Genomic DNA, 115,343 nt, shown 5'->3' with positions numbered 1-115,343 from the left:
CTTGCCCTTGGAGAGACGGAGCAGCTCGTCGAGCAGCAGGTTGTTGCGCTTCTCGATGTTCGTCATGGACGACTCGAGCTTGATCTGGGGAAAGAACTGCGAGAGGTCGAGGTTCTGCTCCTGGCCGAGCTGCTTGAGCGCCACGTAGACGCTGGGGGCGCGGCGGGATTGGACGCGGGTGGAGACCTCGCCCATGAGCTTGGCGAACTCGGCGGGCTTGGCGGCGGCCGAAGCCTTGACGTAGTCGCCGAAGGGCTGGTCCTTCAGCGGCATGAGGGTGAACACGGCCCACAACACGAGGGTGGCGGACAGGATCAGTTTCCAGAGATGACGACGGAGCATGGGTATTTGGTTGTTAAATTGGGCCGGGCGGCGGGGGTGGGCCTTGGGGTGGAACCCGGCCTCTGGCCGGGTTGGTCGGACGGGGGGCCGCGGACGCTCAGGCGGCGTCGGTCTTTTTCACGACGGTGCTGATGAAGCCCTTGCCCACCTCGACCTTGGCGTTGTTGTCGCCGATGCGGATGACAAACCGGTCTTCCTTGACGCTCGTGATGGTGCCGTAGATGCCGCCGGCCGTGACCACCTCGTCACCGGATTTCAACTCGGTCAGCATCTTCTCGTGCTCCTTCCGTTTCTTGTTTTGCGGCGCGATCATGAAAAAATAGAGCGCCACCATCAGCAAACCATAGCCCACCAGCATGAAGGTGGGGCTGCCGCCGGAACCGGCAGGCGAGGCGGGAGAGGCTTGGGCGAGGAACAGGTATAACTTAGTCATTGCGTCTTCGGGTGTTTTGAAAAATTGAAAAGGGCGAATAAGCCCAGCCGCATATCAAAAAGCAAGCCTAACCCCCACCTTTCCGCTCCCGCAAATTGAAGACCAAATCCGCATCCAACTGGTCGGCCGCGCAGTCCGAGGAACACTATGGTTTTAAGCGCTGGGGCGCCAATCACTTCTCGGTGGATTCCGAGGGATTTGTGCAGGTCCAGCCCCTCGCCGACGACCGGAACATCCGCCTGATGGACGTGATTGACGAGGCCAAAAGCATGGGCCTCAAGGCCCCGCTGGTCATCCGCCTCCAGGATACGCTCCGCTACCGGGTCACCCAGATCAACCAGGCCTTCCACAAGGCCATCAAGGAAGAGGGCTACAAGGGCGAATACCGCGGCGTGTTCCCCATCAAGGTCAACCAGCTCCGCGAGGTGGTCGACGAGATCGTCGCCGCCGGCAAGGACTTCAACTACGGCCTCGAGGCCGGCTCCAAGCCCGAGCTGATGATCGCCCTGGCCATGCACGAGGGCGCCCAGCGCCTCATCATCTGCAACGGCTACAAGGACCACGATTACATGCGCCTCGCCCTCCTCGGCCGCAAGCTGGGCAAGCGCATCATCATCGTCATCGAGCAGCTCTCCGAGGTCGACAGCATCATCGAGATCTCGAAGGAGACCGGCGTGAAGCCCCTGATCGGCTTCCGCGTGAAGCTCCAGACCCGCGGCGAGGGCAAGTGGGCCATGTCCACCGGCGACAACGCCAAGTTCGGCCTCAACACCGCCGAGATCCTCTTCGCCGTCGAGAAACTCAAGGCCGCCAAGATGCAGGCCTGCCTCAAGCTCGTCCATTTCCACATCGGCTCGCAGGTCCCGAACATCATCACGATCAAGGCCGCGGTCACGGAGGCCGCGCGCTTTTACTGCCAGCTCGCCAAGATGGGCTTCCCCATGGGCTACCTCGATGTCGGCGGCGGCCTCGGCATCGACTACGATGGCTCGCGCACGAATTTCGAGTCCTCGATGAACTACACGCTCGGCGAATACGCCCGCGACGTCGTCTTCAACATCCGCGAGATCTGCGAGGCCTCGGGCGTCAAGGTGCCCGACATCGTCACCGAGTCCGGCCGCGCCGTCGCCGCCCCCCACTCCATGCTGGTCGTCGAGGTCTTCGAGCGCATCAACAAGCACGAGTCCCTCGGCAAGCAGCACCAGCCCAAGGCGCGCCACAAGATCGTCGACGACCTCGCCATCCTGCTCAACAACAAGGCCAAGCTCGGCCGCCTCGAACGCTTCCACGACGCGCTCCAGAAGAAGGAGGAGGCCTTCTCGCTCTTCAACCTCGGCTACCTCGACCTCGAGAACCGCGCCGCCGCCGAGCAGATCTTCTGGCAGATCTGCGAGAAGATCGACCTCGAGGGCACCAAATCCGGCTACCAGCCGGAGGAGCTCCACGACCTCAAGAAGCTTCTCGCCGACCAATACGTCTGCAATTTCTCCGTCTTCCAGTCCCTCCTCGACAGCTGGGCGCTCAAGCAGCTCTTCCCCATCACGCCGCTGCACCGGCTCAAGGAAAAGCCCACCGTCAACGCCATCCTCGTCGACATCACCTGCGACTCCGACGGCAAGGTCGGCAGCTTCATCGACCTGCAGGACGTGAAGGACTACATCACGCTGCACCCGCTCCGCCACGGCGAGCCCTACTACCTCGGCATCTACCTGACCGGCGCCTACCAGGACATCATGGGCGACCTGCACAACCTCTTCGGCCGCGTCAACGAGGTGCACGTGTTCCTCGAGGACGACGAACCCAACGGCTTCTACATCGAGGAGGCGCTGGCCGGCTCCCGCATCGCCGACGTCATCGAGGGGGTGCAATACCAGTGGGAGGAGCTCTGCCGCCGCATCAAGCAGCAGATCGACCACGCCACGAAGAAGGACCTCATCAAGCCCCGCGAGGGCGTGCGGCTCGTGGAGTTCTACGAATCCCAGATGCTCGCCAAGACCTACCTCAACATCGAGCAGAACGGGGCCAAGAAACGGTAGAGCTCTTTCTCCCTGTAGGGTCGGCGCTCGTCGCCGGACCGGGATTTGAGATCCCCTCTATGAAGAGGGGACCAATCGGCCATCCGCTTAACGATACCGGCAAAAGCGCGGTTGGCGTATCCCTCAAAAGAGGGGGGTAATGATTATTAATTTGGCTCGGTGTGTCTCCCGGGACTAAAGAACCCCGCCGTGCCCACCCCGCTCCACCGCCTCGGTCTCGTTTCCTTCGCCGCGCTCGCCGCCAGCCTGGCTTTGAATCTCTGGGCCGCCGAGCGGCCGCTGGCCGAGGTCATCAACTCCGCCCTCGCCACCTCGGCGAGGCAATACGAGTGGATGCTCGCCCACTTGCCGGACAATGCCGCCAGGCCGATGCCGCGCACCGTCGAGCAGGGCAAGCTGGTGACCATCTCCACCCGCGACTGGACCAGCGGTTTCTTCCCCGGCTCGATGTGGTATCTCTTCGAGGCCACCGGCGACGCCCGGTGGCGCGCCTCCGCGGAGAAGTTCACCGCCCTCCTCGCGCCCGAGCAGCACAACACCAAGACCCACGACGTCGGCTTCATCCTGTATTGCAGCTATGGCAACGGCCTGCGCCTGACGGGCAATGCCGCCTACAAGCCGGTCCTGCTCAACGGCGCGCAGTCGCTCAGCACCCGCTTCAACCCGACCGTCGGCTGCCTGCAATCCTGGGACGCGCGCAACGGCTGGGACTTCCCCGTCATCATCGACAACATGATGAACCTCGAGCTCCTGCTCTGGGCCGCCCGCGAGGGCCCGGCCGGGCGCTATCGCGACATCGCCATCCGCCACGCCGACACGACGCTCAAGAACCACTTTCGCGCGGACGGCAGCTCCTTTCACGTCGTCGCCTACGATCCCAAGGACGGTCACGTCGAAGCCCGCGTGACGCACCAGGGCGCGGCCGATGACTCGGCCTGGGCCCGCGGCCAGGCCTGGGGGCTTTACGGCTACACGGTGATGTATCGCGAGACCAAAGACCCGCGCTACCTCGCCCACGCGCGGAAGATCGCGGCGTTCATCATGCACCATCCGCGCCTGCCCGCCGACAAGGTGCCCTACTGGGACTTCGACGCACCCGGCATCCCCGACGTCCCGCGCGACGCTTCCGCCGCCGCCATCATGAGCTCGGCGCTGTTTGAACTCTGCACCTACGTGCAAGGGGACGCCGCGGCGGAATACCGCGCCTTTGCCGAAGCGCAGCTGCGCAGCCTCGCCTCGCCGGCCTATCTCGCCGAACCGGGCACGAACGGCGGCTTCCTGCTGAAACATTCCACCGGCCACAAGCCGAAGGACAGCGAGGTGGATGGACCCATCAATTACGCGGACTATTACTTCCTCGAGGCCCTCTTGCGGGCCCGCAGGAAGCCGTAAATGTAGGGCGGGATCACCGTATCCCGCCTTCGGGCGAGCGTGCTATCATTTTCAAGACGGGATACGGTGATCCCGCCCTACAATTTAATACCTCCCCATGAGACTCACCCTCATCGCCCTGCTCGCCCTTGCCGCCGGCACAAGCTTCGCCTTCGCCGGGCGCCAGACCCTCAACTTCAACCCCGACTGGAAGTTCCTCAAGGCCGATCCCGCCGGCGCGTCCGCCCCGGGCTTCGACGATTCGGCGTGGACCACCGTCTCCACGCCGCACACCTACAACGACACCGACACCTTCGACAACTGGTCGCTGCCGGGGCACCGCGGCGAGCAGGAACAGTGGAGCGGCCGCACCTGGTATCGGAAGACGTTCACCGCGCCCGCCGCATGGCAGGGCAAAAAGGTTTTCATCGAATTCGAGGCCGTGCGGCAGGTCGCCGAGGTTTATCTCAATGGCACCAGGCTCGGCACCGCCAAGGGCGGCTTCACGCCGTTCGGCTTCGACCTGACGCCCCACCTGAAGGTCGGGGCATCCAACGTCCTCGCCGTCATGGTCGACAACCGGTTCATGAAGGACCCGCTCGACCCGGCGATCGCGCCGCAAGCCGCCACCAACGAAAAAACCCAGCTCAACCTCGCGCAGATCTCCGAGAAATTCCAGGAGGACATTCCCGCCACCATCGAGGAACTGCAGGCCGGCCAGATCCCCTGGAACAACCCGCACTGGCACCCCGCCCACGGCGGCATTTACCGCAATGTCCGGCTGATCGTCACGGACCCGCTGCATGTCGAATTGCCCCTCTACAGTTTTCTCCAGACCGAGGGCCCCTACGCCTACGCAACCGACATCACGGAGGCCTCGGCCCGGGTTGCCATCGAGATTCCGCTGCACAATGAACGGCCCGTCGCCGTCACCGCCAAAGTCCACGCGGAAATCTTCGACGCCGACGGCCGGTCCGTGCTCCTCTTCAACAGCAACCTGCCCCTGGCCGCCGGCGCCCGCAGCAAGCTGACCGGGATTTACGGCACGCTGGCCCATCCGCGTCTCTGGGAGCCGGCCTATCCGCACCTCTACCGCGTGGTAATCTCCCTCCAGGTGAATGACGAGACGGTCGATCGCACGGAAATCCCCCTCGGCATCCGCGCCATCCGCTGGGACGCCGATCACGGCCTCTTCGTCAACGGCGCGCACTTGAAGCTCCACGGCTGGGGCCAGAAGCCCACCAACGAGTGGCCGGGTCTCGGCGCCGCCCAGCCGGACTGGATGCATTTCTACACCTCGCAGCTCATGAAGGAGGCCGGCGGCAACTTCATCCGCTGGGGCCACACGCCCGCCGGGCCGGCCCAGATCGCCGCGGGCGACCGGCTGGGCATCATCACCCTCCAGCCCGGCGGCGACGGCGAGCACGACACGGTCGGCGGCGCCTGGGCGCTGCGGGCAACCGACTTTCGCGACGCCCTGATCTACTTCCGCAACAATCCCTCCATCTTCATCTGGGAGGGCGGCAACCAAAAGGTCACCCGCGAGCACGCGAAGGAACTGCGTGACCTCCTCGACAAATATGATCTCCACGGCGGCCGCGCCCTCGCCTTCCGCCGGGCCGACGCCATCACGGCCGGGTTCATGGACATTGGCATCGGCACGGAGGGCGGCCGCGAGATCGCCCGCCTGCCCGTCGTCGAGGGCGAATACGACCGCGAGGAATCCCCCCGCCGCGTGTGGGACGACGCCTCGCCGCCCAACTTCGGCTACCCCGAGGGCAAGGGCCAGACCTACCAGCTCACCTCCGAGCAGTATGCCGTCAACGAGGTCGGCCAATATGTGAAGAAGCTCGGCGCCGAAAACCACGCCGGCGGCGCCAACTGGATCTTCTCCGACAGCACGAGTGGCGGCCGCGTGGCCACGGAAGTCGCGCGCGCCAGCGGCGAGGTGGACGGTGTGCGGCTGCCCAAGGAAGCCTACTACGTCGTGGCCGCCATGTTCCGCGACGACCCGCAGGTGCACATCATCGGCCACTGGTCCTACCCCGCCGGCACGAAAAAGACCGTCTACGTCGCGTCCAATGGCGACGACGTCGAACTCTTCCTCAACGGCAAATCACTCGGACACGGCCAGGTCTCGAACCGCTATCTCTTCACGTTTCCCGACGTGACGTTTGCGCCGGGTGAACTCAAGGCCGTTGCCTCCCGCGGGGGCCAGGTCATCGCCACCACGGCCAAGCACACCGTCGGCCCGGCCGTCGCGCTGCGCCTCACCCCAATCCTCGGGCCGGACGGTCTGCGCGCCGACGGCGCGGACATCGCCCTCTTCGACGTCGAGGCGGTGGACGCCAGGGGCGACCGCGTGCCGACGTTCCAGCAGCGGGCCGATTTCGAGTTCACCGGCCCCGGCACCTGGCGCGGCGGCTATAACAGCGGCAAGATCAATTCGATCAACAACACCTTCCTCGACCTCGAAGCCGGCATCAACCGCGTCGCCGTCCGCGCCGGCCGCACACCGGGCAAGCTCACCCTCACCGCCCGCAGCGCGGGCCTGGCATCCGCGACCATCAGCGTCGAATCGGGGGAATATGCCGGCCGCATGCCGGTCACCCCCGATGTCAGCCTGGGCGCTGCGCCCGCCCGGACCATCGTCGCCGCGAACGCCCCCGCGGCCAAGGCCGCCGGCCCGACGATGCTCGGCAAGTTCATCCGCACCTTCAACTACACCGGGCCCACGGCCGCCACGGTCCACGTGGAGACGGATGCCCGGGACGGACGGAACATCTACGTCGACCGGGATTATACCTTCGACCGCCTCCCCGGCGCGCTGGCGGGCGCCGACTGGACCCAGCTGGCCGACGCGGACCAGCGCTACAGCGCCGTGGACCTGATCGAGATGGCCGTGAGCGGCGGAACCGTGGTCTCCATCGCCCACGATGAGCGCGCCCCCCTGCCCGCATGGCTGACGCAGCAGTTCCAGCCGACCGATCTCGTCCTGGTCATCCATGACAAGCCGATGAAGATCTTCGAGCGAAAGATGGAAAAGGACGGCAGCCTCACCCTGGGGTCGAACACCGACGGAACGCCCGTGCGGGCCAACATGTATGTCGTCCTCGTGAACGCCGCTGCTCCGGTGAAATAGCTCAGCCGGTGTTCTTCAAGCCGCCGGCAATGCCGTTGACCGTCAGTTCCAACACCGCACGGATGCCCTCGCGATCTGCTTTCTTGAGGCGGCTGCCGCGGCGACGCTTGATCATCTCCACCTGCAGGTAATTGAGCGGATCGACGTAGGGATTGCGGAGCTTGATGGAGCGCGCGAGCACGGGTTCGTTCTCCAGCAGCTCGCCTTGGCCCGTCACCGCCAGCACGGCCTTCTCGGCCAGGCGGAACTCGTCGAGGATGCGCGTCAGCACGCGGTCGCGGATGCCCTCGTCCTCCACCAGCGAGGCGTAGACCTTGGCGATGGACATGTCGGCCTTGCACATCGTGAGCTGGGCGTTGGCGATGGCGGTCTGGAAGAAAGGCCAGCGCTGATACATCTCGCGCAGCAGCTTCTCACCCGCCGGGCCGCGTCGCAGAATGACATCGAGTCCGCGGCCGAGCCCATACCAGCCGGGGAAGTTGAACCGGCTCTGCATCCACGAGAAAACCCACGGGATGGCGCGGAGATCGGCCACACTCACGCTGCCCTTGCGCCGGTAGGTCGGGCGCGAGCCGAAGTTCAGTTCGCCGATCTCGTCGATGGGCGTGGCCTGCCGCCAGAAAGTAAGGAACTCAGGGTCGTCGTGCACGCACTCGCGGTAGGCCGCCAGCGAGGCGGCGCTCATCTCCTCCATGGCCTGCACCCAGCGTTTCGGCAGCTGGCGGGCGCCCTTCTGCGCCTCGTTGGCGCCGAGGAGCACGCCGTAGGCCATTTGCTCGAGGACGCGGTGCGCCAGGTCCACGTCGTGGTAGCGCGTCGAGAGCACCTCGCCCTGCTCGGTCACGCGGATGCCGCCGTCCTTCAGGCCGACGGGCTGGGCGAGAATGGCCTTGGCCGCCGGGCCGCCGCCGCGCGCGATGCTGCCGCCGCGACCGTGGAAAAGCGTGATGCGCAGCTGGTGCTGCTTGCAGACGCGCATGATCGCGTCCTGCGCCTGGTAGAGCGCCCAGTTGGCCGTCAGGTAGCCGCAGTCCTTGTTGCTGTCGGAGTAGCCGAGCATCACGTGCTGGTGCCGGCCGTGCGACGCCAGCACCGGGGCGTAGGCCGGGTTCTCAACCAGTGCCGCCAGGATCGCCGGTGCCCGTTGCAAATCGTCGAGGGTCTCGAACAGCGGCGCGATCGGCAGCCGCACGCCGGCCAGCGCCTGCAGCAACTGCACCTCGAGCACGTCCGACACCTCGTTGGTCATGCTGATGACGTAGATGCCCAGCGCGTCGGCCCCGTATTCGGCCTGCGCCCGCGCGGCCAGCCGCAGCGGATCGAGCACCACCCGGGCGTCGGTGGAGAAACCAGTCAGCTTCTCCGCGCCCAATTCCTTCGCCCCGGCCAGCGCGCCGGTCAGCAGCCCCTGCTTCTCCGCTTCGGGCAGCTGCTCGTAATCTTTCCGCCCGAGGATCTCCGCCACCGCCTTGGCGTGCCAGGCGGAGTGCTGCCGCAAATCGAGCCGGGCCATGCTGAGCCCGAAGACGTCCACCGCGGTCAGGGTGTCCTTCAACTCACCGCCGGCGAGCGGCGCGGCGCGGCCGTGTCGCAGGTCGGCCGCGATGGCCGCCAGCGTCTCGCGCACATCGGCGGGCGTGACGCGGCCGGCCTTCGGGTCGGCCGCGTCCAGCAGGCCGGCCTCGGCCTGCGCCATGAGCTGCTCGCGCAGGCTGCTCAGGATGATGCGATACGGCTCGCGGGGATAGCGTTGCCCCACCCGCGCCATCAGCTCGGAGGAGTCGCGGCATTGCTCCGCCATCCGGCGGATGGCCGGGGCAAACTTCGCGCGGCGGTCGGACACCGTGAGCGAGCCGGCCAGGTTGTAGAGGGTCTCGGCCAGCTTCTTGATGGCCATGCGGCGGTTCATGCGCAGCACCTGCGCGGTGACCTCGGCGGTCACGCCGGGATTGCCGTCGCGATCGCCGCCGATCCACGAGCCGAACGACAGCCAGCGGCGCGGCGCCTTCACGCCGGGATAATGCCGGTCCAGCGCGCCCTGCAGGTCCTCGTGCAGGCGCGGCAGCAGCTGGAAGAGCGTCCGGTCAAAATACCACAGGCCGGTGCGGGCCTCGTCCGCCACCTCGGGCCGCTCCGTGCGGCTGCGGTCGGTCAACCAGAGCGAGACGATCTCGCGCTTGATGTCGTCGGGCGCGTGCTGGATTTCCTCCAGCGTGTGCCGGCGCAGGATGGCGCCGAGCGTCGCCAGCTTCTCGAGCATCGTGCGGCGCTTCGACTCCGTCGGGTGCGCCGTGAAGACCAGCTCGATGTCCAGCTGGCGGACGAGCTTCTGGATGCGCGCCTTGGGCACGCCGGCCGCCTTCAGCTCGCGCACGGCCGTCTCGATGGACTCGCGCATCGGTTCGCTGGGCGTGCCCGCGGCCAGGGCGTTGCGGTGCTTCTGGTTGCGCTCGCGCAGGAGGCGGATGCGGAAGTTCTCCTCGGCCAGGTTGACCAGCTCGAAGTAAAGCGTGAAGGCCATCGCCTGGTTGAGCGCCTCCGCCGGGGTGAGCCGGCTGACGGCCTGGGCCAGGCTGCGGGCGGCGGCGGCCTCGCCGGCGCGGCTGCTCTTGGCCAGGGTGCGGAGCGTCTCGACGGTCTCGAGGGTCTTCTCGCCTTCCAGCGCGGCAATGGTGCGGCCAAGGGTGTTGCCCAGGCTGCGGACCTCCGCCCGCAGGTTGTTGAGCTGGTCCAGAGCCTTGTTGGGTGCCGCCATCGCCCGTGAAATACGCAGGTATTATGCCGGCACTAAAGCGAAATTATCCGCTCCCGACGTCATAAGCGCGCGACCCATTCGGCAGGGCAATTGACAGTCCGTGCCACCGCCACCAACCTGCAGCCATGAAAGGCCGCTGGATTCTGGCCGGAGTGTTTCTGCTTCCCGCCCTCGGCGCGGGCTACATGACCTTTCTGATGTGGCGGGCTGGCGATTCCGGCAGATGGTTGTTCGGCGTCTTCACCTTGTTTTTTCTGGCCCTGGCGGCCATGCCGCTGCTGCCGAAGCCCAAGCCAAAGCCCGTGACATTCACCGGGACCCGCTTCGTGCCGCACTGGTTCATGATGCTGGCGGTGCTGGCGGTCGCCGCGATCATCGGGGCCGCCATCATCGGGGCCATATTTCGCCATTGATCACCGCCACTCGTGGCGCGGATAGCGGCGCGACAGCTCCGTCTTGATCTTGGGGTATTGCTCCTTCCAGAAATTGCTCAGGTCGTCGGTGACCTGGATGGGGCGCTGGTTGGGCGCGAGCACCTCGATCTTCACCGCCACCCGGCCGTGGCCGAGCGTGAACTTGGAGGTCACCCCGTAAAGCTCCTGGATGCGGGCGCTCAGCACCGGCGGGCCGTCCTTGGTGTAGGTCAGGCGCGCCTTGCGGCCGTTGGCCATGACCAGGCGCTCCGGCAGATAGTCATCGAGCACCGCCAGCTGCTCGGCCAGCAGCCAGTCGCGCAGCACGGGCATGACCGGCTTGTCCTTCAGCTCGCGGGCCCCATGGCTGCCGTAGCAGATCTGCTCGATCAACGTGGCGCGGTCGGCATCCGTGATCGGGTTGACCTCCAGTTCCGGCCACCACTTGGCGAGGCAATTGACACGGATGATCCACTGCTCCACCGCCTCGTTCCACTCGGTCAGCGTGATCCGGCCGGCCATGACCTCCTTCGCCAGCAGTGCCGCGGCCTCGCCCTCGGGCGGTTCCTCTGCGGTCTGTTTCGATTCCAGCACAAGGTCGCGAAAGCGGCGCTCCTTGCGGGCCAGCACGCGGCGCGCCGTCTCGTCGTAGGTCACGCCGCCCGCATCAACGAAGTCTTCCGGGAAAAGCTCCTTGAGCCAGGTTTCCTCCACCGCCGTGCAAAGATTGAGCAGCACATTCACCTCGCCCCGGCTCTCGATCTCGGTGATCTCGGCGGCGACGAACAGCGGCGCCTCGTCGATGCAGCTCTCGCGGGCCAGCACGCCCTTGCGCTTGTGCACCAGCTCGCAGCGCAGCGTGCCCTTGTCCAGCCGGCGCGACAACTGGTCGCTGAAGCCGACCAGCACGCACTTGCGAACGGCGACGCCGTCGATGCGTTTCTCGGCCACATCCAGTTTCTCGGCCGCAGCGATCTCCAGGAACTGCTCGAACAGCGGCCCGACCTGCCGCACGCCCTGCACGTGGATGCCGATGCGCCGGCAGGCGTCCGGATTGTAGCCGGCCTTGTCGGCATAGCGCCAGGCGCGCATCAGCAGGAAAAAGTCCGACTCGTGCTCCTCGCCGAAAAGATCGTCGCGCGCCTCCTGCGTGCGCTTGTCCACGTTGCGGAGGAGAAAATTCCGGCCCTGCGTCAGTGCGGCCATGAGCGCCACCGACCGGACGCAACCGTAGTCCTGCGCCGCCAGGAACATCCGGGCGTAGCGCGGATGCATCGGGAACTTCAGCATCCGGCGGCCGACCTCGGTGATCCTTAGGTGGTCCGGGCGCTCCGCGCGCGGACTGTCGTCGCGCGGAGCGCGACGACCACCCAAGGCGCCCAGATCCTCCAGCAACGTCTCGGCGCGTTCCAGCGCCTTGGCCTCGGGTTTCTCCAGCCAGGGGAAGTTGTAGATGTCGTCGATGCCGGCCGCCTTGAGCGTCAGCACGACCTCGGCGAGGTCGAGGCGCTTGACCTCGGGCAATTCCTGCAGCGGACGCTTCTCGTGCTCGCGTTCCGTCCAGAGCCGCACGCATACCCCCGGCGCCGTGCGGCCGGCGCGGCCGGCGCGCTGGTCGGACGAGGCGATGCTGATCTTCTCGATGAGCAGCGTGTTGATGCCGCGGTGCGCGTCGTAGCGCGCCACCCGCGCCAGGCCGCAGTCCACGACGGCCGTGACGCCGTCGATGGTCAGCGAGGTCTCGGCGACGTTGGTCGAGACGATGATCTTGCGGGTATCGTAGCGGGCCACGGCGCGGTCCTGCTGGTCGGGCGGCAGTTCGCCGTGGAGCGGAAAACAGATGAAGCCCCGCAGCGCGTGCGAACCCTGCACGTCCTGCACCGTGCGGCTGATCTCATAGGCCCCGGGCATGAAGACGAGGATGTCGCCCTTGGTCTGCGCGGCGACGCGCTCGCACTCGCGCGTGGCGACGGCCCAGACCGGGTCATGCTCGAAATCCACCGCTTTCGGCAGGTATTCGACCTGCACCGGGAAGGTGCGGCCCTGCGACGCCAACACCTCGCACGGCGCGAGGTAGTTCTTCAGCAGCGCCGCGTCGAGCGTGGCCGACATCACGACCAGCTTCAAATCAGGACGGATGGATTGTTGGATCTGCCGGGCGCGGGCCAGGGAGATGTCGCCGTAGAGGTGGCGCTCGTGGAACTCGTCGAAGACGATCGCGCTGATGCCGCGCAATGTCGGATCGAAGGACATCTGCCGGAGCAGAATGCCCTCCGTCACGAAGCGGATGCGCGTCGCCTTCGAGACCCGGGAGTCGAGCCGGATCTGGTAGCCGACCACGTCGCCCAGTTTCGTGCCGACCTCCTCGGCCACGCGCTTGGCCAGCATGCGGGCCGCCAGCCGGCGCGGCTGGAGCACGACCACCTCGCCCTGCCCGAGCAGGCCGTGGTTGAGCAGCATCTGCGGCACCTGCGTGGATTTGCCCGAGCCGGTGGGCGCCTGGACAATGAGCCGGCCCGGCCCCGTGACAGCCGCGATCAGGCGGTCTTCGAGCTCGTAGATGGGCAGTTCGCGCGGGGACATGGAGGGGTCGATATGCTTTTTGTCGGAGCTTGCTTGCAAGCGATTTTAAGCGGCCGGTCTCACCAAGGCATCGCCTGCAAGCAGGCTCCTACATGACTGAATGTGAACAACCGGGGAGCAAGCGGTTGGGCACAAGTTATTCACGCCCGCTGATGCAAAGGCCCGGCGCGAGCGCGGTGAACAAGATGGGAGGAAGAAGCCCGTGACTTTCCGCGCGATTGCCGCATTGATTTCACCTGTTCCTTGATAGAACAGTCGCAGCGCGGCGGCATGAAAAACCCGCCGAGAGCGCGACTGGGATAATCCCGGGCAACCGGGGAAAGGAGGGCGTTAATTGGTGACGTCCTCCCCTCAGTGGCGCGAGCCACAGGCAGGCAAATATCACCAGTTCCTCTGGACGGTGTCGCAGCCGATCCAGTATTGCGACAAAGGAGCTGTGCGACGAGGCGCGAACTCAGAAACCGCGTCCGAGTCGAGTCAGGTCCAAGGCCAGTTTCGGGCCTTGCACTGATGCAGTTACCCAGAGGGTTTCGGTTGCTACTGTATAACCAGGACGCAGCGCAGTGTTCCGGTGGGTCCACCCCACCAAAAGGCCCGGCTCTAAAAAGCGGGGCGCGAAAGGGCCACGGCGCAGCGGGGAGCGGGCGAGTCTGGCAAAGCTCGCAAAACCTCCTCCTTGGGGCGGCGCGTAAAACCGCGTCACCCAACCGCAAGTCGAAAGCAACCTGAGAGGTAAGAGGTCAGACCCGTTACAGGGGGCCAACGCCCGGCCAAAAGCCGGGGCCGTCCTCCTGGCAAGGTGCTGGTGCGAAATGCAGACGTTGCAGGCGTGCCAACACCCGTCCGGCGAGCCACCCATCGGCAGATGGAGCCGAACCAGGCGCAGAGGCCTCACTCGAAAGATTCCGGTGCTGAAAAGACCGGGACGGTCCCGCTATGAGACCGACACCATCGCATGCCGCGGTGAGTAGCGTCGGGAAGCACACGGCCCGCGAAAGCGAGGCGCCCAATGCTGTGCGAATGGAGAAGAGTGCGTGGCGAGCACCCACCTCCGATTTTGGCCCGGGCATCGCAAGATGCCCGGGCCTTTATCTTTAAACAGACACCCTTTGTCAGCGCGCTGGGCCAGTGTGTTGCCCGGAACCTCGAGCCCCACCCCGGCCTGGCGCGCTGACCGTTTGCCTCGCGACGGCGGGGACAAACACCGGGCCGCGAGCACGCGGCAACGGTGTATCAGGGCGTCTTTCTTTATTGGTAGGGCGCGGACTCCGCTCCGCGCCACGGCGATCCGGCGGTGAAGGGACTCACCGCCCTACCCTCCGTGATCCGGTGTATCAGGGAGTTACGCAGGCCGCGCGGCTCGCGGCCTTTGCCGGCGCTTGCGGGCCAAGTTCTGCTTGCCAAGCTCTGGACCGGGACGCACCTTGACCGTTTTCTCCCTTTAAACAGGTCCGCCCGAACATGAACCAGAACATCCGCAATATCGCCATTATCGCCCACGTCGACCACGGCAAAACCACGCTCGTCGACAAACTCCTCAAGGAGGGCGGCGTCTACCGCGCCAATCAGCAGGTGGAGGAACGCGCCATGGACTCCATGGACCTCGAGAAGGAGAAGGGCATCACCATCAAGGCCAAGAACACGTCCGTTCACTGGAAGGACAAGACCGTCAACATCGTCGACACCCCCGGCCACGCCGACTTCGGCGGCGAGGTCGAACGCGCCCTCCGCATGGTCGACGGCGTGCTGCTCGTCATCGACGCCTACGACGGGCCGCAGGCGCAGACCCGCTTCGTGCTCCGCAAGGCCCTCGCCCACGGCCTCAAGGTCGTCATCGTCATCAACAAGATCGACCGCGAGAACGCCGAGCCGGCCAAGATGTATGACAAGGTGCTCGAGCTCCTGATGGAGCTCAACGCCACCGAGGAGCAGTTCGACGCCCCCGTCGTCTACGGCTCCGGCCGCGACGGCTACATGATGTATCACCTCGGCGAGGAGAAGAAGGACATGGCGCCGCTTTTCCAGACCATCCTCGACCATGTCCCGCCCCCGTTCGCCAAGCCGAGCGAGCCCTTCCACATGCTCGTCTCCAACATCGACTGGAGCGACTACGTCGGCCGTATCGCGGTCGGCAAGATCCTCGGCGGCACCGCCAATGTCGGCGAGACCGTGTTCGTCGTCCGCCACACCGACGGCAAGCGCGTCCGCGCCAAGATCACCAAGGTTTTCGAGTTCACCGGCCTCGGCACGCGCGAGACCGACACCGCCGTCGCCGGCAACATCGTGGGCATCTCGGGCTTCGAGGATGTCGACATCGGTGACACGCTGACCGCCGACGAGGCCGGCCATGCCCTGCCCTTCACCCAGATCGACCCGCCGACCCTTGAGATGCAGTTCTGCGTCAACGACGGCCCGCTCGTCGGTCAGGAAGGCAAGCTCGTCACCTCGCGCCAGCTGCGCGAGCGCCTGATGCGCGAGCTGAAAACCAACGTCTCCATCTACATCGAGGACTCCGACAAAGCCGGCATCTTCAACGTCAAGGCCCGCGGCGCCATGCAGGTCGCCGTGCTCGTCGAGACGATGCGCCGCGAGGGCTTCGAGCTCCTCGTCTCCCGCCCGACGGTGATCGAGAAGACCGGCGAGAAAGGCGAGCGCCTGGAGCCCTACGAGACCGTCTGGATCGAGGTGCCCGACGAGTGCGTCGGCGCCATCATGCAGAACATGGCCAACCGCAAGGGCCGCCTGACCAACATGGAGAAGCTCCCGCACTCCACGATGCTCGAGGCGACCATCACGACCCGCGGCCTCATCGGCATGGAAATCGACGTCGTCAACGCCACCAGCGGCCGCGGCGTGCTCAGCCATCTCTTCAAGGAATACGGCCCCTACGCCGGCGAGGTCCTCACCCGCATCACCGGCACGCTCATCGCGACCGAGGCCGGCGAGACCACCGGCTACGCCCTGGTCATGTGCCAGGAGCGCGGCAAGCTCTTCGTGAACCCCGGCGAGCAGGTCTATGAAGGCATGATCGTCGGCGAGAATCCCCGCAACGAGGACATCGCCATCAACGCCGTGCGCGAGAAGCAGCTCACCAACTTCCGCTCGCAGGGCTCGGGCGTCGCCACCGGTCTGACGCCGGCGTCGAAGCTCTCCCTCGAACGTGCGATTGAATACATTGCCGCCGACGAGCTCGTCGAGGTCACGCCCAAGAGCCTGCGTCTCCGCAAGCGCATCCTGAACAACGGCGCCCGCCAGAAGGCCGCCAAACAGGGCAAGTAAGGCCCACCGTTCCCCTCCCCGTCGCCGCACCTCACCGTGCGGCGATTTTTTTGGCCCAAGCTCTGTGGAGGCGGGACTATCAGTCCCGCTGGTTGCCTGCAACGAGACCCATGCCTCGCGGGACTGATAGTCCCGCCTCCAAGGCAGACCTTATGGTTTCTTCTCCAGCTCCGCGATCTGCGCGGCGATCTCCCGCATCTTCGGGTGATTCACGTCGTAGCGGCCGCCGTAATATTCCTGCATGGCTCGCGCGAGCCGCAGGTCGTATGATTCCGCCCCGGGACCCAACAGGTATCGGCGCAGGGCCGCCACCTTGCGCGCCTGGTCCTGGTATTTCGGGTGCCTCTCATCCAAGTGCGTGCCCAGCGCCGCCAGCTCGCCGACCGCCTCCAGCAGCACATCCGGGCTGGCCGGGGCGGCCTTGAATTGCTGCTCCATCGCGGCAACCCGCGCCTGCTGGGCGATGAAATCGGGATGCTTTTCGAGATAGCGCAGCCGCAGCACGTCGCGCTCGACCCAGGCGCGCTGCAGGATCAGGGGCTCCTTGCGGTCCTCCTTCACCAGCCGCTGCCAGACGGCAACCCGCAGCCGGGCCGCGGCCAGCCGGGGATTCTGGTCGCCGTAGCGCTCCTGCAGGGCGGTCAGCTCGTTCTGGGCCACCTTGAGCTCGTCCGCACGGGTGGTGGTGGCGGGAGCCGCCGCGAATGCCGCGGAGACCACGGCCAGCAACAGTCCGGCCAGGAAATGCCGCCATGCCGTCACCCTCATTCGCATGTGCCGGCTCAGCCGGTAAGTTTCCCGTAGTCTTCCGGACTCAACAGCGAGGCCGCGTCACCCGGATTGGCGAGCTTGAGCTTCATGATCCAGGCTTCCCCGTAGGGCGACTGGTTCAGCTTTTCCGGATTGGCATCGAGCGCCTTGTTGACCTCCAGCACCGTGCCGGCCACCGGCGCATACACGTCCGAGGCGGCCTTGACCGACTCGACGACCCCGAAGGTCTCGCCGGCCTTGAGCGCCGCGCCAACCTTGGGCAGCTGCGCGTAAGTGATGTCGCCGAGGCTGGCCTGGGCGTAGTCGGTGATGCCGACCAGGGCCGTGCCGTCGGCGGCGACTTTCAGCCATTCGTGGGACTTCGCGTAACGGAGATCAGCGGGGATGTTGCTCATGGGAATGTTTGTGGAAATTTATTAACCACGGATCACACGGATGGTCACGGATGAAAAACCGATTCCCGGGCCATGTCATCCTGAGCAACGCGAAGGATCCACTGGCAGCGAACTGCCCTGGATTCTTCGCTTCGCTCAGAATGACATACGGGCGGCATTGGCTTTATCCGTGGTATCCGTGAAATCCGTGGTCAAACCAGGGAGTGTTTTAAAACCCGGTTTGTCATCCTGAGCGGAGCGAAGGATCCAGGGCAGCGAAGGCCATATCGCGAGCGAAAGCATGGATTCTTCACTTAGTTCAGAATGACAGGAAACCGGTATTGGTTGGGGTTGAAGACACTCCCTAGCTCTTCTTTAGGTTCACGAAGGGGGGCTTGACCAGTGACAAATTGAGTTTCGTACCGCGGATGTCGACCGCGAGCGCCTCCTTGGTCGCCGCCGCGTCGACGAGGGCCGAGCCGATGGCTTCGTTAAGAATGGGTGACAGCGTGCCGGAGACGACCCGGCCGACCACGGCACCGGCGGCGTTGAGCACCGGCGTCTCGGCGCGCACGATGCGGCGGTCGCCGGTCTTGAAGAACACGATCTTTTTCGCGGAGCCCTTCTCCTTCTCCGCCTTGAGCACGTCGGAACCGATGAACGGCCCCTTGTCGAACTTCACCACCCAGCCGAGCCCGGCGGTGATGGGTGTGATCTGGTCGGTGATCTCGTGGCCGTAAAGCGGGAAGCCCGCCTCGAGGCGCAGCGAGTCGCGCGCCCCCAGTCCGGTGAGTTCGAGGCCGAACGGGCCGCCGGCCGCGACCACCGCCTCGGCCAGCCGCACGCCGGCGGTCGCCGCGCAATAGAGCTCCACGCCATCCTCGCCGGTGTAGCCGGTGCGGCTGATGATGCACTTCACGCCGGCGACTTCCCCGTCCGCAAAATGGTAGTATTTGATGCCGGCGAGATCGGTCTTGGTCAGCGTCTGGACGAGCGCTACGGCCGCCGGCCCCTGGATGGCGAGCTGGGCATAGTCCGCCGAGCGGTCCACCACCGTGCAGTTGAAGCCCTTCGCCTGCTCCTGCATCCAGGCGATGTCCTTGGCGATGTTGCCGGCGTTGATGCACAGCAGGTAGTCGCCCTCGCCGCGCATGTAGACCAGCAAATCGTCCACCACCCCGCCGTGGGGATAGCACATCACGGTGTAAAGGACGCGCCCCGGGAAAAGCTTGCTGCAGTCGTTGGTGACCAGGTGTTGGAGAAACCTGAGGGCCTCGGGGCCCTTCACGTCCGCCTCGCCCATGTGGCTCACATCGAAGAGTCCGCAGCGGGTGCGCACGGCCTTGTGCTCCTCGAGGATGCTCTTGTATTGGACCGGCATGTCCCAACCGGCGAAATCCACCATGCGACCCCCATGCTGGCGGTGGAAGGCGTTGAGCGGAGTGGTCTGGGGAAGACTCATGTCATAACTAAGCGGGCGGCCCGCGGCCCGGGCAAGGAAAGATTGCCTCCGGGCGGCAGTCATTAACGGACCCGACTGGGGCTGAAAGAATTTGTGTCTTCTGTCCTCCGTCTTCTGTCTTCTGTGCTCCATCATGCTCCTCGCCTACTGGACCCACGACCTCAGCCCCTTCCTCGTCCGCTTCGGGGAGAATTTCGGCATCCGCTGGTATGGCCTGGCCTACCTGGCGGGCTTCGGGGGGGCGGGCTGGCTTCTAAAACGCTACCATCAGGCCGGGCGTTCGCCCTTTGGGACCAATACCATCCTCGACCTGATGACGGCCCTCGTGCTCGGGGTTATCGTCGGCGGGCGGCTTGGCTACTTCCTGCTCTACCAGCCGGACTCCTTTCTGCACGATCCGCTCATCCTGTTCCGCGTGTGGGAGGGCGGCATGGCGAGCCATGGGGGGTTTGTCGGCGTGACCGTCGCCTTGTGGTGGTGGTCGCGCCGGCAGAAGGTCCCGCTGTTTCACCTCGGTGATTTAATTGTCACCACCGTGCCCGTCGGGCTGTTCTGCGGCCGGGTGGCCAACTTCATCAACGGTGAACTCTGGGGCAAACCCTCACGGGTGGCGTGGGCGGTCCTCTTTCCCGCCAGCCCGGCGCCGCTCATGCCGCGTCATCCCTCGCAGCTCTATGAGGCCGCCCTGGAGGGCCTGGTGCTGTTCGCCTTCGTCCAATGGCGTTTCTGGAAAACCGATGTCGCCCGGCAGCAGCCCGGGCGGTTGTCCGGCGAATTTCTCCTCGCCTACTCGCTGGCCCGGGCCGTCTGCGAGATCTTCCGCGAGCCGGACGCCGCGCTCATCCTCGGTCTGAGTCGGGGGACTTTTTATTCGGTCTTCCTCGTGGCCGGCGGCTTTGTGCTCATCGCCCTCGCCGCGCGGAGCTCACAGCACAAAGCCTGACGGGATCACCGCGCCCTTGATCACGCAGAGGATGCCGTCACGGATGACGACCCCGTGGGCGTAATCTCCGTCGGCCTTGCCGGCCGGCGAGAGTGACACGCCGTCGCCGATGCGGGCGTTCTTGTCGATGATCGCATGGTGGATGCGGCAGTTGCGGCCGACGCCGATGGACGGGCGGTTGTGCGCCTTGTCCGCCAGCACCTCCTTCTCCGTCTGGTAATAGTCGGCGCCCATCATCACCACATCCTCGAGGTGGGAGTTCTCGCCCAGGATGGAACGGATGCCGATGACGCAGTGCTTGAGCGTCGAGTCCGTGACCAGGCAGCCGTCGCCGAGGACCACGTGATCGATGTTGCACTTGTTGACCTTGGACGCGGGCAGGTAGCGGGGATGCGTGTAGATCGGGGCGCTGCGGTCGAAGAAGTTGAACGGCGGCAGCGGCTGTGCGAGCGCGAGGTTGGCGTCGAAGAACGCCTTCACCGTGCCGATGTCCTCCCAGTAGCCCTCGAAGATGTGGCTGAAGAGCTTCTTCTTGCCCAGGAGCGCCGGGATGACCTCCTTGCCGAAATCCTTCATGTTGTTGTCGAGCGAGTCGCGCAACGCCTCGCGGCTGAAGACGTAGATGCCCATCGAGGCGAGACAGTGCTTCTCGGTGCTCGTGGTCGTGAGTTTCGCCTGCAGCGTCGGACTGATGGCCAGCCCCTGGATGATGGCGGGGTCCTTGGGTTTCTCGACGAACGCGGCGATCGAGAGGTCGTCCGCCACGCGCATGAGACCGAGACCCTCGACCTTGGAGATGGGGAATGGGATCGCGGCGATGGTCACATCCGCGCCCGTCGCGACGTGCTGGTCCACAATCTTGCTGAAATCCATCCGATACAATTGGTCGCCCGAAAGGATCAGGACAAAGTCATGCCCGTGGCGGTGGAAGTGGACGAGGTTGCGGCGCACGGCGTCGGCCGTGCCCTCATACCAGGCGTTGCTCTTCTCCGTCTGCTCGGCCGAGAGGATGTCGATGAAGCCGCCGCCGAACGGGTCGAACTGGTAGCTTTTCTGGATGTGCCGGTGCAGCGAAGCCGTGAGGAACTGGGAGAGGACAAAGATCCGGTTGCAGCCCGAGTTGAGGCAGTTGCTGATCGGAATGTCGACGAGGCGGTATTTGCCCGCGAGGGGCACGGCCGGCTTGCAGCGCTCCTTGGTCAGCGGGAACAGCCGTGTCCCGCGCCCGCCGCCCATGATCACGGAAAGGATTTTCTTGGATTCGGCCATGGGGTAAAGGTGGGGGTTCTAATTCCTTGCGGAATGATTTGAAGACCGTCAGAAATCGCCAGCTTAAACCCATTTATGTGCGGCATCGTCGGCTACATCGGCAAACAAAAGGCCTCGGCCATCATCCTCGAAGGACTCAAACGCCTCGAGTATCGCGGCTATGATTCCGCCGGCATCGCCATCCAGCAGGCCGGGCGCTTCGAGGTCGCCAAGAAGACCGGCCGGGTCGAGGGTCTGATCAAGGCCACCCCGGCCCAGAAGATCACCGGCACCACCGGCATCGGCCACACCCGCTGGGCCACCCACGGCGGCGTCACCGATGCCAACGCCCACCCGCACGTCAGCAGCGACGGCAAGATTGCCCTGATCCACAACGGCGTCATCGAGAACTACGCCAGCATCAAGAAATTCCTCCTCCCCAAGGGCTACACCTTCCAGTCCGAGACCGACACCGAGGTGCTCTGCAATCTCATCGCTTATCATTACCAGAAGGAGCCGGACGTCAAGGAGGCCAGCCGCTTCCTCGAGTCCGTGCGCAAGAGTCTCCGCCACGTCGAGGGCACCTACGGCATCGCCGTGATGTGCGGCGACTGCCCGGCCGAAATCGTCTCCGCCCGCAAGGGCTCGCCCCTCATCCTCGGCGTCGGCGACGGCGAGCTGATGCTCGCCAGCGACGTCGCCGCCATCATCAGCCGCACGCAGAACGTCGTCTACCTCAAGGACGGCGAGCTCCTGCACATGACGGCGAAAAATTTCTCCATCACGACCCTCGAGGCCGAGGACGTGTCGCCCGTGGTCGACAAGATCACGTGGAAGATCGAGGACTCCGAACTCAACGGCCATGCCCACTTCATGGAAAAGGAGATCTTCGAGCAGCCCGCCGCGCTCGAGAACACCATGCGCGGCCGCTTCTCCGAGGACGGCAGCACCGCCCAATTTGGCGGCCTGAACATCTCCGCCGTCGACCTGCGCCAGGTGGACCGCTTCCACCTGCTCGCCTGCGGCAGTGCGTGGCACGCCTGCCTCGTGACCGAGCACCTGATCGAGCGCTTCGCCCGCGTGCCGGTCGAGGTCGATTACGCCTCGGAGTTCCGCTACCGGAACATGCCCCTGGGCAACAATACGCTGTTTCTGACCGTCAGCCAGTCGGGTGAGACGATCGACACGCTCGCCGCCATGCGCGAGGCCAAGCGCAAGGGCTACAAGGTCCTGGCGATCAACAATGTCGTCGGCTCCTCCATCGCCCGCGAGGCCGACGGTGGCGTCTACCAGCACGTCGGTCCCGAGATCGGCGTGGCCTCGACCAAGGCGTTCACCTCGCAGCTGCTCGTCGGCGCCATGCTGGCGCTCTACCTCGGGCGCATGCGCGACATGAGTTTCAGCGATGGCGCGGAATACGTCAAGGCCCTCAAGGGCGTGCCCGACCTCGTGCGCCAGGCACTGGAGCAGGCCCCGCACATCAAGGAAATCGCCCGGCGCTACGCCCATTACCACGACTTCCTCTTCCTCGGCCGGCTTTCCCTCTTCCCCGTCGCCTTGGAGGGCGCGCTCAAGCTCAAGGAGATTTCCTACATCCACGCCGAGGGCTATCCCGCCGCCGAGATGAAACATGGTCCGATCGCGCTCATCAGCGAGCAGTGTCCCTCGGTCTTCTTTGTGCCGTCGGGCGAGATGTTCAACAAGGTCGTGTCCTCGATGCAGGAGATCAAGGCCCGCAAGGGGAAGATCATCGCCGTCGCCACCGACAAGTGCGACCTGCCCGCCGGCCTGGCCGACGAGGTCATCCGCATCCCCGAGTGCCACGAGGCCGTGCTGCCCATCGTCGCCACGGTGCCGGTCCAATTGCTGAGCTACTACATTGCCGTGGAGCTGAAGCGCGACGTAGACAAGCCGCGCAACCTGGCGAAGTCCGTCACCGTCGAGTAGCCATGCAAGTCGTTCCCACGCGCGAGGAGTTCCTGCGCCTGAGCCGGCAGGGCAATGTCATCCCGGTGCGGGCCGACCTGCTCGCCGATTTGGAGACCCCCGTCTCGGCTTACGCCAAGCTCCGCGGCACCGGGCCGGCCTTCCTGCTGGAGTCGGTCGAGGGCGGCGAGAACGTCTCCCGCTACAGCTTCATCGGCTGCAACCCGCGCAAGATTTTCCGCGCCCAGCCCGGCGACGCCGATCCCCTCGCCGCCCTGCAGGCCGAGCTGGCCCAATACCAGCCCGTCGCGGTGCCGGGCCTGCCGCCTTTCACCGGCGGCGCCGTCGGCTACCTGGGCTACGAATTCATCCACAGTGTCGAGAAGACCGTGCCGCTGGCCGCCCGGGATGAACTCGGCGTGCCCATGATGTGGTTCATGCTGTGCGACTCGGTCCTGGCCTTCGACCGCGCCCACCAGACGATGCGGCTCATCGTCAACGCCCACACCGGCACCGACGCCGGCGCGGCCTATGATGCCGCCTGCGCCGAGCTGCAGCGGATGCAGGCCGCCCTGGCCCGGCCGGGCGCCCTCGCCTCCTCCACGCTCGGCGACACCGGCCCCGTGCAGGTGCCCGCGGGAAATTTCACCAAGGCCGCCTTCGAGAAGATGGTCGACGACTCGAAGGAATTCATCCGGGCCGGCGACATCTTCCAGATCGTGCTCTCGCAGCGCTTCTCGCGCGAATTCAGGCAGTCACCGCTCGATCTGTATCGCGCCCTCCGCACGGTGAACCCGTCGCCCTACATGTTCCTGCTCGAGACCGGCGACTTCGCGCTGGTCGGCGCGTCGCCCGAGGTGCATGTGCGCCTCACCGGCCGCAAGGTCGAGATCCGCCCCATCGCCGGCACCCGGCCGCGCGGCAAGACGACGCCCGAGGATCTCGCCTTTGAAAGGGACCTGCTCGCCGACGAGAAGGAACTGGCGGAACATCTCATGTTGGTTGACCTGGCCCGCAACGATATCGGCCGCGTTTGCAGCTACGGCACGATCCAGGTGCCCGAATTCAAGACCATCGAGCGCTACTCCCACGTGATGCACATTGTGTCACAGGTGGAGGGACAACTTGCGCCAGAACGTTCCGCTTTCGACCTCATGCGTGCCACCTTTCCCGCCGGCACCGTCAGCGGTGCCCCGAAAATCCGCGCCATGCAGCTGATTTCACAAATGGAAGGCACGCAGCGCGGCAGTTACGCGGGCGCCCTTGGGTATTTCAGCTACGACGGCAATCTCGACTCCTGCATAACCCTCCGCACGGCATTGGTTAAGGACGGCCGGGTGCATATCCAGGCTGGCGCCGGCATCGTGGCCGATTCGGTGCCGGCCGCCGAATACCAAGAGACGATCAACAAGGCTTCCGCCTTGTTTAAGGCTATCATCCTGGCTGATAAGCTCTCCGGTTGAGCGTCCACGCGGCACAGAGCCGCGTAAATGGGGTCGGAACAGCACAGCCGGGAATTTCCTTCCGCTCTTAGGCATCCAATATGCAAAGAGTCGCGGGGTAACAACCCAGTTGGCTCAAACGTCAGACTTACCAATCATGCCTAACCGCAAAAAGACTCTCCGCTCCACGCCGGTAGCAGTCGCGATGCCTGCGGATCGCACCTCGGCTCCCGTGCACATCCCTTCCCCCGAGGAAGGCCTTTCCCTCCGGCCGGAGATCAAGGCCGCCGCCGCTCCTTCCCAGTTCGACCAGGCCTCCCCGGTCGATCGGCGCGACGAGCGCTCGAACCTCCAGCTCTATCTCAACGAGATCCGCCAGACTCCCCTCCTGACCATCGCCGAGGAGATCCAGCTCGCCGCCCGCATCAAGAAGGGCGACAAGGCGGCCCGCGACCACATGATCAAGGCCAACCTGCGCCTCGTCGTGAAGATCGCCTACGACTACAACCAGATGGGCCTCCCGCTGATGGACCTCATCAGCGAGGGCAACCTCGGCCTGATCAAGGCCGTCGAGCGCTTCGATCCCGCCAAGGGCGGCAAGCTTTCCACCTACGCTGCGTGGTGGATCAAGCAGTCGATGAAGCGCGCCCTGGCCAACCAGTCCAAGACCATCCGCCTCCCCGTCCACCTCGTGGACAAGATCTCCCGCATGCGGAAGATGATCGCCAAGCTCACCGACGAGCTCGGCCGCGAACCCGAGAACGAGGAGATCGCCGCCGAGTTGCAGATCCCGACCGCAAAGGTCGCCCTGCTCAAGACCGTCAGTGTGCGCCCGGCCTCGCTGGACGCTCCCGTCGGCGAAGACAACGACTCCGCGACGCTCGGCGACCTCGTCGGCGACGACGCGGCCGTCAGCCCTTATGAGGGCCTGGGCGACAAGAACCTCAAGGAGGACCTCAGCGCCATGGTCAACTCCCTCGATCCCCGCGAGGCCAGCATCATCAAGCTGCGCTTCGGCCTCGAGGGCCAGAAGGAGCTGACGCTCGAGGAGGTCGGCAAGAAGTTCAAGGTCACCCGCGAGCGCATCCGTCAGCTCGAGTATCTCGCCCTGGCGAAGATCCGCCGGCAGATGCAGAGCCATAACAAGATCCGCACCGCCGACGAGGTCGAGGAAGAGCGCCACGCCGAGCAGCGCGCCGAGGTCATTCGGGATTTCGTTTTGAAGGGCGCCGGCGTAGCGCAATAGCTCCAGCCACCTAAATCAAGGCGCTCATTTCACATGAGCGCCTTTTCATTTTCGGTTGAACCCAAGCGGGCCGGCGATTTCCTTCTGTCCATGGCCGCTGCGCTCCCGCCCAAGACAACAACCCGCTCGCCGAGAAAAGTCACCACGGCGAACAAGGTGTTCTGGGCACGTCCGGCCAACGCGGAACTTGACCGGGCGGGAGACTGGCTGCTGAAAACCCTCACCATCACCCGGGCCAAGGTTGCGACCCGTGCCGGCCCTGTTTGACACTGGAGCGCTGGAACTGCTCCGCCGGCGCGACCGGCGGGTCGAAGCCCTCGCGCTGAAACTTTATCCGCCCGTGGTATGCACGCAGGTGTTGGGCGAATACCTGCACGCGCAATTCCAGACCCAGGCGACCGCCGCCACGGTGATCGCGGCCCGGCTCTTCCTCGCGCCCTTCGAGGTGCTGGTTCCCACGGCCCGCACGGCCGATCACTACGCCGAGCTGCGGGCGGAGCTGGCCGCCCAGGGAGCCGAGCTGCCGGATTTGTCCTGCTGGATCGCAGCCCACTCCTTGGAGCACGACATCCCGCTGATCACCACCGACCAGGCGTTCCGGCGGCTGCCCGGCCTCCAGGCCCGCTTCATTGCCGTCAAAAAAGAACCCTCCGGCCGCACCGCCGGTTTGCCCGCGGGGGTTTCCCGGGAAAACGACCAAGCCGGCGGCCGCGCGTCGTCTTCCGCCCTCGCCCTCCTCGTCCTGCATTGGGCCCGGGACTATCTCGCCGAGACCTCCGCCCTGATGGAAAGCCTGGGCAATGCGACCGGCACCATGGGTTGAAAAAAAAGGCGCCCCGCTCGTGCGGGACGCCTTTGAAGTGTTTCGACTGGGCGGACCTTATTCCTTCTTGGAAGCCTCGTCGAAGATGTCGCCGAGGTTCGTGAGGTCGGAAGCGCCGGAACTCTTCGCGAACTGGTCGTAGGTCGCCGTCTCCTGCGCCAGTTGCTCGGCGGAGTAGTTGGCGGCCTTGATCGAGAGGCCGATGCGGCGCTGCTCGCGGTCGATCTTGATGACGCGGGCGGTGACTTCCTGGCCGGGCTTGAGCACGTCCTTGATCTTGTCCACGCGGTCTTCCTGGATCTGCGAGATGTGCACGAGGCCGTCGATGCCGTCCTTCAGCTCGACGAAGGCGCCGAAGGTCGTGACCTTGGAGATCACGCCCGGGACGACGTCGCCGATGCGGAAGAAGCTGTCGATGTCGGTCCACGGATCCGTCGCGAGCTGCTTCATGCCGAGGCTGATGCGCTGCTGGTTCGGATCGACGTCGAGGACGATGGCGTCCACTTCGTCGCCCTTCTTGAGCATCTCGGACGGGTGGTTGATCTTGCGGGTCCAGGACATGTCGGAGACATGCACCATGCCGTCGATGCCTTCCTCGAGTTCGACGAAGGCGCCGTAGGTGGTCATGTTGCGGACCTTGCCGCGGACGCGGGCGCCCACCGGGTAGTTGTGGCGGACCATGTCCCACGGGTTCGGCTCCAGCTGGCGGAGACCCAGGGAGATCTTCTGCTCTTCCTTCTGGATGCCGAGGACGACCGCATCGAGCTCCTGGCCGACCTTGAGCAGCTCGGAGGGTTTGCTGATGCGCTTGGTCCAGGACATCTCGGTGATGTGGACGAGGCCCTCGACGCCCGGCTCGAGTTCGATGAACGCGCCGTAGGGGACGAGGTTGACGACCTTGCCGTGGATCTTGGAGCCGACGGGGAACTTGTGGTCGATGTTGTCCCACGGATTGTTCTTGGTCTGCTTGAGGCCGAGCGACACGCGCTCTTTCTCGCGGTTGATGTCGATGATCATCACCTCGATCTCCTCGCCCTGCTTCAGCAGCTCGGACGGGTGGCCGATGCGGCCCCAGCTCATGTCGGTGATGTGCAGCAGGCCGTCCATGCCGTCGAGGTCGATGAACGCGCCGAAGTCGGTGATGTTCTTGACGACGCCCTTGCGGATCTGGCCGGGTTGCAGCTTCTCCAGCAGGTCGCGGCGCTTGTTGACGCGCTGCTCCTCGATCAGTTCGCGGCGCGAGAGGACGATGTTCTGGCGCTCGTGGTTGATCTTGAGGACCTTGAAATCGTAGGTCTGGCCGACGTATTGATCCAGGTTCTTGGGGGGCTGGATGTCGATGTGCGAGGCGGGCAGGAAGGAATCGACGCCGATCGAGACGATCAGGCCGCCCTTGACCTTGGCCTTGACGCGGCCGGGGACCACGGAGCCCTCCTGGCACTTGATGAGGATGTTCTCCCAGTTCTTCTTCTGTTGGGCCTGCTCGTAGGAGAGGATGGGGTTGCCCTCCTTGTCCTCGAGCTTCTCGAGGATGACCTCGATGGTGGAGCCAATCTGGAGCTCGCCGAGATCGGCGAACTCATTGGCGGGGATGACGCCTTCCGCTTTGCCGCCGATGTCGACGACGACTTCATTGGCGCGGATTTCGGTGATGACGCCCGAGACGATCGAGCCTTCCTTCAGCTTGTCGAAGGAGCTCTGGGCGAGCAGGTCTTGCATTAACGAACTCATATTGACTGTGGTCGGAACGACGGCCGCTTACTTCGGGGCGGACGGCTTCCGGCGTGGATCCTTGCGGATCCGTTGGTTGAGGGTTGGACTGTCGGACAAACCGGTGGAAGTGTCGCGGCAACACCGGCTTGACTTAAGAACGCCGCGGAAGGTTCAAAGTCCCTTATCCCTCCGTCCCCGGCAAGAGCAAAATCAGTTTTTATTGGCCGCCCCGGCCGCGCCGCCTTCATCCAGAACCTGCTGCAGGGTAGTGAAATAAAGCTGGAAGAAACTGTGGTCGCGCAGGGTCTGCTGGCTGGTCCCGCCTAGATGCTCGCTTTGCACCTGCTCGGTCAGGCCCAGTTCGACCTCGGTTTTGCCCGGCCCGACATCGCTCAGGTGCACCTTCGCCGTAAGTTGGCGCGAGTCGGCAAAGGCCGCGCTGGTGTGGATGCGGCTGACCGCCTCCAAGTCCCGGCCCTTGGAGCGGGTCACGAGAAAATCCAGCCGCTTGAAGGCCTGCAGCGCCGCCGCACTGACGACCACCTGGTCGCCATTGAACACCTGCACCTTGGGCGGCACCGCACTGAAACGGTCCTCCATGGATTCGCAGCCGCCGAGCAAAAAGGCGGACGCCACCAGCAAAAGGAAGCTTCGAATGAGTTTCATGGTTTATGGGGTGTCATCCTGAACGAAGTGAAGGCTCCATCGGGATGGTTGATTGCGGATATCATGATGGATTCTTCGCGCTGCGCCGAATGACAGAAAAGGAGGTTCAGGCGGGCTGCTGCTGCGAGATGCAGTGCAGGGTGCCGAGGCCCCAGATCAGGTGGTAGCAATCGATCGGAATGACCTCCCGCCCCGGGAAGCAGTTCCCGATGATTGCACACACTTCGGCATCGCGTTTCTTCTGCCGGAACTGCGGCACGAGCACCGCGCCGTTGATGACGAGGAAATTCGCGTAGCTGGCCGGCACCTGCTGGCCGCGGAAACCGAACGGCTTCGGCATCGGCAGCTTCACGATGTCGAACTTCTTGCCGGCCGGCGTGCGAAAGCCTTTCAGACGTTCCAGATTTTCCTCGAGCAGCTTGTGGTTCGGGTCGCGCTTGTTCGGCTCCACCACGGTGACGAAGCCGTCGGGCTTGAAGAAGCGCGTGATGTCGTCGATATGGCCGTCGGTGTCGTCGCCGACGATCCCCTCGCCCACCCACAGCACCTGCTTCACCCCGAGGTAATCCATCAGGTTTCGCTCGATTTCCTCGCGGAACAGGTGCGGGTTGCGGTTCTTGTTCAGCAGGCACTGCTCGCTCGTCAGCAGCAGGCCCTGGCCGTTCACGTCGATCGAGCCGCCCTCGAGCACCATGTCGTTCTCGAAGCGGCGCATCCCGAGCTTCTGCGCGATGCGCGGCGGGATCTGGTTGTCGAGGTCGTAGGGCGGATACTTGTTGCCCCAGGCATTGTGCACCCAGTCGGTCACGGCGACTTCGCGCGACCGGTCGTTCCGCACAAAGATCGGGCCGTGATCGCGGCACCAGGCGTCGTTGGTCGGGTGGTTGTAGAAGGTGACCCGCGTCAGGTCGGCGCCGGCCTGCCCGCACAGGCGCCGGGCCCGCGGCTGCAACGCGGCGGCGCAATTGATCCGCACCGGCTCAAAGCGGCTGATCTGCGCGACGATGCCGGCGAACACGCCGGGGATCGGTCGGAACTGGCCGGGCCACGTCTCCCGGTTGTGCGGCCAGGACAGCCAGAGGGCGGCCTGTGGCTCCCACTCGGCCGGCATGCGGAAGCCGAGGGCGGCGGGCGTGTTGGTGAATTTCGACGCGGACATCGTGGTGCGGATGGAGGGCCCGCGTTTCTGCGGGCCGGCTCGCAGGGACGCGAGCCCTCCACCACGGGTGATTCAGTCGATGTAGCGTTTGGTCAGGTCGCCGTAGGCGTCGATGCGCCGGTCGCGCAGGAACGGCCAGTGCGTGCGGGTGACGTCCACCTTGCCCAGGTCGATCGGCACGAGGAGGATTTCCTCCTTGTTGACGCTGGCCTTGGCGAGGATCTGCCCGCTGGTGCCCGCGACGAAGCTCTGGCCCCAGAACTCGATGCCGTCGCCGCCAATGGGCGTCTCGGTGCCGATGCGGTTGGTGACCGCGACATAGCAGCCGTTGGCGACGCCGTGCGAGCGCTGGATGGTCTCCCACGCGCCGTGCTGGTCGGTCCCGAATTCCTGCTTCTCGCTGGGATGCCAGCCGATCGCCGTCGGGTAGAACAGGATCTCCGCGCCCTGCAGTGCCGTGAGTCGCGCGCCCTCGGGATACCACTGGTCCCAGCAGATGAGCACGCCGATCTTGCCATACTTGGTCTGCCAGGCCTTGAAGCCCGTGTCGCCGGGGGTGAAGTAGAATTTCTCGTAGTAGAGCGGATCGTCCGGGATGTGCATCTTCCGGTAGATGCCGAGCAGTTTGCCGTCCGCATCAATGATGACCGCGGTGTTGTGGTAAAGCCCGCCGGCGCGCTTCTCGAACAGCGACGCGATGATCACGACCTTGTGCTTCTTCGCGAGTTTCTGGAAAGCCACCGTGCTGGGCCCCGGGATCGGCTCGGCCAGCTTGAAATAGTCGTGGTTCTCGCTCTGGCAGAAATACTGCGAGCGAAAGAGCTCCTGCGTGCAAATGATCCTGGCGCCCTTCTTCGCGGCCTGTTCGGCCAGCGCGAGGGTTTTCTTGAGATTTTCGGCCGGCGACGCGGCGCAGGCGTGTTGGAGCAGCCCCAAAGTGACTTTCATCAGCCACGAGCGAACGCCTCCGGGCCGGAATGACAAGAAATCTCTCCGCTCCAAGTGCCTGTGAAACCTTGCAACAAGGCTTTGACAACCCGCCGCTTAATTGTAAAAGCAAGCCCGACACTCCTCTGTCATCCCACCATGTGCGCCGAACCCCGCCCCCTGATTGTCGTCGTCGAAGACGAGGAAGAGCTGTCGAAAGTCATCGCGCAGCATCTCGAGGATGCCGGCATGAACATCCAGGCTTACAACCGCATTGCCCCCGCGCTGCGCTTCCTCCAGCACAATTTCGCCAACCTGGTCCTGCTCGACGTCAACATGCCGGAAGGTTCCGGCTTCGATCTCCTCCGGCAGATGAAGGAGCAGGACATCAACACCCCGGCCATCTTCCTCACCGCCAACTCGCAGGACGAGGACAAGGTCAAGGGCCTCAACCTCGGCGGGGATGACTACATCACCAAGCCCTTCAGCTACACCGAGCTGGTCGCCCGCATCAATGCCGTCCTCCGCCGCGCCGAGGGCCAGACGGATTTCAACGTCACCAAGAACGTCCGCACCACCGACGGCCCCTTCGAGTTTCTCGGCGTCAAGGTGCACCCGGAGCGCCTCGAGCTCGATTTCCCCAACGGCGTCACGCTCAAGACCGGCCGCAAGGAGCTGGGCATCCTCGCCTACCTCCACACCCACGTCGGCGTCGTCATCACCCGCAAGGAGCTGATCCATTCCGTCTGGGGCATGCACGCCGACATCCGCAGCCGCTCGCTCGACCAATACATCGTCAAGGTGCGCGCGGCTTTCGAGAAGAACGGACTCTCCCTCGACTGCTTCCGGACCGTCCACGGCATCGGCTACATCTTCGAGCCGCCGACGAAGTAGCAGAGGACGGAGCACGGAAGACAGAGGACGGCTACCCGAGCAGGAAGGGGCCGGGATTTTGCATGATTGCACCCAGCATCCGGCCAACGTCTTTTTTGATTTCCAGCAGTCCGCCAAATTCCGAGTCCGTTAAATAGCCGTCACGCTTGGCCGTGAGCAACCAGTGCTCGGTTTCGTGATTCTCGGCGTCAGCATCGGACAGTTTGCTGAGGAAGTGCGCCTCATAGCGTCGTTTGCCCCAAGCTTCCGAGACATTGGCCCCCACTGAACGCGCCGCGCGACGGATCTGATCAGTCAGCGCAAACCTTTCTTCCGGCGGCCAATGCTAGGAGAGCAGAAATATCTGCCCGGCCAGTTCAGATGAACGTTGATACACCCGGAGCTCCGTGAAGTGGCTGATTTGCATGCTTCATTCATTGTTGGCCCGTAAGTTAATTCCCTTCCGTCCTCCGTCTTCCGTCCTCTGTATTCTGTCCTCCGTCCTCTGTCCTCCGTCCTCTGTCATCAGGCCAGTTCGCAAACTTCCACCACGCGCTGCAGCGCGGCCTCCAGGTGGTCGCGCCGCTTGTAGCCGCCGATCATCTTCGGTTTTCCTTCTTCCAGGCGGTTGAGCAGGGTCGTGAGGAGCTCGGTGTTGTAGGACTGCATCACCATGTCGATGGCCCGCTCGCGGCCCACCTTGGCGATGATTTCCTTCATGATGGTCTTTTTGTCCATGGGCGTCTCCTGACCCGATACTTGTTTGCCCGCTCGCGTTGGCAAGTCCGGTTTGCCTCCCAAAACAGCCTTTTGTCAGGCCGCCGCACTGGCGCCGGTTCAGAACAGCTCTTTCTGCCCCGAGTAACGCTCCTTCGCCTCGGTCAGGCTCGACTTCATCTCGAGTTTTTCCAGCAGGGCGAACAGTTCGCCCGCCTGCGGCTCGCCCGCCGCCACGGACGGCAGCGGCGACTCCGCGGGCAGCGTGGTCAGCTTCAGGTTCATCCGCAGCTTGTCGGCCTCCCGGGCGACCACCTCGCGGAAACGCTCGGGCTTCAGCTCCGCGGCGTGCGCGATGATGCCCTCGAGGCTCGCGAACTCCTGGAACCACTTCACCGCCGTCTTCGGGCCGACGCCGCTGATGCCGGGAATGTTGTCCGAGGTGTCGCCGATCAACGCCAGATACTCCGCGATCTGCGCGGGCGGCACGCCGAATTTCTCCACCACCCCGGCCGGGTCGAGCACGCGCCAGCCGAGCTTCGGGTTGGCGGTCGGCGGCGGGAGCAGGATTTTGATCCGCCCGTCCACGCATTGGGCAAAATCCTTGTCGGCGCTCACGATGAGCACCTCGTGCCCCGCTCGCGCCAGGATCCGCGCCTGCGCGGCCAGCAGGTCGTCCGACTCCACGCCGTCCAGCTCCACGCCCACGAGGCCCATCGCCCGCGTCAGCTCCTTGATCACCGGGATCTGCTTCTCCAGCGGCTCGGGCGTCTCCTTGCGCTGCGCCTTGTATTCCGGGTGCAGGGCCAGCCGGTCCTGGGAGCCGCCGAGGTCGAAAAACACCACCATGGCGTCGGGCTTCTCCTGGTCCTGCAGCCGCCACATGGTCTTCACCCAGCCGTGCAGCGCCCCGGTCGGGAAACCGTCGGCCCGCGTCAGCTCGGGCATCCCGTAGAACGCCCGGAACGCCATGTTGTAGCCGTCCACCAAAAGCCATTTCGCCATCGCCCGACGCAAACCGCAAACCCGCGGCGCGTAAACCTATTTTGTGGCGCCGCTCGCTACTTCCGCGGGGCCGGGCCGGCGGGCGTCACGATCGTGGGATTCTGGTAAAGCGTGCCGGGCGTCACGCCCGTCCCCGTCTGCTTTTTCAGCGAGCCGCCGGGACTGACGAGGTTCGCGGTGACGAAGATCAGCAGGTTGCGTTTCTGCGTGCTCTCCCCCTGGCTGCGGAACAGCCGGCCGATGCCGGGCAGGCTGCCGAGCACCGGCACTTTGTCGCTGACCTTCTTCACGTCCTCGCGCGTCAGGCCGCCCATGACGATCGTGGCGCCGTCCCAGATCGTCACCTTGGTGGTCATCTCGCGCACGGCGAAGATCGGCTGGTAGAATCCGGGCGGCACCGTCACCGTCGTGCCGCCGGAGATGGCGATGCTCGGCCCGCCGTATTCCACGAAGCCCTCGAACTCCGTGACCTTGGGATTCAGGTCGAGGCTCACCGAATAGTCGTCCTCCTCGACGGTCGGCGTGACCTTGAGTTCCACGCCCACATTCCGCGTCGTGAAGTCCTGGGGCGTGCCCGAGGTGATCGACACGCCCGCCGAACCGCCTCCGTTCAGGCTGCCGGTGCCCACCTGGCTCTGGATCTGGCCGTAGGATTGCGGGTAGCGGAGTTCCTGCGCCACGGTGATCGTCGCCGGGTTGCCCGAAAGCACGGTGAGCTTCGGCGCACTGAGCAGTTCCGTGCCGCTCTTCTGCGACAGCGCCCGGATCACGGCCTGGACATCGAACTCGCCGACAATGCCGGCGATGTTGGCCAACGGCCCGGCCCCCGCGCCCAGCAGCACGCCGCCGGGAATGGTCGGCGCCGCGGCGGGCAGGTTGAGCCCGCCCGCCGGCTGGCCCGTGCCTGAAATCGAAATCTGCTGGGAGGTCGTCGCGTTGAGGAAGGCATCGGCGAGCGTGCGGTTGATGCCGTTGCCCGTCGTGTAGGTTGCCTGGGTCGCGTTGTTCTGCGTGGCCTTCGTCGCGATGTTCCATTGCACGCCGAGCTCGTCCAGCGCCCCCTGCTGGACTTCCATGAACTTCGCCTCGATCTCGACCTGCCGCACGTCGTTGTAACGGTTCAGGATGTTGCGGATGCGCTCGAGGTTGCGCGGGGTCTGCGTCGCGATGAGCTGCGAGCCGTCGAAGGCCAGCGTGCTGCCCGTCACGCCCTCGAAGCTCACGCCCGCCAGCTGCAGGAAGTTGCGGATGGCCTGGCCCTCGCTTTCCATGCTCGCCGCCGCCCCTCCGGCCAGCGGGTCCGCGCCGGCATGGGCCGCCGCCCCCTTGCCTGTCATGCGGAGCACGGTCGAGCGCGAGACGGGGAAGAACCGGGTCTCCATCGCCGACTGCTCGCCGCCGGGGCGCACGACGACGGCATCCGCCTGCACCTCGTATTGGTAGCCGACGGAATCGGTGATGAAGTCGAGCACGCGCTTCAGCGGCAGGTTGCGCAGCGTGAGGTTGACCACCGGGTTGGCGTTGCTCTGGTCGAGCAGGACGATGTTCACGCCCTTGGGGTTGCTGCCGGTCTTGTCGAATTCCTCCGAGATGACGCTGAGCGTGTTGACCACGCGGCCCAGTTCCATGCCGCTGAAGTTCACGCTGGGGAGCACGATCGTGTTCAGTTTCTCCAGCAATGGCGACGGTCCGGCGTGCGCGGCCTCGCTGGCGGGCTTCTCCTCGATCACGGCCGGCCGCTGCCAGGCCTGGTCCACCTCGCTGATCATCTGGCCGGTGGTGCGCGCCCGCGCGGATCCGGCGGCCCGCTCGCTCGCGATGCGGGCCAGAAAATACCTGGCGTCGGCGTTGCCGGGTTCGAGCGCCTCGACCTGCCGGAAGGTATCGGCGGCCGCGGCCGGTTCGCCGGCGAGATACTGGCTGCGGGCCCGCGCGACCAGGCGGGAGACGCCGTTCGGGGCCGGCGCCGGGGGAGCCGCCCCGCCCACCGGTTCCTCCACCTTGGCCGGTGCCGCCGGCCCGGGCGCCGCGGCGGGGGCGGGCAGGAGATATTTCTCGCGGGCCTCGGTGATCTCCGCCTTGGCGATGCCAAGCTCGGCAATCGCGTCCTTGGTCAGGTTGTTCTCCGGCAGGCTGGCCCGGGCGCGATCCAGGGTGTCGAGGGCCGCGGAAAACTGGTTCTGCCGGGCCAGGGCCCGGGCCTCCTTGGCCGCGGCGCCGGCGGCGATGAGCAGGCGGCCCACCCGTTCCTCCTCGGCCCGGGCGAGCTGGTCGGCCTCGGCGAGGGCGGCGGAATTGGTGGCCGGCGCCGGCGTGCCGCCCGACACGGTGACTTTTTTCGCCGGCAGCCGGTCCAGGCTGGCGAGCAGGCGCTTCACCGTCTCGTCGTTCGGGCTGAGCGCGAGCAGTTCCTCCAGGTTCTTGCGGGCCGCGGCCGTATCTCCGGTGTCGCGGGCCTGCAGGGCGGCGGAGAGCAGGCGGAGCTTCGTCTCGGCCGCGTCGGGGGCGGTGGGCGGCGCCGCGAAGGCCCGCCCCAAAACGAGGCCGGCGAGGACCAGCAGCGCGACGGAAAGACGGACAGGGCGGTTCATGCGTGGGGCGATCAGTTGCCGTTGGTGGCAAGGCCGGTCTTGGGCGGGGCGGAAAATTTCCGGGTCTTGGCCGGCTTGGCGGCAATGCCCCCTTCCTTGCCCGCGGGCCGGAGGATCTGGATCTCCGGCAGCGGCAGCCCCGGGGTCTGCTTGGCCACGACCACCTCGGGCGGATCGAGCTGGATGCGCTCGATGCGATAGGTGGCGGTATCGTCGGCCAAGGTGTCGCCCTCATGCAGGATTCGCGGCGCGGCGCCTTGGGCGGACAGGCGCAGCACGGCCAGCGGCGTGTCGGTCAGCTTGCGCTGGCGGCTGTCGAGCACGATCTCCTCGCCCGTCTTCTCGTCGAGCAGCACGGCGAGCGCGGCCACGTCGTAGACCGGCAGCGCGTCGGTGTTCGCCACCTCGATCTTTCTCACGTCGAAACTTTTCAGGGTAAGGCCGAGCTGCTCAAAGCGGCGGCCGCTGCGCGCGAGCAGGGTTTCGGGCTGGCCCGGGCTGACAAACGCCGCGAGGTAGTCGCCCGATTCGCCAAAGTAGCCCGCGAGTTGCAACCGGTAGGGTTCGAGTTTCACCTCGAGCAACTCAAGGCCGAACGGCGTGCCGCCGTCGGCCAGATTCATGGGCGGGGTCACCGTGAAGGACCGGGCGAGCGTGTTGTAGTAGATGACCGGCGGGGTGAAGACCTCGTAGAGCCAGCCGCTGCCGTGGGATTGCGCGGCGGGCTTGGCCCAGACCACCGGCTTGGTCTCCGGCGAGGTCAGGCCGGAAAGGGCGTAGGCCGCGCCGGCCAGGTCGACCGCCACGGGCTGGTGCTGCAAACGCGCGATCTCCGCCTGGTGCGACCACATCCACCCGCCGCTCACGGCCAGCACGGCCGCCGCCAGGGCGGCCAGCAGTTTGTCGTAATTGGTCTTGATGAGTTGGCTCATAGGACGGACCGCTCCGAGGCGGTCAGCAGCTCAACACATTCCACGACGACCGCAAACTTTGAAAGATTCTGCGTCACCAGGGGCACGGGCGCGCCGGGAGCCAGCGCCGCGGCCGGCGTTGCCTCGCCCGCCAAGGGCTCCACTTCGACGCGGCGGACGATGACGGGCAGCGGCAGGGCCGCGAGGCTGTTCAAAAACGCGCGCAAGGCCGGCGTCTGTCCGGTGAACTCGAGGCGGAAGGCCATGCTTTCCACCCGGCCGGGCACCCGCAGCGAACTCGGGGCGTCGAACTCGAAGAAATCCGCCGCCACCCCGCCGGTGGCGGGCGTGACCGCGGCCGGCGCATTGGCCTGACCGGTCTGGTTGCGCTGGTCCCGTTGCGCGGCAGTCAAGGGCCGCTCCCGTTGCACGCTCACCAGCACGCGGGGCCGGGCTTCCAGCAGGGCCTCCACGAGATATTGGCTGACGAGCCGCTGGCGGAACACCGCCGGCACCAGGTCCGCCTCCGGCCCCTCGTTCGAATGCGTGGCAAAACCGAAGCGCTCGTCGGACTTGATCATCACCCGGGCGCGCGCCGCCGTGGCGCGCATCTTCTCGACGAAAGCGGCGATGTCGAAATAGGCGTCGGTCGGCTTTGCGGGCGGCGGCGTCTCGAGAATTTTCGGATCGCGACCCTGCAGGGCCGTGCGCAAATCCTCCCACACCTTGACGGCCTGGGCGAAATCCCGGTCGATGGCCTGCTCGTTGGCCTCGCTCGGCGCCGGCGACTGCCGGCCCAGCCATTCGCGTTCCTGCTGCTTCTGCTGCAATCCCGCGACGGCCCGCGCCGCCTGCTGTCGGGCCTGCGCCAGCAACCAGCCCTCCGCCGCAAGCGCGAGTGTGCAGGCCAGCAGCACGGCCCCCAGCAGCGGATTGCGTTTCAACCAGTTCATGGCGCGACCTCCTGAACTGGAAACGAAATTTTTAACCCAGAGGTCTCAGAGAACACAGAGGGCCCCTTTCCTGGGCCTGGTTGTGGAAGGCTCGCGTCCCTGCGAGCCGTGGCCCGCAGGGACGCGGGCCCTCCAATTAATCCATCCGTGTTCATCCGTGTAATCCGTGGTTAAGAATGTTTGGGCTCCGTGTCCTCTGGGATCTCTGGGTTAAAAAATGAAACTCAGAGCGGCCGGGCCGGGTTGGCCACGAGCACGAAGTCGAATTTCAGGATGCCGGGCTGCTCGTTGTCGAAGCGCTCGGCCTCGACGCTGGCGACAAACGGCGACTCCACGAAGCTCGCGAGCAGCGCCTTCACGCGGTTGAAGGTCTCGGGGCTGACCTTGGAAAGCGGGTTGGTCTTGTCGAGCATGCGGCCGGACACGGCGAGTTTGAGGGGCGTGCCGGGGGTGGACGCCACGGACATCCGCTCCAGCCATACGTCCTCGACGCGCACCATGCGGTCCTGCAGGTCGGCCAGCAGGTTCAGCCAGCTCACGCGCCGGTCATGGATGCCCTGCAGCTGGGCAACCTCCTGCTTGATTACCTCGAATCTCTGCAGGTTGGCGCGATTGCGGGCGTCACGCTCGCGCAGGGGCGCCAGTTCGCGTTCGATGGTGTCCGTCTGGTGTCGGGCCTCGGCGGCCACCGCGCGGAAATGCAGCAGCGGGGGCAGCAGCGCCGCCACCGCCAGGACGGCCGCCGCGGCCAGCCAGGGTTGCCGCCGGCGCAGGTTTTCATGGCGCCGCCGCCGCGGCGGCAGGAGGTCGAGCAGCGGCAGTCCCGGTCGCAGCTGGGTCGTGGCCGCGCCCGCGAGGTCGGCCAGCGTGAGCGCGTGCTCGGCCGCATCGTGGCGCGCGGCGCCCGGACCGATCTCGAGGGCCCCGAGCACATCGAGGCGGTCGACGGGCACCTTGAGTTTCGCGGCCAGGGCCTCGCCGAGGCCGGCCAGCCGGGCCCCGCCACCGGTGAGGTGGACGCGCGCCGGGTTCTTCATGCCGCTCTGACGCCGGAAATGCAGCACCGACCGCGTGATCTCCTGCGCCAGCCGGGTGGCGAGGGATGCCATGGCGTCGGCGGTCAGGCCGCCGCTGCGCTCGGAAAGCTTGATCGCCTCGGCCTCCTCGGGATCGCAATCCTGGTTCTCCGCCAGCTGCTGGGTGATGCCTTGCCCGCCCAGCGCCAGCGTGCGCGCGACAAACCGCGGCCCCTCCACGTGCAGCAGCGTCGTTGAGCGGCCGCCCAGGTTGAGCACGAGCGCGGGCTCCTTGGGCGTGTCGTGCACCAGCCGGAACGCCGCGAGGGTCGCCAGCGACGAGGGCAGGATCAGGCGCGGCTCGAAGCCCGCCGCCTGCACCGCGGCACACAAGGGTTCGACCGCCTCCAGCCTGGCGGCGGCGAGCAACACCTCCAGGTCGAGGTCGTGCTCGGCGGCCACGACGCTGTCCCAGACGACGTCGTCCAAGGCGTAAGGTATGCTCTGCTCCGCTTCGAAACGGATGACCTTCTCCCGCTTGGCCGGGTCCACGCGGGGCGTCTTGATGAGCTTCGTCAGCGACAGGTGGGCGGGCAGGACCAGCACGACCGGGCCACCCGGCTTCAGCTTCGCCCGCAGGGTCGCGAGCGCCGCCCGCGTGTGCTCCAGCCAGTGGTCCTCGCTGCCGGCATGAACCGGCAGGTTCCCGACCGCGTAATGGTCGAACCGCAACCGCCGGCCTTGCCGGCTGAAAGCGCCCAGCGCCGTGCGACTGGCTCCACAATCGAGGATCAATGTGCGGTTGGACGCCACGGCGCCCGGATTTGTCGCCGGGGGCCATCCAAAGGTCACGCTCTTTTTGCCAGCGCATCTGATGCCCTGAAATCAGGTGGTCGCTGCCCGCCGCCCGCGCCAGAAGGTTTCCGCCGGCGCCCGCGGATGAATCCCGCGCGGAGGATTTGTTTGCCCGGGCGGGAGCAAAGGTAATGCTCCTGCGCACATGGCTTCCGTCCTGCCCTACAAGATCAGCGTGCTGGTCTTCATCGAAAACGCCGCCGGAGAGCAGCTGCTGCTGTTGCGAGCCAAGCAGCCCAATCTCGGCGTCTGGACGCCCATCGGGGGCAAGCTGGAGATGACGACCGGCGAATCACCCTTTGAGTGCGCCGTGCGCGAGACCGCCGAGGAGACCGGCCTGCAGGTCACGGCCGCCGAGCTGCATCTCTTCGCCATGATCGCCGAGAAAGCCTACCAGGGTGACACGCACTGGCTGATGTTTCTCTTCCGCTGCCGGCAGCCCATCGCCTCCCTGCCGCCGGACATCAGCGAAGGAAAGTTCGCGTTCTTCTCGCGCGAAAAAATCAAGGGCCTACCCATCCCGGAGACCGACAAGGCCGCGCTCTGGCCGATTTTCGACCAATACCGCGACAGCTTCGTGGCCTTGAAAGCTGATTGCGCCCGTTCGCCCATCAAAATCACGATCGAGCAGATCACCGGCAGAGAGACCTGAGACCTGACGGAGCGTCTGCGTAGATGGCGAAGCAAACTTGAGACCTGAAGGTTTCGAGCCACAGCGTTTTTTAAACACAGAGGTCGCGGAGGTCACAAAGCAGGCTCAAAGCGGTTTGCCACGGATTGAAACATCGATTCAGAATTCGGGGCTTGTGAGTTTTGTGCTTTTTGTGGCCAAACCCTGCCTTTGCTTGATCCGTGTTCATCCGTGTTCATCCGTGTTATCCGCGGTCAAAAAATTCAGCTCTCTGTGTCCTCTGCGGCCTCTGTGTTTAAAAATGCCTTGGTCCTGCTCCGGATTCCAACTTTTCCCTTGTGTTCACGAGAGGGTGCCCAAGAACGGAAACCTGCGCTCCGGACATTGCTTCAAACTCAAACCATTCCCTGTGACCAAGAAACCCGCTCCCCCCAAAAAGCCCGAAGTCGCTGGCTATGATGCCCGGCAGGCCCCCATCAACGCCAGGCTCGGAAACGACGAGCTGATCGCCCTCTACCGCGACATGGTGCGCATCCGGCGTTTCGAGGAGCGCTGCCTGCGCAGCTACCAGCAGGGCAAGATCGGCGGCTTCCTCCACCTCTACATCGGCCAGGAGTCCATCGCCGTGGGCGTCGTCTCCGTCATGGGCAAGAACGACCACATCATCACCGCCTACCGCGACCACGGCCACGGCCTGGCGGTCGGCATGGGCATGAACGAGATGATGGCGGAGAATTACGGCAAATACACCGGCTGCTCCAAGGGCAAGGGCGGCTCGATGCACTACTTCGACCCTTCCCGCAATTTCTGGGGCGGCCACGGCATCGTCGGCGGCCAGATCCCACTCGGCACCGGCCTCGCCTACGCCCTCAAATACAAGGGCCTCAAGGGTTGCGCCCTCGCCTTCATGGGTGACGGTGCGGTCAACCAGGGCGCGGTCCACGAATCCTACAACCTCGCCGCCCTCTGGTCGCTGCCGGTCATCTTCGTCATCGAGAACAACGGCTACTCCATGGGCACCTCGCAGGAGCGCTCTTCCGCCGGCCCGAGCCTCGCCCAGCGCGCCGAGGGCTATGGCATGAACTGGGACATCATCGAGAACGGCCACGACGTCCTCGAGGTGCGCGACAAGGTCGCCGCCGCCATCAAGCTCGCCCACGAGAAGTCCCTGCCGAGCGTCCTCGAGATCCGTACCTACCGCTACCGCGGCCACTCCGTCGCCGACCCCGACACCACCTACCGCGACAAGAAGGAGATCGAGGAATACAAGGCCACCAAGGACCCGCTCATGTTCTGCCAGAACCAGCTCCTCGGCGAAAAGGTCCTGACCGACGAGCTCGTCGCCAAGATCGACGAGGCCGCCCGCGCCGAGGCCGAGACCTCCGCGCAGTTCGCCGAGGCGAGCCCCTTCCCCACCCCCGAGGATATCCAGAAGGACGTCTATTGGGAGGCCGACAATCCCGCCGACCGCAAATCGCAGGGCACGCTCTTCTTCAGCTGAGCCCCACCTGCTCACTACCCGCTACTCACTCCTTTTCTTTTCCCATGCCCGTCATCTCTTACCGCGAAGCCCTCCGGGCCGCCATGTCCGAGGAAATCGAACGCGACCCGAACGTCGTCCTCTTGGGCGAGGAAGTCGCCCAGTTCAACGGCGCCTACAAGGTCTCCGAGGGCATGCTGGCCAAATACGGCCCCAAGCGCATCGTCGACACGCCCATCAGCGAGGCCGGCTTCATCGGCATGGGCGTCGGCGCCGCCATGCTCGGCCTGCGCCCCGTCATGGAGCTGATGTTCTTCAGCTTCTACTCGGTCGCCTTCGACCAGATCTTCAACAACGCGGCCAACATCCGCTACATGTCCGGCGGCCTGATCAACTGCCCGATCGTGCTCCGCGGCCCCGCCAACGGCGGCACCAACGTCGGCGCCACCCACTCGCACACGCCCGAGTCCATCGCCGCCTACCACCCGGGCATCAAGGTCGTCGTGCCGTCCAACGCCTACGACGCCAAGGGCCTGATGAAGTCCGCCATCCGCGACAACGACCCGGTCATGTTCATGGAGAACACCATCCTCTACGGCGAAACCATGGAGGTGCCGGACGGCGAGTATCTCGTGCCGCTCGGCCAGGCCAGCGTCATGCGCGAGGGCAAGGATCTCTCCATCATCGGCCACGGCCGCGCGATCCAGATGGCCCTCAAGTCCGCCGACCTGCTCAAGGAGAAGCACAACATCAGCGCCGAGGTCATCGACCTGCGCTCCATCCGCCCGCTCGACGAGGAGACGATCCTCAAGTCCGTCAGGAAGACCAACCGCGCCCTCTACGTCGAGGAATCCAAGCCCTTCTGCTCCGTCGGCGCCATGGTCGCCGCCATCATCTCGGACAAGGCCTTCGACTACCTCGACGCCCCGGTGAAGCGCCTCACTTCCATCGACTCCCCGGCCATCTACAGCATGCCGCTCGAGAAACTCCAGCTCCCCTCGGTCGACCGCATCTACCAGGCGGCCCTGGAAACCCTGAAGTAATGTTCATCGTTCATTTGCCGGATGCGCCGCGCCCCAATGAACGTTGAACAATGAAAATTGAAAAATGAACGATCAATCATCCCTCTTAACTCCTAACTTTTAACTCCTAACCGCGCGCCCCCGGCGCGCCTCCGCAAATGGCCGACATCATCGATATGCCCAAGCTCAGCGACACCATGACGGTGGGCACGCTGGTCAAGTGGCTCCGCAAGGAAGGCGACGCCGTCAAGTCCGGCGACATGCTCGCCGAGGTCGAGACCGACAAGGCGACGATGGAGCTCGAGTCGTTCTTCACCGGCACGCTGATCAAGATCTACGCCCAGCCCGGCGCCCAGGTCGCCATCGGCGCCCCGCTCTGCGCCATCGGCAAGCCCGGCGAGGCCGCCCCGGCGGCACCGGCGGCACCGGCTGCGCCGGCGCCCGCCCAGAAGACAGAGGACGGAGGACGGAAATCAGAGGACGGAGGACAGAAGACGGCCCCTGCTTCTTCGCCTGAAGCAAAGCCTCAGGACGAATCGCGCCGTAGCTCGCAGAGCGAAGGCGGACAGCCGGCCGCGCCAGTGCCAACAACTGCACCGGTAACGGCGCAGGCGGCCGCTGCTCCGGCTGCAGCCCCTCAGGCTTCAGGTTTCAGCTCTCAGGTTTCCGACGGCGACAGCCGTCTGCGCATCTCCCCTTTGGCCCGCAAGATTGCCGCCGACCAGAAGGTCGACGCCTCGCGTGTCACCGGCACCGGCCCGCACGGCCGCATCGTCAAGGCCGACGTCCTCGCCGCGGCGGCCAACCCAGCCCTGCTCAAATCCCCTTCCGGTCCGTCCTCCGCCCCTTCAGGTCTCAGGTCTCAGGTTTCAGGTTTCTCTGGATCGGGCAGCCCGATCCAGCCGGACCGCACCGTCCCCGTCTCCACGATGCGCGGCGTCATCGCCAAGCGCATGCTCGAGTCCACGACGACCATCCCCTACATCTACCTCGACATCGAGATCGACGCCGAGCCGCTGCTGGCCGTTCGCGCGCAGCTCAACACCGGCCTCGAGAAGGAGGGCGTGAAGCTCTCCGTGAACGATTTCGTGCTCAAGGCCTCCGCCGAGGCCCTGCGCCGCGTCCCTGCGGTCAACAGTTCCTGGGAAGGCACCCAGATCCGCTACCACGGTGCCGCGCACGTCGCCTTCGCCGTCGCCCTCGAGGACGGCCTGATCACCCCCGTGGTGCGCGACTGTCACCTCAAGAGCGTCTTCCAGATCAGTACCGAGGCCAAGGCCCTCGGCAAAAAGGCCAAGGACAAGAAGCTCGCCCCGAATGAATACACCGGTGGCACCTTCTGCGTCTCCAACCTCGGCATGATGGGCATCCCGAAGTTCACCGCCATCATCAACCCGCCGAACTCCGCCATCCTCGCCGTCGGCACCACGGTCGCCAAGCCCGTGATCAAGAACGGCGCGATCGTGCCCGGCCAGACGCTGACCGTGACCCTCAGCTGCGACCACCGCGTGCTCGACGGCGCCGTCGGCGCGCAGTATCTCGGCGCCTTCAAGGATCTCATGGAGAAGCCGGCCCTGCTGCTCGTCTGAGCCGGATCCCGATCATTTTTCAACCCAGAGGTCGCAGGGATCACAGAATCAGGCAGTTTGACCACGGACGAAGCGCGGCAGCGCGGAGATGGTCATGCCACAGGCATGGCTCCGCAGGGGTGACCTGCACGGGTGCCCGCGGGGCAGTGCAGGGAACAACACACGGATACACGGAATATTTCACAGGAGGGAACAGAGGAAAGGCAGGAGTGATTTATACAGAATCCATAAAACCAAGAACCGGAAGCATGGCTTTCTGGCTTCTGAATTCCTCCGTTATCTCCGTTGGCTCCTGTGAGATGCCTTGGTCTCTACTACCAAACACCCAAAGCTTTTACACGAAGGCCGCAAAGAACGCAGAGATATTTCCCCTCGCAGGATCTGCTTCGCGGTCTTGGCGACCTTGGTGTAGAGTGCAGGAGCTTGAGGCGATTGGTATTAGTGACCAATTAGTGAAGATTAGTGGTGAAAAGATGCCTTGGAATCCATCCGTGTTCATCTGCGTAATCCGTGGTTAAAATGCCTTGGTCCCTTCCTCAGGTTTGCTTCGCCATCTCCGCGCTTTGCGCTCCGTCAGCTCTCAGCGCTCAGGTTTTCTGCCCGGCTCGAAGAAGACTCAAGGCAGTTTACCGCGGATTACACGGATTGACACGGATGGAGGCAAGCAAACCGGCCGGGATATTTATCTGTGATCATCCGTGCAATCCGTGGTCAAAACATCTGTCTCTGTGTCCTCTGTGTTTAACTCACCTTGGTTCGACTTCGCGTTCCTTCGTGCCCTTCGTGGTTAAAAACCTCTTGTTTCCTCTCTCTGCGAACTCTGTGTCCTCGTGTTAAAACTGAACCAGCCTCTTGACTCGCCGTAGCCTACGGCGAAGGCGGTTCAGCGCGCTTGCGCGCATCCGCTTCCATCATGGCCTTGAGCGCGTCGAGGGTGGCCCTGGCCTTCGCCTTGGCGGCCGGCAAATCCGCCGCGCTCTTCACCGGCTCCTGCGCAAAGAGGTAGAACTTCATCTTCGGCTCCGTGCCGCTGCCGCGCGCGGCGAACGAGTAGCCGTTCGCCAGCGTGACGAGGTAGAGGTCCTGCGCGGGGATGCGCTCGCCGTCTGCGTCGTGGAACTTCTCGCGGCCGAAGTCCTGGAACTTCGTCACCTTCGTGTCGCCGAACGCCTTCGGCGGGGCCGACCGGTAGGTGTCGAGGATGCGCTTGATCTTCGCCGCCCCGCTGGCGCCCTCGTAATAGATGTTGATGACGCCCTCGAGGAAGAAGCCGTATTTCAGGTAAATCTCGTCGAGGTATTCCGGCACGGTCAGGCCACGCGACTTCACCCAGGCGCAGACCTCGGCGAACATCAGGCACGCCGCGTTGCCGTCCTTGTCCCGCAGCAGGTCGTTCGGCAGGTAGCCATAGCTCTCCTCCGTGCCGAAGAGGTAGAAAGTGCTGTGCTTCTGCAGCAGCGCCGCGCGCTCCTTGAAGGGCGTCTGGTCGTAGTCGAAGCCCGGGCCCATCGCCTGCACGAGCTTCTCCTCGTAACCGCGCATCTTGCCCGCGATCCACTTGAAGCCGGTCAGCGTGTTGATGACCTTCACCTTGTGGCCGGCGCCGATGGCGTCCTGCAGCGGCGTGGTGACAAAGGTCTTCACGATGGCCGCCGACTGCGTGCCGGCCGCCGGGATCCAGCCGAGCTCCTTGTATTTCGCGATCCGGTAGTCGGCCATCAGGGCGCCGACCTGGTTGCCGGTGAGCAGTTCGAGCCCGCCGGCCTTGTTGCGCACGGCCGCGCCCATGCGGTCGTCATCGGGGTCCGTCGCCATCACGAGGTCGTGGCCGCCCTTGTTGGCGAGCGCCAGCGCCAGCGTCATGGCCTCGGCGTTCTCCGGGTTCGGCGACTTCACCGTCGGGAAACGTGGATCAAAAGCCAGTTGCTCCGGCACCGGCGTAACGTCGACCCCGGCCTGCCGGAGCAGCGGTATGGCCGAGACCGCGCCGACGCCGTGGATGTTCGTATACACCACCTTCAACGGGGTCTTCCTGATGACCGTCGGGTCCAGCAAGGCCTGGGCGGCCGTCGCGAGATAGGCGGCGTCGGCCTGCGACCCAAGCGTGACGACTTTCGTGACGTCTTTGGTGAGAAACCCGTGCACGGCCGACAGCGGCACGGCGTCCACCTCGGCGATGATGCCCTTGTCGTGCGGCGGTGTGACCTGGGCGCCATCGTCGAAGTAGGCCTTGAAGCCGTTGTCGTGCGGCGGATTGTGGCTCGCCGTGATGACCACACCCGTGTGGGCCTTCAGATGGCGCACCGAGAAGCTCAGCTGCGGCGTGGAGCGCGGACCGTCGAAGATCACCGCCTCGCCGCCCAGCTTCGTCCAGGTGGACGCCGCCAGTTCGCAGAAATGCCGCGAGAAATGCCGGATGTCATGCGCGATGACGATCTTCGGCTTCGCGCTGCTCTGCTGCGTCGCGAGGTATTTCGCGATGTAGCGGTGCAGGCCGATGACGGCGCGGGTCAGGGTGAACTCGTTGAGCAGGTTGCTGCCGACATTGGCGTGCTCGGGCGAGCCGGTCGCGCTGAGCGTGCCGGTCTCGGCCTTGGCCGCCACCCGGCCGATGGTGCGGCCGCGCATGCCGCCCGTGCCGAACTCAAGGTAGCGGTAGAACCGGTCGTTGAGTTCGCTCCACTCGCCCCGCTCGATCAGCTCCGCGAGGCTCGACTGCGCCCAGGCGGGCAGGCCGCCCTTCAGCCAGGCGTTCAGGTTGTCGGCGGCGCTCGCCATCAGTTTGCCGTCCTTGACGGCCGCGGAGATTTTGTCGGTGGAATTCATGAACGGGGTATTTCTGCAACAGAGGGATTAACCACAGAACACACGGAAAACACGGAAAATAATCTCACAGGAGGAAACAGAGGGAACGGAGTTCTTGGTTCGGAGTGCCTCAGTTTTCTCCGTTATCTCCTGTGCAATCGTCCGGACCATTCCGTGTATTCTGTGTATTCCGTGGTTTACCTACTCCAAGTAAAGGCCGTCGGCGACGACCGGCTTGATCGGCAGGGAGTGCCAGCGCTCGGCGAACGAGTCGGCGTCATACCCGAAGAGCGGCGAGATTTCCAACCCGCATTGGGGCAACCCGGTGGCGTCGGTCTCGACGGCGGCGCCCACCGCCTTGAGCCAGCGGGCGAACTGCCGGAGCTGGTCGTCCCGGCAGGTCTGCGGCGAGTCCACGCCCTCGGCGTTCTTGACCGGGCTGAAGTCGTCCGCCCGCGCCGTCTCGATCACGATGGAATTGTCGGCAAACGGCAGCGCATCGAAGACGAACATCTCGAACTTCACGCCGTTGGCCGTCGACGGCCGCACGGGTTGCCCGGCGGCATCCACCGTCTGGATTTTCTTATCGGCCCTATGAAATGGGAGCGCCGGGGATGGGGCGGCCTGGAAACCTGAAACCTGAGACCTGAGACCTGAGACCTGAGGGGGTTCGGAACTTTCAGGTTTCAGGTTTCCGGTTACAGGTTTCTGCGCGTCCGCGCCGCCCGCCATTCGACGGGCGAACTCGCGATCAATGATATGAATCGCGATGCTCCCCGCACTGTAGCGGAGTGAACCGTCGGGATTCGTCTCCCGCTGCAGCGCCAACGGCATGTCGCTGTATTCGACCACGACGACCTTGCCGTTCTGCCGGCAGAAATGCCCCACCTTTTCCTCGGGATAGGCCTTGGGCACCATCTTGCTCGACATGCCGGCCTTCGCCCGCAGGTGAAAGCCGATGAAAGCCGGGTCGATGCAACGCACGAGCGGATTGTCCACCTGGAAGTAGCTGATGGTGTCGATCCCTTCCTGTTCCATCAGGTCGAGGGACCCGCTGCGATGCAGCGCCCGCAGGGAGCCGCCGTGTCCATCGGGGCTCAGCGCCAGCGATGAGCGCGTCTCGAGCAGGATCTTGCCGTCGAAGCCCACCGCCGGCATGCGTCCCTGGCGGAAGAAATGCACACGGCCCCTGTCGAGACCGAAGCACTTGTTCGCCGCGAAGAACTGCTCCGTCTGCTCGTGGTTGGCGTGGCTGGTCATGATGAACCAGTGCAGCGGCTTTCCGTAACGCAGCCCGGCCGCCTTGATCTTCTCGGCGAAAACCTGGAAGAGGGGCTTCTGCTTGAGCGGCGTGACGGCGAACGTGCCCTTCGGGCCGTCGTAACCGAGGCGCGTCCCCTGCCCGCCCGCCACCGTGAACGCCGCCACGCGGCCCGCGCGCAACGCCGCCTCGCCCGCGGCCTTGGCCGCCGCCCATTGCGCGGCGTCGCCGCCGTTCTCCGGCAGGCGCTCGCACGGCGCCGGCGCCAGGCCGTCCAGGTTCACCCCCGTCCCGCCCTGATTGAACACCAGGGTGCGGTTCAGCCGCTCGACCTCGGCCAGGTCGATCTCGGCCGCCTGGTTGGCCAGGGCGGCGCGTTCGCTCGGCGGCAGGAAATCCCAGAAGGCAAAAACCTGCCCCTGGCCGGCGGCACGGTAGGAAGCGATCAATTGTTCAATTTCCATGAATGCAGACTGATTTAAACACAGAGGTCACAGAGAACACCGAGACAAACAGTTTGACCACGGATGGCACGGATTAAACGGATAAAAGCCAATGCGGTTTAACCACTAATGCACACTAATTTGTCACTAATCATTAGTGAGGGATTAGTGGGGATTAGTGGTTCAAAAATCCGTTGCCTTGGATTTCTATCATCCGTGTTCATCCGCGTAATCCGTGGTTTAAAATGCCTTGGTTTCTTACTCCGTTTTCCCCGCGGATATCGCGGATGATACGGATAAATGCGGGGTCGGATTGGCTGTTTCCATCCGTCTTATCCGCGTTATCCGCGGAAATGCCTTGGGTGCCATGGTCATTTCTTCTCTTCCTCGAAGCGGAAAACGAATTCCTGGTTCTTGACGTAGCCGAGCTTCTGACGGATGAGCTGCTCGACCAGCACGGGGTCGTGGCGCAGTTGCTCGAGGTATTTCTCCTGCGCCGACAGCCGGGCTTCCGCCTCGGCCAGCCGGCGCTGGTTGATGGTTTCCTGGGCGCGCAGCGCGGTGATGTCGCGGTGCATCTGCACGAAGAAGGTCACGGCCCACAGGGTCACCCCCACAAACAGCGCCCCATAAAATCCAAGGATCAGCTTGCGGGGATTCACCGGAGAGCAATCAAACGGATTTTTCCGCGGATGGCGCGGATTTGGCGGATAAAGACATAGCTCGGGTGATTTTCATCCCATCCGTGTTCATCCGTTTGCCCGTGAATCCGCGGGACGACGGAGTTCCGGGACAAACACCGGGTGGCAAGCATGCCGCAACAGTGCGCAATCCGCGGTAAAATGCCTTGGTTCAACTTCGTGTCCATTCGTGTCCTTCGTGGTTAAAAGATATCTTGGTTCCATCTCTCTGCGCTCTCCGCGACCTCTGCGTTAAAATGCCTTGGTCTGGATCGATTGATTTCATCTCACCAATCCCAATTAGTGCCTCATTAGTGTTCATTAGTGGTTAAAATCCTCTGTGGCCTCTGGGGCCTCTGTGTTAAAAATGCCTTGGTTGGATTGATTTCGGCAACGTTTTTCAAAGCCCTTTCACGCGGTTTTGGCGTGCTTTTTCCCGTGCGGCCCAGATAGTTGCCCACGCGATGTATCAAAGCTACTACGGTTTTACGGAGATGCCGTTTCACATCACTCCGGACCCGAAGTTCCTCTACCTCAGCGCCACCCACCAGGAGGCTTTGCAGCACCTGAAATACGGCGTCCACGAGAAAAAGGGCTTCATCGTGCTCATCGGCGAGGTCGGCTGCGGCAAGACCACCCTCTGCCGCAAGTTCCTGGGCGATCTCGATCCCAACCATTACGACACCGCCCTGGTGCTCAACCCGCGCGTCACCGAGACGCAGATGCTCAAGGCCATCCTGACCGAGCTCGGCGAACCCAACCTCGCCCGCAGCAAGAACGACCTGGTCGCCCAGATGAACCAGGTGCTGCTCGACCGCATTGCCAAGGGCCGCGAGATCGTCCTCATCATCGACGAGGCCCAGAACCTTTCCTTCGAGGTCTTCGAGCAGGTGCGCCTCCTCTCCAACCTCGAGACCGACAAGCAGAAGCTCCTGCAGATCGTCCTCATGGGTCAGACCGAGCTCAAGGACCGCCTCGCCGCCGAGGAGCTGCGCCAGCTCCGCCAGCGCATCCTCGTCCACTACGAGCTGCGGCCCTTCACCCGGGACGAGATGGACCGCTACATCCACCACCGCCTGACGGTCTCCGGCAGCATGGGCCGGCCGCACTTCACGCCCTGGGCCCTGCGGCACATGTTCAAGGCCAGCCGCGGAATTCCGCGCATCATCAACAATCTCTGCGACAAGTCGCTCCTCTCGGCCTTCATCCGCGAGTCGGACGAGGTCAACTACTGGGACGCCCGCCGCGCCGCGAAGGATCTCGAGAAACTCACCGACTGAGTGATCACCACAGAACACACCGAATACACGGAAATTAATCTTACCGGAGGCAACAGAGAGAACAGAGGATCTAATTCCCCAATCTCAGTTTCCTCCGTTAACTCCTGTTCAATAGCCTGAATTATTCCGTGTCTTCCGTGCATTCCGTGGTTAATTTTCCTGCAGCAACATGAGTTTGATCAACGACGCCCTCAAGAAGGCCCAGAAGCAGCGGACGGGCGAGGCCCCGTCGCTGGGTTCGATGCCAAGCGTCGGCGGCGAGTCGGCCGCGTCGATCTCCCGGCGGGCCAAGCCGGGCGGGTTCGACACGCTGGTCCTGCGCGCCGGCATCGGCGCGGCCGTGGTGCTGGTCCTCGCCATCGGAGGATGGCTCGTCCTGCGAGAGAAACCTGAAACTCGAAACCTGAAACCTGAGGGTTCCAAGGCCTCTACGGCCCAGACCCCTCCGACTCAGGCACCTGCAACAGCTGACACTCAGCCGGTCACGACACCGACCATTCCGGCAGCGACACCTTCGTTTACTCTTCAAGTCGCGCCACCTCAGGTCTCTTCTTCGCCGGCACCTCAGGTTTCGTCTTCGCCCTCACCTCAGGTTTCAGGTTTCAGGTCTCAGGTCTCGCCGCCGGTTCAGGCGGCAGAACCGCCCAAGCCGGCGCTGAAGCTTGAGCCGCGCGCCATGAACTTCATCGACAATATCAAGGTCCTCGGCATCCGCGCCTCGGCCACGGACAGCAAGGTGCTGATGAACGACCGCGTCTATCGCATCGGGGACATGGTCGAGCACGAGATGGGCCTGAAGCTGGTCGGCATCACGAGCAACTCGCTCACCTTCGAGGACGAGAAAGGCGGCCGATACACCCGCACCTTCTGAGCGGGACCGCCTTTCCACAGGAAGAGCAAGCAACCTGCCGGAGACCCGCGATTCAGAGGTAGACCCCGTAGGCGATTTGACGAAGGGTCGCTGCCACCCATCTCCGTCCTTTCGCGGTGCGCATGCCACTGAGCGGAGTCTTGCCGCCCAAAGCCAAGGCGGACTCGCAAAACCACAAGGCGAGCCCCGCCTCCGATTGGCAAAGATCCAGTCTCGCCGCAAGCATCGCACGATCCACCCGACGAGCCGTTTGCGAAAACGCTCGGGCTGGGGGATGCGGCGGTGACTCCCGCCTCAAGGCGACGACGCTGTGCGGTCGTGATTGATTTTTTCATGTTTCGTCTGAGTGGTTGATGGATGGGGGATTTATTCGCGGCCCCACGCGGATTCGCATGTCCGAGACATGCTTAGATGCATTCACTCGCAAATTCCAATCGAGCTGTGCCGGCAAAGACGAGCAAAGTGTCCGAGTTCCCAGATGTCTTTCGGGCAGAAGTTGGCCAGTTCGGTGCGTTTCCAATAGCCCAGAGGTATTCGATAGGATTGCGTTCGGAGGCGTAGGCGGGCAAGCAGGCGACTTCGATCTAGCCGTGAAGCCGGTCGAGGTAACCGCCCCCGGTTTTCCGATCCGACCGGAACACCAGTCGGTTCAGAGCATATCATGTTACCAGTGATGCTCACTCGCTAATAGGCCAATGCCATCACAGGAGTTGGAGACGGCAGCCGGTCCGGCGAGACACGCTATACCGTCTCTTGCCGCTCAAGGCTCCCCAACAAAACCAAAGCCATTCCAATTCAGATGTCCGCTTCCGACCCATCCGTCCTTGTTATCGGCTGTGGCTCCATCGGCGAACGCCACGTGCGCACTTTCCTCGCCACCGGCCGGGCCGGTGTCGTCGGCTGCGACAGCCGAGCGGCCGTTCGCGAGGACATGACCAATCGCTACGGAATCGAGGCGGTTTCGGATTGGGTTCCGGTGCTGGAAAACCCCGCGGTCTCCGGTGTGGTGATTGCCACCCCGGCTCAGTCGCACATGGAAATCGCCATCCGCTGCCTCCAGGCGGGACGGCACGTGTTGATTGAAAAGCCGCTTGCGCTCAGTCTCGCCGACACGGACAGGCTGGTGGCCGCCCGGGACCGGGCACGACGTTTCGCCGGCGTGGCCTACGTGCTGCATTTCGTTCCCGCCTTGCAGGCGGCGCGTCAGTTCATCCAGGCCGGCTCCTTGGGCCCGGTCCGGCACGTGGCGGTCAACACCGGGCAGCATTTCCCCTTCTTCCGCCCCGCCTACCGCGAGATCTACTATCGCGACCGGGCTCAGGGCGGAGGGGCCATTCAGGACGCCCTCACGCACATGGCGAACGCCATCGAGTGGATTGTCGGCCCGACCACGCGCGTCTTTTGCGACGCCGCCCATCAAGTGCTCGAGGGCGTGACCGTGGAAGACACCGTCAACGCCACCGCCCGCAACGGCCCGGCGCTGGTCAGTTACGCCCTGAACCAGTTCCAAGCCGTCAACGAGACCCGGTGGGACTTCCACGCCGATACCGGGTCGGTGCGGGTGGAGATGAACGCCCAGCGCTGGGGGGTGCTCGCCCGCGGCGAGACCGAGTGGAAATGGCACGCGGCGCCCCTGGCGGAACGCGACCAAATCTACGCCGCCCAAGCGGCCGCCTTCCTCGACGGCACCGAGGGCAAACCCAATCCACTCTGCACCCTGGAGGAAGGGATACAGACCCTGCGCTTCAATCTCGCCGCCCTGCAATCGTGGAGCGAGAACCGCCCCATCCTGCCATGAAACCGTCTCCCGCCAAAACCACGCCGGGCTTCTCGCTCGCCGGCAAAATCATCCTGCTCACCGGGGGCGCCGGGCTCTACGGCCGGGGACTGGCCAGCCAGGTGGCCGAAGCGGGGGCCACGCTCGTTCTGGCCTCGCGCGATGTCGCGGCGCTGGAGAAGGTCGCCGCGGAGGAGCGCACCCTCGGCCGCACGGTGCACGCCCGCCCGCTCGACCAGTCGGAGGAATCGTCCATTCTCCGGCTGCGCGACCGCCTCCTGGCCGAGTTTGGCCGGGTGGACGGTCTCATCAACAATGCGGTGGCCCGGCCGATGAAATCGGCCGACGCCCCGCTCGCCGACTGGGAGGCTTCGATGAAGACCAATGCCACCGGACTCTTCGCCATCACCCGCGCCTTCGGCGACGCCATGGCGGCGCGCGGCAGCGGGAGCATCGTGAACATCGGGTCGATCCAAGGCATGGTCGGCCCGGATTTCCCGCTCTACGAGGGGCTGAATATGCACGCCATTCCCGACTACTTCTTCCACAAGGCCGGCATGGTAAACCTCACCCGCTACTTCGCGGGGCTCTACGGGCCGCAAGGCGTGCGCGTCAACTGCGTGTCGCCCGGTGGATTCCTCAGCGGCCAGCATCCCACTTTTGTCGAGCGTTACTCCAAGGCCACGTTTTTGCGCCGCATGGCCGACGACCGCGATCTCGGCGGGCCGGTGATTTTCCTGCTGGGCGACGCCGCCCGCTACGTCACCGGCGTCAACCTGCCCGTCGACGGCGGCTACACCGCGCACTGAACCTCGTCCCCAATGAAACCCTTCGTCCTGCATCCCTCCACGCCGGCCGTCAGCCCAATCTGCCTCGGCAGCTCGACGTTCGGCCGGGAAATCGGCCAAGCGGCGGCGTTTGCGCTGATGGACCGCGCCCAGGCCCGCGGCATCACGCTCTTCGACACCGCCGCGACTTACTCCGCCGGGGCTTCCGAACAGATCGTCGGCGCCTGGCTTGCCTCGCGCAGGCCCGCGCCTGGCAGCCTGACCGTGGCGACCAAGATCTATCCTCCCTTCGCCCCGGAAGCGATCGACTCGGCCGTGACCGCCAGCGCCGGTCGCCTTGGCGTCGAAACGATCGACCTGCTTTATCTGCACAAGTGGGATCCCGCCGCGGCGACCCCGGCCGCGCTGACCGCGCTCGACCGACTGGTGCGGGCCGGCCGTGTGCGGGCCCTCGGCGCCAGCAATTTCACCGCGGCCCAACTGCAGAACGCCCTTCATGTGCAGGCGCAGCTCCGTCTCACGCCTTTCCGCGCGGTCCAAAACGTCAACAACCTAGCCGTGAGCGAGGTCGACGCGCCTTTGCTCACCCTCTGCGCCACGCACGAGGTGGCCATCGTAACCTACAGCCCGCTCGGGGCGGGTTTTCTCACCGGCAAACACCGGCAGGGCGTGCAACCCGGTTCGCGGTTCGACGTGGCACCGGGCCACCAGGCCATTTATTTTCAACCCGGTCCCGAGCGCCGGCTCGCGCACCTCGCGGCCGTGTCCGCCCGCACGGGCCATCCGATGCCGCATCTCGCACTGGCCTGGGCTCTGCACCGGCCCGGGGTCGCTTCCGTGCTGATTGGCGGCCGGGATCCCATCCATTTGGATCAGGGCCTGGCCGCCCTGGCTTTGAACGATTCCGCGCTTTTCGCCGATCTGGAGTCGGCCTGACTCCTGCCTGCAAATGAAAGCCGCCCTGCTTGGCCTCAGCCATCCGCATTCGGGCATCCTGCTGACCACACTCGAGAATCTGCCGGAAATCACGAGCGTGTGTCTCTGGGATGCCGACCCCGCTGTCGCCGCCCGGCCGGCGCTGCCCACGAGCCGCAAGGCGCAGGCGCCCACCACGGATCTTGACGCCGTTCTCGCGCAACCGGGCCTCGCTTTCGCGATTGTCTGCGTGCGCACGGATCAGTCCGCCGCGATTTCACTCCGCGTCATGGCCGCGGGCAAGCACCTGCTCGCCGAAAAACCGGCCGGCCTCACCGCCGCCGAGATCGCGACCCTGCACTCGGCCGCCGACCGCGCCGGCATAGTGGCAAGCGTCCTCTATGCGCGGCGGATGCACCCGTGCGTCGTCGCCGCGCGCAAACTGGTCCAGTCCGGCGCCCTCGGTTCCTTGCTCACCCTGGAGTCACGTTTCCTGACCACCCAGGTCAAGTTCCGTGAGCCCTCCTCCTGGCTGTTCCACCGCGCGCAGGCGGGAGGCGGCATATTGCTTTGGCTTGGATGCCACAGCCTGGACCTGCTCCAGTATATTTCGGGCGACGAGATCACGGCCGTAAGCGCGATGCTAGCCACGCGCTCGGGCGAGGCGATTGACGTCGAAGATACCGCCGTGCTCGCCCTGAAGTTCCGCTCCGGGGCCATCGGTAGTTTCCACGCCGGTTATACCCTCGCCTACAGCGGCGAAGGTTATGTGAATCTTGCCGGATATGATTCGTATCTGGGCATCAATGGCCGCACCGGCCGCGTCGTCTGGCCCGATCTCAACCCACGCCTCCTGGTGGAAAGCCCGCCGGCCCGCGGCGAATCACCCGTCCGGGTGGAAAACTTCACCTTGGAGCCATGCAGCTCCTATGGCGGGCGCGGTGGCGAGGATTTCTTCCGGCAATTTTTCTCGGCAATACGGGGCGAGAGAGCCCCGCCGACGACCCTGGGTGACGCCGAGTGCACCGCGCGGATCATCGAGGCGGCGGAGGAGTCGGCGCGGCACGGCCGGGTCGTCGAAATCAAGCCGGCTTGCCTATCCGTCCGATCCTAAACCGCATGCCTCACCCGTTCCCGACCGAAACCCATTTATGCATTCCGCCCAACGCCTGATGTTTGTCTCATCACCCGCCGCCCCGCGGGTCGAACTCGAATCCTTCCCCATCCCCGATCCGCAGGCCGGGCAGGTGCTCGTGCGCAACACCCACACCCAGGTCAGCGCCGGCAGTGAATCCAACTTCCTGCGCTGCGGGCCCCAATCCTACGGCCTGCCCGACGGACAGCTGCGGGCGAACATCGGCTACATGACCGCCGGGCGCATCGCCGCCGTCGGCCCGGGGGTCACGGGGTTTGCCGTGGGTGATCGCGTGGTCACCTCCGCAGCCCACGCCAGCCACTCCCTGGTCGATCTCACGCCGACCGCCGCCATCGATCCCGTGCCGGACGGCGCATCCGACGAAGCGGCGGGCTTCGCCGCACTGGGCGACGTGGCGCTGCACGGTGTGCGCCGCGCGCAACTGCAAATCGACCAATCGGTCGCGATTTTCGGGATGGGTATCGTCGGACAACTGGTGCTGCAACTGGCCCGGTGCTCCGGCGCCCACCCGCTGATCGCCATCGACTTGGTGGACGAACGCCTGGAACTGGCCAGGCGCAGCGGCGCCACCCACGTGATCAATCCCTCTCGCGAAAATGTCGTGCAGCGCGTGCAGGAGATCACCCAGGGTGCCGGGGCCGAGGTGGTCTTTCACTGCGCGCAGGCGGCTGGGATTCTCCAGTCAGCGATGGAGTGCGCGGCCGACCGCGGGACCGTCGTGCTGACCAGCAGCCCGCCGGGCACGGCCACCATCCGCCTCAAGGAGGAACTGCTGCGCAAGGAACTCAAGCTGACAGGAACCTATGAGAGCGGCCTGACCCAGTCCCATGTCTACTGGCGCTGGACCCGGCAACGCAACCGGCGGGCCTACCTCCGGCTGCTGGCTTCCGGCCAGCTACAGCTGGGGCATCTGCTGACCCACGTGGTTCCGGCCGGTGACGCGCCCGCGATCTACGAAATGGTGCTGCGCGGCAGCACGGGCTGGCTGGGCATCGCGTTCAAGTGGGATTGAGTCCCCCGGTCCTGACGGGGGCAAATGGCAGCCGGCTGACCAACTCGCGGGCGATGGCGAGCGAGGCCGTCGCCGCGGGGCTCGGCGCGTTCAGGACGTGCAGCGCCCGCGGACGCTGCTCCAGCCAGAAATCCTGAATCAGCGTACCATCCCCATGCATGGCCTGGGCCCGCACGCCCGCGCCGCCGGGCCGCAGATCGTCGGGGGTGAGGGCGGGCACCAATCTTTGCAGCGACCGGCAGGCGAGCCGGCGGCTGAGCGAGCGCACCATCTCCTCACCGCACAAGGCCGGGTATTTTTTCAGAAAGCGCCACAATCCCGGGAAGCTGACGGCATCCGCCACATCCCGGGCCGAGAAGTCGCGCCAGGAATAACCCTCGCGAGCCAGCGCCAGCACGGCGTTTGGCCCCGCCTCCACCCCGCCATGGATCATCCGCGTGAAGTGAACCCCGAGGAACGGAAACCGCGAATCCGGCACCGGATAGACCAAATGGCGCACCAAGGACTGCGCCGCGGGCCGGAGCAGGAAATATTCGCCGCGAAACGGGACGATGCGCACCGTGCGCCTGATGCCGGCGAGCTCGGCCACCCGGTCCGAGAAAAGCCCGGCGCAATTGATCAGGTAGTCGCATTCATGAATCCCTGTTCCCGTCCCCACGACCCAACCCGTGGTCGTCTCGCCGATGCGGTTCACGCGGCTGCCCGTGCCCACCGTTCCGCCGGCGGACTCGATCACCAGCCGCAGGGCGGCGCACACCGCCTGGTAGTCCACAATGCCCTCTTCCGGCACATGGATTGCCGCCACGCCCGCCACGTTCGGCTCGACCTCCCGCAATTCCCCCGGCGTGAGACGGCGCAAGCCGCGCAACCCGTTCCGCCGGCCGCGCTCCCACAGCGTGTCGAGCGCCGGCAGCTCGCGGGCCTCGGTCGCCACGACCACTTTGCCGCAGATTTCGTGCGCGACGCCGTGCTCCCGGCAGAAGGCCGTCATGAGCCGGATGCCTTCCACCGCCAGCCGCGCCTTGAGCGAACCCGGCTGGTAATATAATCCCGCATGCAGGACCCCGCTATTGTGCGAGCTCTGGTGGCGCCCGACCTCGGCCTCCTTCTCCAGCAGGGTGACGGCCGCTCCTGGCACAGACTGCAGAAGCTCACGCGTCACGGCGAGTCCGACGATGCCGCCGCCAATGACGACAATCCGCATGAGCTATTTCTTCCCGCCGAGATGAATCCAGGCACGGGCCTTGGATGACTCGATCATGGCGAGACAGGCCGCCACCCCGGCCAGACCATCCGCGCCGGTGCCCACGTCACTCGGCCGGCCTTGGATGGCCGCGATGAATGCGGTCGTCTGGTCGCAGTAAGCCTGCATGCGCACATCGGCGAAGGCCGTGTCCGCCCCCTCGTGCTTCACCGGGGGCTGCTGCGAAACCGTGCGCCAGCCTTTTTCATCCGACTGGCGCAGCTCACCGTAGGGATCAAGGTCGAGCAGGCCGGTGCTGCCGGTGATCCGGAAGCGGAAATCCTCGCCGGGAAAGGAAGGTGCCGGCAACGCCCGGCTCGAGAAGAGGGAGCAGATCGTGCCGGTGGAGAATTCAAGCAGGCCCATGGTGGTGTCCTCCACCGGCACGTCCGGCAGAAACGTGCGGGAGAAGGCCGAGACCGTCAGCACCTCGCCGCCCGTGAACCAGCGCACCAGGTCGATGGCGTGGGGGGAGCTGTTGATCAGATGGCCGACACTGGCGGGATCGTTCCACCACGCCCAATTGCCGCCGAAGCCCCCGGCCTTGATGGCCCCGGCATACATGGGCATCGACACCTGGACCGCCAGGACCCGGCCGATGGCGCCGGCCCGGATCAGTTCGTGGGCCTTGCGATTGTTGATGCGGAAACGCTGCTGGTATCCGACGGCCAGCGTGAGCTGCCGCTGCCGTGCAAAGCCCAGCATCCGCTCACAATCCGCCGCGCTGGTCGCCAGCGGCTTCTCCACCAGGACATGCTTGCCTTGCGCCAGCGCGGCCAGTGTCTCGTCTGCGTGGAGATGATGCGGGGTGGTGACGATCACGGCGTCAATATCCGCGCGCTGCAGCAGCGCCGCCTTGTCGGCTTCAAAGGCAACGCCATAACGGTCGGCCAGCGCCGGGGCGCGAGTGCCGCCGTGGATGGCCACCAGTTCGGCGTTGGGCAGACGGCGGACAGCCTCCGCGTGCGTCCGGCCCATGAAGCCGGATCCAAGGATACCAAAGCGGATTTTATTCATAAGGTTCTTCGGTCAGCTTCCCGATGAGGCCGGGGGCAGGTCAACCTTGAGCTCGCCGGCCAGGGTGGCGAGTTTGCCCCAGAGTTTCACGGGCACCGGAATGCCGGTGCGTTCGCGAATCTGCTGGCTGCACCACTCGGGCTCACCGGCCAGCAGAACCTCATCGTAACCGGGCGCCGGCCCGGCGGCTTTCACCAATCCCGCCAGCCGGTCCATGCGCGATTCAAATTCTCCGGCCGGCAGAAACCGCACGGGGTCGATGGCGATGAATGTGTGGCTGATGCCCAGCGGGTCGCCGCCGGTGCGGTAGACCGGCAGCTCGGTCGTCATGCCTCCGCCGCTGAGCCCCGCGCAGAGTATCTCCACCATCATGGCCAGGGCCGTCCCCTTGTAACCGCCGGTCGGGGTCGGCGCGCCCCGCTGCGCCGCGGCGGTCTCGGTCGTCGGCCGGCCCGCGGCATCGAGAAAGCCCCACTCCCGCGGAATCTCCCGCTGGTTGAGATGGGCAGCATGGGTGAGCTTGCCCAAGGCGACCGTCGTGGTCGCCATGTCGAGCAGCCAGCGCCCCCGGCCGCCGCCGCCCGGCACGGCGACGCACAGCGGATTGGTGCCGAGAATCGCAGCCCGGCCCTGCCACGGCGCCACGGCCGGACAGGCGTTGCTCATCACGATCCCGATGAAGCCGGACCGCGCGAGCTTCTCGCCCCACCAGGCCCCCGCGCCAAAATGGTTCGAATGGCTGGTCACGACCACGGCCACGCCGAGATTCCGGGCGATCCGGATGGCGTGGTCGGTGCAACGGTCGGCGACGACCTGTCCGAGGCCGTTCTCGCCGTCGTATCGCAAACAGACCCCGTCTTCCCGCACCACATGGCCGGCCGCGGGCACGTTGATCCCGCCCGCCCGCAGCTGCTGAATGTAGGTCGTGAGCATCTGGATGCCGTGTGAGTCCACGCCGCGCAGGTTGGCCGCCACCAGCGAGTCAGCGACGATGCCCGCGTGCGGTTCCGCGGCACCCAGTGCCTGCAGCAACTGGCGGCACAGGACGCGGAGTGACTCCGCTGACCGCAGGACGGTCAGCGGGCTGTCCGGAGAGATTTCAGGATGAGGCATACGGAGCGGAGACCTCACCGGGCTTCAATGGTTGGACTAGGGACATGGGGCTTTGATCATTGCCCGGATGACGGGACCGGGCCGTTCTTTTTGACCGCGAGATTGGCCAGCCAAAGGAGTGAGCCGCACAAAAACACCCCGATCGCCGCAAAGGTCAGGATCAACGAGACGCCTACTTTCGCATCGCGCAACGCCCCGACTCCGTAGATGGCCAGGCTCCCGCAGATGGAAGTGAGGCCATTCAGGACTCCGATGGCGGTGGCCCGGTAGCGCGCATCAACGACCAGGCAAACCATGGGCATCGTATTGGCGCCCAGAAAACCCATCGCCAAGCCCCACGCAGCAAGGCTCACGATAGTAAAGCCGATATGATGGAACCAGCCCGTGAGCAGGAACAGCGGAGTCGTAAGCAGGATTGCCACGGCCGGAATGATGATCCGGGCGCGCGGATTGCTCGCACTTTGGCGATCGGACCAGAAACCTCCGCTAAGCAGTCCGATGGCCTGCGCCACATAGAGGCAACCCAACGTGGAAAAACCGGCCTCACCCTGCGCCATCTGGAACTGCTCCCGCATGACCGTCGGCATCCAACCGATGATGATCCAACTGACACCGCCCTGCACGCCCATACAGGCCGCCACGTAGTAGAAGGCTCCTGGTTTGGTCAGGCTGCGCACCGCGTCGCCCAGCCTGATCTCCGGCGGGGCGCCGGTGACCGACTGACCCACGGGCTCGCGCGGGCTGTCCCGCAGGAAAAGATAAAGCAGAATCCCCAGGGCCAGATTCGGCAGCCCGATGGTGGTATAGGCGTAGCTCCAACCGTGCTTCTCAGCCAACCAGCCGCCCACCCCGCCGATCACCGCGCCGACAATCATCCCGGTGAGATGAATGCCCGTGGCCAGCGCCCGCGTTGACCCCCGGTGATAGTCCACGATCAACGCGACCGCCGCGGGAATATAGAAGGCCTGGCTGAGCCCCAGCAGACACCGCAGAACCAGGAAAACCTCGAGCGTCCTGGCATAGGCCGTGATCCATGTGATGGCCGACCATGAGAATATGCTCCAGAGGACGACCCGGCGACGGCTGAAGCGGTCCGCCAAAAATCCCCCGAACGGACTGGCCGCGGCATAAAACACGAGGAAGCCCGAGGTCAGCAGCCCGAACTGCGCCTCGGTCATCGGTATTTCCTCAATGACCGAACCACGCATGGTGGTCAGCATCGTGCGGGTCAGATAATTCGATCCGCCCGCCAGCCACAGGAGCGCGACCGTGGCCCACGCCAACGCCAGGGAACGGCGGGTCGGCAGGATGCTTTCGGACATTGAGGGCTGGCTCATCGGGGAAATTGGGCGGGCTTAAACGCACGGGCCGCGACCGCCGCCGCTTCGGTCGGAGAATGCCCGCACCCATCTTTAAACCAACGCCGTCCAACCCCGCGGATCGCGAAGCCGGACGGCGGCGGGGAGAACAGAGAAATCCCGGCTTAATACCGATACGTCGTCTGGAAACTGAACGAGCGCGGCTCGACCGCATCGACAAGACCCACGCCCTGGGCGCCGATCGGGTAGACCTTGTCGAGGACGTTCTGACAATCGATCCGGAAGTTCCAATGCCGGTTCAGGCGGTAGCCGGCGAACAGGTTGACCAGGACATCCTGCTTCAATTTGAACAGCGCGTTGCCGCTGCTATTCGTGGGCAACGCGGCCCCATTCGGCAGCACGAGGCCACCCATGTTGAACCATTTCCCGCCCGCCTTGGTCGCGCCGCCACCGACCGCCAGGCCCTTGAGCGGGCTGTCCTTGCTGAAGTCGTAGCGCCCGAATGTGCTCCAGGAATTCTCGACGGTCGCCGTGATGGGATTTCCGTTCTGGTCGTGAACCGTGCCCATGTAACCCGTGGCAACGATCTGCAGGCCGGGCAGCGGGGCCAAGGTCAGCGAAGCGTCCCAACCCCTCGAATTGGTGGTGCCGATCGGAATGTAGTAGTTGAGCCCGGCGACGTTGAGGGCCGGAAAGGGGGCCAAAATCGCCTGATTGGTCAGCTCCATCTTATAGGCCGCGACAGAGGCCGACAGCTTGCCATCCCAGAAGCTCGCCTTCAGGCCGGCTTCCTCGCTCTTGCCCAGAACGGAAGGCAGCGGGGAGTTGTCGTAGGTGACGCCGACCGCCGGATTGAAGGTCGTCGACTGCGACACGTAGGCCGTGATGCTTTTGGTGAGATAGGCAACCGCGCCGAAGCGGTGCAGGTATTGATGCGCGTTGGAGTCCGTCGCGGTAAAGGGATTGCGCAGCGCCAGATTGGTGTCGGCGATCGTCTCGATGTTGGAATAGGTGAAGCCACCGACCAACGTGAGCCAGTTGGGGATCACGTCAGCCGTCTGCATGAAATAGGCGTTCGAAACATACTGCTTGGTGCGGGAACCGGGATTGGCCGGCGGAGTATAGGAATCGATGGGGGGCAGCACGAGATTGTTGATGGCCGCCGCATCGCCGATCGGAATGGTGACCGTGGGCTTGACCCAGAATTCGCTCTTGATCGTCTGATCATGGAGATTGAAGCCAAACGCGGTCCGCATGGGAATGGACTTGATGTTGTATTGCCCGGACACGTCGGTCTGGACATCCAGGGCCTCGTTGAACCCATTGTCCTTCCGGAGCGTGTAGGTCATAGTGTTGTTGTTCCAGTTGACCGTGGTGGGGAACGCAACCGAGCCGAGGCGCTTCACGTTGAAGAAAGTGGCCTGGGATTTCACCTGCCAGTTCTCGGAGACGATCTGGGTCCAACTGAACCGGGCGTCATTCTGGGTGTTCGTATCCGCATTGCCGGGAGGGGAGTTCTGATTGCGCACACCGAGGCCTGTGTAGACGTTGCCGTCCGGCGTCAGGATGCCGGTGCCGCCCGGAAGGTAGTGGAAGACCTCGTGGTCGAACTGGAGCTGGACGATCGTGTTCTTCCAGTCGAGCGAGAGACTCGGAAAGATGCCGCGCTTGTCATCCTTGGAGTTGTAGAAAGCGCCCTGCCCCGACTGCTCGATGCCCACCAGCCGGGCGGTGAACTTCGCATCGTCGACGGTCGCCAGCGGCTGATTGATGTCGAAGGTGAACGTATGACGGCCCCACTGGCTGACCCGGGCATCGAAGATGCCCTGCGTCACTCCCGGCAAAGGCTTCTTGGTTGTCTCAATTACCAGACCGCCCAGCGAAGCCAGTGGATACAAGACCTGCTGCGGCCCCTTGATCACCTGATACGTATCGATGTTGGTGTTGTCAGAGAGACCGATGCCGGTCGCCTGGGGAACGTCGTCAATGTAGGGATTACCGATGCGCGAACCGCGGGACAGGATCGCCGGCCCGCGATAATAGGGCACCAGACCGGCGTAGGAGAGGATGTCAGAGGCGAAATGAGAACCGATGTCCTTGATCATGTCACTCGTCACCACGATGATCTGGGCGGGCAGCCTCATCAAGGGCTCGGAGGTTTTGAGCGCCGAGGCCGAATTGCCCTGGCTATATCCCACGCCCTGCGTGGAGCGCACTTCGAACTTCGTCAGATGCAGCAGCGAATTATCCTCGCTGGCCGGCGCCGCGCCTGTCGCGTCGCCGCCGGATTTTTTACTTGCAGACTGTTGGGCAGACCGGGATGGAGCCGCCGCCTGGGCCGGCGTGTCGGCCGACGGACCCTGATGCAGGGCCGCCTTGAGGCGCTCCACCTCGGCCTTCAGGCTGGCGATCTGCGCATCCTTGTCATCCGCGGAAGCCCCGCTTGACTGCGCCCAGACCGGAACGGAGAGGAACACGAGCGCGAGGCAGGCTGGCAACATCCGCAACCAGACTGGCGCGAGTCGGAGGGATGGAGTGGTAACGCAGAGGTGTGTCTTAGGTGTCTTCATCGCTGGCGAGAATGTTGCGCCCGGTTGGGGGGAGAAGAGCAGACTACTGGATATACAATGTGACAAGTAAACGCCGGCTTGGAATAATCCGCGTTAAATCGCCCGCCCGCCAACGAATGCTTCCGACCGCGTCCGCCCACGGGGAGACCGGTACCAATGCGGCGCCGGCTGGGCCGGGATCGCCGCGGCCGTCGCCGACCGGAATGGCCCGCACCGCGAGAGCGACGCGGTCGCGGATTTGAACCCCGCGCCATCCCCGACATCTACCGCCCCGACCAGACCCGCAATATGGACAGGGCTGCGCCCACCCGGGTGTCATTGTCCGGTGCGTCCAAAAGGAGTCCGTAACGCGGCAGGTCGGCCGCCGTGATTTGTTCAAGCAGGCCCTGGCAAGCCTCGAAGCGCGCCGCAGCGGTTCCGGTGGCCAGGATTTTTTCCAGCTCCATCCGCCAGGCCGGACGGCGCGCCGGATCCGCGTTGAGGGCAAACGCCGCACTCAAGAGATACGGGTAGGCCCGGGACCGGGGCGATTCAATCCCGGCGGCCCGCGCCAACTGGCCGAGGGCCGCCGGATTATCCTCGCGCAGCAGACGAAGCGCATAGGCGGCGACCAGACGCTCGCCCTCATCCGGCGACCGGAGCAAAGCGCAGAGCGATTCCAGCGCGTCGCGTTCCTGGGTGAGCCGGAGAGCCCAGAGGGCCAGACCGCGAAGCGGCGCCTGCGGGTCGGCGGCGATCTTCCGCACCTCGTCGAGGGTCGGTCCGGTGACCGGGTGGCGCAGTTTGCACAGGGTTTCAAGGGCTTGGGAGCGGTCGGCCGATGCCGGGTTCAGGAAGATCCTTTCCACCCGGGCCAGGCAGGCATCCCGTTCGCGCGGGGTCGGAGAAGTGTTGGCCAGCACGCGCCAGACCCCAACGCGGTAGGGCCGTGCATCGACCGACGGAACGAACTCCAGAAAACGCCCGCGGATCGCGCCGGCCTCACCGACCGCCATCAGCGCCTCCGCCGCGTGGACCTTGATCCAACTCTCCTCGTGATCCATCACTTCGTGCAGCACAGCCCTCGCGCGCAGCGGCCAGGCGCCATCCGCCGGACCGGACCGGGCCGGACTCGCGCCCACCAGGAAGACGCACAGCAGCGGCAGCCAGCGGATCATGCGCAAGCGGCGGTCAGTTCGGGGGGACGGGCAACGAGGCAAACGGAATTCGGCGAAGCCGCAAGCGGGAGAGGCGGCCGATCTCCGCATTGCCGGCCACGTAAGAGAGCAGCACCGCATCATCGGTAAAGTGGATCGCCGTGTAGCAGTACCACCCCGTGAGATCGTCCTCGATCACCTGGGACGGTCCCCAAGTCCTGGCCCCGTCGGTCGAAAACGCCACCGCCAGCGGCGCGCGCTGCTTCGGGTTCGCCGGCGCCGGCACCTTGCCGGAATGATCGTTGTAAACCACCATGAGGGTGGCCGAATGCGGCAGCCGCTTGATGCTCGCCGGCGACACGGGGGATTTCAATTCAGTTGGGCGGGGCAGGCTCCAGCTCACACCATTGTCCTTGGAAATGGACTCATATTGCGCGCCCTGGTCGGTGCGGAACCAGGCATAGACCGAACCATCGGAAAGTTCGACCACGCCAGGCTCCTGCAGGCCCGAGGTGCTCAGTGCGGGAATCGCCCACCACGTGTCCGACTCCTTCCACGAGGCGCCCTCGTCGTCCGAGTAATACCAGATCGCGAGGGCGCGAGGATCCCACGACGACTCCTCATCCGCGACGCCCCGGCTCCGATGAAAACCGAAAGGAACGATGATCCGCCCGGTCTTGGTCTGGATGACGCGATCGTTGTTCAGGACAAAGTAACCCGGCGCGGCGGTCACGGGCCTGGGCTCGGACCAGGTGCCCCCTTCATCGCTCGAGAGCGATATCATGGCGTGGCAGTCCAGCCATTTGCTCCTCTTCACGGCGTAGAAGCGCGCGATCTTGCCGCTGGCGAGCCGGAGCAGCGAAACGCTCATGACATTCTGATAAGTGCCGGTCGGGACCACCACCTTGGGCTGGCTCCATGTCCGCCCCTGATCGTCCGAATGGATTTCAGCAATAGCCGAGGGGCTGTGATCCTGCTGGCCGTCTGAAAACTGCGAGTACTCGAACAGGATCCGCCCGGAGCGAAGCGTCAGATAGCTGCCTTCGGAATTCCGGGGATGCTCCGGCGTCGGATCAAGATCGTGGGGCGGCAAACTCGCCGCGACACTCGAAACAGAGAGAAGGCCGGCGGCAATACCCACGAGGAGCATCCGCCGTGACGGGGAGAAAACTTTGTCGGCAAGGGTAATAGTAGGAGTAGACATCGGGTTCATCATGGGACGGCTGAAGCAGCCTGAAAGGATCGACTACATGGCAAATAAGCTTACCTGTTCCGGTCCGGCGAGACCACTCGTCCGCCGTTGCAAACGGCGCAGTGATGGAACCCGGCGACCGATGATATCGGCAGCAGACGGATCAACCGAGCAAGACCGGGGCATCAGCGTGACATCAACGTATCTTTCCCATCCGTCAGCCATTCCACGTTGAAGCGGGCGAAGGTGATTTTCTCATAAGGGTCCTTTTCCCCGCACTCGTAGAGGCACCCCGCGCTCTGATCGGGGAGCCCGGTCAGGCACGAATAGGCGGCGGGGCCCGGGTGGATCGACTTCGCTGCCACCCAAGTGCGTCCCTCGTCGAAGCTCAGACGCACGGTCAGATTCTCCCGCTTCAGGCTGGCGGGGTTGGCAAACAACAGCCGGCTACGATCAGGCGTGGAAGCGCCCGTGAGCCGGCATAGGCTGCCCTGACAGCGCGGCTCGATCAGCGCCGGATCTTCCACCGGAGGCGACCAGGTCGCGCCACCGTCCTTGCTGTAGGCCACTTTGCGGGCGTTGCCCGCCATGCCCCTCATGTTGATCATCAGGGTGCCATCGGTCAGCTCCGCGACCTGGCATTCGTTCGCGCCGCCGGCACCCTGGACCGGCGCTCCCATCTTCCACGTCTTTCCGTGGTCATCGCTGTAGCACACGAACGAGGTCGCCGTCTCGGGCGTGGCGCGCGGGCGGCGATAGTCGGCGTTGTATCGGGGCAGGATCAGCCGGCCGTTTCTCATCTGGATGCCGTTGCCCACCCCGGTGGAGCCGGCAGCCCAATCCGGCCGCTTCATCATCGGTGTGAAATCCTTAGGCCCTGACCAGGTGAGGCCGTCGTCGTCACTGGTGATCGTTTTGAATTGAAAGGTTGCGCCCGCAACTCCGTCGGCGGCGTTTTGACTGCCAACCCCCTCGGGGGCGTAGACACTGAAAATCCACAGGGTGCCCGTCTGGCGGTCCACCAGCCCGCAGGAATCCGCGACGGCCCCCTTGCCGTTGTCAACCAGCGTCCGCAGCGGTCCCCAGGTTTTCCCGCCGTCAACGCTGCGCTTCATGACCAGATCGATACGATTCGGCGGATCACCGGCCCTCTCCATCCGGGCGTCGCAGAAGGCGACCAGCGTGCCTTGGTTCGATGTGATGATCCCGGGGATGCGGTATTGGAACACGCCGTCATGCCCGGCCACGAACACGTCGGTTTGCTCCAGCAATGCCGGTGCGGCGCAAGTTTGCGCCGGGAGCAAAAAGACCAGCAGCAACGGGACGAGGCATCGGGCGCGCGAAACGGTGAAGGATGATTTCATGATAGGTTGGAACATAAGGGTGGACAAACGCGTGAGATTGCGGGGGGCCCGGGGATTTTCTTGCCGGCGGGCATGGGACTAGATTCCCGGACGCCACGCGGTCACCGCCATCGTGCGATGGCCGGCCATGGTTTCCCCGGAAACAAACACCCATTCATTCCCCACGCTCACGATCGGGGCGCTCACCACCGGCTCGAGCCAGGCCTCGGACCACAGGCGCCACTCATGGCGGGTGACATCGAAATAGATGATGTCCTCGGGCACGCGCCGGTCACGCGGGGTCTTGCCGACCTGCCGGCCATCGACTCCGCCAAATACAAAGACCCGGCCTGGCCGAGGCGAGACCGGCGCCGGCGAGGGCGCGGCCACAACCGACCAGGGCAAGTCCGGCAGCTTTTCCCATCCCTTGCCGGGACGGTAGCGATAAGCGTCCGTAAGGTAATTCAGCACGGCCTGCTTCCCATCGGCCCCGGTATTCATCTCGAGTCCGCTGATCAGGTAGACGGCTCCATCCAGTGCGGCCATCACGGCGAGGGCCCGGGACGGCCCGGGCCAAGGAGCCAACGGCTGCCAGCCGGCGGCGAGGTTCGCCAGATCCAGGCAGTAGAAATGATTGGTGCTGACCCGCGGAGTGCCGGCGGCATAGCCGCCGGCGAGGTAGACTTTGCCATCGAGCACCGTCGCGGCCGGGCTGGCCAGTGCCACCGGCAAGGAAGACGCGGGCTTGATGGCCATCTTCCCCCCTTGCCAGCTTAGCATCAGGGCGTCCTGGAAAACCCCGGTGGAATTCTCACCCCCGATGGCCAGCACGCCGGCGGGCACGCTGACGACCGCGGCGTATGCCCGCGGAGCCGGCAGCCGGCCCACCGCCCGCCATTCCGCGCCCTCCAGGGATCGCGCGTAGATCTCATCATAGGTCCGTTTCACCCCACCCTCCCACGGCGGACGATCGGGAAAATTGGCGCCACCCGCCGCAATCAGCATGCCGTCGTGAAACCCGGCGATCACCGCGGCGACGCCAGGCGATCGCGGATAGACGGGCAATTGGCGCCAGGCATCGCCTTCGGGCCGCTCCGACGCCAAGGAGAATCGCAAGGCCCGGCAGGCAACCCATCCACCCCCGTCGGCGACAAGGTAGACCGCCAGCAGGTTGTCGCCCTGCACCCGCAGCGCCACGGCCAGGATCTCCGCGTCGGGCGGATCGTCGGCGAAGGCCATGTCCTGGCAGCCGCCGTCAGCGGCCCGACTGATGATCAGACCCGCACTGGGAAACGCCGGCCGCACGCCGGGGGCCCGGCGTGCGCTGCGCAAAATCACTTTCCCTCCGCCATGCTTGACCTCGGCCAAGATGCCCGGCGGCAGGTTCGCGTCCTCGGGGGCCGTCGTTGCCCGGTCGGGCGGAATCGCCACCGGCCTCGACCAATCGCCGGCTCCGATCGGCGCAACCGCCTGCAAACGGTCACCGGTGGAACTGGTCCAAGTCACGAACCAGTGGGTCCCGCCCGAAGCGAGCCCTGCCGACGGACGGGACGCGCCGGGGGCAGCCCGGCCAAGCAGAGCGGAGCAAACAGCGATGAGTGGTTTTGTCATGAAAGGGTTCCGCTTGTCCGCCGTCATCTCGCCCGGCGGCGGACAACCGCATGGTGGCCGCCAAGCCGGAAGCGGACCGGCCTCAAGCGGCTGTCACGGAGTCAGCCCCGGGCCGACATCGAAAACAACGCCGCCCGGCTGGTAATCCAGGCTAACCAGCCCGGGCCGAGGTATGCCGTGCGACCTCCCCGGTCTCATTCATGAACCTTCGCCGCCTTCCCGGCCGATACGGTCGGCCCCTTCGGCCGCGGACCGCAACGGCTGTCCGCGCGCGCCGTTGCTCATGGCTGGAACTGCAGCGAATAGAGATCCGCGTCGCTGAGAACCATGTGGAGCCGGACGGCCTGTCCGGCGGGAACCTTGATCTCCGAACGGCCGGACCAGGTGACGGTCCGGTCCAGCGTATCGCCAAAAAGCTCATCGCATTCCTTGAGGGAATAACCCGGCAGGGGCCGGCCGTCGGCGCCCAACAATTCGACCCGGATCGCACCCGCGGCTGAAGTGGAGAAATTGACCGAAAGCTTTCGTCCCGAAAACCGCAGGGGCTTAGTGACAAATTCACCCGGTGACTGACGCGCCTGCAGTGAGACAAACCCGTCGATCCTCAGCGTGTGCCGCCGCAGCCGGGTCGGTCCCTTCCAGTGATCCTCATGGATGTAGAGCGAGAACTCCGGTTCGGTCGTGGGATCCTCGGCCGGGGTCTCAATCAGTCCCAGACCGACGAAGCCATCGCCATACACCCAGTTGTTCTTGCGCTGCGGACCGGGGCGGATGAACGCCTCCCCCCAGCGATCGAAGCTCACGCCGTCCCGGCTGCTCATGAACATGGCATCGGTCACGACCGAGCCATAGCGGTGGGAAAACTGCATGCGTCGCTGCCGATGCTCCGGATCCGGCAGGGTGCGCATCGCCTCCGGCGAAAAGTCGCGGTCAACGTAACGCGCGGGAAAGCCGACGAACAGGTGCGGGGCACGCGCGTATGGCTGGATGCCGTTGATATAAAGGGCTTCGTCCGGCGCTTTGCCAAACTGCACGCGCCGGGGTTCGCTCCAGGTCCGGAAGTCGGTGGAGGTCGTGACCAGGATGTCGCGGATTCCCGTTTTTGTGTCGTTGGTGGGCTGGCCATCGCGATCATGAAAGTCGCGCAGGTAGCACCAGTAATGGCCGCGCAGGGGGTCCCAGAAGGCGTTGTTCTGGGAGTCGAATTTTCCGCGCGTGATGACGGGATTCCCGGCCAGGTAGGACCAGTGCGTGCCATCTGCCGACTTCAGCGCGAACAGACCGCCGGGGCCCGCCGCCATGGCCTTATATTTTTCCTCCGGCGGGCAAGCCGGGTTGGCATCCCGGAAAGGGGTGAAATTGTCCAGCTGCGGTCCGGACCAGACGATATTGTTCCGCTTTGAACCGTGAAACTCGAACAAGCCGAGTTCGGGCCTCACCCAATGGATGCCATCGCGGCTCTCCGCATAACAGGCGTAAATCTCGCGGCTCCGGGCCGTGATCGGGTCCTGATGCAGCGTTGTGCCGTCCGCATTCGTCAGCTCGTTGCCTATGTAATACATCCTGATCAGATCCCCTTCCCGGATCAGCGTCTCGAAATCACTGCCGCTGCCTTCCCAAGGCGCATCGCGGACCATCACGATCTCCCGGGGCGTCGGCGTATGCAGTCTCAGCTCGAGTCCGCTTTTCTGGGCGATCAGGAACTCGTCCACCATCAGTTCGCGCCGCGCGCCCAGGTCGATCACCTCGTCCTGGTTGGGTTCCACCGCGCGGATGGAACCGGCGGCGGCAAGCAACAGGAGCAGGGCGGAAAGGAGCGGGACGTGAGGCCGGTTCATCGCAGGATTCGTTCGCAAGGGATGGGGAGACCACTGGGCGCGTCTTTTATGGCGCGGCGTAGCGAGCCGCGACAAAAGAAGACTTCTGGTAAGAATACCTGACCGGCGCGCGCAATCCCGCTGGCCATCCGACCGGTGGAAACATGTCCGGCCCGAAACGCCCGCACCAAAGCGTCGTGCCTTTCTCGGCCAATCCCGCACGTCCCCCCGGCACCGCATCATCCGGCCCTCCATCGGTCGGTGCGGAGCGGCCCCGATCGCTTAGCGTCCCGGCCGAAAATCCTTCCACGGCCGCAGGGCCTCCCGCGGCACCACTTTGCCGTTGACCGGAAACGGCGGCCAATGCCCGCCGAGCAGGGCTTCCACTGAATCCGTCACCGTGCCGTGCAGATGCCGCATTGAATCCTGCGAGGAAGCCGCGTAATGCGGCGTCAGGGTGACCTGTTCAAGCGTGCGCAACGGGCTGGGGGCGGGCAATGGCTCCACCTCGAACACATCAAGGGCCGCGCCCCCCAGCCTGTCCTGCTGCAGGGCCCGGACCAGCGCAGCTTCATCGATAATCCCGCCGCGACTTGTGTTCACCAGATACGCGGTCGGCTTCATCAGCCCGAGCGTCTGCTCGTTCATCAGGTGCCGGGTCTCCACGTTCAGCGGCAGATGAAGGGACAGCAGGTCCGACTCGCGCAGCAGCTGATCGCGTGAAACCAGTTCAATCGGAGAACCGGGAGGAAGGGACTGCACGTAGGGGTCGGCCACGATGATCCGCATGTTAAACCCGGACATTTTTCGCGCAACGGCCTGGGCGATCCGCCCCCAGCCCAATAGGCCCAAGGTCAGACAGGCGACGCGACGCAGCGGCTGCTGCGGATCGTAGCCGACCCAACCGCCCGATCGGATCCTTCGATCGAGGACGGCGATCCGGCGGGCCGCCGCCAGAATGAGGGCCGTAGAATGATCCGAAACCTCCTCCGTGCAGTAGTCCGCCGAGTTGGCCACCACCACGCCTTGCCGCGTCGCTTCCACCAGATCGATGCTGTCGACCCCAACACCATACCGCACGATGGCCTGGCACTTCGGCAGCGCCGCGATGACCCGGGCGTTCAGCGGGGTGTCCGCGTTTTCGAAGAGAACCACCGCCGCGTCCCGGCAGGCCAGGATGATCTCGTCCTCCGTGCGCGCCCGCCGCAGGACAAGGTCGGCGCCGGCGGCCTCGATGCGCCGGCGCTCCAGCTCATACGTGAAGTTGCAATCTACATTTACGATCTGCGGGCGGCTGGGCATGGGCGGACGGGGGTTGGCGGTTAAAGGTGCTTTTACCGGGGAACGATCCTGACGCCAGGGTGCCGTTGCCGACAAAAATTATCCCATGGTAACATTTCCTAACCGGTCGTCCAGGCACGCCGGTGCCCCGCCCGGGCCACTGGCCATAAAATTTTACCTGTGGTTGCTCCTGTTCCCGCATTGCCGGGTTGGCGCCGGCGCCCGATGGTGTCGTCCGTTACGATCAGCTCGCAGCCGATCGCCGCCCCTCCCGTCCGGAACCATCCTCCATCATCCCATGCGCGCCTCACTCATCCGCTCCCGGCTGCAACAGGGTCTCCCCGCCCGCATCGCCGCCCTCTACTACCCCACGGCGATGATGCCGGCCCATGCCGCCCGGGCGGGGTTTGACGCCCTCTGGCTCGACGCCGAGCACAACACCTGGGACCGGCGCGAGATCCAGCGCCTGGCCGCCCTCCATCATCTCGCCAACATCGACTGCCTCGTCCGCACCGGCAGCCGCAATGCCAACGAGCTCTACCATCTGCTCGAGGACGGGGTGACCGCCCTGATGATTCCGCTGGTCGATACCGCGGAGGACGCCGCCCACCTCGCCGCCGCGGTCAAATTCCCGCCCCTTGGCCAGCGCGGCCTCGACGGCGCCAGCCTTGACAACAACTTCTATCTCGGCGCCGCCGACAAGTATCCGGCGGCGGCCAACACCGAGACCTTCCTGATCCTGCAGATCGAGACCCCCGAGGCACTCGCGAATCTCGACCAAATTGCCGGCACGCCGGGCGTGGACGGACTCTTCCTGGGACCCGGCGACCTGTCCATCCGGCTGGACTGCCCCATGGACTGGAGCCACCCCAAGATGACCGGGGCCGAGGACGCCGTGGCCGCAGCGGCGGCAAGACATCGCATCGCCTGGGGGCGGCCCGCCGGGAATGTCGAGCAAATCGCGCGCATCGTCCGGAAAGGCGGCAAGCTTATCGCCCACGGCAGCGACTTTGGCGCGATCATGACAATGCTGCCCGTCTATGCGAAAAATCTCTCGGATGGCATCGCCCGATCATGACGGCCGTTACCCGCCTGCGCCCCATGGCCGCCGCATTCCTGGGCATGGCCGCGACCTTTTCTCAGGCCCAGCCCGCTCCTGAACCGACACCCTTGGCCGACCTCGTGACCCTGCAGGCGGAGCTTGCGCAACCGTCCAAGCCGCTGACTTGGGTAATCTCGGGAGACTCGATCACTCAGGGGGCGAAGTGGCTGGGCCGCGAGCGGTCCTATCCCGAGTTGATCCAGGAACGTGTCCGGTGGGAAATGAACCGTCGCCGTGACTTTTTCGTCAACTCCGCCATCTCGGGCGAAAAGACGGCCGGGCTGCGGGCCGACTTCGCGTGGCGGGTGCTGCGCTTCCATCCGGATGTCGTCTCCATCATGATCGGTATGAACGATGCCGTTGCCGGCCCGGCCGGGCGCGCCGCGTTCGAGGCCGAACTGCGCGAAATGGTCCGGCAGGTCCGTGTCGCCGGGGCTATTCCCCTGCTCCACCGCACCAATCCCGTGGACACAGACAACCCCGACACTCTCACGCGCACCGACCTGCCCGCCTACAATGAAATCATCGCGCAGGTGGCCGGTTCCACCGGCACGATCCTCATCGATCATTGGACCCGCTGGCTCGAGGCCAGGCCGACGGTCGCGGGGCGGCGCGAATGGCTGGCGGATCCGATCCATCCGAATGGCGCCGGCCATCGCCAGTTCGCGATCGAGTTTTTCAAGGCGATCGGGCGCTACGACTCCGCCGCCGCAAGCACCCGGCCTTGAACTCGGGCTGACGCCGTCTTCCCGTGGCCGCCCGACCCGGCCCACCTCAATCCCCATGCCCGCGTCCACTCAGCCCTCGGCCGCTTCCTTCCAACCTCCCCCCGGTGCCTGGCTGACCGTGGCCCTGCTCTGGGTCACCGCGGGCCTGAGCTATCTCGACCGACTGATGGTCACGACCATGCGTGGTTCGCTCAACGCGGCGATTCCCATGACCGAGGCGCAGTTCGGTTTGCTCACGGCGGTCTTTCTCACCGTTTACGCCATCTGCAGCCCATTCGCCGGCTATTTTGCGGACCGGTTTAATCGCAGCCGCGTCATCATCGGCAGTCTCTTCCTTTGGTCCCTGGTCACCGGCCTGACCGCCTGCGCCAGGACCTATGAACAGCTGCTCATCACCCGGGCACTCATGGGTGTGACCCAAGCCGCGTGCATGCCGGCCTCCGTCGCACTCATCGTGGAATACCATCGGGGGGCCACCCGCTCGCTGGCCTCCGGCTTGCTTCTCAGCGGCGCCATGAGCGGCGGCGCGCTGGCCGGACTGGGCGGATCTCTGGCGGAAAGCCATGACTGGGCCTATGCCTTTCAGCTCTTCGGCTTGGTTGGCGTGGGATTCTCGGGGCTGCTGCTGGCCTTGCTGCGCGATCCTCCCGCGACGGAAGGCGCGCCCTCCACCAAGGACGCCGTCCCCACCCTGCGCATCGGCGAGGCTTTCACCCACCTTCTGACCAACCGCGGCTATCTCGTCATGCTCGTCTACGCCTGCGTGCTTGGCGTGGTCAGCTGGTCGGTCGTCGGCTGGATGCCCACCTATATCAAGGAACACTTCAATCTCTCCCAAGGGGCGGCCGGCCTGTCCGCCACGATCTACCTGAACGTCGCTGCCCTGGTCGGCATGCTGGTCGGTGGCGCCTGGGCCGACCGCTGGAGCCGCACGAACGAGCAAGCCCGCATCCTCGTGCCGGTGGTCGGCCTCTGCCTGGCCGCCCCGGCTGTGCTGCTTATCGCCAATACCGGGACGCTGGCCCTGGCCCTGGGCGGTCTGGTCGTCTACGGGATGGCGCGGAATTTTGCGGACGCCAACCAGATGCCGATTCTCTGCCTGGTCGTGGACGCCCGTTACCGGGCCATGAGTTGGGGTCTGTCGACTTTCTTCAGCTGCCTCGTGGGCGCCGCCGGCATCTACGTGGGCGGACTCCTGCGGGATGCCCAGATCGACGTCAGCCGGGTCTTCCAGTTCGCCTCCGCCAATCTCCTGGTCTGCGCCGGGCTGCTCTTCGCCCTGCGCCGCCGGAAAGCCGCCCGCGCGGCCTGACCCGCCCGGGCTCCCTCGGCCCGCGGGCTACTGGTCAGTTCGTTTTACCTGTATAAAAGCTTTCCTGGTCATGACATGTTACCAATGGTGTGGCGTATCAATCAACCGCGCATGACCGTCCGCCCGCTTTCGTCCAGATGCGATCGTTTACAAGCCCGTTTCCGCGTAGCGTTCGATGAACGCGCGGCACTCCTCGGTCAGCGGGTAGCCCAGGAAACTGCTGGTTGTCGTGAACAATCCGCGGCGCATCATGTAGTATTTCAAGCCGGTGAGCCAGCAGGCGATGGACTGGCCGCCGTAAATCCCGTAGAGGATGCGCTTCATGTCGGCATCGAGCGCTTGGGCCTCGGCCAATTGGTTCGCGCGGAAAAGCCGGACCATGCGATTGAGTTGCGGACCCACGGCCGCCGCTCCGCCAAACATGAAACCATCGTATCCGACCTCAAGGTATTCGAAGCACCGGAACTCATCGCCATTGAAAAGTTGCAGCGCGGGCTTCTCCTGGCGGGCGGCCAGGGCCGCGGCGCGGCGCGCCTTGTCACCGGAGCTGTCTTTCACCAGATGCACCTTGGGCAGCAGGTAGATTTCCTTCAGCCGGGCCTCGGGAATGACCACCGGGCGGTGCTTCCCCAGATCATAGATCCCCACCGGCAGCGGGCTGGCATTTACGGCCTCGGTGAAGTGCGCCACCACGCGCTCCGGCGTCGCATTCAAGAACGTCGCTGGCGCGGCGATGATCACATAATCCGCGCCGGCCTCGGCCGCCGCTTGGGTGTTATCCAGGATGCGCGGCACCGAATTGTCGGAAGCCTGCATGGCAATCTTCAGCTTGCCGCCGGCCGCTTTTACCGCAGTCCGCACCAAGACCTGCCTTTCCCGGTCCTGCAGCCAAGGCCCCTCGCCGCAGGTGCCGGCCAGGAACAATCCGTGCACGCCGTGACGAACGGCGTCTTGCACCATTCGCTCAACCGAGGGCACGTCCACGCGAAAATCCGGGGTGAGCGGAGTCGGTGCAGCAGACCATATTCTTACGGAGGGCAGCAATTTCATCGTCTCTTAAGCAGTCACAGCGCCCCCGCTTCAACTATCATAAACTACTGGTAATTATTTATGAACAGCTCCCCACTCCCCTTTGAGATCCCCAAACGTATGTCGTTGGCGGCCCAAGCTGCCGACTCGATCAAGCAGGCGATCACCGACGGCACTTGGCGGGAATACCTCCCGAGTGAGCGCCGCCTATGCGGTATGCTGCGCGTGAGCCGCCCCACCATTCGCACTGCGCTGCGCATGCTTTCCGAGAAGGGAATGGTCGAAATACACCAGGGCCGACGCAACCGCCTGTTGTCCCAACCACGTCAGGCCCCCAAACGGCAGAGCCGGCTCATCGGCCTCGTTACCCCCGAACCATTCACCCATCTGGCAGTCGCCACCTACCAAATCATCAGCGAAATGCGCGGGCACCTCTCCGAGCAGGGTTTCACCACTGAAGTGCTAGTATGCCAGGCACAAAGCGTGCGAGCGCAGCGGCGCAAACTCGAGGAATTTGTCCGGCATAACCGGGTCCTCTGCTGCGTGCTCCTTTCCGTCAGCAAGGATCTTCAGCAGTGGTGCTCCGAAAATTCGGTGCCGGCCCTCGTGCTCGGCTCCTGCCACAGCGAGGTCAAGCTGCCCTCGCTGGACATCGACTACCGCTCGGTCTGCCGTCACGCCGGTGGCATTTTCCTCTCGAAGGGTCATCGCCGGATGGCACTGGTTGTGCCCCATTCAGGGGTGGCTGGCGATCTCGCCAGCGAGGTCGGCTTCATGGAGTCCATCCAACTCAACCGTCAGATCGACGCCCGGGCGAGCATTGTGCGCCACAACGGAACGGCCCAGAACATCAGCGCCAAGCTGGACGTCTTGTTCAACTCCGCCCACGCCCCCACCGCCTTGCTCGTGGCCAAGCCCCAGCACGTGTTCATCGTCATTCTCTACTTGCTAAAGCACGGCCTGACCGTTCCGGATACCGTCTCCTTCATTGCTCGCGACCATGACCACATTTTCGAGACGGTCAGCCCGCCGATCGCGTATTACAGTCCGCAGGACGACACCTTCGCTCACCGGCTTTCCCGATTGATGCTCCAGATGGTGAATCACGGCAATCTCGAGCCGCAACCCAACCTGATCTTCCCTAAATACTTCCCTGGCGGGACCGTGAAACAACTTGGCTGAAACCCCGGGCGGCGGAGCGTCCCGCCCGCCCGGGCGCCAGTCACGACATCTTGGCATACGGGTCCGTCAGCTTGCTGTAGCGATTAAGGCGGGCTCCAGTGGCGAACCGGCGCGTAACTTTGAGAAGCTGGCGCTCTTCGATCGGGGCGAGGAGTATACATCCTGCCATAGTGCCACAGAGCGTGACTCGCCGCCAACCTTCACCCGCAACCCTTGCGGCGGATGAGGGCGAGGTCGGGACACCCTGCCTGAGTCGGTTCAACCTACGGTGAGTCTGCGTCCCGCGAGCTAGTTGGGCCCATGCCCAGTTCCACGACGGCCTGGGCTTTGACGACGTGGGCGTTCCTCCTATTCCGGCTGTTCGCCCGAGGCAACGGAGCCCTGCCCGCCACGGCGACCTGCTCCGAGATCCGCTTCATCGCGGAGAACTTTTGAACGTTTCCCAGCCAAATACGTCTTATTCCTCGTTCAATAGTTTAGGTGTTAGGGTAACGTCAGTGTGTTAGAAATCAAAGGGCCGTCCAGGGGTGGACGGCCCTTGTTGCTTACCTCCGCCGTGCATTCGCGGGCTTCAGCAGGTGCGCTTGCCCGTAGACGGAGCTAATTCTGTCACTTCTGACTCGGATATTGAGAGTGACTGGGAATAGGCTAAATCAAAACTGACGGGTTCTTCATATGTCCCGGCGCTTCATTATCGCGGAGCATGCCGACGTGGTCGGCCAACCTTGCAATGCGCGGGATTGCGCGCACCTTGATGAGCGGACGTCCCCTTCTCAATTCCCAGCAGGGAAGAGATCGATCGCGGCGTTATGGTCACCCAGGCGAATCACCCGCGCGAGCCGATCGTGCGCTGGCGTTCCCAGTTCCGGGACGAGCACCACTGTCATACCCGCCCAAAGTGCGGCTGTTGCACCGTTCACAGAGTCCTCGAAAGCAACGCAACTGGTGGGATTGCAACCCAAACGGGCGGCGGCCTCGAGATAGATTTCTGGGCCCGGCTTGCCCCTTGCAATCTCGTCGCCTCCGACCACCACCTGGAAGTAGTCAGTCAATTTTGCTGCCGCCAAGGTATCAAGTGCCAGTTGCCGGGCCGAGGACGTCGCCACCGCGAGAGGCATCTTTTGTCGGGCTAAATGATCGAGCAAACTTCGCACACCAGGCCGTAAGGCATGACCTTGTTTGGCTACCATGGTGTCGTAGTGGTGCTGCGAAAGGTCCACGAAGCTTTCGGCCTGCTCGCGCCCAGACCACATTTCGGCCAGCTTTATGATGGTGTCGTGGCGGTTAAGTCCAATCAAGCGGGCATAGACCTCGTCCGTAAGTGCAATTCCCAACTCCCGGGCAGCTTGCCGCCACGCGTCGCGGTAGATGCCCTCGGATGCAATCAAAGTGCCATCGAGGTCAAAGATAACGCCTTCAGGGTTCAGTTGCATTCGCGAGCGGCTTGGGCCGGTGTCCGAAGTTTTGAGCCTGTCTGTTTAACCCCATGGGCTCAGCGCGCGGACCACCCGCCGTCGATGGCGATCGCCGCCCCCGTGATGGAACGTGCCGGCTCACCGCAGAGAAAAACCGCGAGCGCGGCGACCTCCTCCACCTCCACGAAGCGACGACTGGGCTGGGCGGCGAGGATCACGTCACGAATCACTTGTTCCCGCGGCAGCCGGTGCAGCTGCGCCTGGCGCTCGATCTGCCCCTCGACGAGCGGCGTCCGCACGTAACCGGGGCAGATCGCGTTACAGGTGATCGCGGTTTCTGCCAGTTCAAGCGCCACGGTCTTGGTGAGGCCGATCTGCCCGTGTTTCGCGGCGACGTAGGCGCTCTTGAAGGGCGAAGCCACGAGGCCGTGGACCGACGCCAGGTTGATGATCCGGCCCCAGCCGCGCCGCCTCATGCCGGGCACCACGGCGCGGATCGCGTGGAAGCTGGAGCCGAGAATGATCTCCTGGATGCGCGCCCAATGCTCCGGCGGAAAGTCCTCGACCGGGGAGACAAACTGGATGCCGGCGTTGTTGACCAGGATGTCGAGCCGGCCGAAAATCCTCTCGGTGTCGGCCACCAGCCGCGCCGCCTCACCCACCCCGCCCAGATCGGCGTCATGCGCATGCACCTGCACGCCGGTCTCCCCGGCCAAGGTCGCGCGCAGCTGCTCGATCTCGGCGGCCGGCCCGAGCCCGTGCAACATCACGTGCGCGCCCTCGCGAGCCAACGCCCGGGCCAGGCCGAGCCCGATGCCGCTGGTTGAACCGGTGACCAGCGCAACCTTGCCCTTCATTCCCGCACCCTCCCCCGGCGCCACAGCCGGCGCAAATCCGCCGCTACCTTCACCGTATCCCGCCAAGTGTCGGGAAAACCGCTTAGCCGATAGGCCGGCACGGCATGGCCGACTTCTGCGACAACCATGAGCGGCCCGGCGGACGTCGGACGGTCGCGCTCGTGGGCGAGGAGCGCCGCCGCGTAGCGTAGCCAGTCCCGGTATTCCGGCGTGCGCCGGCCGGCGGCATCGAGCGCGGGCAGCTGGCAATGATGGCCGTTGAACGGGCGGAGATGGAACTGGGTCGCCGCCCGCAGCAGTGCGGCCGGCCGGGCCAGCCGCGTCCACAACTCGGTGGGCGCCAGGTGGCGCACCACGGCGAAATGCGAATGATCCAGGCACAGTGGCAGGTTCTCACCGGTGGCGCGCCGGTAGGTTCGCGCCAGCGCCAGCGTGGTCTCCGGCGTCTCCGTGCAGGTTCCGCGGTGGGTCTCGATCGCGAAAGGCAGGTGCACCCGGCGGGCAGCTCGCCGGACTTTCTGCGCGGCCTTCAGAGCGGCGGGCAATGGCGTGTCGTAGCCGCAGAGCTGGACGCACAGCCCCACTGCCCCCAGCCGGCGTGCGGCGGCGAAGGTCGGCGCCCATCGTGTCCTCCCGCCGGCACTCGTGACTGCGAGGTAGAGCAATCCCGCCCGTTCCCCCATCTCGGGAATGGGCGGGGAAAAGACCCCGTCAAAGCCGGCGTCACGAATGGCCGCAAACTTCTTTGTCCAAGACCACTCGCGCGATTTCGACGGATACTGCCGCAGCGACCAGAGCGAGGCGAAGAGCAGGAGCCGTCGTGACCGGCCTGCACTGGAATCGCCGGTGCCGCCGACGGCGCGCTTTGGGCTGGTCTTCATGGCAGCGGGACGAGGCGGGAAACTACGCGAGCTTGTCGTCTGGATCCGTCGCCTTGTTATAGCGGTCGAGCGTCGTCCCCGGTGGCCGCCAATGCGGCAGGGTGCGCACATCCTTGGAACCCGAACGGGCGCCCACGGCGGAGTGGCCGCCGGGCGTGCCCGCCGGCCGCATCTCCCACCAGCACTGGCCGCGGTGGTTGTGCTCGTGATCGATGACGAAGCCCGCCTCTCGCATCATGGGCCCGGTCCAGCCCATACAGTGGTCGCAGTAGTCCCGGTAGCTCTGGAGCCCGTTGCGCAGCAGGAAGCCCTTCGAGGGACAATCGTGCATGTCGATGCGGAAGAAGTCCGGACCGGAGGAAATCGAGAACCCGAGGTCCGGGGATTCCTCCACCAGCGTATGGCCCCAATACTTGACCATGCCGGCGAAACCTTCGCGTCGAATCGCGTCGCGCGCATGCCGCTGCGAATCGTGGTTGATCGCCTCGTTCCAGTAGTCGCGCACGAGTGCGTGGCCGCCGGCCTGCTCCAGCCAGTCGAAGGTCCACTCGTAATGGGCGCAAAAATCGTAGCAACCGATCATGACCGGGCCTCCTTGATCTCGACCAGATCCTGCGGGGGCAGCCCTGCCGCCGGGTGGGCGAAGGTGTGACAACAGCTGCCGTTGCCACCGCGGAGCCGCATGGTCAGGCCCGCCGCTTGCGCCCGGGCCGCACCGAGGAAATAACAATGCTGGCAGAAGACGGGCACGATCTCCCGCCCACCCTCCCGCAGGTGCTTGATCTGGGGGCACTCGCTCACGTGGACCTCGACGCGGTCCGGTCGCTCAACCACCTCGGTAACGGCCCCGGGTTCGGCGGCGAAGAAATCACGCCAGTAGCGGGCGACGGCCGGCAGCCCCCCCTCGCTCCAGATACGGTTGACCGGGGTGTAATACCCATGCCCTAGCTGCTCAAGATAACGGATCCAGCCCTCGCGGCCCAGACGCGCAATGATGAAGCGGAACGTGGCGTTGATGGCGAAGTAGAAGTCTGGTGAACCTTGGGGCTTCGTATCCCGGTAGGGCAGCGAGGTGGTGGTGGCTTTGCTCATCTTGGTGTTCCTTGGTTGGCGGACGCCGGTTCGAAAAGATCGGCGCGATAACCCAGTCCGTCGGCGCCGCTGACCGCATCGGCGATCTGCCGGCGGCACTCCGCGGTCAGCGGATAATCCAGCAGGTTGGCATTGGTGGAAAAAATTCCCATCTGCACCAGCAGTTCCTTCAACCCGGTCATCCAGCACTCGATCCCGGACCCGCCGTAGACCCGCAGCATCAGGTCGTTCATGCGCGCCTGCAGCCGGGCCGCCCCGGCCGTATCACCCGTCCGCACGGCGCGGATGATCCGGTGGGCGAGGCTGGCGTTGAAGATGCCGCCGCCAAGCAGGAGACCGTCGTAGCCGGCCTGCAGGTAGCTCACGCAGTCGAATTCGTCGCCATCGAGCAGCACCAGCGCCGGCCTCAACTTGCGCGCGGCCAGGAAAGCGTCACGATGCGCCGGCGACTGCGAACTGTCCTTCACCATGACGATGTTGGGTTCCGTGAGGAATTCGGCGAGATGGGTCTCCGGCATGACATAAGAGCCGGCCTCGCCCCGGTCATAGAATCCGACCGGCAGCGGGCTGTGCCGGGCGATCTCCCGGTAGAAAGCCAACTGGCGGTCCGCCGTCCCGTTCAGGAAGAAATAGGGCTGCGCCACGACGGCGATCTCGGCGCCCCACGCCGCAACCTGCTCGATATTGGCCAGCGTGCGGACCGCCGAATTGTCGGTCACTTGCGCGGCAATCCGCAGGCGCCTTCCCGCCGCGGCCGCCGACGTCCGGACCATCGTCTCGCGATCCCGGTCGGACAACCAAGGGCCCTCTCCGCAGGTGCCAGCGAGCATCAGGCCGGTCACGCCCATTTTCACGTGGTGCTCCACCAGGCGATGCACCGAGGGAACATCAACGCGCCGATCCTGCGTCAGTGGCGTCGGGGTTGCCGACCAGACCATTCCTGCGATTCTTTTTTTCGTCATGGTATGAAAGAATGATGGGTGGCGCCGGGTTTCACGTCCCGGCGGCCCGGGCCCCGGCGTAAACCGCCACGGCCTCCACCCGGGGTTGCACCTCACGTTCCGCGTGGACCATCGCCAGCAGTGCCACCGGCACCTTCGGAAACAATCCCGCCGCGACCGCGGCAAACGCCGCGGCCCCCAGGCAGGCGCGCTCGGGGCAGCGCGGGGCCACCACCGTGGCGTTGAGGATGTCGGCGTTGATCTGCAGCCATTCCATGCTGCGGGCGCCCCCGCCAGTTGCGATCACCCGTGAAACGGGCCGGGGCGGCTGCAGCCGCTGGAGCAGGGTCCGGTGCGTGGTGCTGATGCGCTCCATGATGCCCCGCACCATGCCGCCGAGGCGGCGGTCGGGGTCTTGGGACCGAGCGGCGGCCGGGGCGGCGGCGGGGGGCACGGTCGCCGCAAGGGCGGTCAGCTGCGCGAGCGTCAGGTGCGGCGCAAATTGGCGCTGGCAATCCTCCAACTGGGCCGCGCCCGCCGGATCGAAGGCCAGACGGTAGAAACGCCCGTCAAAATGTGGCCCGTGGTAGCAGTGCGCAACCGGCTCGACCCGATCCACCAGCTGCAGCGCGGCGAGGACCGTGCCCGTTGATATGCTCGCATCACCCAGCCGATCGATTCCTGTGCCGATCGCGGCCATGTAGTGATCGAGCCCGCCCACCGCAAACGGCACGCCAGGCGGCAGTCCCAGCAGTTCCCTCGCCCGGGGCACCGTCTTTCCACAGGGCGATCCCGGCGACAGTGGCCTGCATAGGGCGGTGGTCGGGACACGGAAAAAATCGATGGCTGCTGGCCACCAACCACCCTCCGCTGTGGCATACATTCCCGTCAAGGCGGCGGTGCTGGCATCTCCCGCCGCTTCCCCCGTGAGGGCGAAAGTAAAATATTCGGGCAGCGTCATCACGCGTGCCGTCCGGGCCCAGAGTGCGGCCTGCTGCGCCTGGAACCAGCGCCACTTCACCGCGGCAAATTCCGCCCCCAGGCCGGCAAAGCCGGTGGTGCGCTGGAATTGCGCAGTGTCGCCAAACGCCGCCACCGCGGGATCCACCGGGTGGGCCCGTCGGTCGCTCCAGATCACCAGCGGGGTCAGTGGTTCGTCCTGGCGATCGAGCAGGACGAAAGTGTTCGCCTGGGAAGAATAAGATAGCCCGGCAATCTCGGCGGACGTCGCCTTGGCTTGCGCCAACGCCTCGGCCAGCCCCGCACGCAACAGCTGCCAGAACCTGTCTACCGGCAGTTCACTGCGGCCGGGCAGCGGCGAGACCTTGTCGACGGCGATCCGGCCGAGCCCGCGGAGGTCGCCGGTCTCCTCGAAGAGACCCACCTTGAAGTAAGAGGTGCCGAAGTCGATGCCGAGCAACAGGGCCATGGAAGCAAGAAGGGTCTAGTCTTGGGCGGCCAGCAAGCCGAGTGTGGCCGCCACCACGCGCCGGCCGTTGTCCGCGCCGAACACCGCGTTGGTCGCCTCATAGGTCCCACGGGCCACCGCCTCGGGTGTTACGATGTAGCCCTGCAATTCACCGTTCGCCATGGTGATGACAAAGGTATTGGGGCTGAGGCCCTTCACCTCGAGGGCATACTCCACGAAGAACTCCCCGGGCCAGAAAACAAATTTCCACGTCCCGAGCTCGAACACCTGGATCTCCGCCGGCGAACACTGGTTCGCCGCCGCCTGCAACCGTCCGTCCAGAGCAGCTTGGGCCAGTGCAACCGTCTCCTCCGCGCCAAACCAGTCGCACTCGGCGGTGCGCACCGCCGTCCGCGGCGCTTGGGCCGTGCGCAGCGACCGGAACTTTTCCAATGCGGCCTTGGCCTGGGCCTCCGCTTGCGCCACCGCGGGAAGCACGCGCAGCTGCAGCGGAACGTGCGCCCGCCGGACCCGCAGGGGGCAGCTCCGGTGAAAGGCGATGCGCCGCATGGCGTCGGCAACGGCCGCCCCCAACAGCTCGCCGAGCCGCTGCGCCTCCGCAAAAGTGTTGGCCTTGGTGACATGACGCGGGCTCTGGTTGCCCGAGGCCCCGTTGTGATACAGCACCGGGCAGTGTTCCGGCACCAGCCCGTGCCGACGCAGGTATTGCCGGGTGAAATGGGGGAAATCGCCGCTGATCAGCGTCGAGTCCTCGTGCAGCACGGTGGTGTGCATCGCATAGGCCAGCATGCACGCGATGGGCCGCTGGTCGGCCAGCGCCCGCACGACCAGCACCGGGACCGAGCGATCCGCCGGGCCGGCCGGATCATGGCGGTTGGTCCCCACGCCCTCGGCCTGTGCCACAACAAGGCCCGCCTCGGCCGGCTGCGCCGACCGGATCGCCGCACAACCGGCCTCCACCATGCTGTCGGCCACCCACTGCAGGTAGCTGGGATCCGCCTTCGGCACCACGGGATCCGCATGGTGGCTCAGGCCGTCAACCGTCACCGGGCCTGAGTGCGTGTGCGTGGCGGTGATGGCGATCGCCTCGGCGGGCACGCCGGTCTTGATGCTGATCCGGCGGCGCACATCGCCGCTCAATTGCCTGCTGACGAAGATCAGGTCGTTCGCGATGAACAGCACCGCCTGCCCCTCCTGTCGCAGATAAAGGGCCGCGGATTCCAACCGGTCGTGGACCCCGGTGCTGAGCCGCGGGACATGGGGGTAACCATAAAGGAACACCCGGTCTTGCGGGGTGATATCGGAAGTGGCCGCGCCGGCATGCAGGGCGGTGGCCGTGGAGTGGAGGCGGGATTGCATTGGGACGACACCCGACTGTGCCGGGCGGACCGAAGCTGTAAATGTTATTATTTGTTGTTTATTGTATTAATTTGACATTTCCGAACATTAATCGCCCACTCGCCTGAGTGAAAAACCTCCCGTCAGCGGCCCGCCAAGCCCAGATCCGCGAGCGTCTCTCGGCGCACCCGGGAGTCTCCGTCTCGGAATTGGCGCGCAAGTTCGATGTCAGCGAAATGACGGTTCGCCGCGATCTCGCCGCCCTTGAAGGCAAGTCGCACATCCAGCGCACCCACGGCGGCGCCATGCTCACGCAACGCATGATGCTGGAGTTCGACTACCGGGCGCGGCGGGAGCACAACCGCCCGCTGAAGCAGGCCATCGCGGCCGCCGCCCGCAAGTTGATCCAGCCCGGCCAACGCCTGATCCTGGACAACGGCACCACCACTCTCGAGCTCGCCTCCCTGCTCAAGGACGGCCAGGATCTCACCGTCATCACGCCGAGTCTCGCCGTCGCTTCCGAGTTGCAGCACGCTGCCGGCGTCGAGGTGATCCTCCTCGGCGGCGTCATCCGTCGCGGCAGTCCCGATCTGACGGGCCCCGTCACTGAACATTGTCTTGAACTCTTCGCCGCCGACTACGCGTTCCAAGGCGCCGACGGCATCGGGGCCAATGGGGCCATCTACAACTCCGACCTCCGCCTCGCCTGCGTTGACAAGATCATGCGCCGGGTGGCGCACAAGTCCTGCGTGCTGGCCGACCACACCAAGATCGGCCTCACCGCCCTCGCCTGCTCCGGCACCCTGGCCGACGTGGATTTTTTCATCACCGATACCGCCACCCCCGCGGCCGCGCTGAAGCGCTTCGCCAGGCTCGGGCCCAGGATCATCACCGCCAAACCCTGAACCATTTCCCATGAACCACTCCGCCACTGCGCCGTTCTCCACCCTCGATTGGGGCCGCGTCGACCTTTCACGCGTCCCGCACCTGCCCGTGCCGCCCCCGGGCCCCCAGTCTCAACATTGGCACGCACGGTGCACCAAACACTTCAAGGGCCTCAGCAGCCAGGTGAAGCTCTTCCCCGTCTCCTTCGATTCGGGTGCCGGCTGCGTTCTGCGCGACGTGGACGGCAATGAATACATCGATTTCTCCTCGGGTATCTACGTCACCACGCTAGGGCACTGCCACCCGAAGATCAGCGAGGGCATCGCCAAGGCCGCCGGCCAGCTGATGAATGCCCACGACTTCACCACGCCGATAAAGACCGAGCTGATGGAGAAACTCGCCTCCGTCCTTCCCGGCGACCTCAATGGCTTCCAGCTCTATGACTGCGGCACCGCCGCTGTCGAGGCCGGCATCCGGGTGCTCCGTGCCGCCACCGGGAAGCACGAGACGATCAGTTGCTTCAACGATTTTCACGGCAAGACCTACGGTGCGGTCTCCCTTGGCCAGATCCGCTCGCACGTCTACGGCGCCGTCCGCGCGCCGGGTGCCCATATGGTGCCCCGCCCCGACGCCTACCGTCCCATTTGGACCAAACCGGACGGCACGATCGACACTGACGCCTACCTCCGCTTCTACGGCGAATACTTGGACAAAGCGACCATCGGCTCCGTCGCGGGCTTCGTCCTCGAGCCCATTCAGGGCTGGGGCGGCTCGGTCATGCCGCCCGACGATTTCTTCCCGAAGCTCCGCAAGTTTTGCGATGACCGGAAAATCCTCCTCATGGCGGACGAGGTGCTCACCAGCTGGGGCCGCACCGGCAAGTGGCTCGCCATGGAGCACTGGGGTGTCGTGCCCGACGTCGTCACCATGGGCAAAGGCTTCGGCAACGGCTTCCCCGTCACCTGCGTCGCCGTGCGCGAGAAATTCAAGGAAAGCTTCGAGAGCATCTCGGCCTCCAGCAGCTACGGCGGCAATCCCATGGCCTGCGCCGCCGCCCTCATCTCCACCCAGGTCATCGAGGAAGAGAAACTATTGGAACATGCCACCCACCTCGGCGAGCTCGCGCTCAAGCGCATGCAACAGATGAAGGCGCGCCACAAGATCGTGGGCGACGTCCGGGCCAAGGGCTGCCTCATGGGCATCGAACTCGTCAAGGACCGCACCACCAAGGAGCCCTTCGACAAGGCGGGCACCCTCGTTTACCAGAAGGCCTTCCGCAAGGGCCTCGCTTGGATCCCCGCCGGCCATATCCTGCGGATGAGCCCGCCGATCATCATGGACGAAGCCACGCTGCACAAGGGCCTCGACCTGATCGACGAGGCCATCGGCGAGACGGCCAAGGAACTGGGCTACACCTGATCGCCATGACGACCTACCGGCTTAACCGCCTCTTCCATCCCGTCTCGCGCCGCTGCTTCGACGTTGCGATCGACCACGGATTTTTCAACGAATACGGCTTCCTCGCCGGCATCGAGAACATCGGCCAGGCGGTGGCCGCCGTCGTGGGTGCGGCGCCGGATGCGATCCAGCTCACCGTCGGCCAGGCCGCCCACCTCCAGGAACTGCCGGGCCGTCTCAAGCCCTCGCTCGTGCTGCGCATCGACGTCGCCAATGTCTACGGCCAGAAGCTCCCGCGCCGCCTCTACAGCCGCATGATCGTCGATCCGGTCGCCCAGGCGCTCCGCCTCGATGCCGCCTGCATGTGCGTAAATCTGTTTCAGATCCCCGGCGAACCCGAAGTTGGCGAGCAATGCGTGGAAAACATCCTCCGGCTGAAGCCCGACTGCGAGCGCTACGGCATGCCCCTCATGGTCGAACCGCTCGTTTTCCAGGCCAACGAAAAGGCCGGCGGCTACATGGTCGACGGGGACGAGCAGAAGATCATCCCGCTGGTGCGGCAGGCCGCCGAGCTCGGCGCCAACGTCATCAAGGCCGACCCCACCGACAACGTGCAGCTCTACCACCAGGTGGTCGAGGCCGCCGGCCGCGTGCCGGTGCTTGTTCGCGGAGGTGGCAAGGTCGGGGACCGCGAGATCCTCCAACGCACCCACGATCTCCTCACCCAAGGCGTGGCGGGCATCGTTTACGGCCGCAATATCATCCAGCATGCAAAACCGGCCGCCATCACCCGGGCACTGATGGGCATCGTACATGAAGGCATGAACGTCGACCAAGCCATGGTCATCTTGCAAAACTAACCTCCGCTTAGTCCTCAATGTCCACCCCCCAGATTTTTGTCTCACTGCAAAAGGTCGGGCGCAAATTCAAGCCGTCGGCCGCCTTCGAGCGCCTGGCCAACCTCGCCGACCCCATGGCCTATGACCAGCTCTATGCCGAGTCGGTCAACGCGCCAGAAAAGTTTTGGGGCCGGCAGGCCAAGGAACACCTCGTCTGGCGGAAGCCTTTCAAGCAGGTGCTGGAGTGGAAGCCGCCCCACGTCCAGTGGTTCCTGGGTGGCAAGTTAAACGTTTCCGAGAACTGCCTCGACCGGCACCTCGGCACGGCCCGGGAGAACAAGGCCGCAATTATTTTCGAGGGCGAGCCCGGCGACGTCCGCACAATCACCTACAAGCAGCTGCATTTCCATGTCTGCCGTCTGGCCCACATCCTAGAGAACACGGGCATCAAGTCCGGCGACCGCATCGCGATCTACCTGCCGATGATTCCTGAGGCCGTGATCGCCATGCTGGCCTGCGCCCGCGTCGGCGCCGTGCACACCGTCATCTTCGGCGGCTTCAGCGCCGAGGCCATCAAGGATCGCATCAACGACTGCCAGGCGAAGCTCGTCATCACCGCCGACGGCGGCTGGCGCCGCGGCAAGGTCATCGAGCTCAAGGCCAACGTCGACCGCGCCGTCGAGGGCACGCCGACCGTGCAGACCGTCCTCGTCGTCAAGCGCTGCGGCAACGAGGTCAGGATGGTCGAGGGCCGCGACGTCTGGTGGAAAGAGGCTTGGGAGGGCGCGCCGAACCGGCACGACGCGAAGGCCTTCGATGCCGAGCACCCGCTCTTCATCCTCTATACCTCCGGCTCCACCGGCAAACCCAAGGGCGTGCTGCACACCAGCGCGGGCTACCTGCTCGGCGCCAAGCTCAGCGCGCACTACATTTTCGATCTCAAGGAGACCGACCGCTACTTCTGCTCCGCCGACATCGGTTGGATCACCGGCCACAGCTACGTCGTCTATGGCCTGCTGTCGAACGGCTCGACGGTGTTCCTCTACGAGGGCGCGCCCAACCAGCCGGAGCCCGACCGCTTCTGGTCGATGATCGACCGCCACGGCCTTACCATCCTCTACACGGCGCCGACCGCCATCCGCGCGTTCATGCGCTGGGGCGATAACTACGTGCTCCGCCACCGCCTTGACTCGCTCCGCCTGCTCGGCTCCGTCGGCGAGCCCATCAACCCCGAGGCGTGGATGTGGTATCACACCATGATCGGCAAGAAGAAGTGCCCGATTGTCGACACCTGGTGGCAGACCGAGACCGGCTCGATCATGATCTCGCCGCTGCCCGGCATCACGCCCACCAAGCCCGGCTCCGCCACGCTCCCGTTCTTCGGCATCCTGCCGAAGGTCGTCGACGAGAAGGGCGAGGAGGTGCCGCGTAACTCCGGCGGCAAGCTCGCCATCATGCAGCCCTGGCCGTCGATGCTCCGCACCCTCTGGGGCGACGACGACCGCTTCAAGCAGGCCTATTTCAGCGAATTCCCCGGCAAGCCCGGCGTCTACTTCACCGGCGATGGCGCCCGGCAGGACGAGGACGGCTACTTCTGGATCGTCGGCCGCATCGACGACGTGCTCAACGTCTCCGGCCATCGCATCGGCACCGCCGAGATCGAGAGCGCGCTCGTGTCGCATGCCGCCGTGGCCGAGGCCGCCGCGGTCGGCCGGCCCGACGAGCTGAAGGGCCAGTCCCTCGTTGTGTTTGTGACCCTCAAGTCCACGCACACCGCCAGCGACGAGCTCAAGGAGGCGCTCCGCGCCCACGTCGGCAAGGAGATCGGCTCGCTCGCCAAGCCCGACACGATCCGCTTCGCCGCCGGCCTGCCGAAGACCCGCTCCGGGAAAATCATGCGCCGCCTGCTCAAGGAACTCGCCACCAGCGGCGAGATCAAGGGCGACACCACGACCCTCGAGGATTTTTCGGTCATCTCGGCCCTAAAAAGCGACGAGGAATAATCCTACCCATGCCTTCTCTGCTTATCCGCAACGTCCGGCTGGTCGAACCTGGCAAATCCATCCGCCTGGGTGAAGTGCTCGTCCATGACGGACACATTGTGGCCGCTGGAACTGTGGGCGGAGCCGTTCAGGACGCCGTTGTCGTCAACGGCAACGGGCGCTTGCTGACACCCGGTTTGATCGACGTCCACACGCACGGTATCATGCACAGTCTCTACGAAGCAGGTCCGGAGGGCCTGCGAAGCGCCGCCCGGGAACTGGGCCGCTTCGGGGTGACCACGGTTCTGCCCACCATCGTGCCCCAGATCCGCGAAGGCTGGCTCGAAAACCTCGGCCGGATCGCCGCAGCCATTCCCTCGGTCAAGGAAGTCCACATTCCGGGACTTCATGTTGAGGGCCCCTTCATGGCAGTAGGTGGAGCCGCCTGCCCGACACTGCCAGGCGACTTGGATTTGCTCGAGCGGATCCTAGAGGCCTGCGCGGGCCGTCTGGCCGTGATGTCGGTGAGCCCCGATACGCCGAACATTGTGCCGGTCATCCGCCGCCTGCGGCAGGAAAAAGTGACGGTATTCCTGACCCACACCCGGGCCGGGGTGGCGGAAACCGAAGCGGCCCTGGACGCCGGAGCCGTGCACGCCACACATTTCTACGACGTGTTCTATGCGCCGGCCGAGACGGAGCCCGGCGCCCGCCCGGTCGGGGCCGTCGAAGCCATTCTAGCGGATCCACGGGCGAGCGTGGATTTCATCGCCGACGGCGTGCACGTCCATCCCACCGCCATCCGGGCGGCCGTGGCAGCCAAGACCTGGGCCGGTGTCATCCTGATCACCGATTCGAACATCGGTGCCGGCCTGCCGCCAGGCGTATACGACACCCCCTGGGGCTACCGCGTGAAAGTGTCGCCCGGCGACGCCGCGCGGCATGAGACCAAGAATTTTCTTGCCGGCAGCGCCCTCACGATGGACCGCGGCATGGCGAACCTCCTCACCTGGCTCAGGCTGCCGCCCGAACAGGTCTGGGCCATGGGCACGCTCAATCCCGCCCGGCTGCTCGGCCTCGGCCGCAAGGGCCGGCTCGAACCCGGCGCGGACGCCGACCTCGTGCTCTGGGACGAAAACCTCACCGCCGCCCGCACCTGGGTCAACGGCCACTCTGTCTATGAAAAATAATAGTTCCCGCTCCTTCACGTTCGCCCCGGCGAACTTCATTCCATTCCGCGACACCAAGGTGATTGCCCGTGTGCGCGCGATCAAGCGCGAGCACATCACCCGGCACCACAACCCCGACTTCCGCATCACGGTCCTGCCGGACTCCGAAGTCGAGTTTCGCTGGATCACGGACATGTTCTTCCGGATCAAGACCGCGATGGACGCCGGCCGGTCCTTTGTCGCGATCATGCCAAATCCGTGGCCGGGCTACGCCAAGCTCGCCGCCATGCTCAACCGGGCCCGCGTCAACTGCCGGAAGCTCCACACGTTCAACATGGACGAATACGCCGACGAGAACGGCCACATCGCGCCCGAGTCGTGGGAATTCGGCTTTGGTCACGCCTTCAAGAAGTATTTTTGGGCGCAACTGGATCCCAAGCTGCGGCCGCCGGAAAAGCAGGTCCACGTCTTCACCGACAGGAACCTCAAGGACTACGGCCGGATGCTGGCGGATCTCGGCGGCGCCGACATCTGTTACAGCGGCCCGGGCTGGACCGGCCACCTCGCCTTCATTGAACCCGACGCCCCCGAGTTTGCCGGCACGCTCGCGGAATGGAAGAAAATGGGGCCCCGGATCTGTACGCTGAGCCCCTTCACCATCGCGCAGAACTCGCTGCACGGTTGCTTCGGCAGCAGCGGCGACCTCTGCGCCGTGCCACCCAAGGCCGCCACCATCGGACCGGCTGAGGTCATCGCCGCCAAGAACCGGATCGACCTGCACTCCATCACGGTCGACGGCTCCTTCGCCTCCTGGCAGCGCCTCACCACGCGCCTCGTCCTCCACGGTCCCGTCACCCCGCGCGTGCCCGAATCCATCCTCCAGACGCTCCGCACGGACGTATGGGTGTCGGAGTCTGCCGCGGCCAACATCGAAACGCGCTGGGACAAGGGTTACTAAGGGCCTGCGCCCCGCCCCGTCATCGTGCCCGGGTGCCAACCTCCCACCCGGCCCATGGGGATCAGCTTGGCTGAGGCTCCGCCGAAACCCACCTTCTTCATGTTGAACGAATCCAAGCTGCCGTCCCGGGCCTGGCTGATCGTGGGCCTGCTCTGGATGGTAGGCTGCCTGAATTACCTCGACCGTGTCCTTGTCACCACCATGCGCGGTTCGCTGGTCGCGGCCATTCCCATGACGGAGGCGCAGTTCGGCCTGCTGACCTCCGTGTTTCTGTGGGTCTACGCGCTGCTGAGCCCGTTCGCCGGCTTCCTGGCCGACCGTTTCAACCGGTCGCGGGTGATCATTTGCAGTCTCTTCGCCTGGTCGGTCATCACCTGGCTCACCGCGCACGCCACGACCTTCCCCCAGTTGCTCGCGACCCGCGCGCTGATGGGCATCAGCGAGGCCTGCTACATTCCGGCCGCGCTGGCCTTGATCGCCGATTACCATCGCGGCCCCACCCGTTCGCTGGCCACCGGTATCCACATGAGCGGCATCATGGTGGGTTCCGCCCTGGGCGGGTTCGGCGGCTGGATCGCCGAGCGCCACGGCTGGAACCACGCCTTCCTGCTGTTCGGTCTCGCCGGCATCGCCTACACGGGCGTGATCGCGCTCCTTCTGCGAGACCTTCCGGCGGAAGCGCCCGCCGCCGGGGCGATGGCGGTCCGCGTCGACATGCGCGCCGCCCTGAAAAGTCTGTTTGGTCGCACCTCGTTCATTCTCGCGCTTTTCTACTGGGGACTGCTGGGACTGGCCGGTTGGGCCGTCGTGGGCTGGATGCCCACCTATCTCAACGAGCATTTCCATCTTTCCCAGGGCACCGCCGGACTGTCCGCCACCGGCTACCTGCAAACCGCGGCCCTGATCGGCGTATTGGTCGGCGGGGTCTGGGCTGATCACTGGAGCCGGAAGGACGAACGCGGCCGCGTCCTGGTGCCCCTCATCGGCCTGCTGGTGGCCGCCCCGGGGATCTTGCTCGCGTCCTCCATCGACTGGCTACCCCTGGCCATTGCCGGCCTGATTTTATTCGGCCTGGCCAAGGCCTTCGCCGACACGAACATGATGCCGATCCTCTGTTCGGTGGCGGATCCGCGATATCGGGCCACGGGTTACGGCCTGCTAAACTTCTTCTCCTGCGCTGTCGGGGGCTTGACCATCTACGCCGGGGGAGTCCTGCGCGACGCCGACGTGAATGTCGGCCGCGTCTTCCAGTTCGCCGCCGCCAGCCTGCTGGTCTGCGCAGTCCTGCTTTATTTCATCCGGCCCCAGTCCGCCTCCAACCGCTAAGCTCTCCCGCCCCCTATGAGTGCTGACATCGAACCCCTGCCCCGCCGCGCGTGGCTCGCGGTGGCCCTCCTCTGGTTCGTCGCCTGTCTCAACTACCTCGACCGGCTGATCCTGATCACGATGCGGACCTCCATCAAGGCCTCCATCACGATGACCGACGCGCAGTTCGGCCTGCTCACCACGGTCTTCCTCGTGACCTACGGGCTGCTGAGCCCGCTCGGCGGCTTCTTCGCAGACAAGGTCAACCGCAGCCGCGTGATCATCTTCTCTCTCTTCGCCTGGTCGGCCGTCACGTGGCTGACCGCGCACGCCACTTCGTTTCCCGAGCTGCTGCTCTACCGTTCGCTGATGGGCATCAGCGAGGCGTGCTACTTCCCGGCGGCGGCCGCGCTGCTGATGGACTATCACCGCAATGCCACGCGCTCCCTCGCCAACGGCATCCACCTGAGCGGCGTCATGGTCGGGTCGGCCCTCGGCGGCCTCGGCGGCTGGATCGCCGACCAGCAGGACTGGACCTTCGTCTTCGAGTTTTTCGGCATCATGGGCATGCTTTATTCGCTCGTGCTGCTCGCGCTCCTGCGCGACCGGCCGGCGGAGCCGGCCCGGCCCGGCCAGACTGTCGCCGCACCGCCGCGCGTGCGGCTGGGCGAGGCGCTGGCCAGTCTGTTCAGCCAGCGCTCCTTTATCCTCGCCCTGATCTTCTGGGGCCTGCTCGGCGTTGCCAGCTGGGCCATCGCCGGGTGGTTGCCCACGTATCTGCACGAACAGTTCGCCCTGACCCAGGGCCGCGCGGGTCTGACCGCGCTCGGCTACGTCTACTCCTCCAGCCTCGTCGGCATGGTCGCCGGCGGCCTTTGGGCGGACCGCTGGAGCCTGCGCGCGGTGCGCGGCCGGGTTTGGGTCGGCGTCATCGGCTGCCTGGTTGCGGTGCCGGGCGTCCTGCTCCTGGCCAACATGCCCGTCCTCGGCCTCGTGCTGACCGGCATGGTGATCTACGGCTTCGCCCGGCCGTTCCCCGACGCCAACATGACGCCGATCCTCGCGCAGATCGTCGACCGGCGCTATCTCGCCACGGGCGTCGGTGTGATCAACACCTTCGCCGTCATGGCGGGCGGCCTGACCATCTACGCCGGCGGCGCCCTCCGCGACGCGCACGTCAATATCAGCAACGTTTTCAACTTCGGCGCCGGTGTCCTCGTGCTCTGCGCCCTGCTGCTGTGGCTCATCAACCCGCGCGATCACCCCGCCAACACCCCGTCATGAAATACGTCGACACCCTCACTCCGCGCGACCGCGAGCTGGCGGTCACCGGCCTGGCCGGCTTCCTGCCGTCCGAGATCTACGACATCCACGTCCACCCGTATCACGCCGCCCATTTCCCCGCCGGCGAGTGGGCCTTCCTCGGCGGGAAACCCGCGCTGGGCTGCGCCGACCATCGCGCGGCCCTGCAACGTTACATGCCGGTAACCACGATCCACGGCCTCTATTTCGGCATGCCGCGCCGGGCCGCGGACCGGCCGGCGATGAACGACTGGGTGGCCGGTGAGGTAAGCGGGCACGGCACGCCGCTCAGCCGCGCCCTCATGGTGGCTTCGCCCGCCGACAACCCGGCGGAGGTCGCCGCGGCGCTGCGCAGCGGAAGATTCTGCGGCCTCAAGGTCTATCACTGTTACGCGGACCGGCCCGACACGATGCACGCCACCATCGAGGAATTCGCCCCGGAATGGATGTGGGAAATCCTGCACGAGGTGCGCGGCGTTCTGCTCCTGCACATCGTGCGGGACGGCGCCATGGAGGACCCGGGCAATCAAGCCTCGCTGCGCCGCCTCTGCCGCGCCTATCCGCAGGCCCGGCTCATCCTCGCGCACATCGCCCGCAGCTTCAGCTACCGCAACGCCCGCCACGGATTGCACGCCATCGCGGACCTCGACAACGCCTTCGTTGACACCTCCGCCATCTGCGAAGCCGAGGCCTTCCGCGCCGCCTTGCGGACCCTCGGTCCGCGCCGCGTGCTCTGGGGCTCCGATTACGCGGTCAGCGAACTCCGCGGCCGCTGCGTCACCACCGGCAGCCTCTTTTTCTGGCTGCATCCGGAATTAATCCGTTCGGAACACCAAGCCCCGACCAATTCAGACATGACCCTGGTCGGGATCGAGTCGCTGCTCAGCCTGCGCGAGGCCTGCGAGGACACGGGCCTGACGCGCGGTGACCTGGATGATATCTTCCTGCGGAACGCGCTACGGACCCTCGCCCCGCATCTGCCGGCCGCCGCCGTGGCGCCCTCATCCACGGGCACCGAACTCTGGCAGCGGGCCCGGACGGTGATCTCGGGAGGCACCGGTCTCCTGTCCAAGCGGGCCGAGATGTTCGACGCCAAGTCCTGGCCCGCTTATTTCTCGCGCTGCGCCGGCTCCGAAGTCTGGGACCTCAGCGACCGGCGCTACCTCGACTTCGCCGGCGGCGTGGGTGCGATCCTGCTGGGCTACGCCGATCCCGACGTGACCGCCGCGGTGCAGAGGCGCCTGGCACTCGGCACCTACTGTTCGCTCGTCAACCCCCAGGAGGTGGAACTCGCCGAAACCCTCCTCGCGCTGCATCCTTGGGCCGGCAAGGTCCGCTACGCCCGCGGTGGCGGCGACGCCATGACGATGGCCGTCCGCATCGCCCGCGCGGCGACGGGCCGCAGCGGCGTCGCCTTCTGCGGCTACCACGGCTGGCACGACTGGTATCTGGCGGCGAACCTCGGGGAGACGGACGCGCTCAACGGTCACCTGTTGCCCGGCCTCGAGCCCAAGGGCGTGCCGCGCGAGTTGAAGGGCACCTCCGTCCCGTTTCGTTACAATGACCTCGCCTCGCTCGAGGCCGCCCTCGCGCAGCTCGGCGGCAACCTGGCCGCCGTCGTCATGGAACCGATGCGCTCGCAGGCGCCCAAGGATGATTTCATCGCCAAGGTGGCGGCCCGCTGCCGGGCCGCCGGCGGGGTGTTCGTCGTCGACGAGGTGACCAGCGGCCTGCGCTATGGCTTCCCCGGCGCAATGGCCCGGTTTGGCCTTGAACCCGACCTGGCGGTCTATGCGAAAGCCATGAGCAACGGCTTCCCCTTTGGCACCGTCGTTGGCCGGGAGGCGATCATGGCGGCCGCGGACGGCAGCTTCATTTCCTCCAGCTACTGGACGGATGGCGTCGGTCCCGCCGCCGCGCTCGCCGTGCTCGAGAAGGTCCGACGCCTGCGCGTGCACGAGGTGGTCTGGGCCCGGGGCGAGCTGCTCCAGGCCGGCCTGAAGGCCATCGCCACGAGTCTGCCGGCCTGCCGGCTGATCGTGGCCGGCATGCCCGCGACACCCACCATGAACTTCGATCTCGGGGCGGACGCGCCGCTCGCGCAAGCGCTCTACGTGCGCAAGATGCGCGAACGCGGCTTTCTCGTCTCGAGCTACTACTACGTAATGCTCGCCCACGACGAGCCGAAGATTGAGCAACTGCTGCGCGCCGCCGGCGAGACCATGGGTGAGATTGCGGCAGTCATCACCAAGGGCACGCTCGCGGAGGAATCCGGGGTCGCCCGCGGACTGCGCGGCTTCGCCCGTCTCGCCTAGGCAACCTTACCCTGCCATGTTCCCGCTCCGCGCCGCTCCGTTCACGTCCTCCGCGAAGTCCCGGTTGGTTCCGCAACCGGGTTGGGCCAGGCTGCCCGGTATCACGCTGGACCGGGTCGTGGGTGTCGGCATCGACTCGCGCGACCGCATCTATGTCGCCCACCGCGGGGACCGCCCGTTCCTGCGGCTCCGGGCCGACGGTTCGCTTGATTGCGAAATCGGCGCCGCGCACCAGAAGAAGAGCGTCGCCTACGACCTGCGCGGCCCGACGCCCATCCCCATCGCCGAGCGCCACTGGCTGCACGGCCTGCATGTCGATCCCCGGGACAACGTCTGGATCACCGACGTGAGCCGGCACCTGGTGCGGAAGTTTTCGCCCGAGGGCGACCTGCTGCTCACGCTCGGCGTCGACGGCGAGCCCGGTTGCGACGACCGCCATTTCTTCCAGCCGACGCACGTGTGCGTCCTCCCCGGCGGGGAATTCTATGTCACCGACGGCTACGGCAACTCGCGCATCGCGAAATTCTCGGCGGACGGGCGCTTCCTCTTCGACTGGGGCCGCCGCGGGACCGCCCCCGGTGAATTCCATACCCCCCATGTGATCACGTTGGGCGCCGACGGATTGCTCTACATGACGGACCGCGAGAACGACCGCATCCAGGTCTTCCATCCCGACGGCACGCCCGCCGCCAACTGGCCCGGCCTGCATTCGGTCGACGGGCTCTGCGCGGCGCCGGACGGCTGCCTCTACGGCTCGGCCGGCATTGACAACGCGATCATCCGCTTCGACCGCAGCGGCCGCACACTCGAGGTCTGGACCTTTCCCGATGTCCTCCATTATCCCCACGCCATCGCCGTCGGAAAGGACGGATCGCTCTACATCGCCGAGACCGGCGATCGCTGGCAGGTCACCGGCCGGCTCCCGGCCGAGCGCGCGATGCTGCCGAGAACCGGCGCCGAAGGCAGCGCGCTCTCGAAATTCACCCGTGTCTGCTGACGATGAGCCGGGACGAATCCCCCATTGAAAGCGAACGGCTCGCGCCACGGCCTCTGACGCGCCGCGGCTTCCTGGGGGCGGGAGTCCTGACCGGGGCGGCGCTGGCCCTGTCCCGCCAGGCCCTGCCCTCGCTCTCCGCCGCGGACGCATCGACCACGCCCCGCGGTCCCGGCCGCGTGAAAGGGCACCGCAACCTGTTCAACGGCGATTGCAATTTCCTCTTCTACAATCCGGAGATCTGGCAACCGGAGGGCGGAACCTACCGCGCCCGGGCCATTCACCGCTACTTGGGCACGATCGCTGAAAGCGGCGTCGATACCCTGCTGGTCAATCCCAACACTCAGGTCGCGTGGTATCCGACGAAAAATCTCGAATACCTGCTCCAGGATTACCGGCGCGGGGACCTCGCGTTCACGCGCTCGATCGGCAAGGGCCTGGCCGGCATGACCCCGGCGCTGGTGGAAAAGTTCGCCACGAACATGGCCGCGATGCTGGATCTCTACCTGGACCTGGCCGAAGCCGGAGTCGACTGGCTGGCCGAGAGCGCGCGGGCCTGCCGGGCCCGGGGCATCAGCCCGTGGCTCAGCTACCGGATGAATCCCACCCACTTTTCCGGCGCACCGGCCAGCCCCGTGAATTGCCGGCTCTTCCGCGACCCGGCCAACCGCCTGTCCGGTCGCATTCCCGGGGCCCAAGACACCAGGCAGCCCGCCTGGGTCGGCCTGAACTACGGTCGCCCAGCCGTGCGCGACCACATGTTCGAAATGATCCGGGAGGGAGTGGAAACCTACGACTATGAGGGGCTGGAGATGGACTGGCTGCGCCATCCGGTATGCCTCGAGGCGCCGGCCTCCCCCAGGCAGATCGACGAGATGACCGAATGGTTTGCGGCGGTTCGGGCCCTCACCAAGGGGCGCCGACCGTTCTACCCATTCGGCATCCGATCTTCCGCCAACCTGTCCTACCTGCGCAGCATCGGCATCGACCTGAAGGCATTGACCCGCCGCGGCATCATCGATTTCTGCACCTTCAGCAATTTCTGGCAGACCCCCTGGGAGATGCCGCTCGACGAGCTGCGCCGCGAACTCGGACCCGATGTCACGATCTACGGCGGCATGGAGGATGCGCCCAACTGGCTGGAAACCCTGGCGCCGGCGCTGACCGAGCGTCCGAGCGGCCCGGACGTGCAGCTGGCCGGCGACAATGCCTTCCACGCCAAGCCGGATTCCGCCGGTGCCAAACGGGTGCGCGGCACCCGCTACCTCTCGGCGAGCGCGGAGCTGATCCGCGGCAGCGCCGCCGGGAAGCTTGCGCTCGGCGCCGACGGCATCGCGCAGTTCAACTTCTTCGTCACCGACCAGGTGCGCGTGCCCGGCCTGCGGGCCAACTACGCGGCGCTGCGCGGGCTCGACAATCTCGCCACCCTGCGCGGTCAGGAAAAGCACTACGCCTTCAGCACCGCGTCCGTGCTCCCGACGAAGATCTGGGATGTGCCGGAGCAGCTGCCGGTGAGGATCGCCCCCGGGCACCGCCGCGCGCTGCGGATTCCGCTCTGCGCCGAACCCGCCGAACCCGGACTCTCCCTCTTGGTTCAGGTCATCGCGGAGCGGGCCCGCTCCGGCGGCGAAACCGGCGTAAGTGTCAACGGCGGCTGGCCGGTTTTCGAACGCCAGGCAACCGAGGACCTGCTCTTCCCCGCCGGCCCCTATGCCAAGCACGTCGAAGAGCACCTCGCCTGGAATTACACCCTGGATTGCGGGGTGATCCGGGATGGCTGGAATGAGATCGTGGTCTACAATGAATCGCCCGAGGAATTGTCCCTGGCGGGCCTGGAACTCGGCATCAGGCGGAAAGAACAACTCCCGCTCGCGCCATGATGATCTTCCCCGGCAAGAAGCATGACCCGGAACTCTATCCCTACCGGGGCGGAATCTATTTCTCCTTCTTCAACGCCCTCAACTGGCAGGTCGCCATCGGGACTCCGACGGTGCTGTTCATGCAGCAGCTCGGCGCCGATTCCTTCCAGGTGGGGTTGGTGTTCTCCTGGACCTTCCTGCTCACCCCGGCGCAAGTGCTCTCCACCACCCTCTTGTCGCGCTTCGGCTACAAGCGGCTGACGATGGCCGGCTGGGGGGCCCGCAGCCTCTGCCTGCTTGTCCCCATCGGCCTCTCGTTGCTCGCACCGCCGAACCCGGTCCCCTGGATGATCAACGCCATGGTGCTGGCCACCTTCGTCTATTGCCTTCTCCGGGCCGTGGGCACCTCGGCCCTGACCACCTGGTTTTATCAGCTCGTCCCGGCGGAACTGCGCGGGCGTTACTGGGCGACCGACCAGCTCTCCACGGGGGTCGCCATCGGCATCTCCCTGCTGGTCTATGCGGCCTTCTTCACCTGGCTGCCGCCTTACACGGCCTTCATCCTGCTCTATCTCATCTCGGTGCTGGGTGCCTTCTTCGCCTACCGGCAATTGAAGCAATTGCCGGATGCAGAACGCCCGAAACCGATCAGTCTCGAAAAAGTCATGACCGAGACACCCCGCCTGATGATGACACCAAGCTTCTTTCGCACCTACCTGTGGATTGCCGTGGTCTTCTTCGCGGGGATCACCCCGCTGGCTCCCTTTGCGGCCTATTATCTGAAAACGTCCGCCGGGGTCACTGCCGCCCAGGTAATCCTGCTGACGATGCTCACCTACGTGGGGCTCATCGTAGCGAACATCGCGATGCGCAAACACATGGACCAGATCGGCGCCAAGCCGTTCTTCAAGGCCGCCTTCCTGTGTTACGCCTTCATCTCCGTCGCCTGGATCGTCTTCCTGTCCACGGGGGGCAAGGCCCTCTGGACCATGCCCATCCTCTTCTTCCTGCAGGGAGCAGGTTCCGGGTTCTGGAACTCCGCCAACCTGAGCTATCTCGTCAAGATCCTGCCGGAACATGACCGGGCCCTGCCGGTGTCCATCCATGGCGCCGTCATGACCTTCATTGGTGGCTGCACCCCCGTCCTGTGGGGCTTGTTCCTCAAAGCGCCGGGTGCTGTTCCGGCGATCGATGTGCCGGTCTTCGCCGGCTATTATGTCAGCCTGCTGGTGATGTGTGTCGTCCTGGTTTATTTTGTGCGCCGCCTGCCCGAGACGGCCGGTCCCGTCGGCCCCATCTTTCAGGGCAGCTGGGCGCTGCGGCCGTTCCGCGCGATGGCCACGTTGGTGAACCTGATCGAGGAGAAGCCGGCGAAGGATGGCGGGGACAAGCCCGCATCGGACCGTTAGCGCGACGGCACCTGGCCGAACAACCCGGCCGGACCGAGGACCTGACCCGACCGGATGGTTCCGGCGTCGCTCGTCTACTCTCCGGCCAGCTGGGCGGGCGTGATGACATTCAGGAGCGGACGGCCTTGATCGAAGCGCGCCAGGTTTTGGGCGAAGATTTCCCATAGCCGGCGCTTGAAATGCGGACTGAGGCTGGACCCCGAGATGTGGGGGCTGAAGATCACATTGGGGAAACCCCACAACGGATGATCGGGCAGCGTCGGATAGCGGTAGTGCGTGTCGATGGCCGCACCTGCGATCCAGCCCTCGCGCAGGGCGCGCAGCAGCGCCTCCTCGCGCACGATCGGCCCGCGGGCCGGATTGAGCAGAAAGGCGTGGCGGGGCAAAGCCTGCAGCTCGCGCTCGCCGATCAGTCCCTCCGTCTGCTTCGTGAGCGGCATGGCGACGATCAAAAAGTCCAGTCCGCCCAGAAAGGTCATCTCGTCCCCCTTGCGGAATACGCGGTCCGGCAGCACGCCGTCAGGATCACCCGTGCCGGCCACCGTGTAGGCTTCCTCCCGCGGGCCGACGCCGTTGCGGGTGAGCACATGGACGCGCAAGCCCAGGGCCCGCGCCAGGCGGGCCGTTTCGCGCCCAATGCCGCCATAGCCCCACAGGCCGAGGGTGAGCCCGCGAATTTCGCGCTGAAAGATGGCCGCCCGGTCCCAAACCGCGGCCTCTTGATTGCGGATCATCTGCCGGAAGTTTCGCGCCAGATTGACCATCATCGCGACGTTCCACTCCGCGATTGGCACATCGAAACAGCCCCGGCAATTGGTGGCGATCACGCCGCGGGCCGGCAAGTCCAGCCCGAAGAGCTGGGTGTAACCCGTGGAGGCCAGTTGCACCCACTGGAGCGAGCGCATCTCCGCGTGATTCGCCGGCGGGACCGCGCAAAACAGCACGTCGGCATCGGCGATGAGTTCCGCGGGTAGCACGCGGGCTGATTCCGCCGGCGGAGTCAGCACTTCGAAACAATGGCGCCCAGACGCCCGTAATTGTGCCACCACCGGGTCCTCGACCGGAACGTCGACGATAATCTTCATGGCCGGTCAGTCGCGGAGGATTTTGCCCGGAACACTGTTGAACTCGCCGCTGCCGGGCTTGAACGGGTAGCGTCGGCGGATTTCGTCGGTCAGCACCACACCAAAACCAGGCCGCTCGGGCGGCAGGACGTGGCCGTCCTTGATGACCAGCCCGCCATCGATGAGGTCGGAGTGCAGGCCGGCATAGTCGGGCGGAATCTCCAGGATGCAGGTGTTCTCCGCGGCGAAGCCGGCGTGGATGTTCTGCATCAGCGAACCACCCGCCCCCCAGGCGTGCGTGGCGATTTTCCTTCCGCGATCGGCCATCATCTTCGCCACCGCCATGAATTCCCCCAACCCGCCGGTGAAGGAAGCGTCGGGTTGGCCGATATCGAAGCTGTCCTGCTCGGCGAACACGCGCCACTCGTAGGACGCCGTGAGACACTCGCCCCCGGCGATCGGAACCGACGTGGCGTGGCACAACTCGGCGTAACCCCACGGATCCGTGTAGTGCAGCGGCTCTTCGTAGAAAAAAAGGTTGGCGGGCTCGACGGCCTTCATCACGGCCTTGGCGATTTCGACCGTCCAGGTCCCGTGGGGACTGTTGCCCATGTGACCGTCCATCATCAGCCACGCCTCGGGGCCGGCGTGGGCGCGCATGAAGGCCGCCTTGTCCCCCTCAAACTCGGCCGCCTCGGCCGGAGCCTGCGGCATATACCAGCCCTTCTCCACCGAGTAACTGCCGGCGCCCACCTTGAGCCCGCGGAAGCCGAGGGAAAAGTAATGGTCCATTTTCTTGGCCAGCTTCTCCTTGGGATAGTTGCTCGGCCCGCCCGTGGCGTAACAGGCCAGCCGGCGGTGCTTGCTGCCACCCAGGAGCGCGTGGACCGGCAGACCCTGCTGCTTGCCCTTCAAATCCCAGAGCGCGGCCTCGATGCCGTTGATCACGATCGCCCCCAGTCCGACCCGGCACCAGAAATTGCCGCATTGATACATCCGGCGCCAGAGTTCGGGAATGTCGTCCACCGTCTGGCCGACGAGAATCGGGCGGAAGAAATCAACGATGGCCGGGACCGTCTCGGGACAGAAGTAACCGGCGTAAGTCTCCCCGATGCCGACCAAGGCCCCGTCGGTGGTGATCTCGATGAACGCGGCGCTGCGCAGTTTGCGCGCCTCGCGCAAAAACGGATCGTTGGTGGAGGGCCCCGTCAGGAGCGTGGTGCGGACATCGGTGATGATCATGGAATGCGAATTTGAATCCCCGGGAGACTAGGTGTCGTTCCGCCAACCGGCCGGCAGCGCCGCCTTGAAACGGGCGAAATCCTCCTCGGTGGCATGGGCGTAGGGTGGCAGCAGGCGCAGCGGAAACGCGGGATCGGACATACGGAAGAGCATCTTGTCGTAGGCGCCGTCGATGTGGAAGCGGTTGGCGCTGATCGCCTGCAGCGTCGCGCCCATGGCGCGGAAATCCGCCACATCCGCCTCGCGCTGCGCGTCGGTCCCCGTGACGAACTGCTTCGCCCGCCGGTAATTCACCGAGGCCAGCGAGATCAGCAGGCCGGTCTCGTGGGTGCGCCGCGCGATGGCATAGCCCATTTCCGTGAAGAAAAAGCGCAGGCGCGGCGAGACGGTCAGCAGGTCGGCGAGGACCGCGGGATCGGCGGTGCTCGCCTTTACCCCGACGAAGTTGGGGTGGGCCGCGGCGAGGCGGCGGTATTCGACCGAGGTCAGGAGACGTTTCGTGCGGAGCAGATTATAGTGGTGAAACCGGCAATCCGGAAACCGGCCGCAGGTCTCGGCAAAAAAGGCGTCGAGCTCGCGATCGTTGAGCACGCCCCAGGACGGCAGCGAAAGCTGGAAGATGCGGAAGCCCAGCGAGCGGCCGCGCCGGATGCGGTCGATGATGGTCGGCAGCGAAAGCGAGATGACGCCGAGCATGGGCTCGGCCTGACATTCGGCCGCGCTCGCCCAGAAGGCGCGGGCAATCCGGTCGAACTGGCTTTCACTGACGGCGTAGCCCTCCCCCGCCGTACCGAACACATAGATATGCCGCGTGAGATGGCGGGCGATGGTGTGAACCTGCCGGCGGAAGGTCGCCTCGTCAAATTCGTAGCGCTCGTTCCAGGGCACGACGGCCGTGGCCAGAATGGCGGCCGGGGGTTCGGCGGGGGTGGTCATGCTTTCAGGGGTTCAGGGACTTCCCGATGCTGGCGGCGACCAGGTCCGCGAGGGCCTCGTAGCCGGCGGACGTGTAGTGGACATTGTGCGCCAGCTGGATCTCCTTCTGGTGTGCGCGGGCGTAGGCGCCAAGATCATCCACGGCGACGCCGTTCTCCCGCATGACCTGGAGCGCCACCGCATTGTAGGCCTGTTCGCCGCCCTCGAGGCGGCCGAGGGTCCCGGCGGGCACGGGCGTCGTGGTGGCGAAAATCAAGCGGGCCCCGGTGCGTCGCAGGCGCGCCACGATCACCCGCAGGTTGTTCGCGTATTGCTCCGGAGTTGCGACCGGACGGCTGCGAGCGGGCGACACGTAATTGCCCTGTTCGTCCAGATACTTCAGATCGTGCAGACCAAAGTTGAAATGGATGACCGCCCATGGACCAGCGCCGAGCCAAGCGTCGAGGCGCTCGATTCCGAGCACCGTGGGGCCGGCGTTCTCGCCCGGCCGGTGCACGTTGGCGCGGCCGGCCAGCCGGGCCCGCACCGGCAACGTGTAACCGATGGAAATGGAGTCGCCGATCAGCAGCACGCGGGGCAACCCGGCCCGGTCCGGCACGTCCGCCAGCGCCGGCCGCAGCGCGGGGTCCAGCGGCTGGTTCATGCCGATTTTGGCCAGGTCGACGGGCGTGGCGGCTCCGAGAATCGCCGCCGTCAACAGGCCGGCGCAGGTGGCAAAGGTGCGGTATTTTTTCATGGGAAGCAGGGGTTTGCTGTGGATGGCAGCCCGGAGCATGTCTCAGACCATGACCTTGACGACCACTTTGAGGACCTCGGTCGGCTCTTCCCAGGCGCAGGAGGGGGCGTGACCGTCCGCAGGAAAGAGGATCGCAAAATGCCCCGGCCGCAGCTGCAAGGGGACGGCCTCGGGAATGCCGGCAAAGAGCGCCGCGTCCATCTTCTCATCGAAGGGCATGGTCACGGTCGTGAGCAGCGGGAGCGGCGCCCAGTAGATCAGCTCGCGACCACGCACGATATACTGGATGTCAATATACTTGCGGTGCGCCTCGAACTTCCGCTCGGCCACCGGCTTGGTGGCATGCTGCTGCACGAAGGCAAACACCTCCTCGCCGGCGATCTCATGTCGCCCGAGAGGCGTGCTTTCGTGAACCTGCCGGAGAAAGGCGAACGCCGGGGCGAATCGGGGAGACAGCGCGTTGTATTGCGGGGCTTGGACGAGGGTGTCGAGTATCATGGAGGAAAGGGGGTGGAAGTCGTGCAGGTCAGTAGCCCTGCTGGCGGCTGACTTCATTGAGCAGCGGTCGACCGGCCTGGAAGCGCTGCAGGTTTTCCCGGAGCAGGCCGTTCAGCGCCGGCCAAAAGCCGTCGTAGACGCCGGACATGTGCGGCGTCAGCATGAGGTTGGGCACGGCGAAGAACAGGTGGTCCGGCGGCAGCGGTTCCTGCACGAAGCAATCGACCGCCGCGCCGGCCAGCCGGCCGGCCCGCAGTGCCTCCGCCAGCGCAGGCTCGGCCACGATGCCGCCGCGGGAAATGAGGATGAGGTGGGCCGAGGGCCGGCAGAGGGCGAGTTCCCGCGCACCAATGCTGCCGGTGGTGGCCGGCGTGCTGGGCAGGGTGACGACGACGAGATCGCATTGCGGCAGCATCTCCGCCAGCTGGTCGGGGCCGAACCAGGCCGCGGGAATCCGGCCCTCGGGATCGCCGGTGCCGGGCCAGGCGTTGTAGCCCCGGTCCGCGCGCTCGGCCGGGTCGCGCTTGAGGCACACGATGTTCAGGCCCAGCGCGGAGAGCTGGCGCGCACACTCGCGGCCGATGCTACCGTAGCCGAGGATGCCCGCGGTGCGGCCGCGCAGCGTGCTGCCCGCGAGGGCCAGGCGGTTGGGCCACTGTCGCGAGGCCTTGAATTCCAGCAGCTGGGGCATGCGGTGCGCCAGCATCAGGGCGGCGCAGGTCACATACTGCGCAATGGGCACTCCGTGCGTGCCGCTGGCGGTCGTGACCGGCAGCGGCGTCGTCAGGATAGGATGGCCCAGCAACTGGTTGGCCCCGGCGGACAGCAACTGCACCCAGCGCAGCTTCGGCCACGCGGCGAGGTTGCGCGGCACCTGCTCGGTACAGAGCACGGCGACCCCCGCGCCGTCCAGCAGGTCCGGATCTGCGGCGAACTGTTCGACGATCTCAAGGCCGGGCCACGCCGCCTGCAGCGCCGTCCGCTGCGCCGGGGTGAACCTGAAAGTCGCGTTGAGCAGGAGCCGCATGGGGAATGTCAGGTGCGCTCCCCCGAACGAGGGACAAAACGGTATTTGTCGAGCAGCGCCGGCGGCAGGTGGACGCCCAATCCCGGCGCGGTCGGCAGTCCGACCGTGCCGTCCGTGACCGTGAAGGCATCGAGCAACAGGTCGTCCTGGATGGTCTTGCCCGCGAACACGTGTTCCAGCCATTCGACGGAGTGGCTGGCCGCGGCAAGGTGCCAGGAGGCCGCCAGCGAGGGTCCCATCGACGCGCCGGTGTGGAGCGCGGCGCCGAGGTTGCAGGCCTCGGCGTGATGGATGATGCGGACGGTCTCCTGCAGGCCGCCGGCAAAGCCGATGTCGGGTTGGACCAGGTGCACGCCCTGCCGCATGATCAGGGGATGGAACTGGTCGAGCCCGCACAGGCTCTCGCCGCCGGCGATCGGGATGCGCGAGCGGGCGCGCAGTTCGCAGTAGCCGTCGAGGTTGGTGTAAGCCAACGGCTCCTCGTAGAAGCGGAGCCGGAAAGGCGCCAGCGCCTCGGCGATGGCCACGGCCTCGCTCACCGGCATGGGGTTGGGTACCCCGCCCTGGTGTCCGTCGATCGCGAGGTCCATCGTGTCGCCGAACTCGCGGCGGAGGCGCGTGAAGCACTCCACCAGCACCTCGATCTTCCTGGCAAAGGGAAACGGGACCGCCTCGAGCCGCGCCTGGTGCCCCGCCGCCGCGGGCGGCAGCCGGAACAGGCCGGTGGACAGCTTGGCCGTGCGATAGCCGCGCTTCAGGTAGGATTCGACCTTGCGCACCGTCTCGTCCAACGGCCACAGCGCCGGGCCGCCGGAAGCGTAGACCGGGATCCGGTCGCGCACCTTGCCGCCGAGGAGCTGGTAGACCGGCAGGCCCAGCGCCTTGCCCTTGAGATCCCACAGCGCGAGCTCGAGGCCGCTGATCACGCTGCGCCCGGCACCCGCGCGTGCCCACCACACCGAATCGTCGGTCAGCGCGCGGGTCAGCCGCGCGGTGTCCAGCGGGTCCTGGCCGAGCAGCACGGGCTCGAAATAACTGACCATGGCCGGCACCGCATCGGGCGCGAAATAGCCCCAGGTGCATTCGCCCAGCCCGTCGATGCCGCGGTCGGTCTGCAGCCGGATCACGGCCGTGGAATGCGCGGACTGCGGGAACGACGGGTCGTCCTTCCACCGCGTGGTGAGAAGATGGGTTGTGACCTGCGTGATTTTCATGGCGCGAATCAGGCGGCAGCGTGGACCACGCAGGCCAGCGGCTCGCCGCGCGCCAGGCGGCCGATATTGGCGGCGATTTGCTTCCAGCGATAGGCCATGGTCTCGGCCGTGGGCTTGTGGGGTGTCATGATGACGTTGTCCAATTCCTGGAACGGCAGCCGCGCGGGCATCCGGTCCTGCCCGGGGGCCGGATACTGATACCAGACGTCGAGGCCGGCGCCGGCGATGCGCCGCGTGCGCAGCGCCTCGTAAAGCGCGGCCTCGTTGATCACGGGGCCGCGGCCGACGTTGATGATGAAGGCCTCCGGCTTCATGAGCGCGAATTCGGCGGGGCCGATCAGATTGGCCGTGCCCTCCGCTGCGGGAATCGCCACGACGACAAAGTCGGCGGCCGGCAGGTGCGAGGCCAGTTCGTGGAATCCACCGAAAGCGCGCAGACCGAGGCCATGGGCGCGCTCGGGCGCGGGCGTGCGCGTCAGCACCGTCACCTCCATGTCAAGAAACCGGCCCCAATGCACCAGCTCGCGGCCGATGTGGCCGAGCCCCAGCACGAGCAACCGGCGCCCCCGCATTTCCGGCAGGTAGGGCCGCTGCGGGGTCCAGTTGCCGCGGCGGAGCGCCGCATCAAGCCCCAAGAGCCCCTTGTGCAGCGCGAGCATGAGCATGAACGCCTGCTCGGCCACGCCCCGCTGGTGGCCATACACATTGCACACCAGGCAACCCGCCGGCACACCGGGAAAGTCAATCCCGTCGACGCCGGCGCCCGTGGAATGGATCAGGCGCAAGGGTCCGCCGGCCGGACGCCACGCCGCCGGGTAGGCACCGGACACGAGCACATCGGCCTCCGCGAGAAGGGCGGCCATGGCGTTGTCGCCGAGACCCGCAAAGTCGCGCAGGACGTGGGGCACCGCCAGCTGTTGCTCCAGTTCCGGGAGAAAATTGCGGTGCACAGCGATCTGCAGGGGGCGGCGGTTCATGACTTTCGACTCGGGGATGGCGGGTCAGTCGAAGAGCGACTCCCCGGGCGCGAGGTGCCGGCGGCAGACTTCCCGGTCGAGCTCGAGGCCCAGGCCCGGGGCGTCGCTCAGCACCACGTGGCCGTCGCGGAACAACGGCCCGTCGCGCCGGGCGAACTCGCCGATCCACGGGGTCTCGATGAAGTGGTATTCGAGCCCGAGAAAATTGCGCGCCGCCACGCCGGCGTGGGCGGCGGCGATGGTGGCGATGGCACCGCCATTGCCGTGAAAAGCGACGGGCAGGTGGTGCAGCTCGGCGTAGTCGGCAATGCGCTTCAGCTCATGCAGGCCGCCGCAGAAGAGGACGTCGGGGTGCAGGATATCGCAGGCCTGGCGGTCGACAAAGAGCCGGAATTGCTCGGCGATGAACATCTCGCCGACACAAATCGCGACGGGGCTCCTGGCGCGAACCGCGGCGCAGGAATCAGGATTGGTGATCGGCACCGGGTCCTCCAGCCAGAGCAGGTTGAGCGGGGCCAGCGCCGAGGCCAGGCGGATGGCATCGGGCGTGTTGTATTGCATGTGGCAGTCCACGCAGATCTCGAAATCCGGGCCGGCGGCCTGCCGCACCACGCCGAGGCGCTCGGCGATGCGGTTGATCTGCCGGAGCGAAAGCGTCCGGTTCCACACATCGGGCACGCACTCCGGAGCCATGAAATCGATGTCGAACTTCATCTGCGTGAAACCGGAGGCGACCGTCTCAGCCGCCATCCGCTGCCAGGCGGCCAGGTCGGTGACATCGGCGGGCGAACTGCGGTCAAGATAGACGCGCGCGGCGGGCCGGAATTTTCCCCCGAGCAGGTTGTAGGCGGGTGTCTGCAGGGCCTTGCCCACCAAGTCGCACAGGGCGATCTCCACGCCGCTGGCCGCCCAGACCGCCGGTCCCCACGGTGTGGCGGTCGGGGAGCACATGCTGATGGGGATGATATTGCCCGCCATCGGGCCTCGCCGCGTGCCCGGGGGATTCGGCGCCTGCGTGCCGTAGAGCATCTCCGACACGATCGCATTGATCGTGAAGGGATCCCGGCCCCGGAAATACTCGCGCATGTAGGCGATGCCCTGGCGCACGCCCATGAAGTCGTCCACTTCGCCGAGCCCGTAAAGGCCGACGTCGGTGTCGACCCGCACGACCACCTTCGCAATGGACGCAGTGCCCCCACCCACCCCGTGGTTGCGCGGGCCCCACAAACGCATCATCCTGATGTCGGTGATTTTCATGACGGGCGGAACCGGAAGCGGACGAAAAAAAGCTTCACTTCCGGGCGACCCGGAAAGTGAAGCGTGGACTGAATTGGGCTAGAACCTGTAGGCCGCCGTGAACTGGTAGGTCCGCGGAGGGCTGGCGTCGACGTACAGCGGGCTCTGGGCGCCCATGGCGAACGATTTGTCGAGCAGGTTGGTGACATTCAGGCGGAAGTTCCAGTGCTTGCTGTATCTGTATGAGACAAACATGCTGGCGTTCCACACGGACTCGAGGGTGATGGACGGCTGCGTCACGCCCACGGGAAACGTGTAGCCGCCCAGGCTCGTGAAGATGTTGCCGCCCGTCTTGCTGGCGCCACCGCCGATGCTGAAACCCTTGAAGGTGTCGTTCTTGAAATCATACCGGGTGAAGAAACTGTAGAGACTGCTGTAGCTGTTGTTCACCGTGACCCCGTTCTGGTCCTTTACCGTGCCCTTGTAGCCGGTCACCAGGATCTGCCACTCGGGAATCGGCGACCAGGCGACGGTGCCGTCCCAGCCCACCTGGTTCTGCACGCCGCTCGCCGCGAAATACAACAACCCCGTCACGGGACTTATCCCGCCCTGCAGCACGGCCACGTTCGTGAGGCTGGTGTCGAAGTGCGAGATCGTCGCGGAGAGCTTGCCGCCGAAGAGCGCCGTCTTGATGCCATACTCCTTGCCCGTGCCGACTTGGGCGGGGAGCAGGACGCCGTTGATGTCCCGGGTGTTGCTGTTGCCCTGCGGGGCGAACGTCGTGGAGTCGAGGGCGAAAAACGCAATGTCCTTGGTGGCGTTGATCACCACGCCGTAACGGTGGAGGTTCTCGTCGAAGCTGACGATGCGCGTGCCCCCGGCGGACAGGCGCGCCGCAACCGCCGGCACATCGTTGATCTGGAGCGTTGCCCGGCTCACGCCGCCAACCAGGATCACGCGGTCGGGGATGACGGTGGCCTGCTGCTGCACGTAAAAGGTGGAGCGCCGGTTGTTGGTCCAGCTGCCCGTCGACGCGACGGGAATGTAGGAATCATAGGTCGGGACGACCACGCTGTCCAGCTGCGGGTCGGCGATGTTGAACGCCTGCCGGCCGTTGGTGCCGAACGTGGTGCTGTTGGTGAAGGCGGCGCGGACGTATTCGTCGGTCAGGGTGAAGCCGGCCGCCGTCTGGTTCTCGATCGGCCCGATGTGGTAGTTGCCGAGGAAGTCCTGGTTCAGCACCCAGTTTTCGGCGCGCTGGTAATTGCGGCGCGCGAAGAGGGTAAAGGTGTTGTTCGTGAGATCGAGGGCGACCGGCAGGAGGTTGGTGCCCTTGCGCTCATACTTGAGGTGGGAAATCGAGGTCTTCGACTCCCAGTTCGGGGACATGCGGTGGAGAATGGCGACGCGTTCGCGGAGCTGCTTGTGATTCTCCATGATCCCCTTGGCGTAATAGCCCTCGTCGCGGCCCGCGCCGGTGTAGAGCGTGCCATCCGGAAGCACGAAGTTCTGCCCGCCGGCGATATTGGTCAGGTCGATGTAATCGACGGCAAACCGCACGGTGGTGTTCTTGAAATCAACCTCGAAGGTCGGATGCAAAGCCAGGCGGTCGTCCTTGGTGTTCTTGAAGTAGCTGTTGCCCCCCTGCACGGCGGCCACCATGCGGTAGGAGATCTTGGCATCACCGAGCTCACCCAGCGGTCCGGTCGCGTCGAGTTCCGACCGGTATTGACCCCAGTCGTTGATCGAAAAATTGATCTTATCCAGCGCATAGGGCAGCGGTTTCTTGGTCGCCTTCAACACCACGCCGCCGACGCTGGCGTTGGCATACAGCACGCCCGCCGGACCGCGAATGACCTCATACGAGTCGATGTCGACATTGTCGCTGTAGGGCACGTTCTCGATCGCATCATCGAGGTAGGCATTCAGCGTGCGGGCGCCGCGCAGCCGGATCGATTCGCCGCGGTAAAACTGCGACGCGCCGGCGAACTGCAGGACATCCGAGGTCTTGGTCGCGCCAATATCATCGATCAGGTCGCGGGTGACGACCGTGACCGACTGCGGAATCTTGATGAGCTCCTGGTTCGTCTTGAAGCCCGTCGCGGAGTTGTTCGCGATGTAGCCGGTGTCCTGGGTCGACCGGACCTCGAACTTCGACAACTGGAGGGCGGGTTCTTTGGGCGGGGTCGCAGTTTCCGGAGCGACGGTCTGAGCCAACACGGGGATAGAGGCGGCAAGCAGGGCCGCACACGCAACTAGCAGGCGCCGCAGCAAGGCAGCGTAGGGTTTGTTTGTGGTCATTTAGGTGACTTGGGATGCAGAGAGGTGTTCGTTGTCATCACTGTATACACGTTCATACCGCGGTGTAATTGTGTCAACCGCATTCTGTGCGAAACCGCATCCGGCATCCAGCCCTTGCCGCCCGGCAAAGGCTTTTGCCCGCAAAAATTGCCTGCGCGGAGGGACTCAGGCGCCGTAGGCCAGCTCCTCGGGCGTCAAATCTCGCGCAAGATGGCCGCTCTCCGCGCGTGCCAGTATCCGAAGATTGTGATCGATCAGCTCTTGAAGATGGAATTCCATTTCACGCTTGGCCGAAACAGGATCAGAGGCTGCGATGGCTTTGTAGATATCGCCGTGCTTCGCGAGCACCAGGCGCCGCCTCGCATCGGTGTCCGTCTTCTTGACCGGCGCCTTTTCGCCGGTCGTAGGGCCCGAGACGACGCGGTTGAGCAGGTGCAGCCGAAGAATTTCCTTCTTCATCAGATCGTTTTTCGCCGCGGTCATGATCGCGATGTGAAAACGGACATCCTCCCGCACCAACTCGTTCAGCAGGGGCCGCTCCTTGACGGCGGGAACTGAAATGATTTCCTCGGTCAGCTGGCGCATGGCTTCAAGCGCATACTGGATTTCGCTCAGGTCGGAGTCTGTGTGATTCAAGGCGGCCAAGCCCGCGGCATGGCTTTCCAGCGCAAGGCGAAGGTCACACATCTCTCGAAATTCCTTCAGCTCCATTTTCTTCACGCTCGCGCCCAGGTGGGCCCGGATTGTGACCAGGCCGTCCGTCTCCAGTTTGCGCAGCGCATCTCGCACTGGGGTGCGGCTGACCTTGATCTCCTTCGAGAGCGTCTCAGTCATCAACGCATGCCCGGGAGGATATTCGCCGCTCAGGATACGCTTGCGGATGTAGTCGTAGGCGACATCGGTGTTGACGCTTTTCATCTTGATGCAATCATACTAATGTATACAGGAAATTCAACTGCTTTAAGATCCGGTCATGGGTTTACCGGATCGTTTTTAGTTAAAACGGGCATTGGGGCGAGCGCTATTTGGCCGGGTCCATCGTCGGCAGCCGTTCAGGTGCTTTT

General features: G+C 65.2%; 93 protein-coding genes and 1 pseudogene (2 of these 94 only partly in view). 40 read left to right on the top strand and 54 right to left on the bottom strand.

The genetic code is table 11. The features are described 5' to 3' along the window. Both secD and yajC read right to left on the bottom strand, forming a co-directional pair. A protein-coding gene (gene secD, locus BLU29_RS15205) for a protein translocase subunit SecD (RefSeq protein WP_091059668.1) crosses the window boundary here: on the bottom strand, positions 1-342 show its beginning. Its footprint begins 2,205 nt before the window's first position; the window shows 342 of its 2,547 coding nt (coding positions 1-342); it begins with the start codon at positions 340-342; its stop codon lies off the left edge, out of view. Between the two features lie 97 nt (positions 343-439). Further along, on the bottom strand, positions 440-775 hold the full coding sequence (gene yajC, locus BLU29_RS15200; protein ID WP_091059665.1) for a preprotein translocase subunit YajC: 336 nt from the start codon (positions 773-775) through the stop codon (positions 440-442). Positions 776-870: 95 nt separating this feature from the next. Here yajC and speA point away from each other — a divergent pair, with 95 nt between their 5' ends. The 3 genes from speA to BLU29_RS15185 all read left to right on the top strand — a co-directional run bounded on the left by speA (position 871) and on the right by BLU29_RS15185 (position 7,324). Further along, on the top strand, positions 871-2,811 hold the full coding sequence (gene speA, locus BLU29_RS15195) for a biosynthetic arginine decarboxylase (RefSeq protein ID WP_091059662.1): 1,941 nt from the start codon (positions 871-873) through the stop codon (positions 2,809-2,811). A 189-nt stretch (positions 2,812-3,000) separates the two neighbouring features. Continuing rightward, positions 3,001-4,203 carry a glycoside hydrolase family 88 protein gene (locus tag BLU29_RS15190; RefSeq protein WP_172830283.1) on the top strand — a complete coding sequence of 401 codons (1,203 nt, stop codon included), beginning with the start codon at positions 3,001-3,003 and terminating at the stop codon, positions 4,201-4,203. A 97-nt stretch (positions 4,204-4,300) separates the two neighbouring features. After that, entirely contained in the window at positions 4,301-7,324 is a 3,024-nt protein-coding gene (locus BLU29_RS15185; RefSeq protein WP_091059660.1) for a sugar-binding domain-containing protein, read from the top strand. A gap of 1 nt (position 7,325) precedes the next feature. On the opposite strand, the gene ppc is transcribed toward BLU29_RS15185, so the two are convergent. Further along, positions 7,326-10,079: a phosphoenolpyruvate carboxylase gene (gene ppc, locus BLU29_RS15180; RefSeq protein WP_091059657.1), complete on the bottom strand. Its 2,754-nt coding sequence runs from the start codon at positions 10,077-10,079 to the stop codon at positions 7,326-7,328. A gap of 125 nt (positions 10,080-10,204) precedes the next feature. Between ppc and BLU29_RS15175 the strand changes: the two genes are divergently transcribed. Next, positions 10,205-10,492: a hypothetical protein gene (locus BLU29_RS15175; protein WP_091059654.1), complete on the top strand. Its 288-nt coding sequence runs from the start codon at positions 10,205-10,207 to the stop codon at positions 10,490-10,492. Here BLU29_RS15175 and hrpB read toward each other — a convergent pair whose 3' ends face one another. After that, complete coding sequence (gene hrpB, locus BLU29_RS15170; protein ID WP_091061191.1) at positions 10,493-13,075, bottom strand: ATP-dependent helicase HrpB; 2,583 nt, start codon at positions 13,073-13,075, stop codon at positions 10,493-10,495. A 1,461-nt stretch (positions 13,076-14,536) separates the two neighbouring features. Between hrpB and typA the strand changes: the two genes are divergently transcribed. Then, positions 14,537-16,354, top strand: a complete 1,818-nt coding sequence (gene typA / locus BLU29_RS15165) for a translational GTPase TypA (protein ID WP_091059652.1) — start codon at positions 14,537-14,539, stop codon at positions 16,352-16,354. A gap of 150 nt (positions 16,355-16,504) precedes the next feature. Here the strand turns inward: typA and BLU29_RS15160 are convergent, their stop codons facing one another. The 3 genes from BLU29_RS15160 to gcvT form a co-directional block, all read right to left on the bottom strand. Further along, a complete protein-coding gene (locus BLU29_RS15160) occupies positions 16,505-17,122 on the bottom strand; it encodes a hypothetical protein (protein WP_091059649.1) in 618 nt (205 codons plus the stop codon). Positions 17,123-17,136: 14 nt separating this feature from the next. Further along, the gene (gcvH, locus tag BLU29_RS15155) at positions 17,137-17,520 is read right to left on the bottom strand and encodes a glycine cleavage system protein GcvH (protein WP_091059648.1); all 384 of its coding nucleotides are present in this window, start codon (positions 17,518-17,520) and stop codon (positions 17,137-17,139) included. A gap of 343 nt (positions 17,521-17,863) precedes the next feature. Continuing rightward, positions 17,864-18,961, bottom strand: a complete 1,098-nt coding sequence (gcvT, locus tag BLU29_RS15150; protein ID WP_091059645.1) for a glycine cleavage system aminomethyltransferase GcvT — start codon at positions 18,959-18,961, stop codon at positions 17,864-17,866. A gap of 133 nt (positions 18,962-19,094) precedes the next feature. Between gcvT and lgt the strand changes: the two genes are divergently transcribed. Further along, a complete protein-coding gene (gene lgt / locus BLU29_RS15145) occupies positions 19,095-19,904 on the top strand; it encodes a prolipoprotein diacylglyceryl transferase (RefSeq protein WP_091059642.1) in 810 nt (269 codons plus the stop codon). Here lgt and BLU29_RS15140 read toward each other — a convergent pair. Continuing rightward, positions 19,887-21,173 carry a glucose-1-phosphate adenylyltransferase gene (locus BLU29_RS15140; protein ID WP_091059639.1) on the bottom strand — a complete coding sequence of 429 codons (1,287 nt, stop codon included), beginning with the start codon at positions 21,171-21,173 and terminating at the stop codon, positions 19,887-19,889. The two genes, lgt and BLU29_RS15140, sit on opposite strands and share 18 nt — an antisense overlap. A 75-nt stretch (positions 21,174-21,248) precedes the next feature. Between BLU29_RS15140 and glmS the strand changes: the two genes are divergently transcribed. From glmS to BLU29_RS15115, 5 genes are all read left to right on the top strand, one after another. Continuing rightward, a complete protein-coding gene (glmS, locus tag BLU29_RS15135) occupies positions 21,249-23,099 on the top strand; it encodes a glutamine--fructose-6-phosphate transaminase (isomerizing) (protein WP_091059637.1) in 1,851 nt (616 codons plus the stop codon). Between the two features lie 2 nt (positions 23,100-23,101). Continuing rightward, positions 23,102-24,541, top strand: a complete 1,440-nt coding sequence (gene trpE / locus BLU29_RS15130; protein WP_091059634.1) for an anthranilate synthase component I — start codon at positions 23,102-23,104, stop codon at positions 24,539-24,541. Positions 24,542-24,752: 211 nt separating this feature from the next. Further along, a complete protein-coding gene (locus tag BLU29_RS15125) occupies positions 24,753-25,766 on the top strand; it encodes an RNA polymerase sigma factor RpoD/SigA (RefSeq protein WP_231962247.1) in 1,014 nt (337 codons plus the stop codon). Positions 25,767-25,799: 33 nt separating this feature from the next. After that, positions 25,800-26,033: a hypothetical protein gene (locus tag BLU29_RS15120; RefSeq protein ID WP_091059630.1), complete on the top strand. Its 234-nt coding sequence runs from the start codon at positions 25,800-25,802 to the stop codon at positions 26,031-26,033. Continuing rightward, positions 26,017-26,589, top strand: coding sequence for a type II toxin-antitoxin system VapC family toxin (locus BLU29_RS15115; RefSeq protein WP_157693927.1), 573 nt, complete (start codon positions 26,017-26,019; stop codon positions 26,587-26,589). The genes BLU29_RS15120 and BLU29_RS15115 overlap by 17 nt, the downstream gene beginning before the upstream one ends. A 57-nt stretch (positions 26,590-26,646) precedes the next feature. Here BLU29_RS15115 and rpsA read toward each other — a convergent pair whose 3' ends face one another. The 4 genes from rpsA to BLU29_RS15095 all read right to left on the bottom strand — a co-directional run bounded on the left by rpsA (position 26,647) and on the right by BLU29_RS15095 (position 31,075). After that, on the bottom strand, positions 26,647-28,308 hold the full coding sequence (gene rpsA / locus BLU29_RS15110; RefSeq protein WP_091059626.1) for a 30S ribosomal protein S1: 1,662 nt from the start codon (positions 28,306-28,308) through the stop codon (positions 26,647-26,649). 204 nt (positions 28,309-28,512) lie between these two features. Further along, positions 28,513-28,968 (bottom strand): hypothetical protein, encoded by a 456-nt coding sequence (locus BLU29_RS15105; protein WP_157693926.1) that lies wholly within the window; start codon positions 28,966-28,968, stop codon positions 28,513-28,515. Positions 28,969-29,074: 106 nt separating this feature from the next. Further along, positions 29,075-30,127, bottom strand: a complete 1,053-nt coding sequence (locus tag BLU29_RS15100; protein WP_231962246.1) for an agmatine deiminase family protein — start codon at positions 30,125-30,127, stop codon at positions 29,075-29,077. 72 nt (positions 30,128-30,199) lie between these two features. After that, positions 30,200-31,075 (bottom strand): carbon-nitrogen hydrolase, encoded by an 876-nt coding sequence (locus BLU29_RS15095; RefSeq protein ID WP_091059622.1) that lies wholly within the window; start codon positions 31,073-31,075, stop codon positions 30,200-30,202. 138 nt (positions 31,076-31,213) lie between these two features. Between BLU29_RS15095 and BLU29_RS15090 the strand changes: the two genes are divergently transcribed. Continuing rightward, positions 31,214-31,948, top strand: coding sequence for a response regulator transcription factor (locus BLU29_RS15090; protein WP_091059619.1), 735 nt, complete (start codon positions 31,214-31,216; stop codon positions 31,946-31,948). A gap of 31 nt (positions 31,949-31,979) precedes the next feature. On the opposite strand, the pseudogene BLU29_RS15085 reads toward BLU29_RS15090, so the two are convergent. The 7 genes and pseudogenes from BLU29_RS15085 to pilM form a co-directional block, all read right to left on the bottom strand. Next, positions 31,980-32,258, bottom strand: a pseudogene (locus BLU29_RS15085) (four helix bundle protein); the annotation flags it as partial. A gap of 194 nt (positions 32,259-32,452) precedes the next feature. Beyond that, entirely contained in the window at positions 32,453-32,665 is a 213-nt protein-coding gene (locus tag BLU29_RS15080) for a hypothetical protein (protein ID WP_091059615.1), read from the bottom strand. A 99-nt stretch (positions 32,666-32,764) separates the two neighbouring features. Continuing rightward, a complete protein-coding gene (locus BLU29_RS15075) occupies positions 32,765-33,649 on the bottom strand; it encodes a 5'-3' exonuclease H3TH domain-containing protein (RefSeq protein ID WP_091059612.1) in 885 nt (294 codons plus the stop codon). A gap of 56 nt (positions 33,650-33,705) precedes the next feature. Further along, positions 33,706-36,240 carry a hypothetical protein gene (locus BLU29_RS15070; protein WP_091059611.1) on the bottom strand — a complete coding sequence of 845 codons (2,535 nt, stop codon included), beginning with the start codon at positions 36,238-36,240 and terminating at the stop codon, positions 33,706-33,708. A gap of 11 nt (positions 36,241-36,251) precedes the next feature. Then, positions 36,252-37,172: a hypothetical protein gene (locus BLU29_RS15065; RefSeq protein ID WP_091059608.1), complete on the bottom strand. Its 921-nt coding sequence runs from the start codon at positions 37,170-37,172 to the stop codon at positions 36,252-36,254. Beyond that, positions 37,169-38,104 carry an Amuc_1100 family pilus-like protein gene (locus BLU29_RS15060; protein ID WP_091059607.1) on the bottom strand — a complete coding sequence of 312 codons (936 nt, stop codon included), beginning with the start codon at positions 38,102-38,104 and terminating at the stop codon, positions 37,169-37,171. Before BLU29_RS15060 ends, BLU29_RS15065 begins: the two co-directional genes overlap by 4 nt. Before the next feature lie 224 nt (positions 38,105-38,328). Next, positions 38,329-39,933 (bottom strand): pilus assembly protein PilM, encoded by a 1,605-nt coding sequence (gene pilM / locus BLU29_RS18335; RefSeq protein ID WP_172830281.1) that lies wholly within the window; start codon positions 39,931-39,933, stop codon positions 38,329-38,331. 187 nt (positions 39,934-40,120) lie between these two features. Between pilM and BLU29_RS15050 the strand changes: the two genes are divergently transcribed. The 4 genes from BLU29_RS15050 (at position 40,121) to BLU29_RS15035 (ending at position 44,697) form a co-directional block, all read left to right on the top strand. Continuing rightward, positions 40,121-40,627 carry an NUDIX domain-containing protein gene (locus BLU29_RS15050; RefSeq protein ID WP_091059602.1) on the top strand — a complete coding sequence of 169 codons (507 nt, stop codon included), beginning with the start codon at positions 40,121-40,123 and terminating at the stop codon, positions 40,625-40,627. A 388-nt stretch (positions 40,628-41,015) separates the two neighbouring features. Then, positions 41,016-42,107 carry a pyruvate dehydrogenase (acetyl-transferring) E1 component subunit alpha gene (pdhA, locus tag BLU29_RS15045; protein ID WP_231962244.1) on the top strand — a complete coding sequence of 364 codons (1,092 nt, stop codon included), beginning with the start codon at positions 41,016-41,018 and terminating at the stop codon, positions 42,105-42,107. A 44-nt stretch (positions 42,108-42,151) separates the two neighbouring features. Continuing rightward, positions 42,152-43,129, top strand: a complete 978-nt coding sequence (locus BLU29_RS15040) for an alpha-ketoacid dehydrogenase subunit beta (protein ID WP_091059597.1) — start codon at positions 42,152-42,154, stop codon at positions 43,127-43,129. Between the two features lie 137 nt (positions 43,130-43,266). Next, positions 43,267-44,697, top strand: a complete 1,431-nt coding sequence (locus tag BLU29_RS15035) for a dihydrolipoamide acetyltransferase family protein (protein WP_091059594.1) — start codon at positions 43,267-43,269, stop codon at positions 44,695-44,697. An 867-nt stretch (positions 44,698-45,564) separates the two neighbouring features. On the opposite strand, the gene BLU29_RS15030 is transcribed toward BLU29_RS15035, so the two are convergent. The 3 genes from BLU29_RS15030 to BLU29_RS15020 form a co-directional block, all read right to left on the bottom strand. After that, positions 45,565-47,523 carry a phospho-sugar mutase gene (locus BLU29_RS15030; protein ID WP_091059592.1) on the bottom strand — a complete coding sequence of 653 codons (1,959 nt, stop codon included), beginning with the start codon at positions 47,521-47,523 and terminating at the stop codon, positions 45,565-45,567. A gap of 180 nt (positions 47,524-47,703) precedes the next feature. Continuing rightward, entirely contained in the window at positions 47,704-49,227 is a 1,524-nt protein-coding gene (locus BLU29_RS15025; protein ID WP_091059589.1) for a UDPGP type 1 family protein, read from the bottom strand. Between the two features lie 350 nt (positions 49,228-49,577). Beyond that, positions 49,578-49,868 carry a septum formation initiator family protein gene (locus BLU29_RS15020; RefSeq protein WP_231962243.1) on the bottom strand — a complete coding sequence of 97 codons (291 nt, stop codon included), beginning with the start codon at positions 49,866-49,868 and terminating at the stop codon, positions 49,578-49,580. Positions 49,869-50,350: 482 nt separating this feature from the next. Between BLU29_RS15020 and BLU29_RS15015 the strand changes: the two genes are divergently transcribed. The 7 genes from BLU29_RS15015 (at position 50,351) to BLU29_RS14975 (ending at position 57,685) form a co-directional block, all read left to right on the top strand. Then, positions 50,351-51,166, top strand: coding sequence for an AAA family ATPase (locus BLU29_RS15015; RefSeq protein WP_091059586.1), 816 nt, complete (start codon positions 50,351-50,353; stop codon positions 51,164-51,166). 175 nt (positions 51,167-51,341) lie between these two features. Then, positions 51,342-52,037, top strand: a complete 696-nt coding sequence (locus BLU29_RS18190) for a hypothetical protein (RefSeq protein WP_172830280.1) — start codon at positions 51,342-51,344, stop codon at positions 52,035-52,037. Positions 52,038-52,836: 799 nt separating this feature from the next. Beyond that, positions 52,837-53,835 (top strand): Gfo/Idh/MocA family oxidoreductase, encoded by a 999-nt coding sequence (locus BLU29_RS14995; RefSeq protein ID WP_091059575.1) that lies wholly within the window; start codon positions 52,837-52,839, stop codon positions 53,833-53,835. After that, positions 53,832-54,623 carry an SDR family oxidoreductase gene (locus BLU29_RS14990; protein WP_091059573.1) on the top strand — a complete coding sequence of 264 codons (792 nt, stop codon included), beginning with the start codon at positions 53,832-53,834 and terminating at the stop codon, positions 54,621-54,623. Before BLU29_RS14995 ends, BLU29_RS14990 begins: the two co-directional genes overlap by 4 nt. A 12-nt stretch (positions 54,624-54,635) precedes the next feature. After that, on the top strand, positions 54,636-55,538 hold the full coding sequence (locus tag BLU29_RS14985) for an aldo/keto reductase (RefSeq protein ID WP_091059571.1): 903 nt from the start codon (positions 54,636-54,638) through the stop codon (positions 55,536-55,538). A 13-nt stretch (positions 55,539-55,551) separates the two neighbouring features. After that, entirely contained in the window at positions 55,552-56,631 is a 1,080-nt protein-coding gene (locus BLU29_RS14980; RefSeq protein WP_091059569.1) for a Gfo/Idh/MocA family oxidoreductase, read from the top strand. A 37-nt stretch (positions 56,632-56,668) separates the two neighbouring features. Beyond that, on the top strand, positions 56,669-57,685 hold the full coding sequence (locus BLU29_RS14975) for a zinc-binding alcohol dehydrogenase (protein WP_157693924.1): 1,017 nt from the start codon (positions 56,669-56,671) through the stop codon (positions 57,683-57,685). Here BLU29_RS14975 and lhgO read toward each other — a convergent pair. From lhgO to BLU29_RS14920, 11 genes are all read right to left on the bottom strand, one after another. Beyond that, entirely contained in the window at positions 57,672-58,889 is a 1,218-nt protein-coding gene (gene lhgO, locus BLU29_RS14970) for an L-2-hydroxyglutarate oxidase (RefSeq protein WP_091059563.1), read from the bottom strand. The two genes, BLU29_RS14975 and lhgO, sit on opposite strands and share 14 nt — an antisense overlap. Positions 58,890-58,892: 3 nt before the next feature. Next, positions 58,893-59,945 carry a Gfo/Idh/MocA family oxidoreductase gene (locus tag BLU29_RS14965; protein WP_091059561.1) on the bottom strand — a complete coding sequence of 351 codons (1,053 nt, stop codon included), beginning with the start codon at positions 59,943-59,945 and terminating at the stop codon, positions 58,893-58,895. Positions 59,946-59,957: 12 nt separating this feature from the next. Next, complete coding sequence (locus BLU29_RS14960; RefSeq protein WP_091059558.1) at positions 59,958-61,058, bottom strand: Ldh family oxidoreductase; 1,101 nt, start codon at positions 61,056-61,058, stop codon at positions 59,958-59,960. A 56-nt stretch (positions 61,059-61,114) separates the two neighbouring features. Next, the gene (locus tag BLU29_RS14955) at positions 61,115-62,395 is read right to left on the bottom strand and encodes an MFS transporter (protein WP_091059556.1); all 1,281 of its coding nucleotides are present in this window, start codon (positions 62,393-62,395) and stop codon (positions 61,115-61,117) included. A 146-nt stretch (positions 62,396-62,541) separates the two neighbouring features. Further along, positions 62,542-64,878: a TonB-dependent receptor gene (locus tag BLU29_RS14950; protein ID WP_091059553.1), complete on the bottom strand. Its 2,337-nt coding sequence runs from the start codon at positions 64,876-64,878 to the stop codon at positions 62,542-62,544. 332 nt (positions 64,879-65,210) lie between these two features. Next, entirely contained in the window at positions 65,211-66,104 is an 894-nt protein-coding gene (locus BLU29_RS14945; protein ID WP_091059552.1) for a hypothetical protein, read from the bottom strand. Positions 66,105-66,117: 13 nt separating this feature from the next. Further along, on the bottom strand, positions 66,118-67,287 hold the full coding sequence (locus tag BLU29_RS14940; protein WP_091061185.1) for a sialidase family protein: 1,170 nt from the start codon (positions 67,285-67,287) through the stop codon (positions 66,118-66,120). Positions 67,288-67,460: 173 nt separating this feature from the next. Continuing rightward, positions 67,461-68,639, bottom strand: a complete 1,179-nt coding sequence (locus tag BLU29_RS14935) for a sialidase family protein (RefSeq protein WP_157693920.1) — start codon at positions 68,637-68,639, stop codon at positions 67,461-67,463. Positions 68,640-68,717: 78 nt separating this feature from the next. Next, positions 68,718-70,229, bottom strand: coding sequence for a hypothetical protein (locus tag BLU29_RS14930; protein ID WP_157693919.1), 1,512 nt, complete (start codon positions 70,227-70,229; stop codon positions 68,718-68,720). Between the two features lie 281 nt (positions 70,230-70,510). Then, complete coding sequence (locus BLU29_RS14925; RefSeq protein WP_157693918.1) at positions 70,511-72,025, bottom strand: hypothetical protein; 1,515 nt, start codon at positions 72,023-72,025, stop codon at positions 70,511-70,513. Positions 72,026-72,328: 303 nt separating this feature from the next. Further along, positions 72,329-73,348 carry a C-terminal binding protein gene (locus tag BLU29_RS14920; RefSeq protein WP_091059542.1) on the bottom strand — a complete coding sequence of 340 codons (1,020 nt, stop codon included), beginning with the start codon at positions 73,346-73,348 and terminating at the stop codon, positions 72,329-72,331. A 277-nt stretch (positions 73,349-73,625) separates the two neighbouring features. Between BLU29_RS14920 and BLU29_RS14915 the strand changes: the two genes are divergently transcribed. Genes BLU29_RS14915 through BLU29_RS14905 form a run of 3 tightly spaced genes read left to right on the top strand, consistent with a single transcriptional unit; the run spans position 73,626 to position 76,469 of the window. After that, a complete protein-coding gene (locus tag BLU29_RS14915) occupies positions 73,626-74,405 on the top strand; it encodes an aldolase/citrate lyase family protein (protein ID WP_157693917.1) in 780 nt (259 codons plus the stop codon). A gap of 23 nt (positions 74,406-74,428) precedes the next feature. Beyond that, positions 74,429-75,157 (top strand): SGNH/GDSL hydrolase family protein, encoded by a 729-nt coding sequence (locus tag BLU29_RS14910; protein ID WP_157693916.1) that lies wholly within the window; start codon positions 74,429-74,431, stop codon positions 75,155-75,157. 55 nt (positions 75,158-75,212) lie between these two features. Next, positions 75,213-76,469: an MFS transporter gene (locus BLU29_RS14905; RefSeq protein WP_091059534.1), complete on the top strand. Its 1,257-nt coding sequence runs from the start codon at positions 75,213-75,215 to the stop codon at positions 76,467-76,469. A 147-nt stretch (positions 76,470-76,616) separates the two neighbouring features. Here the strand turns inward: BLU29_RS14905 and BLU29_RS14900 are convergent, their stop codons facing one another. Continuing rightward, the gene (locus tag BLU29_RS14900; protein WP_091059531.1) at positions 76,617-77,519 is read right to left on the bottom strand and encodes a dihydrodipicolinate synthase family protein; all 903 of its coding nucleotides are present in this window, start codon (positions 77,517-77,519) and stop codon (positions 76,617-76,619) included. Positions 77,520-77,579: 60 nt separating this feature from the next. Here BLU29_RS14900 and BLU29_RS18715 point away from each other — a divergent pair, with 60 nt between their 5' ends. Together BLU29_RS18715 and BLU29_RS18710 are read left to right on the top strand one after the other, a co-directional pair. Then, a complete protein-coding gene (locus BLU29_RS18715; protein WP_091059529.1) occupies positions 77,580-78,680 on the top strand; it encodes a substrate-binding domain-containing protein in 1,101 nt (366 codons plus the stop codon). Positions 78,681-78,980: 300 nt separating this feature from the next. Continuing rightward, on the top strand, positions 78,981-79,115 hold the full coding sequence (locus BLU29_RS18710; protein ID WP_255401084.1) for a hypothetical protein: 135 nt from the start codon (positions 78,981-78,983) through the stop codon (positions 79,113-79,115). Positions 79,116-79,453: 338 nt separating this feature from the next. Here the strand turns inward: BLU29_RS18710 and BLU29_RS14890 are convergent, their stop codons facing one another. From BLU29_RS14890 to BLU29_RS14855, 8 genes are read right to left on the bottom strand one after another with little or no spacing between them, the layout of a single operon-like run. After that, entirely contained in the window at positions 79,454-80,113 is a 660-nt protein-coding gene (locus tag BLU29_RS14890) for an HAD family phosphatase (RefSeq protein ID WP_091059526.1), read from the bottom strand. A gap of 59 nt (positions 80,114-80,172) precedes the next feature. Next, positions 80,173-80,952, bottom strand: coding sequence for a 3-hydroxybutyrate dehydrogenase (locus BLU29_RS14885; RefSeq protein WP_091059523.1), 780 nt, complete (start codon positions 80,950-80,952; stop codon positions 80,173-80,175). Beyond that, on the bottom strand, positions 80,949-81,833 hold the full coding sequence (locus BLU29_RS18185) for a hypothetical protein (protein WP_157693915.1): 885 nt from the start codon (positions 81,831-81,833) through the stop codon (positions 80,949-80,951). The genes BLU29_RS14885 and BLU29_RS18185 overlap by 4 nt, the downstream gene beginning before the upstream one ends. A 22-nt stretch (positions 81,834-81,855) precedes the next feature. Continuing rightward, on the bottom strand, positions 81,856-82,416 hold the full coding sequence (locus tag BLU29_RS14875; RefSeq protein WP_091059519.1) for a hypothetical protein: 561 nt from the start codon (positions 82,414-82,416) through the stop codon (positions 81,856-81,858). After that, on the bottom strand, positions 82,413-82,925 hold the full coding sequence (locus tag BLU29_RS14870) for a hypothetical protein (RefSeq protein WP_091059516.1): 513 nt from the start codon (positions 82,923-82,925) through the stop codon (positions 82,413-82,415). Before BLU29_RS14870 ends, BLU29_RS14875 begins: the two co-directional genes overlap by 4 nt. After that, positions 82,922-83,887: a dihydrodipicolinate synthase family protein gene (locus BLU29_RS14865; RefSeq protein ID WP_091059513.1), complete on the bottom strand. Its 966-nt coding sequence runs from the start codon at positions 83,885-83,887 to the stop codon at positions 82,922-82,924. Before BLU29_RS14865 ends, BLU29_RS14870 begins: the two co-directional genes overlap by 4 nt. A gap of 31 nt (positions 83,888-83,918) precedes the next feature. Beyond that, positions 83,919-85,295: an FGGY-family carbohydrate kinase gene (locus BLU29_RS14860; protein ID WP_091059511.1), complete on the bottom strand. Its 1,377-nt coding sequence runs from the start codon at positions 85,293-85,295 to the stop codon at positions 83,919-83,921. A 15-nt stretch (positions 85,296-85,310) separates the two neighbouring features. Then, positions 85,311-86,654, bottom strand: a complete 1,344-nt coding sequence (locus BLU29_RS14855; RefSeq protein ID WP_091059509.1) for a neutral/alkaline non-lysosomal ceramidase N-terminal domain-containing protein — start codon at positions 86,652-86,654, stop codon at positions 85,311-85,313. Between the two features lie 107 nt (positions 86,655-86,761). Here BLU29_RS14855 and BLU29_RS14850 point away from each other — a divergent pair, with 107 nt between their 5' ends. The 12 genes from BLU29_RS14850 to BLU29_RS14795 all read left to right on the top strand — a co-directional run bounded on the left by BLU29_RS14850 (position 86,762) and on the right by BLU29_RS14795 (position 103,048). Then, complete coding sequence (locus BLU29_RS14850; RefSeq protein WP_091059507.1) at positions 86,762-87,538, top strand: DeoR/GlpR family DNA-binding transcription regulator; 777 nt, start codon at positions 86,762-86,764, stop codon at positions 87,536-87,538. A 10-nt stretch (positions 87,539-87,548) separates the two neighbouring features. Then, positions 87,549-88,937: an aspartate aminotransferase family protein gene (locus BLU29_RS14845; RefSeq protein WP_091059505.1), complete on the top strand. Its 1,389-nt coding sequence runs from the start codon at positions 87,549-87,551 to the stop codon at positions 88,935-88,937. Positions 88,938-88,942: 5 nt separating this feature from the next. After that, positions 88,943-89,776 carry an aldolase gene (locus tag BLU29_RS14840; protein WP_091059503.1) on the top strand — a complete coding sequence of 278 codons (834 nt, stop codon included), beginning with the start codon at positions 88,943-88,945 and terminating at the stop codon, positions 89,774-89,776. A gap of 17 nt (positions 89,777-89,793) precedes the next feature. After that, complete coding sequence (acs, locus tag BLU29_RS14835; protein WP_091059502.1) at positions 89,794-91,758, top strand: acetate--CoA ligase; 1,965 nt, start codon at positions 89,794-89,796, stop codon at positions 91,756-91,758. An 8-nt stretch (positions 91,759-91,766) separates the two neighbouring features. Next, the gene (locus BLU29_RS14830) at positions 91,767-92,927 is read left to right on the top strand and encodes an amidohydrolase family protein (RefSeq protein ID WP_091059500.1); all 1,161 of its coding nucleotides are present in this window, start codon (positions 91,767-91,769) and stop codon (positions 92,925-92,927) included. Beyond that, positions 92,917-93,864: a hypothetical protein gene (locus tag BLU29_RS14825; RefSeq protein ID WP_197677730.1), complete on the top strand. Its 948-nt coding sequence runs from the start codon at positions 92,917-92,919 to the stop codon at positions 93,862-93,864. Before BLU29_RS14830 ends, BLU29_RS14825 begins: the two co-directional genes overlap by 11 nt. Before the next feature lie 99 nt (positions 93,865-93,963). Further along, positions 93,964-95,190, top strand: coding sequence for an MFS transporter (locus tag BLU29_RS14820; protein ID WP_091061183.1), 1,227 nt, complete (start codon positions 93,964-93,966; stop codon positions 95,188-95,190). A gap of 15 nt (positions 95,191-95,205) precedes the next feature. Further along, entirely contained in the window at positions 95,206-96,453 is a 1,248-nt protein-coding gene (locus BLU29_RS14815) for an MFS transporter (RefSeq protein WP_091059497.1), read from the top strand. Beyond that, positions 96,450-98,786, top strand: coding sequence for an aminotransferase class III-fold pyridoxal phosphate-dependent enzyme (locus tag BLU29_RS14810; RefSeq protein ID WP_091059494.1), 2,337 nt, complete (start codon positions 96,450-96,452; stop codon positions 98,784-98,786). The genes BLU29_RS14815 and BLU29_RS14810 overlap by 4 nt, the downstream gene beginning before the upstream one ends. A gap of 16 nt (positions 98,787-98,802) precedes the next feature. Next, positions 98,803-99,783 (top strand): peptidyl-alpha-hydroxyglycine alpha-amidating lyase family protein, encoded by a 981-nt coding sequence (locus BLU29_RS14805; protein ID WP_091059492.1) that lies wholly within the window; start codon positions 98,803-98,805, stop codon positions 99,781-99,783. A gap of 2 nt (positions 99,784-99,785) precedes the next feature. After that, positions 99,786-101,660 (top strand): hypothetical protein, encoded by a 1,875-nt coding sequence (locus BLU29_RS14800; RefSeq protein ID WP_091059489.1) that lies wholly within the window; start codon positions 99,786-99,788, stop codon positions 101,658-101,660. Next, entirely contained in the window at positions 101,657-103,048 is a 1,392-nt protein-coding gene (locus tag BLU29_RS14795) for an MFS transporter (RefSeq protein ID WP_091059486.1), read from the top strand. The genes BLU29_RS14800 and BLU29_RS14795 overlap by 4 nt, the downstream gene beginning before the upstream one ends. Before the next feature lie 74 nt (positions 103,049-103,122). Here BLU29_RS14795 and BLU29_RS14790 read toward each other — a convergent pair whose 3' ends face one another. The 12 genes from BLU29_RS14790 to BLU29_RS14735 all read right to left on the bottom strand — a co-directional run. Beyond that, positions 103,123-104,133, bottom strand: a complete 1,011-nt coding sequence (locus tag BLU29_RS14790) for a D-2-hydroxyacid dehydrogenase (protein ID WP_091059483.1) — start codon at positions 104,131-104,133, stop codon at positions 103,123-103,125. 6 nt (positions 104,134-104,139) lie between these two features. Further along, on the bottom strand, positions 104,140-105,354 hold the full coding sequence (locus tag BLU29_RS14785; protein WP_091059481.1) for a mandelate racemase/muconate lactonizing enzyme family protein: 1,215 nt from the start codon (positions 105,352-105,354) through the stop codon (positions 104,140-104,142). Positions 105,355-105,381: 27 nt separating this feature from the next. Beyond that, positions 105,382-106,290, bottom strand: a complete 909-nt coding sequence (locus BLU29_RS14780; RefSeq protein WP_091059478.1) for a dihydrodipicolinate synthase family protein — start codon at positions 106,288-106,290, stop codon at positions 105,382-105,384. A gap of 4 nt (positions 106,291-106,294) precedes the next feature. Then, positions 106,295-107,026, bottom strand: coding sequence for an SGNH/GDSL hydrolase family protein (locus BLU29_RS14775; protein WP_157693914.1), 732 nt, complete (start codon positions 107,024-107,026; stop codon positions 106,295-106,297). A gap of 42 nt (positions 107,027-107,068) precedes the next feature. Continuing rightward, positions 107,069-107,524, bottom strand: coding sequence for a YhcH/YjgK/YiaL family protein (locus tag BLU29_RS14770; protein ID WP_157693913.1), 456 nt, complete (start codon positions 107,522-107,524; stop codon positions 107,069-107,071). Positions 107,525-107,552: 28 nt separating this feature from the next. After that, positions 107,553-108,551 carry a D-2-hydroxyacid dehydrogenase gene (locus tag BLU29_RS14765; protein WP_091059471.1) on the bottom strand — a complete coding sequence of 333 codons (999 nt, stop codon included), beginning with the start codon at positions 108,549-108,551 and terminating at the stop codon, positions 107,553-107,555. 8 nt (positions 108,552-108,559) lie between these two features. After that, positions 108,560-109,765 (bottom strand): mandelate racemase/muconate lactonizing enzyme family protein, encoded by a 1,206-nt coding sequence (locus tag BLU29_RS14760; RefSeq protein WP_091059468.1) that lies wholly within the window; start codon positions 109,763-109,765, stop codon positions 108,560-108,562. Positions 109,766-109,773: 8 nt separating this feature from the next. Beyond that, positions 109,774-110,742 (bottom strand): 2-hydroxyacid dehydrogenase, encoded by a 969-nt coding sequence (locus tag BLU29_RS14755; protein WP_091059465.1) that lies wholly within the window; start codon positions 110,740-110,742, stop codon positions 109,774-109,776. 24 nt (positions 110,743-110,766) lie between these two features. After that, positions 110,767-111,999, bottom strand: coding sequence for a mandelate racemase/muconate lactonizing enzyme family protein (locus tag BLU29_RS14750; RefSeq protein WP_091059463.1), 1,233 nt, complete (start codon positions 111,997-111,999; stop codon positions 110,767-110,769). A gap of 78 nt (positions 112,000-112,077) precedes the next feature. Then, positions 112,078-114,198 carry a TonB-dependent receptor plug domain-containing protein gene (locus tag BLU29_RS14745; RefSeq protein WP_172830278.1) on the bottom strand — a complete coding sequence of 707 codons (2,121 nt, stop codon included), beginning with the start codon at positions 114,196-114,198 and terminating at the stop codon, positions 112,078-112,080. A gap of 246 nt (positions 114,199-114,444) precedes the next feature. Continuing rightward, positions 114,445-115,197: a GntR family transcriptional regulator gene (locus BLU29_RS14740; protein WP_091059457.1), complete on the bottom strand. Its 753-nt coding sequence runs from the start codon at positions 115,195-115,197 to the stop codon at positions 114,445-114,447. A gap of 134 nt (positions 115,198-115,331) precedes the next feature. Beyond that, positions 115,332-115,343: the 3' end of a mandelate racemase/muconate lactonizing enzyme family protein gene (locus BLU29_RS14735; RefSeq protein WP_091059455.1), read on the bottom strand. It continues 1,116 nt past the right edge of the window; only the last 12 of its 1,128 coding nucleotides appear in the window; its start codon lies beyond the right edge, outside the window; the stop codon is at positions 115,332-115,334.

It is taken from the genome of Opitutus sp. GAS368 (assembly GCF_900104925.1).
GTDB lineage: Bacteria > Verrucomicrobiota > Verrucomicrobiia > Opitutales > Opitutaceae > Lacunisphaera.
This window is presented reverse-complemented; position numbering and strand designations above follow the sequence as displayed.

Coding starts and splice junctions, on each gene's coding strand:
- yajC (WP_091059665.1), bottom strand. CDS start 775: ATGACTAAGTTATACCTGTTCCTCGCCCAAGCCTCTCCCGCCTCGCCT.
- BLU29_RS15185 (WP_091059660.1), top strand. CDS start 4,301: ATGAGACTCACCCTCATCGCCCTGCTCGCCCTTGCCGCCGGCACAAGC.
- ppc (WP_091059657.1), bottom strand. CDS start 10,079: ATGGCGGCACCCAACAAGGCTCTGGACCAGCTCAACAACCTGCGGGCG.
- BLU29_RS15175 (WP_091059654.1), top strand. CDS start 10,205: ATGAAAGGCCGCTGGATTCTGGCCGGAGTGTTTCTGCTTCCCGCCCTC.
- hrpB (WP_091061191.1), bottom strand. CDS start 13,075: ATGTCCCCGCGCGAACTGCCCATCTACGAGCTCGAAGACCGCCTGATC.
- typA (WP_091059652.1), top strand. CDS start 14,537: ATGAACCAGAACATCCGCAATATCGCCATTATCGCCCACGTCGACCAC.
- BLU29_RS15160 (WP_091059649.1), bottom strand. CDS start 17,122: ATGAGGGTGACGGCATGGCGGCATTTCCTGGCCGGACTGTTGCTGGCC.
- gcvH (WP_091059648.1), bottom strand. CDS start 17,520: ATGAGCAACATCCCCGCTGATCTCCGTTACGCGAAGTCCCACGAATGG.
- gcvT (WP_091059645.1), bottom strand. CDS start 18,961: ATGAGTCTTCCCCAGACCACTCCGCTCAACGCCTTCCACCGCCAGCAT.
- lgt (WP_091059642.1), top strand. CDS start 19,095: ATGCTCCTCGCCTACTGGACCCACGACCTCAGCCCCTTCCTCGTCCGC.
- BLU29_RS15140 (WP_091059639.1), bottom strand. CDS start 21,173: ATGGCCGAATCCAAGAAAATCCTTTCCGTGATCATGGGCGGCGGGCGC.
- glmS (WP_091059637.1), top strand. CDS start 21,249: ATGTGCGGCATCGTCGGCTACATCGGCAAACAAAAGGCCTCGGCCATC.
- trpE (WP_091059634.1), top strand. CDS start 23,102: ATGCAAGTCGTTCCCACGCGCGAGGAGTTCCTGCGCCTGAGCCGGCAG.
- BLU29_RS15120 (WP_091059630.1), top strand. CDS start 25,800: ATGAGCGCCTTTTCATTTTCGGTTGAACCCAAGCGGGCCGGCGATTTC.
- rpsA (WP_091059626.1), bottom strand. CDS start 28,308: ATGCAAGACCTGCTCGCCCAGAGCTCCTTCGACAAGCTGAAGGAAGGC.
- BLU29_RS15105 (WP_157693926.1), bottom strand. CDS start 28,968: ATGAAACTCATTCGAAGCTTCCTTTTGCTGGTGGCGTCCGCCTTTTTG.
- BLU29_RS15100 (WP_231962246.1), bottom strand. CDS start 30,127: ATGTCCGCGTCGAAATTCACCAACACGCCCGCCGCCCTCGGCTTCCGC.
- BLU29_RS15095 (WP_091059622.1), bottom strand. CDS start 31,075: ATGAAAGTCACTTTGGGGCTGCTCCAACACGCCTGCGCCGCGTCGCCG.
- BLU29_RS15090 (WP_091059619.1), top strand. CDS start 31,214: ATGTGCGCCGAACCCCGCCCCCTGATTGTCGTCGTCGAAGACGAGGAA.
- BLU29_RS15080 (WP_091059615.1), bottom strand. CDS start 32,665: ATGGACAAAAAGACCATCATGAAGGAAATCATCGCCAAGGTGGGCCGC.
- BLU29_RS15075 (WP_091059612.1), bottom strand. CDS start 33,649: ATGGCGAAATGGCTTTTGGTGGACGGCTACAACATGGCGTTCCGGGCG.
- BLU29_RS15070 (WP_091059611.1), bottom strand. CDS start 36,240: ATGAACCGCCCTGTCCGTCTTTCCGTCGCGCTGCTGGTCCTCGCCGGC.
- BLU29_RS15065 (WP_091059608.1), bottom strand. CDS start 37,172: ATGAGCCAACTCATCAAGACCAATTACGACAAACTGCTGGCCGCCCTG.
- BLU29_RS15060 (WP_091059607.1), bottom strand. CDS start 38,104: ATGAACTGGTTGAAACGCAATCCGCTGCTGGGGGCCGTGCTGCTGGCC.
- BLU29_RS15050 (WP_091059602.1), top strand. CDS start 40,121: ATGGCTTCCGTCCTGCCCTACAAGATCAGCGTGCTGGTCTTCATCGAA.
- BLU29_RS15040 (WP_091059597.1), top strand. CDS start 42,152: ATGCCCGTCATCTCTTACCGCGAAGCCCTCCGGGCCGCCATGTCCGAG.
- BLU29_RS15035 (WP_091059594.1), top strand. CDS start 43,267: ATGGCCGACATCATCGATATGCCCAAGCTCAGCGACACCATGACGGTG.
- BLU29_RS15030 (WP_091059592.1), bottom strand. CDS start 47,523: ATGAATTCCACCGACAAAATCTCCGCGGCCGTCAAGGACGGCAAACTG.
- BLU29_RS15025 (WP_091059589.1), bottom strand. CDS start 49,227: ATGGAAATTGAACAATTGATCGCTTCCTACCGTGCCGCCGGCCAGGGG.
- BLU29_RS15015 (WP_091059586.1), top strand. CDS start 50,351: ATGTATCAAAGCTACTACGGTTTTACGGAGATGCCGTTTCACATCACT.
- BLU29_RS14995 (WP_091059575.1), top strand. CDS start 52,837: ATGTCCGCTTCCGACCCATCCGTCCTTGTTATCGGCTGTGGCTCCATC.
- BLU29_RS14990 (WP_091059573.1), top strand. CDS start 53,832: ATGAAACCGTCTCCCGCCAAAACCACGCCGGGCTTCTCGCTCGCCGGC.
- BLU29_RS14985 (WP_091059571.1), top strand. CDS start 54,636: ATGAAACCCTTCGTCCTGCATCCCTCCACGCCGGCCGTCAGCCCAATC.
- BLU29_RS14980 (WP_091059569.1), top strand. CDS start 55,552: ATGAAAGCCGCCCTGCTTGGCCTCAGCCATCCGCATTCGGGCATCCTG.
- BLU29_RS14975 (WP_157693924.1), top strand. CDS start 56,669: ATGCATTCCGCCCAACGCCTGATGTTTGTCTCATCACCCGCCGCCCCG.
- lhgO (WP_091059563.1), bottom strand. CDS start 58,889: ATGCGGATTGTCGTCATTGGCGGCGGCATCGTCGGACTCGCCGTGACG.
- BLU29_RS14965 (WP_091059561.1), bottom strand. CDS start 59,945: ATGAATAAAATCCGCTTTGGTATCCTTGGATCCGGCTTCATGGGCCGG.
- BLU29_RS14960 (WP_091059558.1), bottom strand. CDS start 61,058: ATGCCTCATCCTGAAATCTCTCCGGACAGCCCGCTGACCGTCCTGCGG.
- BLU29_RS14955 (WP_091059556.1), bottom strand. CDS start 62,395: ATGAGCCAGCCCTCAATGTCCGAAAGCATCCTGCCGACCCGCCGTTCC.
- BLU29_RS14950 (WP_091059553.1), bottom strand. CDS start 64,878: ATGTTGCCAGCCTGCCTCGCGCTCGTGTTCCTCTCCGTTCCGGTCTGG.
- BLU29_RS14945 (WP_091059552.1), bottom strand. CDS start 66,104: ATGATCCGCTGGCTGCCGCTGCTGTGCGTCTTCCTGGTGGGCGCGAGT.
- BLU29_RS14940 (WP_091061185.1), bottom strand. CDS start 67,287: ATGTCTACTCCTACTATTACCCTTGCCGACAAAGTTTTCTCCCCGTCA.
- BLU29_RS14935 (WP_157693920.1), bottom strand. CDS start 68,639: ATGAAATCATCCTTCACCGTTTCGCGCGCCCGATGCCTCGTCCCGTTG.
- BLU29_RS14930 (WP_157693919.1), bottom strand. CDS start 70,229: ATGACAAAACCACTCATCGCTGTTTGCTCCGCTCTGCTTGGCCGGGCT.
- BLU29_RS14920 (WP_091059542.1), bottom strand. CDS start 73,348: ATGCCCAGCCGCCCGCAGATCGTAAATGTAGATTGCAACTTCACGTAT.
- BLU29_RS14915 (WP_157693917.1), top strand. CDS start 73,626: ATGCGCGCCTCACTCATCCGCTCCCGGCTGCAACAGGGTCTCCCCGCC.
- BLU29_RS14910 (WP_157693916.1), top strand. CDS start 74,429: ATGGCCGCCGCATTCCTGGGCATGGCCGCGACCTTTTCTCAGGCCCAG.
- BLU29_RS14905 (WP_091059534.1), top strand. CDS start 75,213: ATGCCCGCGTCCACTCAGCCCTCGGCCGCTTCCTTCCAACCTCCCCCC.
- BLU29_RS14900 (WP_091059531.1), bottom strand. CDS start 77,519: ATGAAATTGCTGCCCTCCGTAAGAATATGGTCTGCTGCACCGACTCCG.
- BLU29_RS18715 (WP_091059529.1), top strand. CDS start 77,580: ATGAACAGCTCCCCACTCCCCTTTGAGATCCCCAAACGTATGTCGTTG.
- BLU29_RS18710 (WP_255401084.1), top strand. CDS start 78,981: ATGCCCAGTTCCACGACGGCCTGGGCTTTGACGACGTGGGCGTTCCTC.
- BLU29_RS14890 (WP_091059526.1), bottom strand. CDS start 80,113: ATGCAACTGAACCCTGAAGGCGTTATCTTTGACCTCGATGGCACTTTG.
- BLU29_RS14885 (WP_091059523.1), bottom strand. CDS start 80,952: ATGAAGGGCAAGGTTGCGCTGGTCACCGGTTCAACCAGCGGCATCGGG.
- BLU29_RS18185 (WP_157693915.1), bottom strand. CDS start 81,833: ATGAAGACCAGCCCAAAGCGCGCCGTCGGCGGCACCGGCGATTCCAGT.
- BLU29_RS14875 (WP_091059519.1), bottom strand. CDS start 82,416: ATGATCGGTTGCTACGATTTTTGCGCCCATTACGAGTGGACCTTCGAC.
- BLU29_RS14870 (WP_091059516.1), bottom strand. CDS start 82,925: ATGAGCAAAGCCACCACCACCTCGCTGCCCTACCGGGATACGAAGCCC.
- BLU29_RS14865 (WP_091059513.1), bottom strand. CDS start 83,887: ATGACGAAAAAAAGAATCGCAGGAATGGTCTGGTCGGCAACCCCGACG.
- BLU29_RS14860 (WP_091059511.1), bottom strand. CDS start 85,295: ATGGCCCTGTTGCTCGGCATCGACTTCGGCACCTCTTACTTCAAGGTG.
- BLU29_RS14855 (WP_091059509.1), bottom strand. CDS start 86,654: ATGCAATCCCGCCTCCACTCCACGGCCACCGCCCTGCATGCCGGCGCG.
- BLU29_RS14845 (WP_091059505.1), top strand. CDS start 87,549: ATGAACCACTCCGCCACTGCGCCGTTCTCCACCCTCGATTGGGGCCGC.
- BLU29_RS14840 (WP_091059503.1), top strand. CDS start 88,943: ATGACGACCTACCGGCTTAACCGCCTCTTCCATCCCGTCTCGCGCCGC.
- acs (WP_091059502.1), top strand. CDS start 89,794: ATGTCCACCCCCCAGATTTTTGTCTCACTGCAAAAGGTCGGGCGCAAA.
- BLU29_RS14830 (WP_091059500.1), top strand. CDS start 91,767: ATGCCTTCTCTGCTTATCCGCAACGTCCGGCTGGTCGAACCTGGCAAA.
- BLU29_RS14825 (WP_197677730.1), top strand. CDS start 92,917: ATGAAAAATAATAGTTCCCGCTCCTTCACGTTCGCCCCGGCGAACTTC.
- BLU29_RS14820 (WP_091061183.1), top strand. CDS start 93,964: ATGTTGAACGAATCCAAGCTGCCGTCCCGGGCCTGGCTGATCGTGGGC.
- BLU29_RS14815 (WP_091059497.1), top strand. CDS start 95,206: ATGAGTGCTGACATCGAACCCCTGCCCCGCCGCGCGTGGCTCGCGGTG.
- BLU29_RS14810 (WP_091059494.1), top strand. CDS start 96,450: ATGAAATACGTCGACACCCTCACTCCGCGCGACCGCGAGCTGGCGGTC.
- BLU29_RS14805 (WP_091059492.1), top strand. CDS start 98,803: ATGTTCCCGCTCCGCGCCGCTCCGTTCACGTCCTCCGCGAAGTCCCGG.
- BLU29_RS14800 (WP_091059489.1), top strand. CDS start 99,786: ATGAGCCGGGACGAATCCCCCATTGAAAGCGAACGGCTCGCGCCACGG.
- BLU29_RS14795 (WP_091059486.1), top strand. CDS start 101,657: ATGATGATCTTCCCCGGCAAGAAGCATGACCCGGAACTCTATCCCTAC.
- BLU29_RS14790 (WP_091059483.1), bottom strand. CDS start 104,133: ATGAAGATTATCGTCGACGTTCCGGTCGAGGACCCGGTGGTGGCACAA.
- BLU29_RS14785 (WP_091059481.1), bottom strand. CDS start 105,354: ATGATCATCACCGATGTCCGCACCACGCTCCTGACGGGGCCCTCCACC.
- BLU29_RS14780 (WP_091059478.1), bottom strand. CDS start 106,290: ATGACCACCCCCGCCGAACCCCCGGCCGCCATTCTGGCCACGGCCGTC.
- BLU29_RS14775 (WP_157693914.1), bottom strand. CDS start 107,026: ATGAAAAAATACCGCACCTTTGCCACCTGCGCCGGCCTGTTGACGGCG.
- BLU29_RS14770 (WP_157693913.1), bottom strand. CDS start 107,524: ATGATACTCGACACCCTCGTCCAAGCCCCGCAATACAACGCGCTGTCT.
- BLU29_RS14765 (WP_091059471.1), bottom strand. CDS start 108,551: ATGCGGCTCCTGCTCAACGCGACTTTCAGGTTCACCCCGGCGCAGCGG.
- BLU29_RS14760 (WP_091059468.1), bottom strand. CDS start 109,765: ATGAAAATCACGCAGGTCACAACCCATCTTCTCACCACGCGGTGGAAG.
- BLU29_RS14755 (WP_091059465.1), bottom strand. CDS start 110,742: ATGAACCGCCGCCCCCTGCAGATCGCTGTGCACCGCAATTTTCTCCCG.
- BLU29_RS14750 (WP_091059463.1), bottom strand. CDS start 111,999: ATGAAAATCACCGACATCAGGATGATGCGTTTGTGGGGCCCGCGCAAC.
- BLU29_RS14740 (WP_091059457.1), bottom strand. CDS start 115,197: ATGAAAAGCGTCAACACCGATGTCGCCTACGACTACATCCGCAAGCGT.